The organism is Nocardia blacklockiae, from assembly GCF_015477355.1.
Lineage (GTDB): Bacteria > Actinomycetota > Actinomycetes > Mycobacteriales > Mycobacteriaceae > Nocardia > Nocardia blacklockiae.
On sequence record NZ_JADLRJ010000020.1, the window covers coordinates 1 to 94301 of the forward strand.

At 69.7% G+C, this 94301-nt stretch carries 100 protein-coding genes and 1 pseudogene; 40 read left to right on the plus strand and 61 right to left on the minus strand.

The window, feature by feature from the left end; genetic code table 11:
• Positions 1–358, minus strand: a pseudogene (locus tag IU476_RS33850) (lipase); the annotation flags it as partial.
• A gap of 333 nt (positions 359–691) precedes the next feature.
• On the opposite strand from IU476_RS33850, the gene IU476_RS33855 reads away from it, so the two are divergent.
• On the plus strand, positions 692–1381 hold the full coding sequence (locus IU476_RS33855) for a cutinase family protein (protein ID WP_195106417.1): 690 nt from the start codon (positions 692–694) through the stop codon (positions 1379–1381).
• Between the two features lie 37 nt (positions 1382–1418).
• Here IU476_RS33855 and IU476_RS37190 read toward each other — a convergent pair whose 3' ends face one another.
• Positions 1419–2591: a PucR family transcriptional regulator gene (locus IU476_RS37190; protein WP_195106418.1), complete on the minus strand. Its 1173-nt coding sequence runs from the start codon at positions 2589–2591 to the stop codon at positions 1419–1421.
• An 84-nt stretch (positions 2592–2675) separates the two neighbouring features.
• Positions 2676–4949, minus strand: coding sequence for an ATP-binding protein (locus IU476_RS33865; RefSeq protein ID WP_195106419.1), 2274 nt, complete (start codon positions 4947–4949; stop codon positions 2676–2678).
• Between the two features lie 293 nt (positions 4950–5242).
• Between IU476_RS33865 and IU476_RS33870 the strand changes: the two genes are divergently transcribed.
• Positions 5243–6913, plus strand: coding sequence for a hypothetical protein (locus tag IU476_RS33870; protein ID WP_228824759.1), 1671 nt, complete (start codon positions 5243–5245; stop codon positions 6911–6913).
• A gap of 189 nt (positions 6914–7102) precedes the next feature.
• Positions 7103–7462 (plus strand): hypothetical protein, encoded by a 360-nt coding sequence (locus tag IU476_RS33875; RefSeq protein ID WP_195106420.1) that lies wholly within the window; start codon positions 7103–7105, stop codon positions 7460–7462.
• Between the two features lie 30 nt (positions 7463–7492).
• On the opposite strand, the gene IU476_RS33880 is transcribed toward IU476_RS33875, so the two are convergent.
• The 5 genes from IU476_RS33880 to IU476_RS33900 form a co-directional block, all read right to left on the minus strand.
• The gene (locus IU476_RS33880) at positions 7493–7849 is read right to left on the minus strand and encodes an SRPBCC family protein (protein ID WP_195106421.1); all 357 of its coding nucleotides are present in this window, start codon (positions 7847–7849) and stop codon (positions 7493–7495) included.
• Between the two features lie 24 nt (positions 7850–7873).
• Complete coding sequence (locus tag IU476_RS33885; protein ID WP_195106422.1) at positions 7874–8797, minus strand: zinc-binding dehydrogenase; 924 nt, start codon at positions 8795–8797, stop codon at positions 7874–7876.
• A 68-nt stretch (positions 8798–8865) separates the two neighbouring features.
• Positions 8866–9171, minus strand: coding sequence for a hypothetical protein (locus IU476_RS33890; RefSeq protein ID WP_195106423.1), 306 nt, complete (start codon positions 9169–9171; stop codon positions 8866–8868).
• A gap of 87 nt (positions 9172–9258) precedes the next feature.
• Positions 9259–9516 (minus strand): hypothetical protein, encoded by a 258-nt coding sequence (locus tag IU476_RS33895; protein WP_195106424.1) that lies wholly within the window; start codon positions 9514–9516, stop codon positions 9259–9261.
• Positions 9517–9613: 97 nt separating this feature from the next.
• Positions 9614–9913 (minus strand): ArsR/SmtB family transcription factor, encoded by a 300-nt coding sequence (locus tag IU476_RS33900; protein ID WP_195106425.1) that lies wholly within the window; start codon positions 9911–9913, stop codon positions 9614–9616.
• A gap of 88 nt (positions 9914–10001) precedes the next feature.
• Between IU476_RS33900 and IU476_RS33905 the strand changes: the two genes are divergently transcribed.
• Positions 10002–10772, plus strand: a complete 771-nt coding sequence (locus IU476_RS33905; RefSeq protein ID WP_195106426.1) for an SDR family oxidoreductase — start codon at positions 10002–10004, stop codon at positions 10770–10772.
• A gap of 19 nt (positions 10773–10791) precedes the next feature.
• Here IU476_RS33905 and IU476_RS33910 read toward each other — a convergent pair whose 3' ends face one another.
• Complete coding sequence (locus IU476_RS33910) at positions 10792–10944, minus strand: hypothetical protein (protein ID WP_195106427.1); 153 nt, start codon at positions 10942–10944, stop codon at positions 10792–10794.
• Between the two features lie 124 nt (positions 10945–11068).
• Here IU476_RS33910 and iolB point away from each other — a divergent pair, with 124 nt between their 5' ends.
• Positions 11069–11947 (plus strand): 5-deoxy-glucuronate isomerase, encoded by an 879-nt coding sequence (gene iolB, locus IU476_RS33915; RefSeq protein ID WP_195106428.1) that lies wholly within the window; start codon positions 11069–11071, stop codon positions 11945–11947.
• A 55-nt stretch (positions 11948–12002) separates the two neighbouring features.
• Here the strand turns inward: iolB and IU476_RS33920 are convergent, their stop codons facing one another.
• The 8 genes from IU476_RS33920 to IU476_RS33955 all read right to left on the minus strand — a co-directional run bounded on the left by IU476_RS33920 (position 12003) and on the right by IU476_RS33955 (position 20055).
• On the minus strand, positions 12003–12971 hold the full coding sequence (locus tag IU476_RS33920) for a lysophospholipid acyltransferase family protein (protein WP_228824760.1): 969 nt from the start codon (positions 12969–12971) through the stop codon (positions 12003–12005).
• Positions 12972–12976: 5 nt separating this feature from the next.
• A complete protein-coding gene (locus IU476_RS33925) occupies positions 12977–13801 on the minus strand; it encodes a GNAT family N-acetyltransferase (protein ID WP_195106429.1) in 825 nt (274 codons plus the stop codon).
• A 196-nt stretch (positions 13802–13997) separates the two neighbouring features.
• Positions 13998–14759 carry an ABC transporter permease gene (locus IU476_RS33930; protein ID WP_195106430.1) on the minus strand — a complete coding sequence of 254 codons (762 nt, stop codon included), beginning with the start codon at positions 14757–14759 and terminating at the stop codon, positions 13998–14000.
• Entirely contained in the window at positions 14756–15763 is a 1008-nt protein-coding gene (locus IU476_RS33935) for an ABC transporter ATP-binding protein (RefSeq protein WP_228824761.1), read from the minus strand. Before IU476_RS33935 ends, IU476_RS33930 begins: the two co-directional genes overlap by 4 nt.
• Positions 15764–15819: 56 nt before the next feature.
• Positions 15820–16458 carry a PadR family transcriptional regulator gene (locus IU476_RS33940; protein ID WP_195106431.1) on the minus strand — a complete coding sequence of 213 codons (639 nt, stop codon included), beginning with the start codon at positions 16456–16458 and terminating at the stop codon, positions 15820–15822.
• A 41-nt stretch (positions 16459–16499) separates the two neighbouring features.
• The gene (locus tag IU476_RS33945) at positions 16500–17762 is read right to left on the minus strand and encodes a glycosyltransferase family 4 protein (protein ID WP_195106432.1); all 1263 of its coding nucleotides are present in this window, start codon (positions 17760–17762) and stop codon (positions 16500–16502) included.
• On the minus strand, positions 17759–19282 hold the full coding sequence (locus IU476_RS33950; protein ID WP_195106433.1) for a 1,4-alpha-glucan branching protein domain-containing protein: 1524 nt from the start codon (positions 19280–19282) through the stop codon (positions 17759–17761). Before IU476_RS33950 ends, IU476_RS33945 begins: the two co-directional genes overlap by 4 nt.
• The gene (locus IU476_RS33955) at positions 19279–20055 is read right to left on the minus strand and encodes a class I SAM-dependent methyltransferase (RefSeq protein WP_195106434.1); all 777 of its coding nucleotides are present in this window, start codon (positions 20053–20055) and stop codon (positions 19279–19281) included. The genes IU476_RS33950 and IU476_RS33955 overlap by 4 nt, the downstream gene beginning before the upstream one ends.
• Positions 20056–20246: 191 nt before the next feature.
• Here IU476_RS33955 and IU476_RS33960 point away from each other — a divergent pair, with 191 nt between their 5' ends.
• Positions 20247–21032: an electron transfer flavoprotein subunit beta/FixA family protein gene (locus IU476_RS33960; RefSeq protein ID WP_195106435.1), complete on the plus strand. Its 786-nt coding sequence runs from the start codon at positions 20247–20249 to the stop codon at positions 21030–21032.
• Between the two features lie 65 nt (positions 21033–21097).
• Positions 21098–22057 (plus strand): electron transfer flavoprotein subunit alpha/FixB family protein, encoded by a 960-nt coding sequence (locus IU476_RS33965; protein ID WP_195106436.1) that lies wholly within the window; start codon positions 21098–21100, stop codon positions 22055–22057.
• Between the two features lie 66 nt (positions 22058–22123).
• On the opposite strand, the gene IU476_RS33970 is transcribed toward IU476_RS33965, so the two are convergent.
• Entirely contained in the window at positions 22124–22516 is a 393-nt protein-coding gene (locus tag IU476_RS33970; RefSeq protein WP_195106437.1) for a DUF1707 domain-containing protein, read from the minus strand.
• A 132-nt stretch (positions 22517–22648) separates the two neighbouring features.
• On the opposite strand from IU476_RS33970, the gene IU476_RS33975 reads away from it, so the two are divergent.
• The 6 genes from IU476_RS33975 (at position 22649) to IU476_RS34000 (ending at position 28291) form a co-directional block, all read left to right on the plus strand.
• Positions 22649–23596 carry an aminoglycoside phosphotransferase family protein gene (locus IU476_RS33975; protein ID WP_195106438.1) on the plus strand — a complete coding sequence of 316 codons (948 nt, stop codon included), beginning with the start codon at positions 22649–22651 and terminating at the stop codon, positions 23594–23596.
• A 422-nt stretch (positions 23597–24018) separates the two neighbouring features.
• Positions 24019–25599 (plus strand): ATP-binding protein, encoded by a 1581-nt coding sequence (locus IU476_RS33980; protein ID WP_438944101.1) that lies wholly within the window; start codon positions 24019–24021, stop codon positions 25597–25599.
• Entirely contained in the window at positions 25599–26006 is a 408-nt protein-coding gene (locus IU476_RS33985; RefSeq protein WP_195106440.1) for a roadblock/LC7 domain-containing protein, read from the plus strand. Before IU476_RS33980 ends, IU476_RS33985 begins: the two co-directional genes overlap by 1 nt.
• Positions 26007–26092: 86 nt before the next feature.
• Positions 26093–26443 carry a DUF742 domain-containing protein gene (locus tag IU476_RS33990; protein WP_195106441.1) on the plus strand — a complete coding sequence of 117 codons (351 nt, stop codon included), beginning with the start codon at positions 26093–26095 and terminating at the stop codon, positions 26441–26443.
• Positions 26444–26480: 37 nt separating this feature from the next.
• Positions 26481–27044, plus strand: a complete 564-nt coding sequence (locus IU476_RS33995) for a GTP-binding protein (protein ID WP_324194546.1) — start codon at positions 26481–26483, stop codon at positions 27042–27044.
• Positions 27041–28291 (plus strand): cytochrome P450 family protein, encoded by a 1251-nt coding sequence (locus IU476_RS34000; protein ID WP_324194547.1) that lies wholly within the window; start codon positions 27041–27043, stop codon positions 28289–28291. The genes IU476_RS33995 and IU476_RS34000 overlap by 4 nt, the downstream gene beginning before the upstream one ends.
• An 11-nt stretch (positions 28292–28302) precedes the next feature.
• On the opposite strand, the gene IU476_RS34005 is transcribed toward IU476_RS34000, so the two are convergent.
• Positions 28303–29160 carry a LysR family transcriptional regulator gene (locus tag IU476_RS34005; protein ID WP_195106508.1) on the minus strand — a complete coding sequence of 286 codons (858 nt, stop codon included), beginning with the start codon at positions 29158–29160 and terminating at the stop codon, positions 28303–28305.
• Between the two features lie 111 nt (positions 29161–29271).
• On the opposite strand from IU476_RS34005, the gene IU476_RS34010 reads away from it, so the two are divergent.
• Positions 29272–30567 (plus strand): NAD(P)/FAD-dependent oxidoreductase, encoded by a 1296-nt coding sequence (locus tag IU476_RS34010; RefSeq protein WP_195106443.1) that lies wholly within the window; start codon positions 29272–29274, stop codon positions 30565–30567.
• A 9-nt stretch (positions 30568–30576) separates the two neighbouring features.
• Here the strand turns inward: IU476_RS34010 and IU476_RS34015 are convergent, their stop codons facing one another.
• Both IU476_RS34015 and IU476_RS34020 read right to left on the minus strand, forming a co-directional pair.
• Positions 30577–31116 carry a DUF1697 domain-containing protein gene (locus IU476_RS34015; RefSeq protein ID WP_195106444.1) on the minus strand — a complete coding sequence of 180 codons (540 nt, stop codon included), beginning with the start codon at positions 31114–31116 and terminating at the stop codon, positions 30577–30579.
• 40 nt (positions 31117–31156) lie between these two features.
• Positions 31157–31912 (minus strand): acyltransferase, encoded by a 756-nt coding sequence (locus IU476_RS34020; protein ID WP_195106445.1) that lies wholly within the window; start codon positions 31910–31912, stop codon positions 31157–31159.
• A gap of 297 nt (positions 31913–32209) precedes the next feature.
• Between IU476_RS34020 and IU476_RS34025 the strand changes: the two genes are divergently transcribed.
• Positions 32210–33538, plus strand: coding sequence for an outer membrane protein assembly factor BamB family protein (locus IU476_RS34025; protein ID WP_324194548.1), 1329 nt, complete (start codon positions 32210–32212; stop codon positions 33536–33538).
• 50 nt (positions 33539–33588) lie between these two features.
• On the opposite strand, the gene IU476_RS34030 is transcribed toward IU476_RS34025, so the two are convergent.
• The 9 genes from IU476_RS34030 to ctaD all read right to left on the minus strand — a co-directional run bounded on the left by IU476_RS34030 (position 33589) and on the right by ctaD (position 43037).
• Complete coding sequence (locus IU476_RS34030) at positions 33589–34860, minus strand: THUMP-like domain-containing protein (protein ID WP_195106446.1); 1272 nt, start codon at positions 34858–34860, stop codon at positions 33589–33591.
• Positions 34861–34872: 12 nt separating this feature from the next.
• Positions 34873–35850 carry a class I SAM-dependent methyltransferase gene (locus IU476_RS34035; RefSeq protein ID WP_195106447.1) on the minus strand — a complete coding sequence of 326 codons (978 nt, stop codon included), beginning with the start codon at positions 35848–35850 and terminating at the stop codon, positions 34873–34875.
• Between the two features lie 37 nt (positions 35851–35887).
• Positions 35888–36652 (minus strand): enoyl-CoA hydratase-related protein, encoded by a 765-nt coding sequence (locus IU476_RS34040; RefSeq protein ID WP_195106448.1) that lies wholly within the window; start codon positions 36650–36652, stop codon positions 35888–35890.
• 25 nt (positions 36653–36677) lie between these two features.
• Positions 36678–37451 (minus strand): NUDIX hydrolase, encoded by a 774-nt coding sequence (locus IU476_RS34045; protein ID WP_228824771.1) that lies wholly within the window; start codon positions 37449–37451, stop codon positions 36678–36680.
• Between the two features lie 150 nt (positions 37452–37601).
• Positions 37602–38435: an ABC transporter ATP-binding protein gene (locus IU476_RS34050; RefSeq protein ID WP_195106510.1), complete on the minus strand. Its 834-nt coding sequence runs from the start codon at positions 38433–38435 to the stop codon at positions 37602–37604.
• Between the two features lie 53 nt (positions 38436–38488).
• Positions 38489–38656, minus strand: coding sequence for a hypothetical protein (locus IU476_RS34055; protein WP_195106450.1), 168 nt, complete (start codon positions 38654–38656; stop codon positions 38489–38491).
• Between the two features lie 77 nt (positions 38657–38733).
• Positions 38734–39501, minus strand: coding sequence for a peptidyl-tRNA hydrolase (locus IU476_RS34060; protein WP_195106451.1), 768 nt, complete (start codon positions 39499–39501; stop codon positions 38734–38736).
• Positions 39502–39828: 327 nt separating this feature from the next.
• Positions 39829–41085 carry a phosphoserine phosphatase SerB gene (gene serB, locus IU476_RS34065; RefSeq protein ID WP_195106511.1) on the minus strand — a complete coding sequence of 419 codons (1257 nt, stop codon included), beginning with the start codon at positions 41083–41085 and terminating at the stop codon, positions 39829–39831.
• 215 nt (positions 41086–41300) lie between these two features.
• On the minus strand, positions 41301–43037 hold the full coding sequence (gene ctaD / locus IU476_RS34070; RefSeq protein ID WP_195106452.1) for an aa3-type cytochrome oxidase subunit I: 1737 nt from the start codon (positions 43035–43037) through the stop codon (positions 41301–41303).
• 137 nt (positions 43038–43174) lie between these two features.
• On the opposite strand from ctaD, the gene IU476_RS34075 reads away from it, so the two are divergent.
• Positions 43175–44263, plus strand: coding sequence for an iron-siderophore ABC transporter substrate-binding protein (locus IU476_RS34075; RefSeq protein WP_195106453.1), 1089 nt, complete (start codon positions 43175–43177; stop codon positions 44261–44263).
• A 3-nt stretch (positions 44264–44266) separates the two neighbouring features.
• On the opposite strand, the gene IU476_RS34080 is transcribed toward IU476_RS34075, so the two are convergent.
• From IU476_RS34080 to IU476_RS34090, 3 genes are all read right to left on the minus strand, one after another.
• A complete protein-coding gene (locus IU476_RS34080) occupies positions 44267–44905 on the minus strand; it encodes a DUF1579 family protein (protein ID WP_195106454.1) in 639 nt (212 codons plus the stop codon).
• Between the two features lie 125 nt (positions 44906–45030).
• Entirely contained in the window at positions 45031–45429 is a 399-nt protein-coding gene (locus tag IU476_RS34085) for a hypothetical protein (RefSeq protein WP_195106455.1), read from the minus strand.
• A 75-nt stretch (positions 45430–45504) separates the two neighbouring features.
• A complete protein-coding gene (locus IU476_RS34090) occupies positions 45505–46659 on the minus strand; it encodes a damage-control phosphatase ARMT1 family protein (protein WP_195106456.1) in 1155 nt (384 codons plus the stop codon).
• Between the two features lie 254 nt (positions 46660–46913).
• Here IU476_RS34090 and IU476_RS34095 point away from each other — a divergent pair, with 254 nt between their 5' ends.
• On the plus strand, positions 46914–48473 hold the full coding sequence (locus IU476_RS34095) for an alkaline phosphatase D family protein (RefSeq protein WP_195106457.1): 1560 nt from the start codon (positions 46914–46916) through the stop codon (positions 48471–48473).
• Between the two features lie 8 nt (positions 48474–48481).
• Here IU476_RS34095 and nrdF read toward each other — a convergent pair whose 3' ends face one another.
• The 6 genes from nrdF to mgtE all read right to left on the minus strand — a co-directional run bounded on the left by nrdF (position 48482) and on the right by mgtE (position 54084).
• Positions 48482–49444 carry a class 1b ribonucleoside-diphosphate reductase subunit beta gene (gene nrdF, locus IU476_RS34100; RefSeq protein WP_195106458.1) on the minus strand — a complete coding sequence of 321 codons (963 nt, stop codon included), beginning with the start codon at positions 49442–49444 and terminating at the stop codon, positions 48482–48484.
• Positions 49445–49698: 254 nt separating this feature from the next.
• Positions 49699–50349: a DUF5753 domain-containing protein gene (locus tag IU476_RS34105; RefSeq protein WP_195106459.1), complete on the minus strand. Its 651-nt coding sequence runs from the start codon at positions 50347–50349 to the stop codon at positions 49699–49701.
• A gap of 25 nt (positions 50350–50374) precedes the next feature.
• Positions 50375–51211, minus strand: coding sequence for a helix-turn-helix domain-containing protein (locus IU476_RS34110; RefSeq protein WP_195106460.1), 837 nt, complete (start codon positions 51209–51211; stop codon positions 50375–50377).
• On the minus strand, positions 51208–51720 hold the full coding sequence (locus IU476_RS37195) for a DUF6879 family protein (RefSeq protein ID WP_195106461.1): 513 nt from the start codon (positions 51718–51720) through the stop codon (positions 51208–51210). The genes IU476_RS34110 and IU476_RS37195 overlap by 4 nt, the downstream gene beginning before the upstream one ends.
• Entirely contained in the window at positions 51701–52033 is a 333-nt protein-coding gene (locus IU476_RS34120) for a hypothetical protein (RefSeq protein ID WP_195106462.1), read from the minus strand. Before IU476_RS34120 ends, IU476_RS37195 begins: the two co-directional genes overlap by 20 nt.
• Positions 52034–52674: 641 nt before the next feature.
• Complete coding sequence (mgtE, locus tag IU476_RS34125) at positions 52675–54084, minus strand: magnesium transporter (protein WP_195106463.1); 1410 nt, start codon at positions 54082–54084, stop codon at positions 52675–52677.
• A gap of 491 nt (positions 54085–54575) precedes the next feature.
• Between mgtE and IU476_RS36925 the strand changes: the two genes are divergently transcribed.
• Positions 54576–55937: a response regulator transcription factor gene (locus IU476_RS36925; protein ID WP_195106464.1), complete on the plus strand. Its 1362-nt coding sequence runs from the start codon at positions 54576–54578 to the stop codon at positions 55935–55937.
• A gap of 42 nt (positions 55938–55979) precedes the next feature.
• Here IU476_RS36925 and IU476_RS34135 read toward each other — a convergent pair whose 3' ends face one another.
• Entirely contained in the window at positions 55980–56420 is a 441-nt protein-coding gene (locus IU476_RS34135; RefSeq protein WP_195106465.1) for a hypothetical protein, read from the minus strand.
• 32 nt (positions 56421–56452) lie between these two features.
• Complete coding sequence (locus IU476_RS34140) at positions 56453–57658, minus strand: FAD-dependent monooxygenase (protein ID WP_195106466.1); 1206 nt, start codon at positions 57656–57658, stop codon at positions 56453–56455.
• Between the two features lie 214 nt (positions 57659–57872).
• Between IU476_RS34140 and IU476_RS34145 the strand changes: the two genes are divergently transcribed.
• Complete coding sequence (locus IU476_RS34145; protein WP_195106467.1) at positions 57873–58346, plus strand: carboxymuconolactone decarboxylase family protein; 474 nt, start codon at positions 57873–57875, stop codon at positions 58344–58346.
• Between the two features lie 48 nt (positions 58347–58394).
• On the opposite strand, the gene IU476_RS34150 is transcribed toward IU476_RS34145, so the two are convergent.
• Positions 58395–58988 (minus strand): TetR/AcrR family transcriptional regulator, encoded by a 594-nt coding sequence (locus IU476_RS34150; RefSeq protein WP_195106468.1) that lies wholly within the window; start codon positions 58986–58988, stop codon positions 58395–58397.
• Positions 58989–59071: 83 nt separating this feature from the next.
• Here IU476_RS34150 and IU476_RS34155 point away from each other — a divergent pair, with 83 nt between their 5' ends.
• The gene (locus IU476_RS34155) at positions 59072–59584 is read left to right on the plus strand and encodes an anthrone oxygenase family protein (protein WP_195106469.1); all 513 of its coding nucleotides are present in this window, start codon (positions 59072–59074) and stop codon (positions 59582–59584) included.
• 70 nt (positions 59585–59654) lie between these two features.
• Here IU476_RS34155 and nrdE read toward each other — a convergent pair whose 3' ends face one another.
• From nrdE to IU476_RS34180, 5 genes are all read right to left on the minus strand, one after another.
• The gene (gene nrdE / locus IU476_RS34160; RefSeq protein ID WP_228824776.1) at positions 59655–61736 is read right to left on the minus strand and encodes a class 1b ribonucleoside-diphosphate reductase subunit alpha; all 2082 of its coding nucleotides are present in this window, start codon (positions 61734–61736) and stop codon (positions 59655–59657) included.
• Positions 61737–61795: 59 nt separating this feature from the next.
• Positions 61796–62245: a class Ib ribonucleoside-diphosphate reductase assembly flavoprotein NrdI gene (gene nrdI, locus IU476_RS34165; RefSeq protein ID WP_195106471.1), complete on the minus strand. Its 450-nt coding sequence runs from the start codon at positions 62243–62245 to the stop codon at positions 61796–61798.
• 46 nt (positions 62246–62291) lie between these two features.
• Positions 62292–62525, minus strand: a complete 234-nt coding sequence (locus tag IU476_RS34170; RefSeq protein WP_195106472.1) for a redoxin NrdH — start codon at positions 62523–62525, stop codon at positions 62292–62294.
• A 434-nt stretch (positions 62526–62959) separates the two neighbouring features.
• Complete coding sequence (ykgO, locus tag IU476_RS34175) at positions 62960–63082, minus strand: type B 50S ribosomal protein L36 (protein WP_036504093.1); 123 nt, start codon at positions 63080–63082, stop codon at positions 62960–62962.
• A gap of 118 nt (positions 63083–63200) precedes the next feature.
• Positions 63201–63767: an NAD(P)H-dependent oxidoreductase gene (locus tag IU476_RS34180; protein ID WP_195106473.1), complete on the minus strand. Its 567-nt coding sequence runs from the start codon at positions 63765–63767 to the stop codon at positions 63201–63203.
• A 147-nt stretch (positions 63768–63914) separates the two neighbouring features.
• Between IU476_RS34180 and IU476_RS34185 the strand changes: the two genes are divergently transcribed.
• On the plus strand, positions 63915–64538 hold the full coding sequence (locus tag IU476_RS34185) for a TetR/AcrR family transcriptional regulator (protein WP_438944102.1): 624 nt from the start codon (positions 63915–63917) through the stop codon (positions 64536–64538).
• Between the two features lie 5 nt (positions 64539–64543).
• Entirely contained in the window at positions 64544–65386 is an 843-nt protein-coding gene (gene nadE, locus IU476_RS34190) for an NAD(+) synthase (RefSeq protein WP_195106475.1), read from the plus strand.
• Here nadE and IU476_RS34195 read toward each other — a convergent pair whose 3' ends face one another.
• The 3 genes from IU476_RS34195 to moaA all read right to left on the minus strand — a co-directional run bounded on the left by IU476_RS34195 (position 65387) and on the right by moaA (position 67338).
• Positions 65387–65959: a Uma2 family endonuclease gene (locus IU476_RS34195; RefSeq protein WP_324194552.1), complete on the minus strand. Its 573-nt coding sequence runs from the start codon at positions 65957–65959 to the stop codon at positions 65387–65389.
• An 85-nt stretch (positions 65960–66044) separates the two neighbouring features.
• A complete protein-coding gene (locus tag IU476_RS34200) occupies positions 66045–66287 on the minus strand; it encodes a MoaD/ThiS family protein (protein WP_195106476.1) in 243 nt (80 codons plus the stop codon).
• Positions 66280–67338 carry a GTP 3',8-cyclase MoaA gene (moaA, locus tag IU476_RS34205; RefSeq protein WP_195106477.1) on the minus strand — a complete coding sequence of 353 codons (1059 nt, stop codon included), beginning with the start codon at positions 67336–67338 and terminating at the stop codon, positions 66280–66282. Before moaA ends, IU476_RS34200 begins: the two co-directional genes overlap by 8 nt.
• Before the next feature lie 254 nt (positions 67339–67592).
• Between moaA and IU476_RS34210 the strand changes: the two genes are divergently transcribed.
• Genes IU476_RS34210 through IU476_RS34225 form a run of 4 tightly spaced genes read left to right on the plus strand, consistent with a single transcriptional unit; the run spans position 67593 to position 70739 of the window.
• Positions 67593–68798 carry a molybdopterin molybdotransferase MoeA gene (locus tag IU476_RS34210; RefSeq protein WP_195106478.1) on the plus strand — a complete coding sequence of 402 codons (1206 nt, stop codon included), beginning with the start codon at positions 67593–67595 and terminating at the stop codon, positions 68796–68798.
• A complete protein-coding gene (moaCB, locus tag IU476_RS34215; protein WP_195106479.1) occupies positions 68795–69835 on the plus strand; it encodes a bifunctional molybdenum cofactor biosynthesis protein MoaC/MoaB in 1041 nt (346 codons plus the stop codon). Before IU476_RS34210 ends, moaCB begins: the two co-directional genes overlap by 4 nt.
• Positions 69828–70253, plus strand: a complete 426-nt coding sequence (locus IU476_RS34220; RefSeq protein WP_195106480.1) for a molybdenum cofactor biosynthesis protein MoaE — start codon at positions 69828–69830, stop codon at positions 70251–70253. The genes moaCB and IU476_RS34220 overlap by 8 nt, the downstream gene beginning before the upstream one ends.
• A gap of 48 nt (positions 70254–70301) precedes the next feature.
• Positions 70302–70739, plus strand: coding sequence for a Clp protease N-terminal domain-containing protein (locus tag IU476_RS34225; RefSeq protein ID WP_195106481.1), 438 nt, complete (start codon positions 70302–70304; stop codon positions 70737–70739).
• Positions 70740–70749: 10 nt separating this feature from the next.
• Here the strand turns inward: IU476_RS34225 and IU476_RS34230 are convergent, their stop codons facing one another.
• Positions 70750–71184: a MarR family winged helix-turn-helix transcriptional regulator gene (locus IU476_RS34230; protein WP_195106482.1), complete on the minus strand. Its 435-nt coding sequence runs from the start codon at positions 71182–71184 to the stop codon at positions 70750–70752.
• Between the two features lie 83 nt (positions 71185–71267).
• Between IU476_RS34230 and IU476_RS34235 the strand changes: the two genes are divergently transcribed.
• Positions 71268–72179 (plus strand): LLM class F420-dependent oxidoreductase, encoded by a 912-nt coding sequence (locus IU476_RS34235; RefSeq protein ID WP_195106483.1) that lies wholly within the window; start codon positions 71268–71270, stop codon positions 72177–72179.
• A gap of 81 nt (positions 72180–72260) precedes the next feature.
• Positions 72261–73181, plus strand: coding sequence for a factor-independent urate hydroxylase (gene pucL, locus IU476_RS34240; protein ID WP_195106484.1), 921 nt, complete (start codon positions 72261–72263; stop codon positions 73179–73181).
• 5 nt (positions 73182–73186) lie between these two features.
• Here the strand turns inward: pucL and IU476_RS34245 are convergent, their stop codons facing one another.
• The 3 genes from IU476_RS34245 to IU476_RS34255 all read right to left on the minus strand — a co-directional run bounded on the left by IU476_RS34245 (position 73187) and on the right by IU476_RS34255 (position 77127).
• Positions 73187–74350 carry a CobW family GTP-binding protein gene (locus IU476_RS34245; RefSeq protein WP_324194554.1) on the minus strand — a complete coding sequence of 388 codons (1164 nt, stop codon included), beginning with the start codon at positions 74348–74350 and terminating at the stop codon, positions 73187–73189.
• Between the two features lie 165 nt (positions 74351–74515).
• The gene (locus tag IU476_RS37400; RefSeq protein WP_195106485.1) at positions 74516–76432 is read right to left on the minus strand and encodes an N-acetylmuramoyl-L-alanine amidase; all 1917 of its coding nucleotides are present in this window, start codon (positions 76430–76432) and stop codon (positions 74516–74518) included.
• Positions 76433–76557: 125 nt separating this feature from the next.
• Positions 76558–77127, minus strand: a complete 570-nt coding sequence (locus tag IU476_RS34255; protein ID WP_195106486.1) for a sigma-70 family RNA polymerase sigma factor — start codon at positions 77125–77127, stop codon at positions 76558–76560.
• Between the two features lie 215 nt (positions 77128–77342).
• Between IU476_RS34255 and IU476_RS34260 the strand changes: the two genes are divergently transcribed.
• The 7 genes from IU476_RS34260 to IU476_RS34290 all read left to right on the plus strand — a co-directional run bounded on the left by IU476_RS34260 (position 77343) and on the right by IU476_RS34290 (position 82882).
• On the plus strand, positions 77343–77744 hold the full coding sequence (locus IU476_RS34260) for an Rv1352/Rv1906c domain-containing protein (RefSeq protein WP_195106487.1): 402 nt from the start codon (positions 77343–77345) through the stop codon (positions 77742–77744).
• 195 nt (positions 77745–77939) lie between these two features.
• On the plus strand, positions 77940–79010 hold the full coding sequence (galT, locus tag IU476_RS34265; RefSeq protein WP_195106514.1) for a galactose-1-phosphate uridylyltransferase: 1071 nt from the start codon (positions 77940–77942) through the stop codon (positions 79008–79010).
• Entirely contained in the window at positions 79007–80125 is a 1119-nt protein-coding gene (galK, locus tag IU476_RS34270; RefSeq protein ID WP_195106488.1) for a galactokinase, read from the plus strand. Before galT ends, galK begins: the two co-directional genes overlap by 4 nt.
• Before the next feature lie 507 nt (positions 80126–80632).
• Positions 80633–80863 (plus strand): DUF397 domain-containing protein, encoded by a 231-nt coding sequence (locus IU476_RS34275; protein WP_195106489.1) that lies wholly within the window; start codon positions 80633–80635, stop codon positions 80861–80863.
• A 40-nt stretch (positions 80864–80903) separates the two neighbouring features.
• The gene (locus tag IU476_RS34280; protein ID WP_195106490.1) at positions 80904–81653 is read left to right on the plus strand and encodes an SDR family oxidoreductase; all 750 of its coding nucleotides are present in this window, start codon (positions 80904–80906) and stop codon (positions 81651–81653) included.
• Positions 81654–81748: 95 nt separating this feature from the next.
• Positions 81749–82420 (plus strand): hypothetical protein, encoded by a 672-nt coding sequence (locus IU476_RS34285; RefSeq protein WP_195106491.1) that lies wholly within the window; start codon positions 81749–81751, stop codon positions 82418–82420.
• A 60-nt stretch (positions 82421–82480) separates the two neighbouring features.
• Complete coding sequence (locus IU476_RS34290; protein ID WP_195106492.1) at positions 82481–82882, plus strand: PaaI family thioesterase; 402 nt, start codon at positions 82481–82483, stop codon at positions 82880–82882.
• 5 nt (positions 82883–82887) lie between these two features.
• On the opposite strand, the gene IU476_RS37200 is transcribed toward IU476_RS34290, so the two are convergent.
• Positions 82888–83793 (minus strand): quinone oxidoreductase family protein, encoded by a 906-nt coding sequence (locus IU476_RS37200; protein WP_195106493.1) that lies wholly within the window; start codon positions 83791–83793, stop codon positions 82888–82890.
• Between the two features lie 188 nt (positions 83794–83981).
• Between IU476_RS37200 and IU476_RS34300 the strand changes: the two genes are divergently transcribed.
• Together IU476_RS34300 and IU476_RS34305 are read left to right on the plus strand one after the other, a co-directional pair.
• Entirely contained in the window at positions 83982–84599 is a 618-nt protein-coding gene (locus IU476_RS34300) for a TetR/AcrR family transcriptional regulator (RefSeq protein WP_195106494.1), read from the plus strand.
• 105 nt (positions 84600–84704) lie between these two features.
• Positions 84705–85766: an NAD-dependent epimerase/dehydratase family protein gene (locus tag IU476_RS34305; protein ID WP_195106495.1), complete on the plus strand. Its 1062-nt coding sequence runs from the start codon at positions 84705–84707 to the stop codon at positions 85764–85766.
• A 13-nt stretch (positions 85767–85779) separates the two neighbouring features.
• On the opposite strand, the gene IU476_RS34310 is transcribed toward IU476_RS34305, so the two are convergent.
• From IU476_RS34310 to IU476_RS34320, 3 genes are read right to left on the minus strand one after another with little or no spacing between them, the layout of a single operon-like run.
• Positions 85780–86811: a sensor histidine kinase gene (locus tag IU476_RS34310; protein ID WP_195106496.1), complete on the minus strand. Its 1032-nt coding sequence runs from the start codon at positions 86809–86811 to the stop codon at positions 85780–85782.
• Entirely contained in the window at positions 86801–87493 is a 693-nt protein-coding gene (locus IU476_RS34315) for a response regulator transcription factor (RefSeq protein ID WP_195106497.1), read from the minus strand. Before IU476_RS34315 ends, IU476_RS34310 begins: the two co-directional genes overlap by 11 nt.
• Positions 87494–87498: 5 nt before the next feature.
• Positions 87499–88869, minus strand: coding sequence for a hypothetical protein (locus IU476_RS34320; RefSeq protein WP_195106498.1), 1371 nt, complete (start codon positions 88867–88869; stop codon positions 87499–87501).
• Between the two features lie 126 nt (positions 88870–88995).
• Here IU476_RS34320 and IU476_RS34325 point away from each other — a divergent pair, with 126 nt between their 5' ends.
• Both IU476_RS34325 and IU476_RS34330 read left to right on the plus strand, forming a co-directional pair.
• On the plus strand, positions 88996–89661 hold the full coding sequence (locus IU476_RS34325; RefSeq protein WP_195106499.1) for a glycosyltransferase family 2 protein: 666 nt from the start codon (positions 88996–88998) through the stop codon (positions 89659–89661).
• Positions 89658–90371, plus strand: a complete 714-nt coding sequence (locus IU476_RS34330) for a TIGR04282 family arsenosugar biosynthesis glycosyltransferase (protein WP_195106500.1) — start codon at positions 89658–89660, stop codon at positions 90369–90371. The genes IU476_RS34325 and IU476_RS34330 overlap by 4 nt, the downstream gene beginning before the upstream one ends.
• Before the next feature lie 12 nt (positions 90372–90383).
• Here the strand turns inward: IU476_RS34330 and IU476_RS34335 are convergent, their stop codons facing one another.
• Genes IU476_RS34335 through IU476_RS34345 form a run of 3 tightly spaced genes read right to left on the minus strand, consistent with a single transcriptional unit; the run spans position 90384 to position 93715 of the window.
• Complete coding sequence (locus IU476_RS34335) at positions 90384–91553, minus strand: permease (protein WP_195106501.1); 1170 nt, start codon at positions 91551–91553, stop codon at positions 90384–90386.
• Between the two features lie 47 nt (positions 91554–91600).
• On the minus strand, positions 91601–92473 hold the full coding sequence (locus IU476_RS34340) for an LLM class F420-dependent oxidoreductase (protein ID WP_195106515.1): 873 nt from the start codon (positions 92471–92473) through the stop codon (positions 91601–91603).
• Positions 92474–92524: 51 nt separating this feature from the next.
• On the minus strand, positions 92525–93715 hold the full coding sequence (locus IU476_RS34345; protein ID WP_195106502.1) for an MFS transporter: 1191 nt from the start codon (positions 93713–93715) through the stop codon (positions 92525–92527).
• A 90-nt stretch (positions 93716–93805) separates the two neighbouring features.
• On the opposite strand from IU476_RS34345, the gene IU476_RS34350 reads away from it, so the two are divergent.
• Positions 93806–94180 (plus strand): ArsR/SmtB family transcription factor, encoded by a 375-nt coding sequence (locus IU476_RS34350; RefSeq protein ID WP_195106503.1) that lies wholly within the window; start codon positions 93806–93808, stop codon positions 94178–94180.
• The last annotated feature ends 121 nt before the right edge of the window (positions 94181–94301 follow it).

A 94301-nucleotide genomic window follows, 5' to 3' on the forward strand; every position in this document is an offset into this window, starting at 1 on the left:
CGAACGCCGCCAGGAACGCCGTCGACGGCGGACCGAAACCCACCGTGTCCGACGAATGCCCACCCGAGGACCCCGAACTCGACCCCGACCCCCCATAACAATCACCCGAACCGTTACCCGACCCCGCACCGCTCCCGGACGTACACGCGGACCCGGAACTGCCCGCGCTCCCGGAATCGGCGATCGGATGCGCCGCCGGATCCTTCAAACCCCGACCGATCACATCGGCCAACTGCTGTTCGGTCGGCGCGGCCGCGGGATCGGCGTTCACCCCCGCCCCCGGTAGGCCGAACGCGAGCAGCGCCGCGCTCGCCACGACGGCGGTGCGCAGTGTCCCGCGGATGGTAGTTCGCTTCATCAGATACCTTTCTGCACAAAGGTGCGGTTCGGTTCGCGCAGCGCCGAATTCATCACTGCGAGAACCGCGGACGACGCTAAAACCGGCGAGCCGGTCGCACCGCGGCAAAAAGAAACAGTCCGTGGAAATCACCATCGGCCGCACATCGCGATCAGGAATGTCCACAGCACGCGAAAATCGCGCTCGCTGTCGAGTCGGAGTATGTCGCGCGCGACGCCGCTGTGAACGATTCGAGAAATGGCTGCGGACCGTCGACCGCGCCGCCGCCCGCGACTACCGTCTGCCCGCGAGCGACGTTCCAGCGATCAGCCCGACCCGTGGAGGACCCCAGCAATGACCGGACCAGTGCGCGTACAGCGGACGACGATCGTGCGAGCATCGGCCGCACTGACGGCCGCGGCGGCGATCGCCGCCGGCACCCTGCTCACCGCGGCCGCACCGGCCCGAGCCGCCACCTGCACGGATGTCGAGGTGGTGGCGGCACGCGGCAGTATGGAGCCGTCGGGGTCCATCGCGGACCTGGGCATCGCGGTCGGTCAGCCCGTCTACGAGGCGCTGAGCCGGCGGCTGCGGGTGTCGCACAGCGCGCACGGCATCGACTATCCCGCCGATTTCAACCAGCCGTACTCGGTCCAGCAAGGGAACCGCAAACTGGTCCGGCACATTACCGAGGCGGCCGCGGCGTGCCCGAATCAGCGCTTCGTCCTCGTCGGATACTCGCAGGGCGCCAACGTGATCGACAATTCGATCGGCATCAGCAGCGCCGGCGCGAAGGTGGGCGGACCGATCGTCGCCACCCTGCCGCCGTCGGTCGAATCGAAGATCGCGGCGATCCTGTTGTTCGGCAACCCCATTCGCGGCGTCGGCCGCAGCGTCACCGGCCCCTACGCCGACCGCACCTACGACACCTGCAGCCGGAACGACCCGGTCTGCGAGCCCGGCGGCACCGACTGGAACGTGCACCGCACCAGCTACACCCGCAAGGCGGACGAGGCCGCCGAGTTCGCCGTCGATCGCCTGTGAGCCTCGTCCGGACGCGAACCCGCTGTCGCACAGCGCGTCACGGCTGCCGGGCGGATTCGCCGCGCGCGACCAGGGCGGAGCGCACGTACCAGAGGTCCACGGCGCGGGTGATGTCCAGCCCGGTGAGGCGCGCGATGCGTTTGAGTCGATAGTCGACGGTGTTGGTGTGCAGGCGCAGGGCGTGGGCGGTGCGCTGCCGGTTCAGGTTGTTGTCTATGTGGCGGTGCAGGGTGTCGAGCAGTTCGGGGTGCGCGTCGAGCGGGTCGAGCAGGGCGCTGAGCCGCTCCATGCCGGGACCGGGGCGCGTGAGCTGGTATTCCAAGGCCAGGTCGGCGAACCGATACAGCCTGGGCGGCAGGCCGAGTCGCTGCGTCAGATCGAGCAGTTCGTGCGCGCGGACGTCGGTGGCCGGGATCTCGGCGAGTTCGGCGTCGAGGACGACGCCGGTGACGGAAGTGCCTGCCGCGCTTGCCAGCCCGTCGGTCAGGGTGTCGAGTTCGGCGTCGTCGGAGTGGGTGGCCGGCAGCAGGATGGTGCCGCCGTCGGCCGACAGCACCGGCAGCGCGGCGTCGCGGTACCGGCACGCCAGCTCCTCGTACACCGAGCACAGGAATCGACCGTGCGGATCCGGTCCGTCCGGGTGTGAGAAGGCCACGGCCACAACCCGATACGCGTCGGCGATCTCGACGCCGTAGCGGCGCGCCATGGTGGCGGTGGCGTCCCCCGCGAGCAGCGCGGAGCCCAGTGTCCGCAGCATTGGCGGCGGGGTCGAGGCGTGCAGCTGCCGCACGTACGCGCGGGTGATCGCGGTGGTCGTGCTGTGCAGCAGCCGCACCGCGAGGCCGGTGGTGTCGGCGGCGCCCAGGTACCCGCGCACGGCGGCGACCGCGGCGGCGAGTTCGTCACCCGGTCCGGTTCCTTCGGTGAGCAGCACGACGCCGATCCGGACGCCGTAATGCAACGCGCCGAGGATCGCCTCGACCGATATGCCCTCGCGCGCATACTCTTCCGCCGCCCGCTCGACCCCGAGCACCAGCGCGGGACATTCCCGCCCCGCGGCCAGCGCGATCGCCAGTTCCACGCAGTCCCGGGCGAGCTCGGAGCTGCGCCACACCGAGCCGCCGGTGAACCGGGCGCGCTCGCAGACGGTGCGGGCGAACGTTTCGACGTGCTGGGACATCATCGGCGATATCCGATCCTGTTGCGGCACCGTTGCCCTCCTCCATGACGCGGGAGTTCCAGGCTGCACCGCGCCGACGGGGCCCGGCATCGGCAGATGTGCGTATCCGCGCGACTACGTATGTGCGCGGCCGGTGACCCACGCACCGATCTGGGCGCGCCCGGTGAAACCGAGTTTGGTGAGGATGTTGCGGACGTGGGTGTCGGCGGTGCGGTGCGCGATCACCAGCCGGGCCGCGATGTCGCGATTAGTCATGCCCTGCGCGACCAGCCCGGCCACCTCGAGTTCCCGCGCGGTCAACGGCACCGGATCGGCGTCGTCGCGGCCGGGCGTTTCCTCGCGCAAGGCGTAGCCGCGGGCGTCGGCCACCGACAGCGCGCGGCCCGCGGCGAACGCCTCGGCGAATCCACGCTCGCCCAGCGCCTGTTCCGTCTGCGACCGGAACCTGCTGTGCGGCAGGGCGAGTACGACGCCGGGTTCGGCTCCGAGCAGCTCCCAGGCGGTCGCGGCGACCCCGAACAAGGTCGCGGACCGCCGGTGCTCGCCCGCCACGGCGGCGACCCAGGCCAGCGCCTCGATGCAGTAGGCGTCGTTGAATCGGCTGTCGCGGGTCCGAGCCGACCGCAGCGCGGTCTCCGCCGCCCGCGCGGCCGCGGCGGTATTGCCCAGATAGACCTCGATGAGCGCCACCGCGAACAGCATCATCTCGCGGTAGTACGAGTCGCCGCAGTCCGCGCAGCGGGCGATCGCCTCGCGCAGCATCCGCAGAATGGCCGCCGGATCCCCGGCGGCGCTCGCGAGGCCGAGCACCAGCACGGGCAGCTGCGCCTCGCGGCGGCGGCCGTGCGCGCGCAGCACGTCGAGCGCCCGGGTCGCCAGTGTCGCGGCCCGTTCGTTGTCCAGCCGGATCTTCGCTTCGAACGCGCGAATACCGGTCACGTACGCGGCGACGACCGGGTCGGGGTGGTCGGCCGCGGCCGCCTCGGCGCGGTCGAGCTGACGGGCCGCGGTGTCGAGGTCGGTCAGCCACAGCGAATGCAGCGCGGCGACCGCCCACGCGCGGGCCCGCCGCGGCTGTTCCGGTGCGGCGGCGAGTGCTCGTTCCAGCCAGTCCCGCACTTCCCGATTCGCTCCCGACAACGTCCAGAACTCCTCGACCTGCGCGGCCATCGACACCGCCACCCCCGCCTCGCCGGGTTCGTCGAGCGACCACGTGATCGCGGCGCGCAGGTCGGCACGACTGCTGTGCAACCGCGACACCCATTCGTGCTGGCGGGGGCCGAGCCATTCGGCGTCGGCGGTGGTGAGTATCAGGTGGAACCAGTCCCGATACCGTCGCATCACCGCGGGGCGGTCGCCGCTCTCGTCGAGCCGCTGCCCGCCGTAGTCACGCAGCGTCTGCAGCAGCCGGTAGCGCACGACCTGCCCGCCCTGGCGTTCGAGGATCGACTTGTCCACCAGCGCGTCGATCACGTCGACGACCGCGTCGGCCGCGACATCGCCTCCCGCGCAGAGGAATTCGGCGGCGTCCAGGTCGAACCAGCCCGCGAGGACCGACAGCCGCGCCCACACCGTCCGTTCCGCCGCGGTGCACAGGTCGTAGCTCCAGTCGATCGTGGCGCGCAGGCTCTGGTGCCGCGCCGCCACCGTGCGCCCCCAGCTCGTCGAGAGCCCGAGTCCCCCGGACCAGCGCGCGACGACCTGCCGCGGCGACAGCGAACGCATGCGCGCGGCGGCCAGCTCGATCGCCAAGGGCACGCCGTCGACCATCCGGCACAGCCGCGCCACGGCCTCGGCCTCGGTCTCGTCGAGCACGAAGTCCGACCGCACGGCCGTCGCCCGGTCCACGAACAGCCGCACCGCTTCGTACTGCCGCAGCTCCGCCGGCGTGCCCACCGCGGACTCGGGCGACGGCAGCGGCGGCAGCCGATACACGTGCTCGCCGGGGACGCCGAGCGACTGCCTGCTGGTGGCCAGTATCGCGACCTCGCGGCAGCCGCCGAGGACCGCGGCGGTGAACTCGGCGCACCCGTCGAGCACGTGCTCGCAGTTGTCCAGGACTAGCAGTATTCCCTTGTGGCGCAGGTGTTCCAGGACGCGGCCGGTGACCGGTTCCCGCGAGCGCAGGCGCAGACCGAGCCGGTCGGCCACCGCCTGCGGGACCTCCGTGCCGTCGCGGGCCTCGGCCAGCTCGACGAACACGGTGCCGTCGCGGTAGGCGCCGGCGACCGTCGCGGTCATCCGCCGCGCCAGCCGGGTCTTCCCGATGCCGCCCGCGCCGGTCAAGGTCACCAGCGGCGCGACGCCCAGCAGGCGGCGCACCTCGGCCGCGTCGCTCGCCCGGCCGATATAGCTGGTCGGGTGCGCATCGAGATCGTCGCGTGCCATCCGCCCTTCGCTCCGTCCCGGGATCCGGGCGGGGACGGGCTCCTGGCACCGCCTGCCGCGCCGAATCCGCATTAGGTCGAGTACGGCGAATCGTAGGCGAAGACGACTGCGCGGTCCGAAGTTCGGGAGCCCGGGAGCCCGGAACGCGCGGCGAATTGCACACCGCGACATGGGCATAGGTGTGCCCGAACACCGAAATTCCGGCCGGACATTGTGAGACCTCAGCATGTTCGTCCCTTCGGTCTCGTGTTCGGCACCGGTTCGATTCGATGGCGACCGGCGAAGGAGTGCGGATGGTGCGGAGACGCCGAGCCGGTGTGTGGTGCGTGGTCGTGACGGTGTGCTGCCTGGGCGGATACGCGGTGGCGGCGGCCGATCCGGTCCGGGCGGAGGTCGCGTGGGACTCGTCGGGAGCGGTGATCGCCTCCGTGGTGACCCGGCCGGTGCCGCTGCCCGCGTCCGCACCCCCGCACCCGGCGGCGTGCGACAACCTCTCGTATCTGCGGTGGCGCTCGGCGGACGGGCCGGACGACCCGGCCGAGGCCGATCGCGTGCTCGTTGCCCAGCCGGGCATCTTCGAGGGCGCGGGCGCCTTCGACAGCGTCGCGCGCAATACCGTCGCGCGGGCCGCCGAACGTGGTCGGCACGTGGAGTTCTGGGCGCTGGACCGCCGCTCGAACTGTCTCGAGGACCACACCGGCACCCGCGCCGCGCTCCGCACCGGATCCTTCGACACCGCGACCGACTACTACTTCCACGGCGCGCCGGTGGACGGACGGCGCTTCGCCGGATACGCCGCCGGTGACGCGACGGGCTGGCTGCGCGAGCAAGGCCTGGCGCAGACCCTGCGCGACGAGTACGACCTGCTGCGGGCCGAACTGCCGGATCCGCGGGTGCGACAGCGAAAGGTGTTGTGCGGCGGGCATTCCCTGGGCGGCTTCGTCACGGGGTTCTTCGCGGGCTGGGATTTCGACGGCGACCCCGCCACCACGGACGACGCCGGATACCGGCAGTGCGGCGGCTATTTCGCGCTGGACACCACCATCCGCGCGGGAATCTCGCTGCGCGGCTTCGACTTTCCCTCGCTCCCGCCCGGCCTGGCGGCTGGCGTGGAAGGGTTGTCACTGGGTTTGGACACCGCGCTGCCGGTGCTGGCGTTGCCCGCGGTGATCAATCCGGAGACGACCAACCTGCTGGCGCTGGCCGGGCTCGCGGCGCGGCTGGCCCCCGAGGGCGTGAACGACCTGGTCCGCCGCCTGCCCGACAACCCGAACATCGCCGTGACACTGCGCACCCTGCTGTCTCGGGACCCGATCATGTTCGCCACCGGCCGCCCGGACGTGCGCACCCTCTCGGCGACCAACGAGGCGGTGCTCGGCGCGCTGCTCGACGACAACTCGCAGCCGCTGGGCTTCCTGCAGACCAGCGCCGGGTTCGTCGGCGGCGGACCGGTGGGCACCAAGAACTTTCCGCTGCCGGACGCGATCGCGCGCAGCCCGCTGGCGATGGGCACCTTCGGGGACGCACCCAAGGTCTCCCCCACGCGCTACGACGCGCAGACGGTCTATCGCTGGATCGATTACGACGCCGTCGGCACCGATTCCGGTGTCACCGCGCCGGACAGCGAGGTCACCTCGATCACCGAAATCGCGCGCAGCCTGTGCGAGCCGCCGCTGGACTTCACCGAATGGTATTTCCCGTCGCGGTTGGCGCTCGATCTGCAGCAGGCCACCGCGCCGTCGATCGCCGCGCATCATCTGCACTCCGACGGCACGCGCCGCCATCCCATCCTCACTTTCCACGGCAGCGGCGGCATTCCCGTCGCCGATACCGGAAATCCCGACGACACCGTCGTATTTCTGCCGGGCTACAACCACTTGGACGTACTCACCGCGGCCGAACGCCAGAACAACGGGCAGCCCGAAGTGGTATCCACCCGATTGGCCGACTTCGCCACCCGCTGAGCCGTTTTCCCGGGACCGTCGAACCGGTCGGAAAATGGTTGAAACTTGCACCGTACCGGGATGCGTGCCGCTCAGCGCATTCCCATCGCAGAGAAGGGGTGCGCTCGACGGCAGCGGCAGACTGGAGCAGGTAGACGGCCCGTCCGGTCACGGCACAGGCGGTGGCCGAGCCCGTCAACACGGAAGAAGGTGAATGATGCCATGTTTCACTGGCCCCTCTCCGTCGTCGCGGTTGTCGGAATGCTGCTGGCGGCATTCGTCGCAATCAACTTGAGTTTGTTCCGGACCGACGATCGCCGGAAGAAAGCGACCTCTCCGCGCACCCGTTCCGCCCTGCCGCCCGAGCGCGCGGACAATGCGCAGGACATGTGGTTACCCTCGTCGATGCATCGGCCGCCGAGCCGCACACTGACGGTCTCGCAGGCGCACCGGGAAATGCAGCGGCACCTACATTGCAGCACCGACAACTGTCTCAGTAAGGCGATCGCGTTTTCGGTACTGGTCCGCAACGGCCGCATCAAACCGGATTCCTCGCGCTCCGTCGGTTGAACCCGCGCGAAAAGCGGCCGAACCGGTCGGTTATTGACCGTAGGAATAGCGAAGGTCCGCGAACAGCAGGCGATTCATGCGCCGGCGCAGATGCCCGGTCTTGCTCGGGTCCGGCTGCTGTTCCGCGGCCAGCAGCGTGAAGCGCAGCAAGGTCCCACAGCCCGCGGCCGAGAGGTCGAACCGCACCCGCACATCCGGTGTGCCGGGCCAGAGCGAGGACCACACCACCACGTCCGGTGGCTCGGCCGCCAGCACGACCGGCTCGATCTCGTCGGGCAGCAGGTCGAGCCACGGGCGCGCGCCGGGTCGCCGCGGCCGGGTGAGGGACTCCCACACCGCGGACGGCGGCGCCGGCGCAGTGCGCGCCCGCGAACCGAATTCGATCACGCCGGACAGCGTAGGCGGTGCGGCCTACGCACCGTCGACGTCGAGGACGGCCTTTCCGGCGATGCGGCGGTCGAGCAGCAAGCCGACCGCCTCGTCGGCGCGCTCCCAGCTCCCGCGCCAGCCCACCTGCGGGTCGAGTCGGTGCGCGGCGAGCAGCGAGGCGAGGTAGGCGAGGTCCGGGCCGAGGCCGGGGGCGACCACGAAGGCCTCGATGCGAGCGCCCGGGTTGTCGAGGCGGGCGCGTTCGAAGTCGATCGTGGTGGGTTCCATCGACGCCTTGCCGACACTCACCGCGATCCCGTCCGGAGCGAGCAGCGCGTAGGCGTCGGCGAGCAGGCGGCCGCCCACATTGTCGATCGCGCCGTGCACCGGCTCCCGGATCTCGGCGAGGCCGCCCGAAACCACTTCGGCCGCACCGAGTTCGGTCAGACCCGCGCCGCGCTCCGGCCGGCCGACCGCCGCGACCACGTGCGCACCCGCCAGCGCGGCGAGCTGGACGGCGAACCGGCCGACGCCGCCGGAGGCACCCGTGATCAGCACCCGCCGTCCGAGCACCGGGCCCAGCCGGCGCACGGCCCGCAGTGCGGTCACTCCCGCGACGGGCAGTGTCGCCGCGGCGCCGTGCTCGACCTCGTCGGGGAGTACCGCCAGCTCGCCGGTGTCCACGGCGCGCAGTTCCGCCCACCCGCCGTGCCAGCCGAACGTGATCACCCGCTCCCCGACCGCGGGGCCGCTGCCGTCCGCGGCCGCGGCGACCACGACGCCGGCGGCGTCCCAGCCGGCCACCCCACCGGGCGCGTGGTTGTTGCGCAGGTAGGTGACCTCGCCGAAGTTGAGCGAGGTCGCCGCGACTCGCACGAGGGCCTGGCCGGGCGCGGGCACCGGGTCCGGCGCCGTGCCGAGACGTAGTCCGTGCCGCGCGTCGGGGTCGTACACCAAAGCTTTCATGACCCCAGCAACTGCCGATCGCCCCGCGGACATTCCGGATGCCCGGAAACGCGGATGGAGTCGCCCGATCAGTCCTGGCGAATGGTGAACTGCCGACCCGGTGTTCGCGCCTGGGGACCGGCGTCGTACTCGGCTACCAGACCGAGGGCGGCGGGACGGTCGGGTGGCAGCGCGGCGACGGCGTCGAAGTCGCGGAGGTCGCCGAGGACGACCCGGGAGACGACGTCGACGAGCGTGCCGGTTCCGTCACGGAGTTCGAAGCAGAAGGTCGGGGGCGCGATGTTGCGAACTCCGTTGTCCGACACCGTCACCGGGTCGGTGATCTCCCGCGCTGCGCCGCGGGTGTCCGCTCGATCGGTCAGATCGTCCGTCACCGTGTACGCCCTTCGTCCGGCATCGCCACTGTCGGACTCAACGTAATCGCGGATGCCGCAAGGGGATAGAGCCTTTCGGCCCGGGGCTCAGCCGAAGTCGCGGGCGAGCACCGCGCGCGCGTAGGCCCGGGCCCACGCGGTGCCCGCCAGGCACCGCAGTTGGGCGAGTTCACGGCGGCGCTCACCGGAGACGACCGCCGCGTCCAGTTCCCGATCCAGGAAACCGAGGACCTGCTGCAGCCCGCGCACCTGCTCGACACTCGCCGCGGCACCGAGGTTGTCCACCTCGTCGAGCACTCGAAGCAGCCGGCGTTCCAGACCGAACCGGCGTTCCAGACCGAGCATCTCGCCTCCCGCAGCCGAACTCGAACGCCATTTATTGTACCGATAAATAACGGCACATCAACCGTCGGTCTATAGCGGAAGTCGCGCGGCACCGCGATTACGAAGGGTTCGCCTCGGCGACCACGAGGAGGCTGCGCACCAGATCGGCGGCTTCTCGGGAGGCGAGCCGATAGCGGATGACACGCCCCTCCCGCAGGCCGGTCACGAGTCCGGCGGTCCGCAGGACGGCCAGGTGATTGGACATGTTGGGCTGCGTCACGCCCGTGCGGTCGGTCAGCTCGCTCACCGACGCGTCTCCCCCGGCGAGAATGCGCAGCACCGCGAGCCGGACATCGCAGCTCAACGCCCGCCCGATCGCCGCGAGCCGCGCATCGATTCCACCGCCGTTGTCATTCATCAGTAGGCAATGATACTTTATGCTTCAATATCAGCCTTCAATGATGTATTAACGGCGCGCGCGCATAAGGACGAAAGGCTCGATCACCTTGGCCGAGAACAAAATCGCCGTGGTCACCGGCGCGAGCAAGGGCATCGGCCTGGCGGTCACCGAAGCGCTTCTGGCCGAGGGCTATCGAGTCGTCGCTGGGGCCCGCACCATCAGTCCCGAACTCCGGCTGCTCACCCCGCACACGCTCGCCGTCGACCTCGCCACGCCCGGCGGGCCGGCGGATCTCGTCGCCGTCGCCTCGGCACTCGGCGGGATCGACCTGCTGGTCAACAATGTCGGCGGAACCAGCGGACCGCATCCGGGCGGCTTCCTGGCGGTCACCGACGAAGACTGGCTGCACACCCTGGAGGCGACGCTGTTCAGCGCGATCCGGGCCAGTCGCGCGGCACTGCCGAGTCTCGTCGAACGCGGCGGGCAGATCATTACTATCGGCTCGGTCAACGCACGGCGTCCGGCACCGCACCTCGTGGATCTCGCCGCGGCGAAGGCGGCTCTCCTGACTCTCGGCAAGGCTCTCGCCGAGGAATTCGGCCCGCGCGGAGTCCGGGTCAACACCGTCTCACCTGGTCCGGTCCGGACTGCTGTCTGGACCGAGCCGGGCAGCACCGGGGACACGCTCGCCCGCCAACGTGGTCTGTCTCAGGACGAACTGCTCGACACGCTGCCCGCCGCTTTCGGCATGTCCACGAGCCGAATTGCCGAACCGGCCGAGATCGCCGCCCTGGTCGCGTTCCTGGCCTCGGGAAAGGCGCCCAATATCCACGGTGCCGACCTCGTCGTAGACGGCGGCCTGCGCAAGGAGATCTGACGCGCGGCCGCCGACGCGATCACAACAGAGCTAGCGCCAAACCCAATGCGGCGATCAGAAACGCCCAGACCAGAATGACAGCCTGCCCCGACACCTCGGTGCCGAAGCAGTTCGCCACACGAATCCGCCGATGATCATGGGTGACGGGCGCGGAGCCGGTCATCGTCATCATCTCCTCGATTCTCGATGTGCTGCGGACATTCGTGGCGATACCCGAAGATCAAGGACGGCAACGACATCGAGCCGTGGAAAAATATGGCGAAGCTCACCCCATCCGCCGACCGGGAAGGCCCGCCGTGACCGACCGCCCGAGCAGGTTCCACATCCCCGCCGGCAGCGCTCGGCCGCCGTACACCGTGGCCGTCACCCGGGAGAGAGCGGGCTGGGAGTACTGCACGCTGCACGTCGCCGAATTGGCGGCCGGGCAGACGATCCGGTTGCGGAGCGGTGGCGACGAGATCGTCGTGGTGCCGCTGTCCGGGTCCTGCGTCGTGGCTTGCGGCGGGCAGAGCTATGAATTGTCCGGCCGCGACAGCGTTTTCGACGGGCCGACGGATTTCGCGTACGTCGGCCGCGCGAGCGACTATCTGCTCACCAGTGCGCGCGGCGGCCGTTTCGCCCTCGGCGGCGCACCGGCGGCGCGCGCCCTGCCGTTCCGGTACGTGCCCGCCGCCGAGGTCGCCGTGGAACTGCGCGGCGCGGGCGCCTGCAGCCGCCAGGTGCACAACTTCGCGATGGACGCCTTCGACGCCGACTCCGTCCTGGCGTGCGAGGTGCTCACCCCGGGCGGCAACTGGTCGTCGTACCCGGCGCACAAACACGACGAGCACTCCGCCCGCGAAACGCCGCTGGAGGAAATCTACTATTTCGAATTCGCCACCGGCGCAACGGGTTCGCCCGGCTTCGGCTACCACCGCGTGTACGGCACGGCGGACCGGCCCATCGATGTCCTCGCAGAGGTGCGCGGCGGTGACGTGGTACTCGTCCCGCACGGTTATCACGGCCCGTCCGTCGCCGCCCCCGGCCACCACATGTACTACCTCAACATCATGGCCGGTCCGGAACGCGCCTGGCGCAGCTGCGACGACCCCGCTCACGCCTGGCTGCGCGACACCTGGCCCGACACGCCCGTCGACCCCCGGCTCCCCCTGGGCACGAACGGCTTTCAGCGCTGACACCTCCACCACCGCACAGGCTCCGGCGCGAAGGAACGCTCGCCCGGCGTCGCGGCTACCGGACGGGAAGCACCGCAGCCGCCGGGTCGCCGGGGACGATGTCGCGGGTGGGTCCGGTGCCGACAGCCATTGCGTGAGCGTCGATGTCGAGGGTTTCCGGACCGCGCAGGGCCGCCTCGCAGCGCCGGGACAGATCGTGCCGATCGGTGCCCGGCTGCTCGAGCGGCAGCAGGACCACCTCGGCGACAACGCCTTTGGAGCGGATCACGCGGCGCGCGGAGTCCAGGAAGGTGTCGAAGCCAACGAAGCCGGGCACCGTCGACAGCTCACCGTCGCGGTCGAGATAGCGAACGCGGATCGGCTGCACGGGCCGGCCGGAATCCACGGCGGCCTGGAACAGGGCGGGCCGCAGGCGGCCGTGCGCCCGGCCGCACCAGGTGGTGCCCTCGGGGAAGACGCCGACCCGCTCCCCCGCCGCGAGCCGCCGGGTCACGGTGGCGATCACCTCGGGCAGCTGCCGCAGTCGCTCCCGCTCGATGGGAATAACGCGCATCAGCCGGGCGAGCCCGCCCAGCACCGGCCACTCGACCAGGTCCGCGCGCGCCACGAAACCCATCGGCAGCACCGCGGCGAGGGTGAGCACGTCGGTCCAGCCCACGTGGCCGGCGACCACGAGCAGCCCCTCATCGGCCGCTCGCGCACCGCCGGCCGGCCGCCGCCGCGCCGGCTCCCCGCCGCGCTGATCGACGATTCGCAAACCTATTCCGCAGCAACGCAATACCGTGCGCGCGTAGCGCCGGTGCAGCCCGGTGCGCCGGCTGCGCGGCGTGACCACATTGAGCACCGGGAACGAGAGCAGCAGCGCGACCACCCCGGCCACGCGCGCCGCCGAACGCACCGCACCGGCCGCGTCGGGCACGTCGACGCAGCTGGGCCCGCACGGGCTCGACGGCATCCAGGCGTGCACGGGCGCCGCCGGGGGGCAGGAGAGCGCGGCGGATCCGGGAGCAACCAGAGCGGGCATCGGTATCACCGTCCGTCGAAGGTGTTCGCGGCGCTCTGTAAGCGATCCAGGTAGCGCCGGTTGATGGTTTCGAGACCGAGCAGCGCCACGAAGTCCGCGACGCCGAAATCCGGATCGTGGGCGGGCTCGCCGCAGATCTCCGCGCCGAGCCGCAGGTAGCCGCGCAGCAGCGGCGGCAGTGTCGGTCGCGCGGGCGGAGTCAGCTCGTCCAGCGGGCGGCCGCCGACGACCACCGGCCGGTAGGGCCGCACCCGCCGGGCCGGATCACCACTGTGCTTGGCCAGCAACAGGTCTCGCACCCCGCGCACGTTGACCCCGGCCGGGTCGGCGGGGCTGTCCTGCATCGGCACCGACACGCAGCCCATCACCCAGTCGTAGCCGGTGAGCTGGATGTAGTGCAGGATGCCCGCCCACATCAGCGTCAGCGTGGAGCCGTTGCGGTGCTCGGGCACCACGCAGGCGCGGCCCATCTCGACGATCCGCCGACCCTCGGGATCCATTGCGGTCAGGTCGAATTCGGTGGCGGTGTAGTAGCCGCCCGCCGCCGCGACCTGATGCGGCGGCAGCATCCGGTAGCAGCCGACGAAGTCCTCGGTGCGGTCGTCGCGCACCAGCAGGTGGTCGCAGAACTCGTCGAAGCGGTCGGCGTCCAGGCCGTCGGCGCGCTCGGGGATGCGGAATCCGGGCTCGGCGGCGAAGACCTGGTAGCGCAGCCGCTGTGCGGCCCGGCGATGCTCCGCGTCGGAGGACACGACCAGCGAGTACCGCGGCCGGTCCGCTCCCGGGTCCGTCGTGCGGGCCGGCGCTGTCAGCACGGACATTGTTGTCATGGTCCGATGAAGCCAGTCCGAGTCGGCGACGCGGCTACCACCGAGTGTCCTGCCGATGCCAGTCGGGTGAACGAGACGACGATCACACCTGACGTTCACCGTGCCGACGCGTCGGGTTCGCCCAGTTTGCGTGCCGCACAACGGGAAAAGGCCGACGCCCCGCCCCGACCGGCGGGGCAGGGCGAAGGCGTGCGGCTCAGGCGTTCTCGCGCGCGAAACTGCGGGCGCCCAGCACCAGCAGCGCCAGCGCGACGGCGAGGGTGAGCCCGGTCCCCCAGTACACCTCGGAGTCCCCGAAATCGCCGCGGAACAGTGCCCGCGCCGCCTCCACGGTGTGCGAGAAGGGATTCACCGTGCCGATGTGCTGCAACCACTTCGGGCCGACGCTGAGCGGCAGCAGGATCCCGGACAGCAGCATCAACGGCACGGACACGGTATTGAGGACCGAGGCGAGCGTGTCCTCCGAGCGCGCCCACAGCCCCAGCGCGTAGGACGCCGCCGCCAGGCCCGCACCCATCACGGCGATCAGCAGCAGCGACAGCACCAGTCCGAGCGGGTCGGGCCGCAGCCCGAAGGCCAGCACGGCCACCGCCACCAGCAGCAGCGCCTGCACGATCAGCACGACCATGTCCTTGAGCACCCGGCCGAGCAGCAGGGCGCCCCGGCTCGCGGGCGTCACCCGCTGCCGCTCCACGACCCCCGCGCGCAACTCCATGACGAGGCCGAAACCGACATAGATCGCGCCGAACAACCCGATCTGGATGACCAGCGCCGGAGTCAGTACCTTCCACGGATCCGCGTCCGGCCCCAGCGCCGGGGCGATGCCCTTCACCAGCGGGCCGAACAGCACCAGATACAGCACCGGCTGCGACAACCCGATCAGCACCCAGACCGGGTTGCGCAGGTTGGACCGCAGCTGGGACCAGAAGATCAGTCCGGTGTCGCGCAGGAAAGTCATGATCGGTCCGCCTCTCGCAGCGAGCGTCCGGTGAGGGTCAGGAAGACGTCGTCGAGGCTCGGGCGTTTGACGGTGAGCGCGCCGGCCGCGATGCCGCGCTCGTCGAGGGCGCGCAGCAGCGGCACCACGGCGGCGTCGCCCCGTTCGACGGTCAGGTGCAGCACCGTCTCGCCCGCGCCCTCGGCCCGCACCCGCGACCGCACGTCGAGCGCCGACTCGGCCACCTCGAGCGCGAGATCGGCTTGTGCGCTGTCGATTTCGATGCTGACGACGTCACCGGAGATGCGCCGCTTGAGTTCGTCCGGCGTGCCCTCGGCGACGATGCGGCCGTGGTCCATGACGAGGATCCGGTCGCACAGCGCGTCGGCCTCCTCGAGGTAGTGGGTGGTGAGCACGATGGTGGTGCCGCGCGCCCGCAGCCCGCGGATGTGCTCCCAGAGGTTGGCGCGGCTCTGCGGATCCAGCCCCGTGGTGGGCTCGTCCAGGTAGATCAGTCGCGGACCGTGTACCAGGCCGAGGGCGATGTCCACCCGGCGACGCTGCCCGCCGGAGAGCTGACCGCATTTGCGGCCGCCGAGCCCGTCCAGGTCCAGGGCGCTCAGCAGTGCCTCCGCATTGCGCCGCGCGGCCGCCTTGTCGAGGCCGAAAAGCCTTGCCTGCAGGATCAATTCGTCGATCACGAGTTGGGCCTCGTTGGTCGAGCCGCCCTGCGCGACGTAGCCGATGCGTGAGCGCACCGTGCGCGGTTCGGCGCGCAGCGGGGCGTCGGCGACCACCGCCTCGCCCGCGGTGGGCGTGATCAGGGTGCTGAGCATGCGCAGCGTCGTGGTCTTGCCGGCCCCGTTGGGGCCGAGCAGGCCGACGATCTCGCCGTCGTGCACGTCGAAATCGACGCCCGCGACGGCCTCGACCGGACCCGTCTTCGTCTGAAACGTTCTGGCCAGCCCCCGAACTCGGATCACCGAGGTGCGAGTGTGGCCACGAACCGTAGCCATCGTTTCCATGCCGGTAACGGTAGGAACGACGGCTCAAATAGTCAAGCTTTACTATTCAGACTTGATCAACTGGCGGAACCACCCGCCTCCTGGTCCCGCTGCGGCGTGAGCGCCTCGTAGGGCTCGCGAGACCACACATCCAGTTCGCGAGTCTCGATGCGCTGCAAGGTCTTCCGGGTCCATTCCAGGTCCGCGCGGGTGTGGTCGGCGGCCAGCCGCATGCTGTCCGCGACGTGGTACGGCTCGGTCTCGCGCGGGTCGCCGCTGCCGGACAGGATGCGGTCCACCTCGCGGTCCAGGTAGACCAGGTCGGCCTCGAACTTCAGGATGCGGCTGCGCAGCGCGGCGATCACCTCGTCGCGCGGCGCGTACGGGATCAGCGCCACCGCCGCGTAGTACGGGTGCTTCGGCTGCTCGGCCGACCACAGCGCCTCGCGCAGCAGGTCGCCGAACACCTTCTCCCCCTCGGCGGTGAGGCGATAGCTGGTGCGCTCCGGCCGCGCCCCGTCCTGCCCCACGCCTTCGACTGCGATCAGTCCGTCGCGCTGCATCGTCTTCAGCGCGCCGTACACCGAACCGGGCTTGACGGTCGCCCACTCGTCGGCGTGCCAGGACAGCAACTCCCGCCGCACGTCGTAGCCGTGCACGGGTTGCAGCATGCGCACGACAGCCAGCACCAGCATGCGCGTCGTCGGAACAGCCATACCGGAAATTCTGCCCCACCCCGCGGGGCGCCCGGCCGACCTCAGTACGGGTTGTTCGGATCCCGTTCCGGCAGTGGGCGTTCCACGACCACGGGGCGCCCCAGCGGGTTGCGGACCCGGCGCTTGGCGGCCTGATAGACCTGGATGGTCTCGGCGGCCACGACGTCCCAGGCGAAGTCGGCGGTGAGCCGCGCGCGGGCCGCGTGCGCGCGGGCCTGGGCGGCGGCGGGATCGTCGAGCACCGCGCACACCGCGTCGACCAGGCCGTTGACGTCGGCGGGCGCGAAGGACGCGCCGGTGACGCCGTCGAGGACGAGTTCGCCGAGCCCGCCCGCGGTCGAGGTGACCAGTGGCGTTCCCGCGGCGGCGGCCTCGAGCGCCACGATGCCGAACGGCTCGTAGCGGCTGGGCAGCACGATCGCGTCGGCGCCGTGCAGCCAGCCCAGCAGTTCGGTGTGGTCCAGGCGTCCGGTGAAGTTGACCGCCCGCACCACCCGGTGCGCGCGGGCGCGCTCGCGCAGCCACTCGAACTGGGTGCCGACGCCGGCGACGGTCAGCGTGGCGCCGGGGTGCGCGCGGCGGATGCGCGGCAGCGCGGCGATCGCGTCCTGCACGCCCTTCTCGTATTCGAGGCGACCGACATAGAGCAGCTTGGGCGGGCCGGAGCGCGGCGAGCGCTCGCGAAAACTCCACGCGCCCACGTCGATTCCGTTGCGGATCACCGTCACCGGCGCCAGTTCGGGGCCGTAGAGCCGCTCCACCTCGTCCTGCATCGACGCCGAACAGGTGATCAGCGCGTCGGAGTCGCGGGCCAGCCACCACTCCACCGAATGCACCTGCCGATTGACCCGGCCGGAGACCCAGCCGCTGTGCCGCCCGGCCTCGGTGGCGTGCAGGGTCGTCACCAGCGGCACGTCGTAGTGCTCGGCCAGCGCGATCGCCGGGTGCGCGACCAGCCAGTCGTGGGCGTGCACCACATCCGGGGTCCAGCCCTCCGCGATGCCCGGCTTGCTCAGCGCGATGCCCGCGCGCACCATCGCGTGGCCCATGGCCAGGGTCCACGCCAGCATGTCCTCGCCGAAGTCGAAGCACGGCGGATCCTCGGCGGCCGCGACCACGAGCACCCGGTCCTCGATGAAGGTGTAGGTCGGGTGCGTGGAGGCGTCGGTGCCCATCGGCCGGCGCGCGAGCACCACCACCTCGTGCCCGGCGGCGGCCAGTTCGGTGGCGAGGTGGTGCACGTGCCGTCCGAGCCCGCCGACCACCACCGGTGGGTACTCCCACGAGACCATCAGAATCTTCATGCGGGTCCTTCTGTATCGGACGCGGCGAGCCGGCGCGCGTCCAGCGCCGGAAACACTCCGTCGGCCGCGTACCATCCTGCCGCCAACTGCCGGGCTTTGGCGAGTTGGCCGGCGGCGAGGGCCTCGGCGAGTTCGCGCACGGCGTGCGCGTGCTGGTGCGCGCGGTCGCGCGCGTAGCCGGCGGCGGAATCCTTGCTGACCATGAAGGCCCAGTCGCTGGACACCGTCAGCACGGCCTCGCGCAACAGCTGGTCGGCCACCGGGTCGCGCAGCACGCCGCCGTGCACCCGCATCTTGTCGACGGTGTCGAGGGCCAGTCGCACGACGTCGGCATTGAGGTCCACCAGGTCGCGCACCTGGTCACCGGCCCACACCCGCCAATCCTTGCCGGAGCCCCAGGAGGAGTCGGCGAGGTCCACCGGTGCGCCGACGTACCCGTCGGCCCGGGCATCGGCCAGCGTGCCGACGGTGACCCCCGCTTCCGGCAGCGCCCGCAGCACCTGCTCGAGCCACTGCGGGCCCTCGTGCCACCAGTGCCCGAACAGTTCGGTGTCGAAGGCCGCCACCACCAGCGCGGGCCGCCCGATCCGCGCGGACTCCGCGACGAGCCGGTCGCGCACGGTCGCCACGAAATCCTCGACGTCGGTGCGGATCGCCGCGGCGGCCAGCTCCGGGTCGTAGGGGGCCTTGTCCGGACCGGCGACCTGCTTGCCGGTGACCCGGGACGGCTTCAGACCGGTGTCGTGGTCGTAGTGGTGGAAGTCGCGGTACGCGCCGTGGCCGGGATAACCGGACTTCGGCGACCAGACCCGGTAGCTGACCTGCAGATCCCGCCCGAACGCGACGACGTCGGAATCCCGCACAGGCCGCCCGAGGGTGGTGTCGCCGCGCAGCGCCGGACCGTCGACCATGAAATGCGTCACACCCGCGTCCGCGTAGCCGGTCTCCATGCCCGGAGTGAAGCCACATTCGGGTGCCCAGATACCGGCCGGGGTGTGGCCCCAGCGGTGCCGCGCGTCGGCCAGGCCCTCGCGGAGCTGGAACCCGCGCAGCCGCGGCGCGAGCAAGGGCTGGAACGGATGCGCCAGCGGACCGCCGAGCAGTTCGATGGTCTCCGCGTCGATCAGTTCCCGCCAGACCGGCGAGCCGCCGTGCCGCCAGCGCTCTTCGAAGTCGGCGAGCGCCGCGGCGGCGAGCCGGTGCTCGTGCGCGCCCAGCGCGAGGTTGCCGGCCATCGCCGCCTCGTCGGCGCGCAGCTGCCAGTTGCCCAGCCAGTGGTGCATCCCGGCCAGGCAGTGCGGATCGTCGAGCTGCGCGGCCAGCACCGGCGTGATGCCCAGGCTCAGCAGGTGCGAACGGCCCTCGGCGGCAAGGGTTCTCAATACCTTCGCGACGGGAAGATAGGAGGCGGCCCAGGATTGGTAGAGCCATTCCTCGCCGACCGGCCAGCGCCCGTGGTGCGCCAGCCACGGCAGATGGGAGTGCAGGACCAGGCTGAACCGGCCGGGTACTGCGCTCAAGGCCGCACCGCGACGGCGACCAGGTCCAGGCTCGCGTCGATGTCCGCGGTGATCAGCGTGAAGTCGTCGGTGCGCACGGCGGCGACGTCGGCGGCCAGCTCGGCCGGCCACGGCTCACCGGCCAGCGCGCGCTCGATCTGCGCATCGATCAGCGAGCCGCCCCACTTGGCGTCGAGTTCCCGCAGGCGCGGGCCGTGGTGCACGCCGGTCATCAGCTCGACCCGGAATCCGGCGTCCACCAGCAACTCCGACAGTTCGGCGGCGTTCAGCTCGCGGGTGTGGAAGGGGTTCAGGGGGGTATCGCGCCCCGGCGAGAACGTGATCCGGTTCGGAGTGCTGATCAGCAGCTCCCCGCCCGGCCGCAGCACCCGCAGGCATTCGCGCAGGAACTGCGCCTGGTCCCACAGGTGTTCGATGACCTGGAAGTTGACCACGACGTCGACCGTGCCGTCCTCGAGCGGCAGTGCGGCGAGATTGCCCTGGATCATCTCCACCCGCGGGTAGGCCGCGCGCACGTGCTCGACGGCGCTCGCGTCGTAGTCCACCCCGATCACCCGGGCGGCCACGCCCGCAATCATGTTGGCCCCGTAGCCTTCTCCGGAGCCGGCCTCCAGCACGGTGCGGCCGGCGCAGCGGTCGAGCAGGCGCGCGTAGACGATCTCGTGGCGGCGGAACCAGTAGTTCTCCTCCGCGATGCCCGGCACCGTCCGCTCACCGGTCAGGGGCAGCGGATCCACCGCGTCGGACTCCGCGCTCACAACGGCCTCACTCATTCGACCGACGTTAGCGGTTGCCCCTATCACACCGGCGCTCGGAGTGGTGATGCAGAACATCACACCCTAAGTTACCCACGAGTAACTTAACGTAGGGTAATGTCCCGCACGAAGCTTTCGTGGACGTACGGCCACCCCGATCGTGCGACCCCACCTCACGTGCCATCAGAACAGGAGGTCGACGAAGACCAATGCCGAACATCGTCGTACTGATCAAGCAGGTTCCCGACACCTGGTCCGAGCGCAAGCTGACCGACGGTGACTACACCCTCGACCGCGAGGCCGCCGACGCCATCCTGGACGAGATCAACGAGCGCGCCGTCGAGGAGGCGCTGTTGATCAAGGAGGCGCAGGGCGGCGAGGTGACCGTCCTGGCCATGGGCCCCGAGCGCGCCACCGAGGCCATTCGCAAGGCGCTGTCCATGGGCGCCGACAAGGCCATCCACGTCAAGGACGACGCCATCCACGGCTCCGACGCCGTGCAGACCGCGTGGGTCCTGGCAGGTGCGCTGGGCCAGATCGAGGGCGTCGAGCTGGTCATCGCCGGCAACGAGGCGACCGACGGCCGCTCCGGCGCGGTCCCGGCCATCATCGCCGAGTACCTGGGCATCCCGCAGCTGACCCACCTGCGCAAGCTGAGCGTCGACGGCGAGAAGATCACCGGCGAGCGCGAGACCGACGAGGGCGTGTTCAAGCTCGAGGCCTCGCTCCCGGCCATCGTCTCGGTCACCGAGAAGATCAACGAGCCGCGCTTCCCGTCCTTCAAGGGCATCATGGCCGCGAAGAAGAAGGAAGTGCAGACCTTCACTCTGGCCGACCTGGGCATCGACCCGTCGACCGTCGGTGTGGGCAACGCGGGCTCCGCGGTCACCGCCGTCACCCCGAAGCCGCCGCGCACGGCGGGCGAGAAGATCGTCGACGAGGGCGAGGGCGGCAACCAGATCTCCCAGTACCTGGTCGGCCAGAAGATCATCTGATCCGCGCCCGTACGCTGCGCCGGCTTTCGACAGCCGGACGAGAATCTCAATAGGAGCGAGAACAAATGGCAGAAGTACTCGTGCTCGTCGAGCACGCCGAGGGTGCGCCCAAGAAGGTCACCACCGAAATCCTCACCGCCGCCCGCACACTGGGCACCCCGGCCGCCGTCGTGCTCGGCCCGGCCGGCACCGGCGACAAGCTGGCCGACGCCCTGGCCGCGGCCGGCGCCGAGAAGATCTACGTCGCCGAGTCCGACGACGTCGACGGCTTCCTGGTGACCCCGAAGGTGGACGTGCTGGCCGGACTGGTCGAGTCCGCCGCCCCCGCCGCCGTGCTGGTGGCCGCCTCCGCCGAGGGCAAGGAGGTGTCCGGTCGCCTGGCCGCGCGCATCGGCTCCGGCCTGCTGGTCGACGTCATCGACGTGAAGTCCGACGGCTCGGTCACCGGTTCCATCTTCGGTGGCGCGTTCACCGTCGACTACAAGGCCACCGGCGACGTGCCGGTGATCTCGGTGCGCCCGGGCGCCATCGAGGCCGCGCCGCAGGCCGGTGCGGGCGAGAAGGTGACCGTCGAGGTCCCGGCGCAGGAAGAGGGCGTCACCAAGGTGACCTCCCGCGAGCCCGTCGCCGGCGGCGACCGGCCCGAGCTCACCGAGGCCACCATCGTGGTCTCCGGCGGCCGCGGCGTCGGCAGCGAGGACAACTTCCACAAGGTCGTCGAGCCGCTGGCCGACGCGCTGGGCGCCGCGGTCGGCGCCTCGCGTGCCGCCGTCGACTCGGGCTACTACCCCGGCCAGTTCCAGGTCGGCCAGACCGGTAAGACGGTCTCGCCGCAGCTGTACATCGCGCTGGGCATCTCCGGCGCCATCCAGCACCGGGCCGGCATGCAGACCTCGAAGACCATCGTCGCCGTCAACAAGGACGAAGAGGCGCCGATCTTCGAGATCAGCGACTACGGCATCGTGGGCGACCTGTTCAACGTCGCCCCGCAGCTGACCGAGGCGGTCAAGACCCACAAGGGCTGATCCACTCGCATCGAGCGGCCCCGGGACTCGCGTCCCGGGGCCGCTCGGCGTATGGGGGCGGCCCGCTCAGCGGCGGTTGGTGATGAGACCGATCGCGGTGGGGATGCACAGCGCCAGGCCCCAGGGCACCTCGACCCAGAACGGCCAGAAGTAGCCCATGCCGGTGGCCAGCCAGATCACGATGCACAGCAGGTTCACGAAGACCCACGGGGTCCACATGATCAGCACCCAGGTCGGCACCCGGCCCGCGGGCAGCCGCTCGGGGTGCGGCGAAACCCGTTGGGCGGGCAGGTCGGACAGCAGCGGTTCCAGTTCGCCGTAGGTGCGGGCGCGGTAGACCTGCTGCACCCGCTCGTCGAATTCGGGCAGGTTCAACCGGCCCTCGTCCATGGCGTGCCGTAGTCGCGCGACGTACTTCTCGCGATCGGCGTCGGACGCCCGCAAGTTCTCGTTCCCCACGCCCGTCAGCCTAAGTCGCGTGCGATGTTCGCGCTGCCCGATCGATCCCGCCGCGCGCAGATCACGGTTAGATCATGCGCCGCCGAAAGAATTCGATTGCCCGCCACCGGCTCCGGCGGGAATGCTGACCGGATGCCGATCGCACTGCCGCCCGGAGTCGAGACGACAATTCGCACCGTCTTCGGAGAGCGGGGTGAACTCTGGCTGACCCGGTTACCCGCGGTGGTGGACGAACTTCTCGCGCGCTGGGACGCGGAGCTGATCGGAGATTCCTTCGGCGGCGGCACCCATTCCTTCGTCGCGCCGGTGCGCCGCGGCGACGGCTCGGTCGCGGTGCTGAAGGTGCCGGTGGTCGACGAGGAGAACGTGGGGGAACCCGCCGGACTGTTCTGCTACGACGGCGACGGCGCGGTGCGGCTCTACGACTTCGATCCCGGCACCGGCGCGCTGCTGCTGGAATGGGCCCGGCCCGGGACGGCCTTGCTGGAACAACCGGGTTTCCCGAGCCTCGAGGGCCGGCCGGAGCACGCCGAAAAGATCGAACTGGCCGGTCACCTGTATCGCCGCCTGCGGCGGCCTCCGGCGGGCATTCCGGCCGACTTCCCCGCGCTGCCCCGCGTCGCCGACATCGTGGCCGACTGGACGGCACGCTTCACCGCGCCGGAACCCGAACTGGCACAGGTCATTCCGCCCGAGCTACTGGCACAGGCGACCGCCTGGTGCGCCGCGCTGGCCACCCCGGACGGCCCGCTGCTGATCGTCAACCGCGACACCCACCTGGGCAACATCCTGGCCGCCGAGCGCGAGCCGTGGCTGCTCATCGACCCGAAGCCCTACCTCGGCGAGGCCGCCTTCGACGCCGGGTTCCTGATCATGATCGGCACACAGCACGAGCCGACCCGGCAGCACGCCGATCGCCTCGTGCGGCACACCGCCCGCGCCCTGGGCGTCGACGCCGACCGGGCCCGCGGCTGGGCGTTCCTGCGCAGTCTCGAGGAAATCGCCTGGGGCGTCGAGGACGACGAACCGGACATGGTGCGCCTGCATCTGGCCGTCGCCGCGGCCCTCGCGAATAGATGACACGTCCCCGGGTGTGCACGAGCGAACCGGCGATCGCCTCGGATTCCACCGCGACTCGCCTGGCGGTGCGGCGTATTTGCCGTGATCGGCTACCCGACAAGGCATTTGCAACCTTCGCACCGACTCCATGCAGACCGGGAAGTCCATAACGAATCGGTCGCTGCCGTCCGGAATAGCTGATAATGTTTGCCGTCGTCGGGCACTGGGACCGATTACGGTCCGGCCGGGCAGGATTTCGAAAATCGAAACCTACTGTCCGGTAAGCAACTTCGAGCTCGTCGGGCGGTCGTCGACGGCCCGACGATGTTCCGGTGCCGACACGAGCGTCATCCGGCCCTGGTGTCTGGTGGTCGGCGAGTTGAGGAAGGACGAGGCGGCCGGGCAGCCGGCAACAAGGGAACCTGATGAATCAATCTACCGCCGTGACGATTTCGTGGATCCTCGCTGCAGTTCTCATATTGGCCGTCGCGGCGGCGCTGTATGCGGCGTACTACGCCATGCACCAGCGCTCCCGCGCCGAGGCGGCCGAACAGGCACTGCGGGGACACGAGGACGAACTCGAACAGTTCACCACCAACACGATGCCCTACGTGGCGGACGCGGTGCGCCGGTCCGACGTGTCGGTGGAGATTCCGGTCGCCGGCGGGCAGTCCCGCCTCACGCAGCTACTGCGCGCACTCGGTGACCGCTACATCGGCGATCTGCGCCTGATGCAGGCCGAGGCCCGCGAGCGCGCCCGCCGCGAGGCCGAATACGAGGCGCAGCAGGCGGTCGCCCGGGCCGAGGCGAAGGCCCGCACCGACGTCGAGAACGCCGCGCGGGAGGCCACCAGCGCCGCGGTCCGCGCCTTCGGCACCTCGGTGGTCAGCCTGGGCGCCGACGTCAGCCAGGTCGTGAGCACCGCGCTGCGCGAGCACCGCGGCGACGACGTCTACGAGACCCTGACCCGGATCGACCACAGCGTCCAGCAGATGATCCGCCAGGCGCAGTCCTACGTGATCGTCTGTGGTGGTCTGCCCGGTCGGCGCTGGCCGCAGCAGGCGCTCACCGACGTGGTCGGCGGCGCGGTCGGCCGTGTTCGCGACTTCACCCGCGTGCGCCCGCACCAGCTCGACCGCGTGGTCATCAGCCGCGCCGTGGAGCCGCTGGTCCACACGCTGGCCACGCTGCTGGACAACGCGCTGCGCTACTCCCCGCCCACCTCGTTCGTCGACGTGACCTTCCAGGAAGGCCACCACGGAGTCACCGTGATCGTCGACGACGCCGGCGTGCGGATGAACGCGGAACAGATGGAAGAGGCCCGCCAGGTGCTGGCGGGCGAGCGCGTGGTCGACATCCACCAGCTCGGCCCCGCGCCCCGCGTGGGCTTCCCCGGTATCGCCGCGCTGGCCCGCCGCTACGGCTTCACCGTCTACATCGATGGCCCCAACACCTACGGCGGCATGCGCGCCATGGTGTACGTGCCCGAGGCGCTGCTCACCCCGCGCGAAACCGGCACGCCGGAGGCGAACACCAACGCCCCCACCGTCATCGCCGCGGCCCCCGAACCGGAATCGACCACCCCGTCGACCCGCCACGGGTTCGACCGGGAGCCGGTCGGTTCCGCGCCGGCGCCCGTCCGCATGACCGGGGGCGCACACACCGTGACGACGGAGGGATTGCGTACGGGCGGGACGGACGACACCCGGGCCGGCACCGCCTCGGGCCCGCGGCCTCTGACCACCACGAGCGGCGCACACGCCGCAGCGACGGATGATCAGTTTGTGACAGCAGCGAACGAGACCGAGGACGACTCCGAATCCGTATCGACCGTCCACGAAATCACCCCGGGGGGGCTGCCGCGTCGCCGGCGCCGGACCGTATCGGTGTCCGCGCTGTCGCGCAGCGGCCCCGATACCGACACCGAACTTCCCCGACCCGATATCGCCGCCGCATGGCAGAGCGGCACCCAGAGCGGCCGCACCTCAGCCGCGCACGAAAACACCGAAGGGATGACATCCTGATGGGCACACCCGGTACAGCCGTCAGCGACGGCAACAAACTGGCCTGGATGCTCGAGGACCTCAACGTTCCCGGCGTCCGGTTCGCCGTCCTGCTCTCCGACGACGGCCTGCGGATCGCGCAGGTCGGCGAGATCTCCGTCGACGACTCCGAGCGATTCGCGGCCGCCGCGTCGGGCCTGCGGTCCCTGGGCAAGGCACTCGGCGAATTCTGCGGCACGGCGAACTCGGTGCGGCAGAACATGACCGAGTACGACGACGGGATGATCTTCATCACCGCCGCCGGAGAAGGCGCGCTGATCGGCGTCTCCACCACCGCTCAGGTGGACGTCAGCCTCGTCGCGCATCGGATGAACGAGCTCGCGGCGCGGGTGGGCCGCGAACTCGGCAGCCTGCCGCGCACGCGGTAGCGGGCCATGGGAGCGCGCAGCGAGCGAACAGACGGCACAGCCCGGCGCCTGCTCGTGACGACGCCGAGCGCGAGCGAGGCGGTGAAATGAGCAGGCATCGGCGCGACCCAGACTTGGTCCGGGCATATGTGCGCACGGGTGGACGCTCGCGCGCGACCCGGGTGCTCGATCTCGTCACCCTGGTGGTCGTGGCGCAGGACCCGGCACCGGGCCTGAGCCCGGACGGCCGCCGGGTGATGAGCGTGTGCAGCCGACGCGGCGCACTGTCCATCGCCGAGATCGCCGCCTATCTCGATCTGCCACCCTCGGTGGTCAAGATCCTCGCATCCGACCTGTTGGACAGCGGTCATCTGGTCAATCCGGCACCGCCCGACCAGGTTCCGGAACTCGCCTTGCTGGAGGAGGTACTCAATGGGCTCCGCGCTCTCGCCGTCTGAGCGCCCGTCTGCCCTCACCGAACGAACCGTCGACTATGTGCCCGAAACCGTCACCCGGTCGGTCAAGCTGTTGGTGGCGGGGAATTTCGGCGTCGGCAAGACCACGTTCGTCAACAGCGTGTCGGAGATCCGGCCGCTGCGTACCGAGGAGACCATCACCGAGGCCAGCATCGGTGTGGACGACATGGCAGATCTCCCCGGCAAGGTGACCACCACCGTCGCCATGGATTTCGGCCGCATCACGCTGAACCCGCAACTGGCGCTGTACCTTTTCGGCACGCCGGGGCAGAAGCGCTTCCTACCGTTGTGGGAGGAGCTCGCCCGCGGCGCGCTGGGCGCGCTGGTGCTCGTCGACACCCGCCGCATCGATAAGGCCGACGAGGTGCTGAGCGTGCTCGAGGAGCGCGGGGTGCCGTACTCGGTCGCGGTCAACGAGTTCGAGGGCGCGAAGCGCTTCCCGCTGCACGAGATCCGCGAGGCGCTGGACCTGGAGCCCGACACCCCGCTGACCGCCCTGGACGCCCGGGATCGCGGGCCCTGTCTGCGCTCGCTGATCACGCTCGTCGAATTCCTGTTCCAACGTCTGGAATCGCGCGAGTGACAGGGCCGTCCACCCCCGCGCGGTCGTGTCCGGTCCGGCACGGATCGCCGATCGACACCGAGGGCGGCCCCCGGGTCCCGCTGCACGACCCCGCGTTCGCCGCGGACCCGCACGCCGCCTACCGGGACATGCGCCGCCGCTACGGGTCGCTGGTGCCGGTGGATCTCGCGCCGGGGGTGCCGGCCACGCTGGTGATCGGCTACCGCACCGCGGTGCGCATCCTCAACGATCCCGAGCACTTCCCCGCCGACCCGCGCCTGTGGCAGCAGTCGGCGCCGGCCGACTCCCCCATCATGCCGATGCTGGAGTGGCGGCCGAACGCGCTGCGCAGCGCGGGGGCCGAGCACGAGCGGTACCGCCAGGCCAACCTCGCGGCGATCGACGGGGTCGACCTGCACGCGCTGCACGCCGAGGTCGAGCGCATCGCGGTGCCCCTGATCAACTCGTTCTGCGAGACCGGTGAGGCGGAACTGATTCGGCAGTACGCCTTCCCGCTGGCCTTCGAGGTGCTCAACGTGATGCTGGGCTGCCCCGCCGAGATCGGGCAGCGCGTCGCGCAGGGCATGGCGATGATCTTCGAACTGGTCGAGGCCGAGCGCGGCAACGAGATCCTCACCCAGTCGCTGATCGAGCTGGTGGCCTACAAGCGGGCCCACCCGGGCGACGACGTCATCTCGCGGCTGCTGGCCCATCCGGTCGGCCTGGACGACACCGAGATGATCCACCAGCTGGTCACTCTCTACGGCGCGGGCATCGAGGCGCAGCAGAACCTCATCGTCAACACGCTGCTGCTGATGATGACCGACGACCGCTTCGCCGGGAGCCTGCTCGGCGGCAGCCTGTCCACCCGCGACGCGCTCGACGAGGTGCTGTTCACCGACCCGCCGATGGCCAACTACTGCATCACCTATCCGCGCCAGCCGATCCTCATCGACGACGTGTGGCTGCCCGCGCACCATCCGGTGATCATCAGCATGGCGGGGGCCAACAACGATCCCGCCGTCGGCGCCCGCGAATTCACCGACAACCGTTCGCATCTGGCGTGGAGCGTCGGGCCGCACGCCTGCCCCGCGCGCTCGGTCGCCTATCTGACCGTGCAGGACGCCATCGACCAGCTGCTCGACGCGCTGCCCGAACTGCGGCTGGCGGTGCCGCAGGACGAATTGACCTGGCGCCCCGGGCCTTTCCACCGCGCGCTCACGGGCCTGCCGGTCACCTTCCCGAAATCGCCGCCGCTGCGGGTGTAGTCGACGGCGCGCTACGCGCTGTGCAGTGCCGCCAGCAGGGTGGTCAGGATCGGCGAGGGCCGGATGTCGCTGCGCAGTACCGCCGACACCGGCACCCGCAGCGGACGGCCCGCCAGGCGCAGTCCCGCGATGCCCTCGGCCGGGGTGTCGGCGTAGAGGATGGTCCACGCGTCCGGCCGGTTGATCAGTTCCATGGTGGCGGTGTGGTCGGGCGGGATGGGCGGCCCGAAGGTGGGCCGCGTGGGTAGGTCCGCGAAGGCGTTGCGGATCACGTTGTGCAGCAGAACCTGTTCCTGTTCCGGGGGCAGGAGCAGCGGGTAGTTACCCAATTCCGTCAGCGTGACATCGTCCCGGCCGGCCAGCGGGTGGGCCGTCGAGACCGCGATCACGAGGTCCTCCACCCACAGTTTCTCGACCGTCAGACCGGGCTGATCGACCCGCCCGCGGATGAGAGCAAGATCACAATCGCCGTCCGCCACCGCGGCGATGCGCTGCCGGAATGGCTTGATCACGAACTCGATCTCGGCACCCGGATGCGCCTCGCGCGCACCGGCGATGGCCGACAGCGATCTTGTTGCGAAGGACATGTTCGCCGCCAGGCGAATTCGCGGCCCCGAGGACCGCACAGCTGCGCGAATGGCCGATTCGAGGCTCAGCATCTGCTTCGCAAGGGGAAGTAGCCGCGTCGTTGCGTCCGTAGGAACGACCGAGCGCGTGGAGCGTTCGAAGAGCTGCACACCGAGATCGTGTTCAAGCCGGGCGATCTGGTGACTGATAGCCGATTGCGATATGAAGCACCGCTGAGCCGCCCGGCTGAAGCTCAGTTCCTCGCAGACAGCGACGAAGTAGGACAGCTGCCGCAGTTCCATCGCGATCTCCATTCATGAACGATCAAGATAAGACTCATCTAAATTATGCGCCCTGACCCCTGGAACATCTGGATTCCGAATCACGGTTACTAATGACAGAAGGAGGCTGTCATGCAACACGTGGACGCGGGGATCGAAACCGCAGAGGTCGTCATCGTCGGCTCGGGCTTCGGCGGACTCGCCGCCGCGAAGCAGCTGAGCAAGTCGGGGGTCAACTACGTTCTCATCTCGAGCACGCCCGAGCACCTGTTCCAGCCGCTGCTGTACCAAGTAGCGACCGGTGTGCTGCCCAGCACGGACATCGCCCCGCCGATCGCGGGAATTCTGCACCGGCACAAGGGCGCCGACGTCCGGCTCGGCAAGGTCGTCGACATCGACGCGGCGGACGCCGTGCTCACCTACGAGACCGCGGCGGGGCCGCGCAAGATCCGCTACGGCTCGCTGATCGCGGCGACGGGCGCCAACCAGTCCTACTTCGGCCGCGACGATTTCGCGGCGAAGACGTACTCGCTCAAGACCATCGACGACGCCAAGCGGCTGCGCGCGCAGATCGAGCGCGTGTTCGCCGAGGCGGCTACGGCCGACCCGGATTCGCGGGAGCGGCTGCTGAGCTTCGTGGTGGTGGGCGCGGGCCCGACCGGCGTCGAGGTCGCGGGCCAGCTCAAGGAGCTCGCGAAACGGCACTACCACCAGGAGATCTCGGTCTCGCTGGTCGAGGGCGCGCCGGCCGTGCTGCCGCCCTTCGGCGGGAGCCTGTCGGAGTACGCGCGAGAGTCGCTGGCGCGCAACGGTGTCGAGGTGCTGCTGGACACGTTCGTCACCGATATCGAGGCGGGCAAGGTGACGGTCAAGACCAAGGACGGTGTCGAGCGCGGCATCGGCGCGGAGACCGTGGTGTGGTCGGCGGGCGTGCAGGCCGGCGGTTTCGCGCGGCTGCTGGCCGAGGCCACGGGCTGCGAGACCGATCGCGCCGGGCGGCTGCTGATCAATCCGGACTGCACCGTCGGCGGGCACGCCGACATCTACGCGATCGGCGACATGACCTCGCTCAACGGCTACCCCGGGCAGTCGCCGACGGCGATGCAGGAGGGCCGGCACGTCGCCGACATCATTCGCCGCAAGAAGCAACCCGGCACTCCGTTCGTCTACTGGGACAAGGGTTCCATGGCGGTCATCAGCCGGTTCAGCGCGGTCACCAAGCTCAACGACAAGGTGAAGTTCACCGGTTTCCTGGCCTGGATGACCTGGCTGGCGGTGCACCTGTTCTACCTGGTCGGGTTCCGCAACCGTTTCGTCGCGGTGGTGTCGTGGCTGGTGGCGTTCATCGGCACCGGCCGCCCCGGCTTCGCCGAGGACGAGAAGGCCACGCCCGCGGCGACTCCCGAGTCGAGGCCCCGGGCCGCCTGAGCGGCCCGCTCAGAGCTTGGCCAGTACCTTCTGCACCGTGAGCCAGGTGCGGGTGGTGATGTCCTTGCCGTACACGGTTTCCAGCCAGGCCATGTGGTTGGGCGTGGTGCTCGACATGTTGTCGATGACCGCGAGGACCGCCGCGGCCGCCTCGTCGTAGCCCACGATGCGCACCGCGGCGTCCAGTTCCGCCGGTGGCCGGGACGGGGCGCCCGCGGCGCGGTCCTTCAGGAAGGTCACCGTGAGGTAGGTGCCGCGGCCGTGCGTGAGGCCCGGGAACGGGTCGGAATCGACCAGGGCGCGCAACTCGTCGCGGCTGCGGATGAGGGTGCCGCCGCCGATGCCCAGTTCGGTGTTCAGCGCCTTCTGAATGCGCGATTCCAGTGCGGGAACGTCGGATTCGGCGCTCCCGAACACGACGTTGCCGCTCGTAAGCACCGAGCCGACACCCTCGAAGCCCAGCCCCTCGAACACGCCCCGCAACTTCTCGTTGCGCATGTTCGGGTTGCTGGGCATGATCCCGCGCAGCAGGGCGGCGTACCGGTTCATGGGCGAGACGCTACCCGCGGGCACCGACAGCCGCGGCGGGTCAGCCCGCCTGGTGCGCGCCCACGCCGTTCTTCTTGCGCTCGATGTCCTCCAGCGCCGCCAGGTATTTCGCGCGTTCCGCGGCCCCGGCCTCCCAGGCCTCCTTGCGGTTCTTGACCACCCGGGCGGGCGCGCCGACGGCGATGCCGTAGTCGGGGATGTCGCCCTTGACCACCGCGTGCGCCCCGAGCACGCAGCCGCGGCCGACCCGGGTCTCACGCAGCACGGTCACCTTGGCCGCGATCCAGGTGTCGGGGCCGATGCGCACCGGGCTCTTCACGATGCCCTGGTCCTTGATCGGCATCGTGATGTCGTCCATCCGGTGGTCGAAGTCGCAGATGTAGCACCAGTCGGCGACCAGCGTGGACTCGCCGATCTCGATGTCGAGGTAGGTGTTGACGACGTTGTCCTTGCCGAACACCACCTTGTCGCCGATGCGCAGCGAGCCCTCGTGGCAGCGGATGGCGTTGCCGTCGCCGATGTGCACCCACTTGCCGATCTCCATGCGGCTCAGCTCGGGCGTCGCGTGGATCTCCACCCGGCGGCCCAGGAACACCATGCCGCGCAGCACGATGTGCGGGTTGGTCAGCCGGAATTTGAACAGGCGGTAGTACCGCACCAGATACCACGGCGTGTAGGCGCGATTGGCGAGCACCCAGCGCAGCGATGCCATGGTCAGAAAGCGCGCCTGCTCCGGGTCCCGCCGGCGCGACCCCCGCCATCGCGAGCGCAGCGGTGCGCCCCACATGCTCGTCACGAACTTGCTCCCTAGGTCCCTCGGGCGACTGCGTCGTCCAGCCGTGTCGTCGTCGAGGTACCAGGGTACTTTCGCCCCGCCTCCGGGTGGCCGCTGCCCTCGCGGAATTCGCACCGGCGGACGCGCCGTCCGCCGGGTCACCCAGCCCGGTGGTAGCGGGGCCGATGTTCTAGTCTCGTGCAGGCCCGTACGAAGCAGATGGGAGTCCAGCAGGTGCGAAGCGGCAGCCGGCGATCCCCGCGCAGCGAGCACGACCGAGGGACAGTCACCGAACACGGCGCGCCAGCGCGCCGACCCGTGCGCGCCCGCGCGGCCCGGCGGATGGGCGCGGTGCTCGGCGCCTGCGGCCTGCTCGCGCTGACCGCGTGCGGCAGCACCACGCTGGACGACATCAAGGTGGGCCCGGGCAAGGGCTGGCCGGTGGCCTACCACGACGCCCGCAACAGCGGCGCCAGTCCCGTCACCGGGTCCCGGCATCTGGTCGCGAGCTGGACCAGGCCGCTGGGCGGCCCCGCGGCGACGCCCACCGTCATCGGGCCGGGCGGGCAGCTGTTCGTCACCACCCGGATCGCCACCGACTGCGTCGGCACCCCGGGCGCGACGGGCGCGATCTTCTCCTTCCAGATGCCGACCGGCCGCAAGCGGTTCTGCAATGCGATGGGGCCGGACGTGGCGGCCGCGGGCGCGGCGGTGGACGGGCTGGACAACGTCTACGTCGGCGACAACGGCGGCCTGTTCGCGTTCAACGCGCTCGGGCAGCCGCGCTGGCGGACCCCGGTCGCGGGCGTGCCGATCTCGGTGCAGTTCACCAGCGACGGCAACGTGCTCTCGGTGACCCAGTCCGGCCAGATCGATGTGATGGACCGGCAGACCGGGAACCTGGCCTCGGCCACGTTCCAGGTGCTCGGCGAGCCCGATCTCCTGCGTCAGCCCGAGCTGCCGCGGCCGCCGGACGGCCAGGGCGTCGGCGACTGCGCCGCGGGCGGGCCGCAGTGCCCGGTCGCGAATGTCTCGGCGCTGGAACAGAACTCCGGTCGCTTCTACGTCACCGTCCGCAAGCCGGGCGCGGCGAACGCGGCGCTGGTCGCGCTGCGCTACGCCGACCATCGGATCCAGCAGGAGTGGAGCGTCGACGTCCTCACCGACGGCAGCGCCACCAGCCCGACCCTCGCCGCCGACGGCGACACGGTCTACGCCGGCGACAACAGCGGCCGATTGCTGGCGATCGACGCGGCCGACGGGCACACCAAATGGACGCAGCCGCTGGGCTTCTCGCCGCAGGGCGCGGTCTCGGTGCGGGACGGCCTGCTGATCCCGGGCGGCGACGAAGGTCACCTGCTGGCGCTGCGCGACAAGGGCGACAATGCCGAGATCGCCTGGGAGCGCAAGGATCTGCACCTGCGCGGGCGGCCGGTGCAGACGGCCGGCGACACGGGCTACGCGGTCGCCCCGATCGGCGACGCGCTGAACCTGGTCACCTTCGACACCACCGACGGCAACACCCTGGCCTCCGCCCCGCTCCCGGGCGCACAGGGCACCACGGTCGGCACCGCCGTGAGCGCCAAGGGCGACGTGGTCGTGACGTCCCGCATCGGCGAACTGTTCGCGTTCAAGCCGGACGTGTAGGGCGCGGGCGTCGCGGCGGGGAAGTCAGCGGTGCCAGTGTGTCGGCCGAGTCAGCGCGCCGGTGGGGTCTCGCAGAGGAAGACCGTCGCGGTGCGGCCGATTCTGGTGATCACCAGGGTGAAGGGTTGGGCGCCACGGGGTTTGAGCCGGGCGCGCAGGGCGTCCGGGTCGAGATCCACGCCGCGGGTGAGGATTTCCAGCGGGCCGCAGTCGCGGCGGTGTAGTTCGGCGCGCAGTGGCTTCTCGCGGAAGTCGAAGCGGTCCAGGACGCGGAAACCGCGCACGCCCGCGGGGACGCTGTCGCCGGTCAGGTAGGCGATCCGGGGATCGAGTTGCCAGAGACCGTGTTTCGCGGCGTAGTGGCGCACCAGACCGGCGCGCACCACCGCGCCGTCCGGGTCGATGATCCACTCCCCGGGTGCGCGCTCGGGAATGTCGTCGGCTTCGGCGTCGGTGAGACTCCACCCGGACCCGTCGGACCTCAGCACCGTGGCCCGCCGCGTGATCCCGGGTTCGGTGAGCCCCGCCGACCACAGACACGCCTCCCGCACCGCCCCATCCAACGAGACGACCTCGACCTCTCCCTCCCAGACCATCCCGGAAGCAGCCGAACGCCCCGTCCCCGCCGCACCCGCGTCTCCCGTACCGGGTAGGCGGGGCACGGGATGTGCGGATGCGGAACCGCGGGGAGCGAAGCTGTCGAAATCCAAACCGGGAGCGCACTTTACGACCAGGTCGCGGCCGCGGTAGGCGTCGAGGAGGTCCGGCAACGGGGGTTGTAGCTTGGCGGGGTCGTGGGTGCGGCGGCCGTCGGCGCGGCGGGCCGGATCGGCGATCACGACGGTGCCGGTCGTGCACGGAATCAAGGCGTCGGCGCGGGCCAGCAGCACGTTGCCCGCCTCGGACAGGTTGTGGGCGGCCATGGCCAGCCGGACCTCGTCGAGGTCGCTGCCGATCACGGCCGGGCAGACCTCGTGCAGCGCAACCAGTTCCGCGCCGATCGAGCAGGTCACGTCGTGCACGGCCCGGCCCGCCAGCCGCCGGGCGCGATGGCGCGCCACCGCACTCGGCGTCGCCTGTTGCAGCGCGTCGTCGGTGTACAGCCACTCCCCCGGCCGATCGAGTTTGGCGGCCGCGCGCCGGCGCAGGCGCACGGTTTCCACCAGCGCCGCCGTCCGCTCGCCGTATTCGCGGTGCACCCGTTGCAGGTCACCGACCAGCGAGGCCGACGTCAGCGCGTGCCGGTCGACCGCGGCCAGCGCGAGAACCCCTGCGGCACTGCGCAAGTACTCGACATCGGCACGGGAGAAGCGATAGCCCACCGACTGCGAGCACTACTTCCCGGCGGCGGCGGGCTTCACGCCCGTGATCATGGCGTTGTAGAAGAAGCGGCGCGGGACCACGTGCTTGAGGACGCGCTCGTCGAGCCAGCTCAGCCCGAGCCAGGCCCGGTACTGCGCGATCCGGTAGCGCCAGGTGAGCTTCTCGGCGGGCACGGCGGCCTCGAAGGTGCGCACCGGCCAGCCCCACAGGGCGGCGGCGAACTCCTCGGTCTCCGCGTGCACCTGGGTCGCGCCGGCCGAGCGGGCGATCATCTCCAGTTGCGCGGGATCGAAGGTGTGCAGGTCGACCACGGCCTCCAGCGCGGCCGCCCGCGAGGACTCGTCGAGTTCCTCCTGCGGCCGCCGCCACTCGCTCAGGAACGGCAGCTTGGTGACCTCGGTGGTGACCTTCCAGGTGACCTGCCCGAGCTTGCGCGCGTACAGGTTGCCCACCGTCGTCGGCTCACCGGCGAAGACGAACCGTCCGCCCGGCTTGAGCACCCGCAGGCATTCCTTCAACGCCAGCTCCACGTCCGGAATGTGGTGCAGCACCGCGTGTCCGACGACGAGGTCGAAGGTGTCGTCCTCGTACGGGATGGTCTCGGCGTCGGCGACCCGCCCGTCCACCTCGAGGCCGAGGTGCTCGGCGTTGCGCAGCGCCACCTTCACCATGCCCGGGGACAGATCGGTGACCGAGCCGCGCTTCGCGACCCCGGCCTGCATCAGGTTCAGCAGGAAGAACCCGGTGCCGCAGCCGAGCTCGAGGGCCCGCTCGTAGGGCAGCGGCGCGTTCGGCGCGACGGCGTCGAAGCGGCCCCGGGCGTAGTCGATGCAACGCTCGTCGTAGGAGATCGACCACTTGTCGTCGTAGGTCTCCGCTTCCCAGTCGTGATACAGCACCTGGGCCAGCTTGTTGTCGGCAAGCGCCGCCTGGACCTCCGCCTCGGTGGCGTGCGGGTTCGGCGCGGGGTCGTCAGGACGTGCGGTCATGGTCCGCTAGCGTACTCGAGCGATCACGACGCGGAAATCAGCGGCCCACGAATTCGGCGGATCCCGGACCGGCCGCCGAATAAGAACGTGTTCCTATGCTGCGGTCTTCGGTCTCGAACAGCTCCGACCACTCGGTGCGGGCGCGATCGTGGCCGTGCGTACCGGCCTCGAAGACCCGCTTGGCCGCGGCCAGCGCCCGCGCGGGACCGGCGGTGAACTGCCGGGCCCAGGCCAGCGCGGCGGTGTAGACGTCGTCGGGGGCGACCACCTCGTCGACCAGGCCGAGCGCCGTCGCCTCCTCGGGTCCCACGAACCGGCCGGTGTACACCAGGTCCTTGGCGCGGGCGGGACCGATCAGCAGGCTCAACCGGCGGATGCCGGCGAGCGGGATCAGGCCCGCCCGGATCTGCGGGAGCCCGAGCTTCACGTTGTCGCCGATGATCCGCCGATCCGCGCCCAGGGCCAGTTCCAGCCCGGCGCCGAGGGCGTAGCCGCTGATCGCGGCGACCGTCGGCTGCGGCAGCCGGGCCAGGCAGCCGAGCGCGCGCTGCAGGTCGCCCGCCAGCGCCCCGGCCTGCTCGGCGGACAATCGCGCCAACTCGGCCAACTCGTCCCCGGCGCTGAACACGCGCTCGTCCCCGTAGACGACGACCGCCCGCACCCCGGGGTCCGCGGCGATCCGATCGGCGGCCGCGGCCAGTTCCAGCGCCGACTGCACGTCGATCAGGTTCAACGGCGGCCGCGCGAAGCGCAGCACGGCGACACCCGCCTCGGCGCGGTCCACGGTCACATATTCGGCCACGGGGCAGGAGCCTACTGGGCGGTCCTCAGTCCCGCCGCCGCGAGCCCTGCAGGCGGGCGGCGTCGGGCACGTCGGCGAAGTAGCGGTCGTTATCCGGGAACTCCAGCCGCGGCTTGCCGTCGCGGGTGCCCAGCACCGGCTGGATCGGCTCGATGACGGCCTCCACGGCGAGAATGTCGGCGGTGGAGGCGAATTCGCCGAGCGCCACGAGTTGCGACCAGGTCGGCGGCAGCAGCACGTCGCTGCCCGCCCGCCAGCGGTCCAGGGATTCGGCGGGGGTGCGCCAGGCCACCTCGTGCGCCTCGGAGGTCGCGCCGTCCGCGCGCTGGCCCGCCGGCAGCACCGCGACGAAGAAGCGGGTGTCGTAACGCCGTTCCTCCACCACCGGCGTCACCCAGTTGGCCCACGGCCGCAGCAGATCCGCGCGCAGCACCAGATTCGCGTCGGCGAGGAACGACCCCAGCGACAGCTCGCGGCGTTCGAGTTGCCCGCGCGCCGCGCGGTAGGCGGTGGTGTCGGAGACGACGGTGTCGGCGGTCGGTCCCGCCAGCAGCACCCCGCACTCCTCGAAGGTCTCGCGCACCGCGGCGCACACCAGCGCCTGGGCCCGCGCCGCGTCGGTCCCGAAGCGCCGGCCCCACCACGCCGGATCCGGTCCCGCCCAGGCGATTTCGGCCTGCGCGTCGGAGGGGTCCACACCGCCGCCGGGAAAGACCGTCATCCCGGCCGCGAACGCCATCGCCTGCACACGGCGCTGCATGAACACCTCGGGGCCGGTGGCCCCGTCACGCACCAGCATCACCGTGGACGCGTCCTTGACCGGCGGCGTCGAATCGGGCTCGGCAACAGTCTCGCTCACATCTCGCACCCTAACGCCCGCTTGGTGTCACCGCTCGCCGCGAGGTATACCCCGTACGATTGGTGCCCGCCGTCCTGCCGGTGGCACGGGTCAGGCGCGGCGGTGGCGGCCGAAACGATGTGAGCGACGGGCGAAGTAGCGGCCGTCGATGCGGTCCAGGGTGATGGACTGGCGGAACGCCTCGCTGAGGTTCTCGGCCGTGACCACGTCTTCCAGCAGCCCCTGGGCGACCACGGTGCCCTCGTTCAGCAGCAGGGCGTGGGTGAAACCGGGCGGGATCTCCTCGACGTGGTGGGTGACCAGCACCGTCGCCGGGGCATCGGGGTCGGCGGCCAGATCGCCCAGCTTCTCGACCAATTCCTCGCGGCCGCCGAGGTCCAGGCCCGCGGCCGGTTCGTCGAGCAGCAGCAGCTCCGGATCGGTCATCAGGGCCCGCGCGATGAGCACCCGCTTGCGCTCGCCCTCCGACAGGGTGCCGTAGGCACGGTCGGAAAGGTGTTCGGCGCCCAGGCTTTCCAGCATGTCGATGGCGCGGTCGGTGTCGACGTCGTCGTACTCCTCGCGCCAGCGGCCGATCACGGCGTAGCCCGCCGAGACCACCAGGTCACCGACCTTCTCGTCGAGCGGCACCCGGCTGGCCACCGCCGCCGACGACATCCCGATGCGCGGGCGCAACTCGGTGATGTCGGTGCGGCCGATCACCTCGCCGAGCAGGTTGGCCGTGCCCGAGGTCGGATGCACCTCGGCGGCGGCCATCCGCAGCAGCGACGTCTTGCCGGCGCCGTTGGGGCCGAGCACGACCCAGCGTTCGTCTAGTTCGACCTGCCAGCTGACGGGACCCACCAGGGTGTGGCCCGAGCGCCGGACAGTCACCTCGTTGAAATCGATGAGCAGATCGGGATCCGGTTGCGGCACGGGCTCCATCTTGGCCCACGCCCGCGAACCGTTGCCAACGTGGTCTGTTTGCACGATAAGTGTCATAGTCGGCCGCGCGGCCGTCCGCGCGCCAAATCGGTGTCGGAGCGCTGTGATTCGGGACTCCTGCCCGGACGCGGGCGCGGCGCGCGAAACAGGCGGCCCAGCAGCAACGCCACCGGAACCGAGCACACGACCCAGATGCCGAGCACTATCCACAGTGTCGTCATATCCGTCGCACCTCCGCGAGTCGTGTCCCGATACTGCCGCAATCCCGCCGCCACGTCGACCGGTCGGCGCAGGTGCGTCAGGCCGCCGGCGCCGGGACCGCGATCACCGTGATCGATCCCGGGGCCACCTCCGTGAACCCGGCGTCGCGCACCGCGGTCGCCGTGCCCTGCCGGACCCGGTCGCACAGCGTGGACCACTGTTGCGGCGTCGCGTCGCGCACCGAGCACCGGAAACCGCGTCGCGACCACGCGTACGCCTGTTCCACCGGCAGCGCGCCGGCCAGCAGCATGCTCGCGTGCCCGACCTGTGCGGCGGCCTTGCCCACAGTCATACCCAGTTCCGAATTCACCCATAGCACCGGAAGTTCCGGATCTGCCGGGCCCGGGTCGTCGGCCGCCAGGTCGGTGCCTCCGATCTGCAGTTTCCGGATGCGCGGGTCGATATCACCGACCGGTCCGGGCACCAGGGCCCGGGCTTGCGCGCCGCCGATCTCGACGGTCACGCCGTCGACATCACCCGCCGCCAGCCACTGCGCGCCGCGCGCCCGCCGCGCTACCTTGCGGATTCGCGAGCGTTTCCACGCGAGATAGCGCGCCTCCCACTCGCCGTCCGGACCCACCCGCGGGTCCAGGCACAGCTCGACCACGGCGGTGGCCGCGGCCGCCAGCAGCGCGCTGCGCGGCGGCGGATCGGCCTTGGGGAGGTGCAGCACCATCTGCATCGCCTGCACCAGCGCCGGGTCGTCGGGGTCGCCACCGCCGCCGTAGCCCTGCGCCAATTCCGCGTGGCGGGCACGGAAACCCGCGTCCAGCCCCCACGTCACGGCGTCGGTAGATTCCGTCATCCGCGGGCTCCCCGTGTGCCCGCGGCGGCGATACCCGGTGCAGCCAACCAACTCTCCGATCACGTGTGGGTAACTGGGCCAGCCTATCGCCGGTGGGCGAACGACCCGCTACTGCAGCGGCGGCAGCGGGGCGGAAATTCCCGGCGGGAACACGAGCAACCTCCGGGCAGACTTCGCTGCCAGGCGGCCCGGGCGGCCCGGCGAACGTCGTAGCGATCTTGCGGCTAACCTGTTCGGCCGCAACCGTTTCGAGTGATGCGGCTGCGTACACCCAGTGGCGGGCACGTCGGCAAAGTACGCGCGGTCCGGGTCGAGCGGCCCGCGGGATCAGTTGAGTGGGACGCGACGCAGCAGGCCGTCCCGGGCGTCGGCGGCCTCCACCTCGTCGCGGGTGACGCCGAGGATGAACAGGACCGCGTCCAGGTAGGGGTGCGAGAGGGCGGCGTCGGCGACCTCGCGCAGCGCGGGCTTGGCGTTGAACGCGATGCCCAGCCCGGCCGCGTTGAGCATGTCGATGTCGTTGGCGCCGTCGCCGACCGCCACGGTCTGCTCCATCGGCACCCCGGCCTCGGCGGCGAAACGGCGCAGCGCCACGGCCTTTCCGGGCCGGTCCACGATCTCGCCGATGACCTTGCCGGTCAGCTTGCCGCCCACCACCTCGAGGGTGTTGGCCTGCACGAAATCCAGTTCCAGGTCGTGCGCCAGCGGCTCGATCACCTGCCGGAACCCGCCGGACACCACGCCGCACCGGAAGCCGAGCCGCCGCAGCGTGCGAATGGTGGTGCGCGCGCCGGGCGTCAGTTCGATCACCTCGGCGACCTCGTCGATGACCGACTCGTCCAGTCCGGCCAGGGTCGCGACGCGCTGCCGCAGCGATTCGGCGAAGTCGATCTCGCCGCGCATCGCCGCCTCGGTGACCTTGCGGACCTCGTCCTCGACGCCGGCGTGCGCGGCCAGCATCTCGATCACCTCGCCCTGGATGAGAGTGGAGTCGACGTCGAACACGATGAGCCGCTTGGCCCGTCGCGCCAGGCCCGCCCGCTCGACGGCGACATCGACGTTCTCCTTTGCCGCCACCACCGACAGCACGGTCCGCATCGCGGTCTCCGCGGCGGGGTCGGTCGGCGCGGTCACCAGCAGTTCCAGGCCGGTGACCGGATAGTCGGCGATGCCGCGGATCGAGTCGATGTTGACGTTCTGCTCGGCCAGCTTGCGCGCGATGACGCTGAACGCCCGCGCCGTCACGGGACTGCCGAGCACCACCACCGCGTGCGTCGAGAGCCGCGCGCCGCTCACGGAATTCGCGCCGATTTCGACGTCGACCTGCATGCCGACGGTGGCCATCGCGTCCTCGAGCTGATCCTGCAGATCCTCGGGATCGCGAGGACAGCTCACCAGCACGCCGAGGGTCAACCGGCCGCGGATCACGACCTGTTCGACATCCAGCAGGCTCACGCCGTTGCGCGCCAGCGCGGTCAGCAGTACCGAGGTCACGCCCGGTTTGTCGGGGCCGGTGACGGTGATCAGCACGGTCGTCGCCGCGGTGCCCGCGTCAGGCCCGGAGGAGGCAGCCCGCGTGACCACGGAGGGCTCGCGGGAACCGCCGTCAGACTTGGACGTGCTCAAGCGACAACTCCGTTTCTCGTGACATGCTCGGCCGCCGATGACGGCTCGCACATTCTCTCAGGTCGACCCGGACACCACGGCGGCCACCCGCGACCGGGTGGCCGGTATCACTCGGCCCGGAAACCGAAACGCGGCGGCCGTCGGGTCGACGGCCGCCGCGGCTTCGAACCCGACTAGCTGGAAACCTTGTCCAGCTCCTTGACGTGGTGGGACTTCGAGCCCCAGCCGACGTGGGCCTCGGCCCGCATCCGCTCGATCATGTGCGGGTAGTGCAGCTCGAACGCCGGACGCTCGGACCGGATGCGCGGCAGCTCGTAGAAGTTGTGCCGCGGCGGCGGGCAGGTGGTGGCCCACTCCAGCGAGCTGCCGTAACCCCACGGATCGTCCACGGTGACGACCTCGCCGTACCGGTAGCTCTTGAAGACGTTCCAGATGAACGGCAGCGTCGAGGCGCCCAGGATGAACGCGCCGATGGTGGAGATGGTGTTCAGCATCGTGAACCCGTCGGTGGGCAGGTAGTCGGCGTAGCGCCGCGGCATGCCCTCCGCGCCCAGCCAGTGCTGCACCAGGAAGGTGGTGTGGAAGCCGACCATGGTCGCCCAGAAGTGCCACTTGCCCAGGCGCTCGTCCATCATGCGGCCGGTCATCTTCGGGAACCAGAAGTAGATACCCGCGAAGGTGGCGAACACGATGGTGCCGAACAGCACGTAGTGGAAGTGCGCGACCACGAAGTACGAGTCGGACACGTGGAAGTCCAGCGGCGGGCTGGCCAGGATGACACCCGACAGACCACCGAACAGGAAGGTGACCAGGAAGCCGACGGAGAACAGCATCGGCGACTCGAAGGTCAACTGCCCCTTCCACATCGTGCCGATCCAGTTGAAGAACTTCACACCGGTCGGGACCGCGATGAGGAACGTCATGAACGAGAAGAACGGCAGCAGCACGGCTCCGGTGGCGTACATGTGGTGCGCCCACACTGCGATCGACAGCGCCGCGATGCCCAGGGTGGCGTAGACCAGCGTGGTGTATCCGAAGATCGGCTTGCGGCTGAACACCGGGAAGATCTCGGACACGATGCCGAAGAACGGCAGCGCGATGATGTACACCTCGGGGTGGCCGAAGTACCAGAACAGGTGCTGGTAGAGCAGCGCGCCGCCGTTGGCCGGGTCGTAGATGTGGCCGCCGAGGTGGCGGTCGTAGGCCAGTGCCATCAGCGCGGCGGTCAGGATCGGGAAGGCCAGCAGCACCAGCACGCTCGTGACGGCGATGTTCCAGGTGAAGATCGGCATCCGGAACAGCGTCATGCCGGGGCAGCGCAGGCAGACCACGGTGGTGAGCATGTTGACGCCACCGAGGATGGTGCCCAGACCGGACACGGCCAGACCCATGATCCACAGGTCGGCGCCGACGCCGGGGGCGTGCACGATGTCCGACAGCGGGGTGTAGGCGGTCCAGCCGAAATCGGCCGCGCCGCCCGGGGTGATGAAGCCCGCGGTGGCCATCGTCGCGCCGAACAGATACAGCCAGTAGCTGAAGGCGTTCAGGCGCGGGAAGGCGACGTCGGGCGCGCCGATCTGCAACGGCAGCACGATGTTGGCGAAGCCGAACACGATCGCGCTCGCGTAGAACAGCAGCATGATCGTGCCGTGCATGGTGAACAGCTGGTTGAACTGCTCGGGAGACAGGAACTGCAGGCCCGGACGCGCCAGCTCGCCACGCATCAGCAGCGCCATCACGCCGCCGATCATGAAGAACGACATCGCCGTCACCAGGTACATCACACCGAGCACCTTGGGGTCGGTGGTGGTGACCGCCTTGTAGATGAACGACCCCTTCGGCCCCAGACGTGGTGGGTACGGCCGAGTCGCTTCCAACTTCGGGACTGGCTGGGGCTCTACAGCAGTCACTGATCCTCCATTAGGTATGGCCTGGTAGCTGGTTGTCTCTCGACAATGCGCTACGACGCATCGTAAACCGTGCTGTCACACCGCATCGCGCCCGGTCCTACTCTCTGTCGTAATCGATTGTGTGTACCCTTCCCCGCATGCCGGTGAGCGAGGTCGACTCCCCCCGAAACACCACCGCCCACAACCGCCGTCACGCTCGGCGTTTGCGTGCCGGTAGCTTGGCGGCGGCCGCCGCGGTGACGCTTCTGACGGGCTGCGCGCAGGGCACGCACGACGACGCCAGCATCGTCCGCACCACCACCAATATCGCCGGTGCCGCCGTGGTCGGCATCGAACGCGACACCCGCACCGCGTGCGCGCTGCCCTCGGCCCCGGATCAGCGCTCCGGCACCCGCGGCGTGACCCACCCGGGCGGCACCGCGCAGGTGCCCGCCGACCCGCAGCGCATCGTCGTCCTCGACACCGCGGCGCTGGACGCGGTGTGCGCCTTGGGGTTGTGGGAGCGCGTGGTCGGCGCGACACCGGCCGGCGGGCCGACCCCGCAGCCCACCTACCTGGGCACGGGCGTCCAGAAGGTTCCGAGCGTGGGCGGCCCCGGCGCGCCCGATGTCGCGGCGATCACCGCGCTGCACCCGGATCTGATCCTCGGCGCGGTCGGCGACGGCAATCTCGACGCGCTGGAGCCGATCGCCCCGACCGTGCTGATCGGATCCGGCAGCTGGCAGTCCGCCTTCAGCGCCTACGCCGACGCGATGGGCCGCAGCAACGCCGGAGCGAAGGCGCTCGAGGACTACCGCACCGCCGCCCGCGAGACCGGCGCCGCGATCGGAGCAAACCTCTCGCAGGCCTCGGTGGTCCGCTTCTCCGCCGACGACCTGCGGGTCGAGGGCAGCGACACCTTCGCCGGTCAGGTGCTGGCCGACGCCGGGGTGCAGCGGCCGGTCGCCCAGCGCGGCGCGTCGTTCGGCGTCGGCGACCTCCGCGAGGGTGACGAGCGCGCGAAGGTCGAGGGCGACCTCATCTATCTGATGTTCGACGGACCCGACGGCGAGAGCCACGGCAAGTCGGTGATGAAGGACAAGAAGGGCTGGGGGAAACTGGCCGCCGTCACCGATCGCCGCGAATTCGTCGTCGAGGACCCGATCTGGCACGGCACCGGCGTGACCGCCGCCCGGGCGATCCTCACCGACCTCCAGAAGACCCTCAACGGCTACGTCACCGACTGACCCCTATTTGCGCCGGGTGAGTTCCACTCGGTCGGCGAGCAGTTCGGGCTGGCCGGGCGGGCTGAAGTAGATCTCCATGACCACGCGCTCGGCCGTCTCCATCGCGATCCGCGTGCGCATCGGGATGGTCTGCCCGACGAACTGCGGCCCGAGCACGCCCGGATCGGTGAATTCGCCCTGCATGACGATGTCCGGTTCGCCGCCGCTGTCCTTGGCGCCCTTGTAGCTCATGGTCATCGGGGTCACGCTGTCCACCGTCGTCCACTCGTAGCGGTCGTCGGTCGGCGCGTAGCCCAGCAGTCCGAGCCGATAGTAGGGCCGGTCCCCGAAGCCGCCTTCGGCTTCCTCGCGCAGGAAGTTGCTGCCGGTCTTGGTGATCCAGTTCCACCGCGACACGATCCGGCTGCGGATCGGGTTGCTCGGGCTGCCGCCCGCGATGTAGGTGGACTTCTCGCCGTCCCACTCGCCGACCAGCCGGTCCAGTCTGCGGTGGCCGGGATCCTGTAGCTCGGCGGATACGGCCGCGGTCACGCTGGTGGTCGGCGCGGCCTGGGAGTTGGTCTCGCTGGAACATCCGCCCACCACCGCCGCGAGGGCGGCGACGGTGACCGGCAACAGCATCCGGGACCGATTCGATCTCATCTGTCAATCCTTGTCGCACAGGTACTTCCGGCGTCGTCGACATCGGAGGGCGGTGTAAGCAAAGCCCACCGGACGGTCGCCCGCAACACCTGTCCCCGACAGCGGGAGAAGCGGACCGGACGGTACTACCGGGCGGTGTCCGATTCCGGGCTCTCGCCGCGCCGCCGGGGCGAACTCCGGCGCGGCCGCAGCGCGTAGGCGGGGACGAGCTGATCGGTCAGATGCAGCGCCGGCCGCCCGTCGGCGTACGGGACGGAGAAGTTGACCCGGCCGAGCCAGTCACCGGCGACGGTCGGCACCCAGTGCGTGAGCGTGCCGGGGCGCTCGCCGGTCATGTCCAGTCCCGCGCCGTTGACGTGGCGCGGCATCCCCGGATCGCGGAGCATGATCGCGTCGAGACGGACCCACACCGGACGCGGCGGATAGGTCAGCGCCCGGTAGTAGTAGCCGGTCTCGTTCGGGTATTGCAGCTCGGGTTCCGTGCCTTCGGTCCGAGGTGACGCACCTTCCTCGTTCGAACGCATATTCGAATACTAACCCGCGGTGCATGACACGTCCTCCGATGGGGCGGATTAGACGTTCGAGCAGGTCAAGGGGGCTCAGCGGGCCTGGATGAGGGCCTGCTCGCCGGTGGTTCGCCAGGGGCGGCCGGTGGCGTCGAGGTCGGCGACCTGCGCGGCGGACAGGCCCGCGACGGCGTCGGATTTCAGGGTGCGCAACGCGAGGACCGGCGACGGGAAGTAGCCGGTGAGTTCGGCGAAGGGCGTCGTCGGCGGCCAGTAGCGGTCGTCGAGCAGTCGCCGGTAGTTCAGGTCGCCCTTGAGGACGGTGATCGCCGCGCACGCGAACTCGACCGCCAGATCCTCCGGCAGATGGTGGAACGACAGTGGGGCGCAGAAGAATTCGTGGGTGCGCGGCACCAGGCGGCCCTCGACCAGCGCCTGCCACAGTCGCTCGCCCACCGCCCGGGCCTCGGCCGTCTCGCTGTCGCGCAGCACGCGCAGGGCGGCCGACAGGTCGGCCATGGTCGCGTCGGAGACGTAGTACGGCTGCGGCTTGAGATAGATCGACACCCGGGCCGCCGCACCGCTGGTGAGCAGGTGGTCGACGAGGATCAGGTCGGGGAGCAGTTCGCGGCCGGCGTTGTCGGCGATCAGGCACACGTCCGGGTCGGTCGCGGCGGCCAGCGTGGACCAGAGCACGGCACTGTCGTCGACCAGCAGCCGCTCGTCGCGCGCGCCCGGACCGGCGGTGAGCTGGAAGCCGAGGTCGGCCTGATTGCCCCAGAGCGCCGAGACCAGCAGGGCGTCGCGCTTCTTCGCGTCCGGGACGGCCGCCAGGTCGGCGAGGGCGCGCAGTTCGTCGGCGACGGCCGGGCTCGCCAGCTCGGCGGCCTTGGTCGGGCCGAAGGGATCGATGCCGCGCCACACCCCTGACCCGAAGTACCCGACGGCCTCCAGCAGTCGGCGGTAGAAGTAGCTCTCCGCCCACAGGAACGACGCCTCACCCCACGGCCGTCCCCACTCGTCCCGCCCCCACTCCGCCCAGCGCGGACCGTCCGCAGCCTCGGTCCGCAGCGGCTCGATCACCCCCGCCACGCTCTCGGCCAGCAACTTCCGCAGCGCCGCCTGCTCGGCCTGCCCATACGGATGCGCGCCGATCACCTGCTCGATCAGCTTCGGATGACGCTCGTGGAACACGCTGTGCGGAAACGAGCCCGGAACCCCTGCGAGAATCGGCGGCGTATCGGTCATCCCCCGATCCTGTCCCATCCCCCTCGAGCCTGAACAACTGCCACCGTCATCCCGGCATCTCAGCCAACGCCATCCCGGCATGCTTTTGGCCGGGATCCACCTCGCACGAATGGATTCCGGCCAAAACACGCCCGAATGACGAACATATCCAGGACAGGAACAACGAAGCTCGGCCAGAGCGGGTGGGCAGTGTTGGCCCGCGCGTCGCCCTTTGTTCAGGCGGCGTTGCGACGGATTGGACAAGGTGCTGAGGTATGGCTGAGCGACGTTCCGGTTTCTCCCGGCGGACACTGCTGCGCACCACCGCGCTGGGGTTGGCGGCATCCCCGGGCCTGGTGGCGTGCTCCAACGATTCCGGGCCGGGACTGGTGCGGGAGCGACCGAACCTCACGCACGGCGTGGCGGTGGGCGATCCGCGCAGCGACGGCGCGCTGGTCTGGGCGCGTTCGGATCGCCCGGCCAAGCTGATCGTGGAGACCTCGGCGACCGAATCCTTCTCCGAGACAAGGCGTTTCGAAGGCCCCACGCTGACCCCCGGCACCGACGGCACCGGACGCGTCCGCCTGGCGGGCCTGCCCGCCGGACAGCAGGTGCACTATCGGGTCACCCTCGAAGGCGACACAGGCGTCTCGTCGGAGCCCGTCAAGGGTGTCTTCCGCACGGTGCCCACCACACCCTCGGATCTGCGGTTGCTGTGGTCCGGCGACGTGGTCGGGCAGGGCTGGGGCAGCAACCCCGACCTCGGCGGCATGAAGATCTTCTCCACCATGGCCGCCCGCGACCCGCACCTGTTCCTGCACTCGGGCGACTCCATCTACGCCGACGGCCCACTCCAGGAGACGGTGAAACTCCCCGACGGCCGGGTGTGGCGCAATGTCGTGACCGAGCCGAAAAGCGCTGTCGCACAGACCCTCGACCAATTCCGCGGCCAGTACGCCTACAACCTGCTCGACGACAACTACCGCCGCTTCAACGCCGCGGTCGCCCAGATCGTGCAGTGGGACGACCACGAGACGGTCAACAACTGGTACCCCGGCGGACAGGTCGCGGCGGCGAAGGGCTACACCGAACGCAACATGGACATCCTCGCCCAGCGCGCCTGGCAGGCCTTCCACGAGTGGATGCCACTGGATCCCGCCGAGGCCGTCGACGGCCGCCTCTACCGCAAGATCTCCTACGGCCCGCTGCTGGACGTGTTCGTGCTCGACATGCGCACCTACAAGGACACCAACGACGCCGGCCGCTCCCCGGAGGGAAAGATCCTCGGCCCCAAGCAGACCCAGTGGCTGATCGAGGGGCTGCGGGACTCGCGGGCCACCTGGAAGATCGTCGCCAACGACCTGCCGCTCGGCCTGGTGGTCAAGGACGGCGAGCAGCCGAACACCACCGCCTTCGAGGCCGTAGCCAACGCCGATCCGGGCGCGCCGACAGGCCGCGAGACGGAGATCGCCCGCGTGCTGTCCTCGATCAAGGCGAACAAGGTCGCCAATGTGGTGTGGCTGACCGCGGACGTGCATTACACCGCGGCCCACCACTATTCGCCGGAACGCGCCGCCTTCACCGACTTCGACCCGTTCTGGGAATTCGTCTCCGGCCCGCTCAACGCGGGCGCGTTCGGCCCCAACGACCTGGACGGAACCTTCGGCCCCACAGCCGTTTTCGTCCACGCCCCGCCGACCCAGAACTCCTCACCCCTGGACGAATACCAGCATTTCGGCGAGGTGCTCATCGACGCACGCAGCCGCGAATTGACGGTCAACCTCTGCGACGCCTCGGGAAAGGCGCTGTTCACCCAGCGCCTACCACCGGCCTGAGCAGCAGGTCAGAAGTCCCAGTCCTCGTCCTCCGTATTGACCGCCTTGCCGATCACATAACTCGACCCCGAGCCGGAGAAGAAGTCGTGGTTCTCGTCGGCATTGGGTGACAGCGCGGAGAGGATGGCCGGGTTGACCTCGGTCTCGTCCTTGGGGAACAGGCCCTCGTAGCCGAGGTTCATCAGCGCCTTGTTGGCGTTGTAGCGCAGGAACTTCTTGACGTCCTCGGTCAGGCCGACCTCGTCGTAGAGGTCCTGGGTGTACTCGACCTCGTTCTCGTACAGCTCGAACAGCAGCTCGAAGGTGTAGTTCTTCAGCTCGTCCTGCTCGGCCTGCGACAGCTGCTCGAGGCCCTTCTGATACTTGTAGCCGATGTAGTACCCGTGCACGGCCTCGTCGCGGATGATCAGCCGGATCAGGTCGGCGGTGTTGGTGAGCTTGGCCCGCGAGGACCAGTACATCGGCAGGTAGAAACCGGAGTAGAACAGGAAGCTCTCCAGCAGCGTGGACGCCACCTTGCGCTTGAGCGGTTCCTCGCCCCGGTAGTAGTCCAGCACGATCTCGGCCTTGCGCTGCAGATTGCGGTTCTCCTCCGACCAGCGGAAGGCGTCGTCGATCTCGCGCGTGGAGCACAGCGTGGAGAAGATCGAGCTGTAGCTCTTGGCGTGCACCGACTCCATGAACGCGATGTTGGTGAGCACCGCCTCCTCGTGCGGGGTCAGCGCGTCCGGGATCAGGCTCACCGCGCCGACCGTGCCCTGGATGGTGTCCAGCAGCGTCAGCCCCGTGAAAACCCGCATGGTCAACTGCTTCTCGTGCGGGGTCAGCGTGGCCCACGACGGAATGTCGTTGGACACCGGAACCTTCTCCGGCAACCAGAAGTTGCCGACCAGCCGGTCCCAGACCTCGGCATCCTTCTCGTCGGGCACCCGATTCCAGTTGATCGCAGACACTCGGTCGATCAGCTTCACGCGCCGCTCACCCTTCTCACCTCGCCGGACCGTGGGGTTTTCCCGCACCCTGAAACATACTACTAGTGGACGACAATCTCCTGCAGCACAACACCTTGTGTCCTACGCGATCCGACAGCGTGAGTGATTCCACACCGGAACCCTGCGCTCGGACCGGCATGCGGGCCGTCCCAGCACATCGTGCCACGCGCCCGCCGCACGACACGCGCCCCCCGCGCCGACGATGCCGCCCACCGTCCGGCCAGCCATGCGCCTCAGCCCGAACCTCCGGCCCTGGCCTGGATCGCTTTCCCGATCAGTTTTCGCGCCTCATCCCCGGTCACGGACTGCCGCACGAGCGTATCGAAAGTGCGGTGGTAAACCTCGATCTCGCGCGGCTGAGTGATGGTCAGCTCTGCCGTGATGTTCTCGACCATGACCATTTTCGTATCGAACATCAGAAAGCTGGTTGTAGCCATCTCGAACGGCGCTGTGAACGGAATGACCCCAATGGTTATCCGTGGCGTACATTGCACCGCAAGCAGTCGATCGAGCTGACCGATCATCACCTGGTCGTCCCCGACAGTGGTATACAACGCCTGTTCACCGATGACGAAGTGAAACAAGCGATCTCGCTGGTACAGGACTTGCTGACGCTCCATCCGTTTGGATACCCCGGCATCCAGATCATCGGGTACCTGATGAAACTCGATCACCTTGCGAAGGATTCCGGTAGCGTACTCGGCAGTCTGCAACAGGTCGGGAATCAATACCGGCTCGAACGATCGAAGTATCCGAGCCCCCGATTCCCATTCGATCGACTGTTGCTGCCGTCGCCTCGTTCCGGTACCGAGCACCTTCCGCCATTCGAGGTACTCGGTGCCGAGAAAACGCAGCTTCATCACGGTTACCTCCATCGGCGTCATACACGAAGTTGTACCTCCCCATCGATCATTCGGTTCTGGCTCCGATCGATTTCCGGATCAGTCTTCGCGCAGCATCACCGGTGACCGACTGTCCGGCGAGGGTGTCGAATGCTCGATGATACGTCTTGATTTCTTGCGGCCGGGTAGCTGTGATTTCTGCGGTTATCGCCTCGACCAGCACCATCTTTGTATCGAACATCGAGAAGTTGGTCGGCGCGAAAGGTATCTCAGCGGTGATCGGCACGATACCGATGGTGACTCGTGGTAATCCGATGACAGCAAGCAGCCTGTCCAGCTGTCCAGTCATGACTGCCGAATTGCCGACGGGCGTGTACAAGGCTTGTTCCCCGATCAAGAAATGGAACTTCCGGTTACCACGGTACAAAAGTTGTTGACGTTCCAGCCGCTTCGCTACCCCGGCCGCGACGTCGTCGGGCGTTTGATAGAAACTGGCGACGTTTCGAAGCACTCCGGCGGCATATTCAGCCGTCTGCAAGAAGCCCGGGATAAAAAAGGGATTGTAAATCCGGATTGTCTCCGCCGCCTCACTGAGGTTGGCCAGCGCTTGTTGCCGTCGTTTGGTGCCGGTGCCGAGAACGTTACGCCACTCGAGGTACGCGGTTTTGATGTTCTCGAGGCTCGCCACAAGGTCGGGCACCTGGTCCAGGGCGTTGCAGTGCTCACACCACGCCCGGATGTCGTTGCGTGACGGTTTGATCCGTCCATGCTCGATCTTCGAAACCTTGGTTTGGTGCCATTGGTTGCGGCGCGCCAACTCGGCACCGGAGATACCGGCGGTACGGCGAAGCTCTCGAAGCCGAACCCCGAGAGCTTCACGCTGTTGCTGAATCGGACCGCTCACGTCGCCGTGAACTCCTTGTACGGGGTCGCCAGCTGCCACAGCCGGTCCCGAACTCCCCGGCAGTAGTCCACGATGCCCCGATCGGTGGTTACTGCCGCACCGGCCGGGCTGCCTGTCGAATCGGCAAGGTTGAATACCACTCGTTCATCATCGAACAGCCACCAGTCATCCGGCGGCACTTCCCCAGCTTCGGCGCGAGGCAGATAGCGAATGTCTTCACCGGAAGCGATGTTGCGGCCAGTAATCGACAACAACCATCGGTGATAATCCGTCAACGGCTCCGTAACGACACGAACCCGAGTAACGGACACACCCCGCTCGGTAGTGGCCCGCATGAGCGCGTGCCACGGCACCGGCGATTCTTCCGGTGGCGGCTCACCAGCGAGGAACGCTCGAAGCCGATTGTCCTCGCTGGCTTCGGAATACGAGTCCCTCACTTCCAGGTGGAACGCTGACCGTCGTAACCCTAGAAACCACTCCGGCCACGGGTCACCGCCGACTAGCAGCATGGCCGTAGAATTTCCTTTCTCGCTTCGGTACCTCGATCACCGTTTCGTCATCGGCCAGGTCGAGCTGACTCAACGTCTCATGATCAGTGATCGGTCGACCGGACATGGTGAACGTTCCCCAACCCGTGTCGTTCATCGTGGCACCGATGAACGTGCGTTCCTCCGCGAATCCTGTCAGCAGGTGCGGTATTTCGATCGTCTCCGGCGTGTCGGTGGTCCAACCGACAGCCAGGTAGCTTCCGCGGTCGGTGGCGTACAACGCGGGGCATCCGTTGGCCTCGGACCCGCCCTTGCCCAGCAGCTTCAGTCTCATCTCCGGTCTCCCGTCCGGTCATGCACGTACATGGTCACGTACTCAACCATCATTTCTCAAAGAAAGGCGGAATGACATGGGTGAACATATTTCGTGCATAGATGTGCATACCAGTGGACTGCGCTGACAAGTGATTCATACCGTGCTGAGCAGGCCCAGATATCGGGTCGAAACCGACGCCCTATGCCGAGTGCTCTACCACTGGGCACAAACCGATGGAGGCGACATGGAGCCCAGGCGTACAAGGCTTTACGTGTTCCCGGGAGGCGTCCTCGAAACCACCGACTACGGCGATGGGGACTCCGGCGGGGTGTACATAGAGTTCACCAATTCGGCTCTGCCGCAGCGTTTTCCAGATACCTCCGAGGTACCTCCGCCGCTGCACCCGATCGAACTCGCCGACACCACGACGTGCGGTCGGGTGCTCCGGTTGCTGCGCGAGCAAGGGGCGTAGCAGCGTGCTTACGGTCGCTTGGGTCGTGGTTGTGGGATTGCCACTCGGTGTGGCTGTGTGGGCGCTCCGTCCGTACCGGGATTAGGGGCGAACGCGGCTGCGCGAAATCGCCCACGGTGCGCCCACTTCCCACCGGACATCGTCAACTCGGTTGCCCCCGAACGACGATGTCCGGCCTTCGAAGACCTCAGATCCCCAGCACGACCTTGGCGGTGGTGAAGTAGATGACGAGCCCCGTGGCGTCGACCAACGTCGTCACCATGGGCGCGGAGATCACTGCGGGATCGATGCGGAGTTTCTTGGCGAGCAGGGGCATGGTGCCGCCGATGGTCGCGGCCCAGCCGCAGATGATGATCAGCGTGATGCCCACGACCACGGCGATGTCGGCGCTGACGAAGATGCCGCCGATCACCATGCCGACCGCGGCCAGCATCGCGCCCAGCACCAGGCCGACGCGGCATTCGCGCCAGATCACGCGCAGCAGGTCGGAGACGCGGACCTCGCCGACGGCCAGCGCGCGGACGCAGGAGGTGGCCGCCTGCGCTCCGGCGTTGCCGCCAGCCCCGATGAGCAGCGGGATGAACAGCGCCAGATGCGCGGCCTGGGCCAGCGTGGCCTCGAAGGCGTCGGTGACCGAGACCGTCAGCGTCGCCGCCACCAGCAGCAACAGCAACCACATCGCCCGGTAGCGAGCGAGCTGGAACACCCCGGCCGCCATGTAGTGGCCGGCCCACGGCGCGGCGCCGGCCTGGCGGGCCACGTCCTCGCTGTCCGCGGCCTCGATGACCTCGACGGCGTCGTCGATGGTCAGCAGCCCGACCAGACGGTCCTCGCTGTCGACCACCGGCAGGTTGATCAGGTTGGTCTCGCGCATCAGCCGCGCGGCCTTCTCCGCCGCATCGGTGGCGCGCGCGAACACCGGCTCGGTGACCACCAGATCCGACACCATCGCCTCGGGCGCGCTGAGCACCAGCTCGCGCAGCTCGACGATGCCGATCAGCCGCCGCCCCAGGTCCACCACGGGCAGCGTGTACACCGTCTCCGCGCCGAGACCCTTGACGCGCACCATCTGCAAGGCCTGGGCGACGGTCAATTGCCTTGGGAGCGCGACGACTTCGGGCGTCATGTACCGGCCGACGGACCCCTCGGCGTAGCCGAGCAGCGCGGCGGTCATGCGGCGCTCGTTCGGGCTCAGCCCGGCCAGCACCTTCTTGGCGACCTTGGCCGGGGCCTCCCGCAGCATGCGGGCGCGGTCGTCGGGATCCATCTCCTCGACGAGTTCGCGGAACGCCTGACCGCGCAGTCCCGAGAGGATCTGCTGCTGGTCCACCGGCTCGAGTTCCTCGAACACGGCCAGCGCGCGGTCCTTGTCGAGCAGCCGGAAGGCGACGCCGGCCGGCACCGCGTCCATGCGAGCCAGCTGGTCGGCGATCAGGTGCGGCGGATGGTCGTCCAGCCAGGCGAGCGTGGCCTCGACGCGGCCGCAGTCGACGACGTCCTGCAGGGACTCGTGACGCGGGCAGTCGGGCTGTGCGTTTTCGATGGGGTCGGCTGCGGGCAGCGCGGGAGCAGCGACGGACAGATCGGTCGGCGACATGGCAGAACCTCGGCACAACGGCATGCAGCACTACGGCATGGAGCGGAAAGGGAGAGACACCGGATCACACCGCGGGGCGCCACCCCGATCGCCGTCGAATTACCGGCAGAACACGGGAGCGACGCCGCGCGGCCTTCGACTGGGAGGCTCGCTACGCATAGCAACCCACCTCCTCGATCGTTTCCGCTGTCGTCGTCATGTGCGCCGTCCGCCCTCAGACGAACGCAGCCACCGGCCGATTCGCCGATGACGCAGAGCATTCGAGAGCAGGATACCCGGCCGCCGGGGATGACGCGCCATCAGGTGGTGAACATCCCGGCGGGTCGCGATAATTCCCCAGCACCGGCCGGGCGAACCCGCGCCCTCGGCCTCGCCCCGCGCGGTGGCGGCGGCGGGTGCCCGCCGGTAGTCTCCGGAGGTCACGAAACCGGTTGTCGCGGTAGGCAACACGAACCGATCCGGGGGGACGCGTGCACGAAATCCTCGACTCCGTGGCCGCACTACTGTGGCCGGCGTTGTTCCTGGTGGCGCTGCTGATGTTCCGCGGCCCGGTCGGGCGGGTGATCCGCTCGGCGGAACGACGCGAGTTCACGCTCAACGTCGGCGGCCAGGAGATCAGCATGAAGCAGCTCAGCGAGCAGCAGGACGACATGATCGCCGACCTGCAAGCCCAGCTGAGCCGGCTGACCAAGGAGATGGAGGGCATGCGCGCGGGGCCCGCCGCGTCCTACACCTGGACACCCCCGCCCGGCGCGTGGTCGCCTCCGGCCGGGTCGTTCATTCCGTCGGCCGGCTCGGGCAGCTACGCGATACCGGGCGGCGGCTCCTCGGGTGGACAGTTCGATCTCGCGCCGAACCCGTACGGCTATCAGCAGCAGGGCTACCAGCAGCCGATCGATACCGCGCCGTGGCTGACGCCCAGTGGAGTCGCCGGTGTGCCGACCGACCAGGACGGCTCGTCGCCGGTGGAGCGGGAGGTCGGCGCCGGGGCCGTGGATGAACCGGTTCGCGAGCAGTCTGTCGGGTCGTCGGGGTCCATCGGGTGGTCGGGTCCTGGCTCGTCGGAGACCGCCGATTCCTCCGGGACCGCCGACTCGCCCAGGACCACCGAGTCGTCCGGGACCACCGACTCGCCCAGGACCACCGGCTCGCCCGGGACCGCCGAGCCATCCGGAGCCGCCGACTCTTCTGAGTCTGCGGGGTCATCGGAGGCCGCCGACACTTCCGAAACCACCGATACATCCCGGCCGACCGGCCCCACCTACTCGCGCAGGCGTCGTAAGGGCAAGCCCGCAGGGCCCCGGGGCCGTTCCGACACCGAGTCCGATCCGCAGCACGACACCGAATCCTGGTGGGTCGAACCACCGTCGCCCGCGGAACCGCCCTCCGGTCGCCCCGCGGGCCGCCCGGGCGGAACCCCCTCGTGGCAGCCGTCCCCCGCCGCCGGGACGACCCTGAACGAGCGCACCGCAGCCGCCGTGCTGTGGGTCGACGACCGACCGGAGAACAACGCCCTCATCGTCGATCGCTTGAAGCGCAACGGAATTCGCGTCGACATCGTCCGGACCACCGACGAAGCCCTCACCCTGCTAGACAAGCGCCGCGCCTACGGAGCGATCGTCTCGGACTGGGGCCGCACCGAACACAACACCCGAGTCTCCGACGCGGGCCTACGCCTCATCACAGCCGTACGAGAGCGCGGCATAACCACCCCCCTCATCATCTACAGCAGCGCCCTCGGCCCCGCGGACATCGGCCGCGACTTCCTCCTGCAGTCCGGCGCCACCGCGGCCACCGGATCCACCACCCGTCTCATGGGCGAATTGACCACCCTCGGCCTGCTCCCCGCCTGAGGCGCCCTCGACGCAGAACGGATTCGGCCTCGTCACTGCGATTCAGCGTGGGCGACGGAACCAGTCGCCGGACACGCGCATCGACAGCAGCACCACGATCGCGATGGCCGCGGGAATCTCGAGCCACCCTCCGACGAAGGGGCCGTCGGGATTCGACGCTTCCATCAGCCCGAGCAGAATCATCCACGCGCCGAACACCATGACGGTCACCCGCGCGCCCCGACCGGCTCGGCCGAAGAACAGGGACCCGATGGCCGCGCCGAAAATCGGGATCGACATCCCCATATACGTACCGGCGGTGTACGACTCACCGATCGCGATATTCACCACGACCACGGTGAGGGCCAGCGCGCCGAGCACGAGGGCCAGCACCCGGGCCACCTGTACCTGAGTCGGCATCGCCGTCGGCATGGGACGTACCTGCTCCAGGTGGCTTCCGTAATACGCTGTGCTGTAAGGGTTTTGCGGTTCGGTGTTGGTCATACGCCAAGGCTATGCGGCGCGCCCTGTGGAATTCATATGGCGCTCTTAACGCCGGAGTCCGGCACCTCGGCGTAGTCGGGCAACTCCACGCCGTTGATGGCGCGTCCGACCAGCTCCATGAACCATTCACCGGTGAAGTCCGGGAGCGGCTCGGAATCCGGGCCGGGGATTTCGCGGGTGCGGGCGTTCAGCCGGCCGATCTCCTGGTTGGCCTCGACGAACGAACGCATCAGCGCTTCGTAGCGAGCGAACGCGACTTCGGGATCCCAACCGGCAGCGGCCAATTCGCCGGCCAGCACGTAGGCGCCGACCAGTGCCAGCCCGGTGCCCTGACCGGACATAGGCGACGAGCTGAACGCCGCGTCACCGAGCAGCACCACTCGTCCGTTCGACCAGCGGTCCATCACCACCTGGGCGACCTGGTCGAGGTAGAAGTCCGGGGTGTCGTCCAGGTGCGCGAGGATGTCCGGGGTCTTCCAGCCCAGACCCGCCATCCGCTCGCGCAGCAGCGCCTTCTGGGCCGGGATGTCCCGGTAGTCGACGTCGAAATCGGCTGCGGCGAAATAGAACATGGCCATCGCGCGGGTGGCGTCCTGGATGGGGCGCAGGAGGGCCGAGCGGCCGGACTCCTGATCCTGGTACTCGAACAGCCAGCGGTCCAGCCCGAATTCGTTGGGCACACTGTAGAAAGCGAGCACCTGGCCCAGGTGGCGGAGGTACTGCTCGTGCGGCCCGAAGACCATCGCGCGCAGCGCCGAGTGCAGCCCGTCGGCCCCGACCACCAGGTCGAAGCGCCGGCGGTCGCCGCCCGCGAAGACCACGTCGACGCCGTCCGCGTCCTGGGTGAGTTCGGCGATCCGGTCGCCGAAGAGGTATTCGACGTCGTCGCGGGTGTCGTCGTAGAGCACCTGCGCCAGATCTCCGCGCAGGATCTCGATGTCCGCGATGAAGCCGTCACCACCGTCGTCCTCGGCGCTGAAGGTTTGCAGCACTTGGCCTTCCGCGTCCACGCTGTACGCGCCGGCGGTGTCGGTGCACGCCGCGCGCACCGTCGCGTCCAGCCCCATCCGCCGGATCACGTCCTTGGCGATCCCGCGCGCGTCCACCGCCTGCCCGCCGGGCCGCAGCTCCGGCGACCGCTCCACCACGGTCACCTCGGCCCCGCGCCGATGCAGCCAATGGGCCAGCGCGGGCCCCGCGATACTCGCTCCCGCCACCAACACCTTGATACCGCTCACTGCGTGCCTCCGTAGATCTCGTCCCGCGCCGGAACGGTACCGGCGCGGGTCCACCGATGTCGGTGTGTTCAGAGGTGTGGACGGCGGGGCCCGCCGAAAGTCATCGGTGCGGTTCGGATCGCGAAACGGTACTTGCGGCATCGACCTGCGCACCTCACATCCGGCAGGGCTGCGTCGTCGGAAAGGTATCCACTCGCATCAGTCAGGAGTCGTCATGGAAGCTCGCATGGATCTGTTCAGCAACCCCGTCGCGGCCAAGTCGCTGAAGTACCTGGTGTCAGCGGGAAAGGCGCTCGGGGAGACGACTTTGCCCCGCAAGACCCAGGAACTGGTCCGCTTGCGCGGCGGCCAGATCAACGGCTGCGGCGCCTGCGTCGACATCCACACCAAGGAGGCCGCCGCCGACGGCGAAACCGCGGTACGCCTGCACCTCGTCGCGGTATGGCGCGAGGCCACAGTCTTCACTCCCGCCGAACGCGCCGCCCTCGCCTTGGCCGAAGAAGGCACCCGCCTCGCGGACAACACCGGAGTCTCCGACGAGGTCTGGGCAAACGCCACCAAACACTACGACGAAGCCCAACTCGGAGCCCTGGTAGCACTCATCGCCAACATCAACGCCTTCAACCGCCTCAACGTCATCACCCGCCAGCCCGGCGGCGAGTACCGAGCAGGCCAGTACGTCGTCTAACCAGCACACGCACACAGCCGAGTGCCCTTGCCTGGCAGGTGCGGACATTCAGTTCTTGGTGAACAAGCGGGCGCGGGCGGACGTCAGCGCTACTGCTGCGGCCGCGTCGGCGGTGCTGTCGTCGACCGGCTCGCCGGTGATCAGGACACGGAAATAGATCGGCGCTACCAGGGTTTTCACCATCTCGGCAGGGTCCGTGCCGTCAGGAATCTCTCCGCGTGCGATTGCGCGAGTCACCACCGGCAGTGTTTGCCGGATCCGGTTGCGGAAGACGTGTCGAGCCGACAGTGGTGGTGCCGGTAGGCCCGCGGCGGTGGAAACCATCACTGCCAGCACCGCCCGGCCGGAGGCGCTGTTGGCCCATGCGACGAGGCTGCGGGCGAGTGCGCGCAAGTCTTCGTCGACCGAACCGGTGTCGGGAATGGGGATTTCGGTGGTGAGGCTCTCGGTCAGTGCCTCGGCGATCAGGGTCTCGCGATCGGGCCATCGACGGTAGACGGTGGTTTTGTGCACTCCGGCGCGCTGGGCGGCGTTGTCGATCGTGAATGCGGCGTAGCCCCGTTCGCTCAACTCATCGATGGTGGCCGCGAGCACGGCGGCGCGAACCTTGGGTCCACGACCCGGGGGCGCGGTGGGACTCATTGCAACTCCTAGTTGCGATATCTGCGGCGTGCGGGCATGCTGACAATATCGCAACTCGGAGTTGCGATAGGAGTGGAGTGCCGATGCTGTCGAAATCTGTTCGGGGAGGCGCGTTGTTGTTCCCGGGTTTGCTCGCCGGCGCGTTCGGATACGGCGCGGTGAACGTGCTGTACGCGTTTCGTGAAGTGCCCCTTGATGTCCGGTTCACCTTCCACACCGCGCTGATGCGGGTCAACGGACCCGTCATGCAGTCGCTGATGGGTCTGGCGGTACTGAGCACCCTGCTGCTCGCGGTGCGATCGACGCATCGGCACCGCTGGATCGCCGCGAGCGCCTCGGGTCTGGTCGTCGCCTCGTTCGTGGTGACCCGATGGGGGAATGTGCCGATAAATCAGCAGATCAAAAGCTGGCGGGTCGGCGCGTTACCCGCTGATTACACCGACATCCTGCACCGCTGGGAATTGTTCCACTTCACCCGAACAGGTTGTGCCCTGGTCGCTTTCGTTCTGGTGATCATTACCGTGATGAACTCCGTCACCGCCGACGACCGTCGCGCCGGTGCCCGCATCCACCCTTCCCCGGCACCGGAGCATTGACGATTCGCCGTGGAGCGAAGACGCGAGAAGCGGACGAGAATCCTCGCCCGCTTCCCACAACCTGACCGCCCTACAGCATGCAGCTCACGCAACCCTCTACTTCCGTGCCCTCCAAAGCCATTTGGCGGATGCGGATGTAGTAGAGGGTTTTGATGCCCTTGCGCCAGGCGTAGATCTGGGCTCGGTTGACGTCTCGGGTGGTGGCGGTGTCCTTGAAGAACAGGGTCAAGGAGAGGCCCTGGTCTACGTGTTGGGTGGCGGCTGCGTAGGTGTCGATGATTTTTTCGTAGCCGATTTCGTAGGCGTCCTCGAAGTAGTCGAGGTTGTCGTTGTCGAGGTAGGGGGCCGGGTAGTAGACGCGGCCGATCTTGCCTTCCTTGCGGATCTCGATCTTCGACGCCACGGGGTGGATCGAACTGGTGGAGTGGTTGATGTAGGAGATCGAACCGGTGGGGGGGACGGCCTGCAGGTTCTGGTTGTAGAGGCCGTGGGCCATGACCGAGGCCTTCAGTTCGCGCCAGTCGTCCTGGGTCGGGATGTGCACGCCGGCGTCGGCGAAGATCTGGCGCACCCGCTCGGTGGCCGGCTCCCAGGCCTGCTCGGTGTACTTGTCGAAGTATTCGCCGCTGGCGTACTTGGATTCGGCGAAGCCGCCGAAGGACTGGCCGCGCTCGATGGCCAGCTTGTTCGACGCCCGGATCGCGTGGAAGGCGACGGTGTAGAAGTAGATGTTGGTGAAATCCACACCCTCCTCGGACCCGTAGTGGACCCGCTCCCGGGCCAGGTATCCGTGCAGGTTCATCTGCCCGAGGCCGATGGCGTGCGATTGGTTGTTGCCCTGCTCGATCGAGGGCACCGAATAGATGTGGGTCTGATCCGAGACCGCGGTCAGCGCGCGGATCGCCGTTTCCACCGTCTTGCCGAAATCGGGCGAGTCCATCGTCTTGGCGATGTTCAGCGACCCCAGATTGCACGAGATGTCCTTGCCCACCACGGCATAGGACAGGTCGTCGTTGAACACCGACGGCGTGGAGACCTGCAGGATCTCCGAGCACAGGTTGGAGTGGGTGATCTTGCCGGCGATCGGGTTCGCCCGGTTCACCGTGTCCTCGTACATGATGTACGGGTAGCCGGACTCGAACTGCAGCTCGGCAATGGTCTGGAAGAACTCGCGCGCGTTGATCTTCGTCTTGCGGATGCGCTTGTCGTCGACCATCTCGTGGTACTTCTCGGTCACGTTGATGTCGGCGAACGGCACACCGTAGATGCGCTCGACGTCGTAGGGCGAGAACAGGTACATGTCCTCGTTCTTCTTCGCCAGCTCGAAGGTGATGTCGGGAATCACCACACCCAGCGACAGCGTCTTGATGCGAATCTTCTCGTCCGCGTTCTCGCGCTTGGTGTCGAGGAAACGGTAGATGTCCGGGTGGTGCGCATGCAGGTACACCGCGCCCGCGCCCTGCCGCGCGCCGAGCTGGTTGGCGTAGGAGAACGAATCCTCCAGCAGCTTCATGATCGGGATGACGCCCGAGGACTGGTTCTCGATCTTCTTGATCGGCGCGCCGTGCTCGCGAATATTGCTGAGCAGCAATGCCACTCCGCCGCCGCGCTTGGACAGCTGCAGCGCCGAATTGATGGAGCGCCCGATGGACTCCATGTTGTCCTCGATGCGAAGCAGGAAACACGAAACCGGCTCGCCGCGCTGCTTCTTGCCCGAGTTCAGGAAGGTCGGGGTGGCGGGCTGGAAACGGCCGTCGATGATCTCCTCGACCAGCTCGGACGCCAGGGTCTCGTCGCCGGCGGCCAGCGTGAGCGCGACCATGCAGACCCGGTCCTCGAAACGCTCCAGATAGCGCTTGCCGTCGAAGGTCTTGAGTGTGTACGAGGTGTAGTACTTGAACGCGCCGAGGAAGGTCGGGAACCGGAACTTCTTGGCGTAGGCCTGCTGGAACAGCTTCTTCACGAACGCCCGGCTGTACTGCTCGAGCACCTCGGGCTCGTAGTAGTTCTCCTCGACGAGGTAGTCGAGCTTCTCGTCCAGGTTGTGGAAGAAGACCGTGTTCTGGTTGACGTGCTGCAGGAAGTACTGATTCGCGGCCTCGCGGTCCTTGTCGAACTGGATCTCGCCGTTGGGGCCGTAGAGGTTCAGCATCGCGTTGAGGGCGTGGTAATCCAAGCCCTCGGTCGACGGGTCGCTCGTCACCGGGCGCTCTAGGCGGGCCGTCTTTCCGGCCGGTGCTGTAGTCGTTGCCAAAACAATCCCAATCCCTCTCGGACGCGCTCGACGTCCTCGGCAGTTCCCATGAGTTCGAAGCGATACAGGTACGGCACCCCGGCCTTGCGCGAGATCACTTCTCCCGCATAGCAATACGTATCGCCGAAGTTCGTGTTGCCGGCCGCGATGACGCCGCGCAACAACGCACGGTTGTGCGGATCGTTGAGGAACTTGGCCACCTGGCGGGGCACGAATTCCTTGTCGGATCGGTTGCCGCCCAAGACGTGCCGACCGCCCCCGTAGGTGGGGCAGATCAGCACGTAGGGCTCGTCGACGCGAAGCGATTCGGCAGTGTGGAGCGGAATGCGAACGGCCGGGAGACCCAGCCGCTCGACGAAACGGTGCGTGTTCTCCGACGCGCTCGAGAAGTAGACCAGATCGGACACGGCCACTCCCCCTTCCCCATGTGTCGGACGAACGGCGACCTCGGAGTCAGGCAGCCTGGGTCAGCAGCGACTTGATGCGGTCGGGGCGGAAGCCCGACCAGTGCTCGTCGCCGGCGACGACGACGGGGGCCTGCAGGTAACCCAGCGCCATCACGTAATCGCGAGCCTCGGGGTTCTCGGAGATGTCGACGACGGAGTAGTCGATACCCGCCTTGTCGAGCGCGCGGTAGGTGGCATTGCACTGGACACAAGCGGGCTTGGTGTACACGGTGATGGTCATGAGTGTCCCTCTCTCCTTGCCTTGAATCCGTCTGCAGTGCACGACTCGCAAGATCCACGTGGTTACTGCGCAAACCCCTGGAAGCGAGACCGGAAGCCCAGCTCGCGGGTACCTCCCCGCCGCTCGAGCGCGCATCCTCTCCCAGTGCCGTAGACACTACACCTAGTGGCCGACAGATTCCTACAACACGACATCTTGCGAGTCACAAAGATGGAATTCGGTCGGCGTAAGTACCAGGACAGTCGATTCGCAACCCGACACGGCAGTGGTACAGATCACGATTTCGCGACGCAGCTCTTTCCCAGCAAACCCATCTCCCCCACAAGTCACAGCGGTCCCACCGGTCCCCGCGGACACGCTAGACCAACCCCGGAACAACGAAAAAGCCGCCTCGTCCCCACCCGGGGAGAGGCGGCCTTTCCGGCGTGTCGCGGTCAGCCCTGCCGGGCCTTGAACCGCGGCTCCTTCTTGTTGATCACGTACGTCTTGCCGCGCCGGCGCACCACCTGGGCGCCCGGCTTGTCCTTGAGCGAACGCAGCGAGTTGCGGACCTTCATGCCGACCTCCTAACGAAAATGATTTTCACATTCTATACATCGGCGCGAACGGCCCGGACGCGCGTGGGGCCGCACCCGTTCAGGTGCGGCCCCACGCGCAGGGAGTAGCGGACCAGACTCAGGCGTCGACCCGCGCGCGCACGGCTCCGACCAGGTCGCCGACCGCGGCGGCGAGCTGGGTCAGCGCCTCGGCGTCCTCGCGCGGGTGCGCCTCGGCGAACCGCTGGCCGATGGTGGCGAAGTGCAGATGCGCACTCTCCACCACCGACGCACCCGCCACGGTGAGCGCCTTGACGGTGTCGCCGTGCGACCACTTGGCGGCGTTCTGGCTGATCGAGGCACTGATGACCGCGGCGGGCTTGCCCTTGATCGACCCGTCGCCGTACGGGCGCGAGGCCCAGTCGATGGCGTTCTTCAGCGCCGCCGGGATGGTCCCGTTGTACTCGGGGACGAACAGCAGCAGGCCGTCGGCCGCGGCGACCGCCTCGCGCAGTGCGTCCGCGGTGGCCGGGACCCGGCCAGGCACGTCGACGTCCTCGTTGTAGAAAGGAATATCTCCGAGACCCTCGAAGATCGCGACCTCCACACCTTCCGGAGCGGTCTGCGCGGCGGCCTCGGCGAGCTGCCGATTGAACGATGCGGCACGCAGGCTGCCGACCAGCGCGAGTAGACGGGTCTGGGACATGATCACTCCTTGGGCGAGATTGCGGCGGGTTACGCTGTCACTGCACGATAACCGGACCGCAGTCCGCTTTCATTCCCAGACCCCGAGGTCCCCGCTGTGAACTACGACACACGAGAGCCTGCCGGCACTCCGTCGTCGCCGCTGCCGATCGAGGCGGTGGCGGTGCCGATCCCGCCCGACACCCTGCCCGTCGCGGAGGATCCCCCCGAACGCAGCGACGCCGCCCGCAACCGGCAGCTCCTGCTCGACGCCGCCGAGCAACTGGTCCGTGAGCACGGTGCCGACGGCGTCACGATGGACGCCGTGGCGCGGCGCGCGGGCGTCGGGAAGGGCACGGTGTTCCGGCGTTTCGGCAACCGGGCCGGGTTGATGCTCGCGCTGCTGGACCAGTCGGATCGAAAGCTGCAGGGCGCGTACATGTTCGGGCCGCCACCGCTGGGCCCGGGGGCGCCGGCGGTGGAACGGCTGGTGGCGTTCGGGCGCGCCCGGCTGGCCGGGATCGAGGTCGAGGGCGAGATGCGCCGGGCCGCCGACGAACCGGGCCGGTACTCCAACGCGCCCTACAACGTCATGAGAACCCATGTGTCCCTGCTGCTTCGGCAGGCCGGCACTGCCGCGGAGATCCCGCTGCTGGCCGACGCGCTGCTGGCCGCGCTCGACGCGGGCCTGGTGCTGCACCAGACGCAGGTGCTCGGCTACTCCCTCGAGCGGATCGGAGACAACTGGGAGCAACTGGTCCGCGCGGTCGTTCCGGCGGCGCCAGTAGAGTGACCGCCATGGGGAACACGCGTGAACGCATCGTCGCCGAGCTGGGCGTGCGGCCGGAGATCGAGCCGAAGGTGGAGGTGCGCCGCCGCGTCGATTTTCTCAAGGACTATCTGAAGTCCACGCCCGCACGGGGTTTCGTACTCGGGATCAGCGGCGGGCAGGATTCGACGCTGACGGGGCGGCTGTGCCAGCTGGCCGTCGAGGAACTGCGGGCGGAGGGCCGCGAGGCCACCTTCGTGGCGGTGCGGCTGCCCTACGGCGTGCAGGCCGACGAGGAGGACGCGCAGATCGCGCTGCGGTTCATCCGGCCCGACCGGTCGATCGCGGTGAACGTGAAGCCGAGCGCGGACACGGTGGCCGCGGAGTCCGCCGCCGGCCTGCGCGAGCTGCTGGGCGACGAGCCGCACCTGCGGGATTTCGTGCGCGGCAACATCAAGGCGCGCGAACGCATGGTTATCCAGTACTCGATCGCGGGCCAGCTGAACCTGCTCGTGGTCGGCACCGACCATGCCGCCGAGGCGGTCACCGGCTTCTTCACCAAATACGGCGACGGCGGCGTGGACGTCACCCCGCTGACCGGCCTCACCAAACGTCAAGGCGCGGCACTGCTCCAGGAACTGGGCGCCCCGCCGAGCGCCTGGCAGAAGGTCCCCACCGCCGACCTCGAGGACGACCGCCCCGCCCTCCCCGACGAGATCGCCCTGGGCCTGAAGTACGCCCAGATCGACGACTACCTCGAGGGCAAGGACGTCACTCCGGAGACCGCCGCCCGCATCGAGTCGATCTTCCTGTCCACCCGCCACAAGCGCACCGCCCCCGCCACCCCGCTCGACACCTGGTGGCGGGAGTAGTCAGTCGCCGTACGACGGCAGGCAACCGGAGTCGAGCGAGAGACCGAACGGCTCGGCGAGTTCGATGACGTCGCCGTAGTCCCCGTCCACTTGTCCGTGGTACACACCGTTCTTGGGGCGCGTGTACAAACTCCAGCGGGCGAAGCGCGGATCGACGACGAGCAGCATCGGCACACCGGCGACGCTGTACCAGCCGTTCTTGTCGCTGATCTGCCGTGCCTTCTCGGACTTGGAGATCACTTCGACGGCGAGCGCCACGTCACGAGGATCCGCCAGCCAGTTGTCGTCCTCCTCCCACGCTTCGGGGAGGACGACCAGATCGGGCGTGCAGTAATCGTCGTCATCGTGCGGCATCGAGATGGAGGAAACCTCGTATGCCGCGAAGCCATCGGGCATCCCCGCCTCGAGCTGCTGCCGCAGCCGCCGGATGGTTCCGGCGTGCTTTCCGCGTGGCGTGGGTGACATCACCAGAGCCCCTCCGAGAATTTCGACACGCAGACCTGTGGAGCGCTCGATCTCCTCAGCGACAGCACGCAGGTTACCGGGGCGCGGATGCATCGCGGGGACAGTCACGGATGATCACTCCAAATCCCTTGGCGAACGACTCACTCAGCATAGTTCGCGGCGCGGCGGGCCTCCGGATATCGACGGGCTGTGCTCAGCCGCCCGCGAAAGGGGGTAGGACGTCGACGGTGGGGGTGAGGGGGGTGGATTCGTCGCGGGTCAGTTCGTCGCCGACGAGGTAGGCGCAGACTTTGAGCATGGGGTCGAGGGTGGGGCCGTAGGTGGTGGTGAGGGCCTGGCGGAGGTCGGCGACGGTGGCTTCGGCGGGGAGGTCGAGGCGTTCGCTGTGCTTGCCTACCGCGTCGGCGATCGCGGCGAAATAGCGGACCTCAACCACCGATGGCTCCCATCGTCCGTTCGGGGGGCACGAAATCCTCGGCGTCGATGCCGTGTCCGGCCCACTTGTGCCACATCGCGCCGCGCCACAGGGCGGCGATCTCGTCGTCGGCGGCGCCGGCGCGCAGTGCCGCGCGTACATCGTATTCCTGGTCGCTGAACAGGCAGGAGCGGATGCGGCCGTCGGCGGTGAGGCGGGTGCGGTCGCAGTCGCCGCAGAAGGTGCGGGTCACCGAGGCGATGATGCCGACCCGCGCCGGGCCGCCGTCGACCAGCCAGTTCTCCGCCGGTGCGGCCGGATCGGGACGGCCCGCCTCGGTGAGGGTGAAGCGGGCGCCGAGTACCTCGAGGAGTTCGGCCGCGGTGATCATGTTGGCGCGCGCCCATTCGTGGTCGGCGTCCAGCGGCATCTCCTCGATGAACCGCAACTCGCAGCCCTCGTCCAGGCACCATTGCAAGAGATCGGCTGCGCCGGAGAGGGTTTCGCGCATCAGCACCGCGTTCACCTTGACCGGGGCCAGGCCCTCGCGCTGCGCCGCGCGGATGCCCGACAGCACCGCGCCGAGCCGGTCGCGGCGGGTCAGGCGGGCGAAGCCGGTGCGGTCGACGGTGTCGAGCGAGACGTTGACGCGGCTCAGACCCGCCCGCGCGAGCGCGCCCGCGCGGTGTTCCAGGCCGACGCCGTTGGTGGTCATGGCCAAGGGCACGTCCGGGACGGCCGCGTGACAACCCGCGACGATCTGTTCCAGATCCCGTCGCATCAGCGGCTCGCCACCGGTGAAACGGACCTCGCGCAGCCCGAGTTCGCGCACCGACAGCACGACCAGCCGCACGATCTCCTCGGCCGACAGCAACTCCTCGGCCGGGATGGCGGGCAGGCCCTCCTCCGGCATGCAGTACGTGCAGCGCAGCGAGCATTTCTCGGTGATCGACACCCGCAGATCACGGGCGACGCGGCCGAACTTGTCGACCAGCAACGGCGTGTCGGGTCGTCCGTCCAGCGGGGGCCGCCCACCCCGCACGGCGGGAATCCCCATGGAAACGACAGTCACTCGACCATTATGGCTGCCGTATCCGTCTCACGCCCGCACGGTCGCGGGCGGTGAGGTCGCGCGGCACCGTCCGGCCTGCACGGCGCTGGACGATCGCCGGGCACGAGGCGGCCGGACTCGGCACGGCTTCGGAGGAATGTACGAACCGGCGGCCGCAGCCGCCCCGACTAGGCTGGCGCTGTGAGCGAGGGAACCACCAGCAGCGCGCCGCCGCGGGCCGTCCGGTCGAGGCCGCACCCGGATCGGGTGGCCGCATGAGCGCCGGGCCCGCCACCACGTCGGCGCGGTCGGTCGAGGAGCACCGCGGTCGCGTCGAGCAGTTGCTGCGGCCGCTCGCGGCACGCCCGGTCGAGGACGTCGACATGTCCGAGGCGCTGGGACGGCGGCTCGCCGAGGACGTGCGCGCGCCGGTGGATCTGCCGGTGTTCCGCAACTCCGGGATGGACGGCTACGCGGTCCGGGCCGAGTCGGTCGCGGTGACGCCGGTGACGCTGCCGCTGGCCGGGGTCGTCGCGGCCGGTCAGCCGGGACAGGCGCCCTTGCCGCCCGGCGCGGCGATGAAAGTGATGACCGGCGCGCCGATCCCGCCCGGGGCCGACTGCGTGGTGCCGGTCGAGGACACTCAAGTCGGCGACGGCACCGTCACGGTCGAACGCGGCCGCAGCGCAGGCGATTTCGTGCGCGAGGCGGGCACCGACGTGCGCACCGGGGACCTGCTGATGGCCGCCGGAACGCTGTTGGCGCCCAGGCATATCGCGGCGCTGGCGGCGGTAGGGCTGGCTACCCTGCCGGTTTTCCGGCGGGTGCGCGCCGCCGTGCTGACCACCGGCGACGAACTGGTGCCGGCGGGCACGCGGCTGCGGCCGGGGCAGATCTACAACTCCAACGGCATCGCCCTGGGCGCGGCGCTGGCCGCCAACGGCAGCGAGGTGGTCGCGGTCGAGCACAGCAGTGACGATCCCGCCGAGTTCCGCCGCGCGCTGGCTCACGCCACCGATGCCGCGGATGTGGTCTTCACCTCCGGCGGGGTGTCCAAGGGCGATTTCGAGGTGGTCAAGGACGTGTTGGCCGAGCTGGGCGGCGAATTCGGGTCGGTGGCGGTGCAACCCGGTGGGCCGCAAGGCCTCTCGGTGGTGGACGGGTCCCCGGTGCTCAGTTTTCCCGGCAATCCGGTGAGCACCATGGTGTCGTTCGAGATCTTCGCCCGACCCATTCTCCGCGAGCTCGCGGGCCTGCCGCCGGTCCCGAAAAGCGATGTGCCGCTACGGGACTCGATCAAGTCGCCGCCGGGGCGACGGCAATTCCTGCGCGGCCGGCTGGAAGGGGACGGCGTAGCGCTGGCCTCCGGTCCCGGCTCGCATCTGATCGCGGCGATGGCGCAGGCCGATGTGCTGATCGAGATCCCCGCGGAGGTCACCGAGCTGGCCGCCGGCGCGATTGTGAAAGTCTGGGAGCTATGAGCGAGCAGTCCCCGGCCGACCCGGCGCTGTCCCACGTCGATGCCGAGGGTCGCGCCCGGATGGTCGACGTGAGCGCCAAACACGACACCGCGCGGACCGCGGTCGCCGCGGGCGCGCTGCGCACCACGGCCGAGGTGGTGCGGCTGGTGCGCGCCGACGACATGCCGAAGGCCGACGTCCTGACCACCGCGCGCCTGGCCGGCATCGCGGGGGCGAAGAAGACCTCGGAACTGATCCCGCTGTGCCACCAGCTGGCCCTGTCCTCGGTGCAGGTGCGGTTCGACTTCACCGACGACGCGATCACCATCGAGGCGACCGCGAAGACCAAGGGCCCCACCGGCGTCGAGATGGAGGCGCTGACCGCGGTCGCCGTCGCCGGCCTGACCCTGCACGACATGGTGAAGGCGGTGGACCCGGCCGCGGTACTCACCGACGTCCGCCTGCTCACGAAAGACGGTGGGAAGCGCGGGCATTGGGAACGGGCAGCGGGCCATCACCCGAAAGCCGCCACACCACAAGGGAACACGAGCGGAACTCCGGCGGAGCACCAGCCACACGAGGGCGCGCGAACGGCGGTGGTGGTAGTGGCCTCCACCGGCGCGGCCGCCGGGACACGCGTGGACAAGACAGGCCCCGTGCTGACGGATTGGCTTGCGGGCAAAGGATTTTCGGTGCGCGGACCACTGGTGTACGCCGATGCCGACATCGCCGCGGGACTGGCGGACGCGCTCACGGGCGAACCGGGACTAGTGATCACGACCGGCGGCACCGGCGCCTCCCCCACCGACGCGACGCCCGAGGCGACCCTCGCGGTGCTGGACCGGCAGCTACCCGGTGTGGCCGAGGCCATCCGGCTGGCGGGCACCGCGACCTTCCCGCTGGCCGCGCTGAGCCGCGGCGTCGCCGGGCTCGCGGGCCGCTCGGTGATCGTCAATCTGCCCGGCTCGCCGGGCGGCGTGCGCGACGGCATCGGCGTGCTGGAGCCGCTGCTGGATCATCTGCTGGCCCAGGTGGCCGGAGGAGGCAGCCATGACTGACCACGTGCGACTCACCGGAATCAGCGAGCGGCCGCTGGACCCGGACGAGGTCGAGCGCGCGGTGAGCGGACCCGAGCACGGCGCGGTCGTGGTGTTCACCGGCAAGGTGCGCAATCACGATGGCGGGCAAGCGGTGTCGGCGCTGGAGTACTCCGCGCACCCGCAGGCCGAGACCTTCCTGCGCCGGGTGTGCGCGGAGGTCGCCGCGAGCGCGGGCCTGCCGGTCGCCGCGGTGCACCGGGTCGGCTCGCTCACCGTCGGCGACCTCGCCATCGCGGTCGCCGTCGCGGCCCCGCACCGCGCCGAGGCCTTCACCACCTGCGCCGAGCTGGTCGACCGGATCAAGCACGAGGTGCCGATCTGGAAACGCCAGCTGTTCGCCGACGGGCTGTCGGAATGGGTCAACGCCTGCGGCTGAATGTGAAAGTGCTTGTCCGTAAAGCGTGCCCACCGCAATGATCATCGGATGGTGCACCAGGACGCAGCCCTGACCCTGACCCCGCGGACGAACTGGGTGTTCGGTTACGCGCAGGCCGTCGCGCGTGAACGCGGCGACGACCACATCGGCCCGGAGCATCTCCAACTGGCGATCCTCGACAACCCCGACGCGGTCCCGACCCAGGTGTTCTGCCGCCTCGGCGGCGAGCCGCTCGACATTGCCCAGGCGTTGCGGGCCGCCATGCGCTCCGGCGAGTACGAGCCGTCGGCCACCCGCAACCGGATCGTCGGCGCGGCAGGCGATCTCGCCCGCCGCTTCGGTCACGACTACATCGGCGTCGAGCACCTGCAGCTGGCCCTGCTGCGCAACCGCGACTGCCTGGCCATCCGCGAATTGGCCAGCGCGGGCGTATCTCTCGACGAGTTCGAGGAGGCCCTGACGGAGACGGTGCGCTCGAACGACTAGGCCCCGCCGCTCACTCCTCGCGCGCCAGGTTGCGCTGAATGGTCTGCAACGCCCGGATCAGGGCCGTGCGCTCGGCACGGTCCAGACCGGCCAGCGCCCGCTCGGTCAGCCGCTCGCTCTCGGCCTCGATCGTTCGCTCCAGCCGCCGCCCGCGCTCGGTGAGGTGCAGCCGGACGAGGCGGCGGTCGGTGGCGTGCGGTTCGCGCCGGAGCAGCCCGGCCGCCTCCATGCGGGTCGTCGCCCGGGTGACGGTCGGCGTGGACAGCTCGAGCCGCTTGGCCACCTCCCCCGGCGTCAGCCCGTCCTCGGCCCACAGGCAGCGCAGGATGAACTGCTGTCCCTCGTAGACGCCGTGGGCGGCGTACGCGGCGCCGGCCGCCACCATCAGGGCGTGCTTGGCCGACCAGAACGCGGACTGGAAGTCGCTGGCGATGTCGTCGGTCATGATTCGTTCACTGTAAAGGCATTGAATTCGTTAGCCAGGCAACGATAGAGTCGTTGCCTGGCTAACAACTTTTGGGAAGTGCCATGAAACTGGGTATCTGCTTTACCGACTACTCCTGGGACGTGCCGGTCGGCGACCTCTCGGCTCTCGTCTCCGATCTCGCGCAGCAGGCCGACGACACCGGGTTCGACAGCCTGTGGGTGATGGACCACTTCTTCCAGATCCACCTCACCGGCCTGCCGACCGAATCGCCGCTGCCCGAGGCGTATACGACGCTGTCGTTCCTCGCCGGTCGCACCCGTCGCATCCGGCTCGGCACCCTGGTCACCTCGGTCGCCTACCGCTATCCCGGGGTGCTGCTCAAACAGGCCACCTCGCTCGACGTATTCAGCGGTGGGCGAATGTATTTCGGTATCGGCGCGGGAGCACGGTTCGATCCCGAGCCGATGGGGCCCGGCACCCGATGGGAGGCCGAGGGACTCGGCATCCCGTTCCCGCCGCTGGCCGAGCGGTTCGAACGCCTCGAGGAGACGCTACGGATCGCGCACCGGATGTGGAGCGATGACGAAACACCGTTCCACGGCACGCATTACACGATGATGCGCCCGCTCAACTCACCGCAGTCGGTGCAGCGGCCGCATCCGCCGATCCTGGTCGCCGGCGGCGGCGAGAAGAAGACGCTGCGCCTGGTCGCGCAGTACGCCGACGCCTGCAATCTGTCGGACATGCCGGGAATCGGCTTGGGCGACAACATCTCCCGGAAACTCGACGTGCTCCGCAAGCACTGCGCGGACCTCGGCCGCGACTACGCGGCGATCGAGAAGACCGTCGGCACGCAGTTCGATGCCACCGCCGATCCCCGGCCGTTCCTGGACCGCCTCCGGGAGCTGGCCGAACTCGGCGTCGATCACGTCATGGTGGCGCCGCGGCAGGCCTGGACCGAGGCGCGGCTGGGTGCGCTGGCCGCACTCCTGCCGGAGATCAGCGGCCTGTAACGCCTGCGTGACCGCCATGATCACCGCGGCCGGCGGCAGTAGTCTGGCCACCGGCGCAGGGCCCACGACGGAGGAGTGATCATGAGCGACTCGACCGGCAAGATCGTCCTCGGACCCCATCAGTACGGCAAGGCCGAGAACCGGGTGGTGCGGATCTACCGCGACACCGCCCGCCACGAGATCCGGGACCTGAACGTATCCACCTGCCTGCGCGGGTCCTTCGAGCCCGCGCACACCGAGGGAGACCAGGGCACGGTGCTGCCCACCGACTCCCAGAAGCAGACCGTCTACGCGTACGCCAAGACGCACGGCGACGGCAGCATCGAGGAGTACGGCGCGGCGCTGGCGCGGCATTTCGTCGACGATGTCGCGCCGGTGCACTCGGCACGCATCGAGATCGAGGAATACGCCTGGGAGCGCGCGCAGGCGGGCGGCGGGCCGCACGACCACACCTGGACGCGGCGCGGACCGGAGGTGCGCACCGCGTCGATCACGGTGCGGGGCAAGGGTTCCGAGCGGCAGGAGTGGGTGATCGGCGGCATCAAGGATCTGGTGCTGCTCAAGTCGACGGGTTCGGAGTTCGCGGGCTTCCTCACCGACGAGTTCACGGTGCTGGAGCCCACGCACGACCGCGTCATGGCGACCAGCCTGGTGGCTCGGTGGCGGTTCGCCTCGACACCCTCTGACTGGGACGCGACATACGCGGGAATCAAGGGCGTGCTCGTCGAGCGGTTCGCGCTGCTGCGGTCGAAGGCGTTGCAGCAGACGCTGTTCGATATGGGCGGCACGGCGCTGCGCGAGTACCCGTGCCTCGCCGAGATCCGGTTGTCGGCGCCCAACCGGCACCACTTCGCCTACGACCTCGAACGATTCGGCATCGGCAATGCCGGCGAGGTGTTCCACGCCGACGACCGGCCCTACGGGCTCATCCAGGCCACGGTGCGGCGCGAGGACGCTCCCGACGCGGGAATCGCGTGGGAGCCGTTCACCGGCGCGATGTGACGGGGCTACGCGTCGGGGTGATCGAATTCGTCGGGGGTCAGCTCGTCGGCGAGTCCGAAATCGGTGGGCTCGGCGTCCTCGAAAAGGTTTGGCTCGGTGCCGGTTTCGAGATCGCGCGGCACGTAGCGCCAGACGGGTAGCATGGCCTGCTCGTCGAGTGGGTCCGGTGCGGCGTGCACGGTCTCGCGCAGGCGGGCGGTGGCGGCGTCGGTGTCCATCCCGGAGCCGATGAGGACCAGGCGGGTCGCGCGGTCCTCGCCCCGCTCCCAGGCGGCGGGTTCGAAGACCACGTGCCGGCCGACCACGTGCAGCACGAACTTGCGTCGTTCGTCGCGGACGCCGAACGCGGTGCAGCCCTTGGCCCGGAACAGGCCCGGCGGCGGGTCCTCCAGGAAGCCGACCAGGCGGCGCGGGTCGAGGTCGGTGGTGCTGGTGAAGGAGACGCTGTCGTAGTCGTCGTGCAGGTGGCGGTGGTCGTCGTGGTCGTGATCGTGGTCCTCGGCGAGCAGTTCGTCGAAGCTGAGCTGTTCGGCTACCGGGGCGGCGCCCGAGTGCGGCGGGTCGAACAGCAGGCGGGGATCGATGCGGCCGCGCGTGGTGGCGTGGACCGGCACCGCGCCCACCAGTTCGCCGATGTCCGCGCGCAGCCGAGCCAGCCGGTCGGCGGGTACGCGGTCGGCCTTGTTGAGTACCACCAGATCGGCGAGCCGCAGGTGGGTGGCCAGCTCCGGGTGCCGGGCGCGGCTGTCGTCGAAGTGTTCGGCGTCGACGACCTCGACCAGGCCGCCGTAGCGGATGCGGGGGTTGTCGCTGCCCACCACCATGCGGATCAGATTGCGCGGCTCGGCCAGACCGCTGGCCTCCACCACGATCACATCGATGCGGTTGCGCGGCTCGGCGAGCCGAGAGAACAGACCGTCGAGTTCGGTGACGTCGACGGCGCAGCACACACAGCCGTTCCCCAGCGACACCATCGCATCCACTTGCCCCGCCACCAGCAAGGCATCGATATTGACGGCCCCGAAGTCGTTGACCACCACCCCGATCCGAGCCTCCCGCCGCCGCAACAGATGATTGAGCAGCGTCGTCTTCCCGGCCCCCAGATACCCCGCCACGATCAGCACCGGAATGCGCCGATCCACCCGCCCGACCTCATCCTCCGCACGCACCCGAAAAATGTTAGCGGTGCTCCCCCGTCGCCGCGGAGACAGGATGCCGCCCCCACAACGACGATCAGCGCCCGCACCTGTCTGGAGTACGGGACGGGCAGCCGCTCGAAGGACGAGACGGGCGCCCGTCCCAGGTGGGACGGGCGCCCGGTCGTGCTGTCGGTACTACCCCGTGGCGGGGATGTTGCGCACGCCGTGGGCGTTCGGTGCGGCGGGCTTGGATTGTGCGCCCGGTGTGGCTTGCGTGTTCGGGGCGTTCTGGGTGCCGGGGCTTGTTTGCGTGCCGGGGCTGGTTTGGGTGCCGGGGCTGGTTTGGGTGTCCGGCGTGTTTCCGGCGTTGCCCGCGCTGCCCGGGCCGAGGAGAGTGGCGGCGAGCGTGTAGGCCAGGTTGATCAGCTCCGAGTTCACGGCCGCGTCGTCCATGCCCAGGGATTGGGCCAGCGGGACCAGCAGTTGCATCGCGGTGGTGACGAGGGAGCTGGCCGCCGAGTCGGCGTCCGGCTGGGTGCCGGAAGGATTGGCGCCCTGCGGAGTAGCGGCACCCGGCGACGACTGCGGCGCGGTCCCGGAGTTACCCGTGCCCGGCCCCGGCGCGTAAACGTCGGGCGAGGTATGCGCGTTCGGCGTGCTGTACGCATTGGGCGCCCCCGGAGCCGGAGCCCCCTGCCCCTCCGCCACCCCGGGCGTATAACTCCCCGGCGCGCTCTGCGCCGAAGCACCGGGCACACCACTCGCCTGCCCCGCCACACCGGGAGCGGCATTCGGCGGCGCCGGGGAACGCGGAGCCTCCGCATTCGGCAATCCCGCCGCGCCCGAAGCCCCGGCATTGGGCAGCGAGGACGCGCCCGGGTCCGCCGCGTTAGCCTGCCCCGACGCCCCGGTCCCGGCCGCGTTCGGCAGACCCGCGGCGCCGGGAGTCCCAGCCGATTGCCCTTGTGCGCCAGGCACATTGCCATTCGGCTGCCCGGCCGCACCGGAAGCTTCCGCCTTCGGCACGCCCGCCGCACCAGGCACCACCGCATTCGGCTGTGCCTGCGCACCAGGCGCTTCGGCGTTCGGTTTGGCCTGTGCGCCAGGCGCATCGGCGTTCGTCTGCCCCGAGGGACCGGAAGTGGCCGCGTTCGGCAGGGCCGACGCGTTCTGGCCATTGCTCGGCTCGGATGAAGTGTTCGGTGGTGGGGCTTGGCCCGGCGCTCGGCCGTGTAGTGCGTCGGCCGGCGGGAGCGGTTGTGCCGCATCGACTTCGGCGGAGGTGCGGCCTTCGGCGGAGCCCGAGGGCAGGGGTGTGCCGCCGAGGCCGAGTAGGTAGCCGGTGAGGCCGGTGGCGATGGCTACCGCGTGCTTGAGCTGGCCCTCGCGGGACTCGAGGGCGGAGGCGTCCTCCGGGTTGGCTCCGTTGCCCATTTCCAGGAAGACGTCCGGGACGTGGGTCAATGCGGGGCCGGCGATGTCGGCGCGGGTTTGCAGGCCCTCGACCGCGCCGCCGTAGGTGGCCGCCGGGAACCCGGCCTGCAGGTAGGCGTCGCGCACGACCCTGGTCGCGGCCAGTCCCGCACCCGATTGGACCAGATGGGCCGCGGGATCGGGGATCGGCAGCTGCGGCACGATCAAATGGAAACCGCGTTCGGAGGCGGGCGCGCCGTCGGCGTGGATGCTGATCGCGACGTCGGCCTTGGAGTCGTTGGCCGCGGCGGCGCGCTCATCGATACAGCTGCCCCAGCCGGTGTCGTCCTGGCGGCTGAGCACGACCTTGGCGCCCATCGCCTCCAGCGACTGCTTGACCAGCTGCGACACATTCCAGGTGATGGTGTGCTCGGGCACGCCGTTGAGCGTGGTCATGCCGGTGGTCTGGCATTCCTTGGTGCCGCCGCGGCCGTCGTTCACCGGGCGGCTGATGTCCTGGGCGTGCTCGGACCCCTGATGCCCCGGATCCAGGAAGACGGTCTTGCCGGCGAGCTTCGTCGACATGTCCGGATCCGTCGGGGCGGCGACTGCGACCGCCGGGACGATCCCGGCGGATGGAGCGAGGGCCGCGGCCGTGACGGCGAGGCAGAGACCGGCCTTGACGATGCTTGGCTTCATGTGCGGACGGCGCACCCGTAGCGGGGCGCCCCTCCCTTCCCACTAGTAACACCAAACCCAGTGGTTCACTCTGGCAACGCAGGTCTCATGAAGCAAGTACAGTTATCGAACCGTTACTGCCGCTCTCACGCGGTTCGGGGCAATTGACGCAGTGATCGTAGTGCGTAATGCACGCGTGTCTTGACGGTCCCGACCGGGACGCCGAGATCTTCAGCAACATCCTGGTAAGCGCGATCGCGCAGAATCACCTGAACCACGGCGTGTCGCTGCGGATCGGGCAGCCGCGCCAGCAATTCGGAGACGAGCAGCCCGTCGGCCAGCGCATCGGTGAAGTCCGGCCGCGCCCCGCGCCGGTCGGCGACCTCCTCGAAGTCGTCCCAGCTCGTCTCGGCCGGCCGCACCGCGCGCATCCGGGCGAGGTCGGTGAGCACGTTGCGCTCGATGGACAGCAGCCAGGTGCGCACGCTGCTCTTGTCCGGGTCGTAGGTGCGGCAGCCGCGCCACGCTCGCAGCAGCGTGTCCTGCACCGCGTGTTCGGCCAGGCCGGCATCGCCCAGCCGCCGCATCGCTCGCCAATGCAGTAGGCCCTGGTCGGCGGCGAGCACGGCGGCCAGCCCGGCCCGGGTACACAATCGCGCGCACCGCGGGCCACAGGCGGTGTCGCTGTCGGGAGATACGGACCGGAGACCACTCATGCCTGGAATATCGCGGGAAACGCGCGGAAGGCATCGCTGCGCGCACATCAATTTCCACGAATCCGCGCGGCGGCTGTGTCACGTCACCAATTTTCATCATTCCGGCCAATCGGTCTGTAGAACTCTGATAGACCGGACCCCCGGAAGTCACGGGGAACTTCCGGGGGCTGTCCGGACCGATCGGCGGCCCGCACGTGAGCTCGAGGAGGAACGCCGTGCGTGGACGCACGCTTGTTATCGCGGGAGCCGTGGCCGCCGCGGTGACCGCGCTCGGATCCGGAACCGCCGCCGCCGAACCGGCGACCAGTGTTCCCGGAGACGGGCTGTACCGGGTGGGTGTGGACATCCAGCCCGGCATCTACCAGGCGCCCGGGTCCTCCGACCCGGACCACGCCTGCTACTGGCAGCGCCTGCGCAAGGTGCCCGATGCGGGCGATGCCGATCCCAACCAGTTCATCATCGCCAGCGATCTCACCCGCGTGACCCCGGTCCGGGTGCTGATCAAGCCGGGCGACGTCGCCTTCCAGGCCGTCAATTGCGGGGCTTGGGTGATGGTGCCCGCACCGCCGCCCACCGGCTCCTACGGTCCGGGCGGGTTGTTCGGCAGCGAGTTCTGACCGACCGCGGCACCCCGCGACGCGCGGTGCCGCGGTCTTCGCGACACCCGATGTGAGCGCTCACAATTGCCCGGTGTACTGTCCGGCTGAGTCTGTCGCGCACCCATCGGAGGTTGTCATGGCACCGCTGCCACCCGACCGCACGCCCACCCCGGCCCCGCGGCGGGCGGACCGGTGATCACGACCCGGCGGACACTGGCCGACGGCAGGGAGATCCTCTACTTCGACGCCGATCCGGGCGTGCCGCGCACCGCGACCGACACCCGCGATCTGCCGCGGACCCACACCCACTCGCAGCGTCGCTTCGACCCGCTGCTGGGCGAGTGGGTGGTCATCGCCTCGCACCGCCAGACCCGCACCTTCCTGCCGCCGGCCGACCTGTGCCCGCTGTGCCCGTCGACGCCCGAGCGAGCCACCGAGATCCCCGAATCCGATTACCAGGTCGCGGTTTTCGAGAATCGCTTCCCCTCGCTGTCGACCGACCACACCGAGCTGCCCGACGTCGTGACGGGGTCGCCGCTCACCCCGCTGCGCGACGGGTACGGCCGCTGCGAGGTGGTGTGCTTCACCAGCGCGCACGATTCGTCGTTCGCCCAGCTCCCGCCGGAGCGGGCCCGCCTGGTGCTGGACGTGTGGGCGCAGCGCAGCGCCGAACTCGCCGAACTCGACGGCGTCGGGCAGGTGTTCTGCTTCGAGAATCACGGCGAGGAGATCGGGGTGACACTGTCGCACCCGCACGGCCAGATCTACGCCTACCCGTTCGTCACGCCGCGCGTCGCCAAGATCACCGAGAATGTGGCGCGCTACCGGAAGTCCCACGGCGGCAACCTGTTCGGTGATCTGCTGGCCGCCGAGCGGGCCGCGACGCTGCGGGTGGTGGCCGCCAACGAGGAGTGGACGGCCTTCGTCCCGCCGTTCGCGCGCTGGCCCTACGAGGTGCAGCTGTACCCGCACCGGCGAGTCGCCGACATTCCCGATCTCGACGAGGCACAGCGCGACGGTTTCGCGACGCTGTATCTCGATGTGCTGCACCGCTTCGCCGCCCGATTCGACACCCCCATGCCCTACATCGCGGCCTGGAACCAGGCGCCGACGCCGAAATCCGGTGCGCCCCGCGAGGATTGGTGGCTGCACCTGCAGCTCTTCTCGATCCGCCGGGCCGCCGGGAAGCTGAAGTATCTGGCCGGCTCGGAGTCCGGGATGAACGTGTTCATCAGCGACACCACCCCGGAGACGGTGGCGGCCGAACTGCGGGAGGTGCGATGACCGGCGGCGAATCGCCTGTGCGACAAGGGGTGTGGGCCGCACCCGGGCGGGTCAACATCATCGGCGAGCACACCGACTACAACGACGGCTACGCCCTGCCGATCGCCCTGCCGCAGACGGTCACCTGCGCGGCACGCGGCACGACCGACGGCCGGGTGCGGGTGAGTTCCCGCCAGCATCCCGGCGAGACGGCGACCGAACCGCTGGACGCGCTGGCGGATTCCCAGGTCACCGGCTGGGCCCGCTACCCGCTCGGCGTGGTGCACGAATACGTGCGGCGCGGGCACGAAATCCCGGGCGTGGCAGTGGAATTGGACGGCACCGTGCCGGTCGGGGCGGGGCTGTCGTCCTCGGCGGCGGTGGAGTGCGCGGTCGCGATCGCGCTGCGCGATCTGTTCGAACTGCCGGTCACCGACGCCGAACTCATCGATATCGGCCGGGCGGCGGAGAACTCCTACGTCGGTGCGGCCACCGGCACCCTGGACCAGTCCGCGTCGGTGCTGTGCACCGCCGGGCACGCGCTGTTCCTCGACTTCGGCAAGGGCGAGCACGCGCAGGTTCCGTTCGACCTGGCCGCGGCCGGGTTGGCATTGCTGGTGGTCGACACCAACACCCCGCACCAATTGTCCGACGGCGGGTACGGCCGCCGACGCACCGAATGCGAGCAGGCCGCGGCCGGGCTCGGCGTGCGCAGCCTGCGCGAGATCACCGACGTGACCGACGTGGACCGGCTCACCGACCCGGTACTGCGCCGGCGCGCGCGCCACATCGTCTCCGACAACGCCCGGGTGCTGGCGGTGGTCGAGGCGCTGCGCAGGGGCGGGGACCCGCGCGCGATCGGGCCGATTCTCACCGCCGGGCACGCCTCGCTGCGCGACGATTTCGAGATCTCCACGCCGCAACTGGACGCCGCGGTCGAGGCCGCGCTGTCGGCGGGCGCGTACGGAGCGCGCATGGTGGGCGGCGGATTCGGCGGCAGCATCATCGCGCTCACCGCGGCCGACCGCACGGAGCAAACCGCCCGGGCGGTCGAGCAGCGTTTCCGCGACGCGGGTTTCGCCGCGCCGCGCACCTTTGTCGCGGTGCCTTCCGCCGGGGCACATCGGGTGTCCTGACGAAGCGAATTCGCATCGTTTCCCGAAATCTCGCGACCACATTTTGTATCGCGACAAGCGGGTTTTCTTGCGAATCCAGCGAATTCCGGAGAAAAACGTGCACGCGCAGGTGCAACCACACATGCACATGCATCCGCGCTCGCAAACCGTTCGCGCACAGCGGGCGTCGATGGCCGTGAACAGCATCTATGCAGCTCCGACGTCATGATCGAAGCGCCGCGCGCGGCCGGGCCGAACCGCGCCGACCGAAACAACGGGGTTGAACTCCGGCAAATACCCCTAAACACACCCCTACCTGCCTCGTCATGAACCTGCGAATTCGGCGAATGCACTACAGCTATCGGTAGGCGGTAAGTACCGTAGTGACGGGATTAGCGCGGCTGCCAATGGTTACTCATTCCAGGGCGCACCGCGCCCGGGGGATCGAGGCCGCCACAACACTGATTACCGGCCTCCGCCGCATGGCAATGTCGCCGACCCATCGAAACCCATGTCCTGGAGGAAGTCATGACCAGATCGGACGCCGCCCAGCTCGCCGCGCTGCCCGCAGACAGCTGGCGCAAGTCGAGTTTCAGCGGACCCGACGGCAACTGCGTCGAATGCGCCCCGCTGCCCGACACCACGGTGGCCGTGCGCAACAGCAATCGCCCCGAGGACGGAGCCCTCATCTTCACCCGTGCCGAGCTGTCCGCGTGGATCCGCGGTTGCAGCGCCGGCGAATTCGACGATCTCATCTGACCGCGGGCCCGGCATGCGCCCACCCCACTAGGGTGGGCGCATGACCAGGCGCAAGATTCTCATCACGGGCGCGAGCTCGGGACTCGGCGCGGGCATGGCTCGCGAATTCGCACGACGCGGGCGAGACGTCGCGCTGTGCGCGCGCCGGGTCGACAATCTCGAACAGTTACGCACCGAATTGCTGGCCGCCCATCCCGGCATCACGGTCGCGGTGCGCGGGCTGAATGTCGACGAACACGACGCGATACCCGAGGTTTTCGCCGCGCTGCGCGATGAACTCGGCGGCCTGGACCGAGTAATCGTCAACGCGGGACTGGGTAAGGGCGCGCCGATCGGATCGGGCCGTGCCGACGCCAATATCGCTACCGCGACAACGAATCTCGTCAGCGCGCTGGCCCAAGCCGAAGCGGCGCTGCAGATCTTCCGGGAGCAGAACTCCGGACACCTCGTCCTCATTTCCTCGATGAGCGCCGTGCGCGGACTGCCGGGCAAGAAGGCCGCCTACGCCGCGAGCAAGGCCGGCCTGACCGCACTCGGCGAGGGCCTGGCGACCGAATTCCGCAACAGCCCGATCGCCGTCACCACGGTGCAGCCGGGCTTCATCGCCACCGACATGGCCGCCCGCGCCGGTGACGCCACCCTGGTGGTGCCGCTCGAGCGGGGCGTCGCATCGATGGTCGCCGCCATCGAACACGAGACCGTGCGCGCCTGCGTTCCGCAATGGCCTTGGCGCGCCGTGAATCTCGTGATGCCACTGCTCCCCCGGACCCTCGTCGCGCGGCTGAGCTGAGCGGGCCGCCGAGCCGGCGGATTCAGGGTGGTCCCGTGTGAGTTTCAGGGTTGTACCCGGATGTGCGGGAACGGTTTCGGCGCGACGATGGCGGCATGGTGTTGTCGAGTCGACGGGCCCGGCAGTCGCTGGTATGGCTGCACGTGGTGACCTCGGTCGGATGGGCGAGTATGGCGGTGGCGCTGGGTGTACTCCTGGCGACCGGCACGGTGAGCCCACCGGGCCTCGGGAAGTCCGGACCCGCGCACGCCGCCGATCTGCTCGATCGCGCGGTGCTGGTGCCCGCGGCCAATGCCGCCGCGGTGACCGGCTTCCTGCTGGCGGCGTGCACGAGCTTCGGGTACTTCCAGCGGCGGTGGGTGACCGCGAAATTCGTGCTCACGCTGGGGCAACTGGCCGTGGGCATCGCGGTGCTCAGCCCGCGCATGCCCGAGATCGTCACGGCCGCCGACGCCGGACGGCGCGGGCCGGTCGCGATCGCCCTCGCCGGTGCGGTGGTGATGGGCGCGGGGCTCGCGTTCCAGGCCTGGGTGTCGTTCGTGAAGCCCTGGGGCCGAACGTCTTTCGGTGAGCGCGGGCCGCGGTTGCACAATGCGCCGGCGTGGCTGATGAATCTGGCCGTCGCCGGACCGCTCACCGACCTCGTGCTGGGCGTGGTGGTCGGCGCGCCGCCGCTGTTCGGGCCGATCGTGCTGGTCGTGGCGCTGGTACGGCGGGCGTGGGCGCGGCGGCTGCCCCGGCTGCGGCCCGCAGCGGCCGTCGCATAGCCGCGGCCATTACCCGGCAGGTAATCGACCTGCCCGCCGCGGCCCGGCATGCTCGTCCCCATGACGGATACCGAGGGCACGCAGCTGTTTCACAAGACCATGCCGTTCACCGAGCGGCTCGGGGTGGAGGTGCTCGAGCACGGGCGCGAGGTGGTGCGCAGCCGGCTGGCCTGGGACGAGAGCCTGTGCACGCTGGGCGGCGTGCTGCACGGCGGCGTGCTGATGTCACTGGCCGACGCGACCGGCGCGGTGTGCGCGTTCCTGAATCTGCCCGAGGGCAAGCAAGGCACGACGACCGTGGAGTCGAAAACGAACTTCCTGCGGTCCGTGCGCTCGGGTCATGCCGTCGCGACCGCGCGGGCCCTGCACGCGGGGCGCAGTTTCATCGTGGTGGAGACCGAGATCCACGACGACGCGGGCAAACTCGTCGCCAAGGTCACCCAGACGCAGGCGGTGCTGTAGGGGCGTCAGGGCGTGACGCGAAGTGCGACACGGCCTTTGTTGCGCCGGGTCGCCACCAGGTCGAGCGCTTCCGTGATCCGGTCGAACGCGAACAGCTCGTGGTGCGGCCGAAGGGCGTTGTCCGCCAGTAGCTTCCACAGTTCGGACCGATACGACTCGATCACCTCGGGTTCGGCGCGGGACAGCAGGCCGACCGAGAACCCGGTCACGGTCTTGAGGTCGGCGAGCAGGCCGCCGACCTCCACCGTCCCGCCGCCCGCGCTGTAGGCCACGAACCGGCCGTGCGGCGCGAGCGCGGCCACGCCGCGGCCCACCAGGTCGCCTCCTACGCCGTCGACGACCACGTCGAAGCGGTCGTCCCACGGCTCGGTATAGCCCACCACCGCGTCCGCGCCGCACTCCCGGACGAATTCGGCCTTGTCCGGCGAGCCGACCGCACCGACCACGCGGGTCGCGCCCAGCGCCCGCGCGATCTGAACCGCGAGGTGGCCGCTGCCGCTGGCCGCCGCCGTGACCAGCACGGTGTCACCCTTCGCGCAGCGTCCGGCACGGACCGCGCCCATCGCCACCAAGCCGCCGCGCACCAACGCCAATCCGTCGGCGGCGTCGACACCGGCGGGCAGTTCGGTCACCAGAGCCGGTGCGGCGACCACGTATTCGGCGTACACACCCTCGAACACGACCCCGCCGACCCGCTTGCCCAGCCAGCTTTTGGAGACCCCGGTACCGACCGCGACGACGGTGCCGACCATCTCGCCGCCCGGATCGGCGGCGTCGCCGGACCGCAGCATTCGCAGCACGCCGACGTGGACGCCGACCACCTCCGCGCGGACCAGCAGTTGCCCGGGACCGGCCGCCGGGCGGGGCTGCTCCACCGACTCGGGATGGCCGGAGAATCGAATCTTGCGCACTGCGAATGCCTTTCGGGATCGGGAGGTGAACCGGAGGGTGGGCGGAACGGCTCCGCCCACCGCGCTGTCAGCAGCTGTTACGAGGCAACATGTCGCCCTCCTCTCGAAACTTACAACTGACGTAAGATTACGTTCGTACGCTGAAATGCGTCAAGGGGAAATTTACTACGGTGGTAACATTCCCGGTCATGAGCGCCGAGACAGTGGGACTGCGGGAGAGCAAGAAGCGCGAGACCCGGCAGTCGATCTCCGACCACGCCACCCGCCTGTTCATCGCACGCGGCTTCGAGGCCACCACCCTCGCCGAGGTGGCCGCCGCCGCCCGGGTCGCGAAGAAGACGGTGACCAACTACTTTCCGCGCAAGGAGGACCTGGCGCTCGACATCCACGCCGAGTTCGTGTCCTCGCTCGCCGACATCGTCTCCGCGCGAGCCGCGGGCGAGTCCGCGCTGGCCGCGTTGCGTCGGGAATTCCTTGCCGCGACAGAGCGTTTCGATGCGCTCGCCGGATTCTCGGGGCCGGATTTCTGCCGCATGGTCACCGACAGCCCCACCCTCGTGGCGCGGCTGCGCGAGTTGCACGAGCTGCGTGAGCTGGCGCTCGCCGAGGTGCTGCCGGGTGACGACATCCATCGCCGGGCCGCGGCCGCGCAGTTCGGCGCGGCGCACCGGCTGCTGTTCCAGCGGGTCCAGGAACTCACGCTGCGCGGCACGGCGCGCAAGCGCATCGCCGCCACCGTGCGCGCGGAGGCCGTGCGGGTGTTCGACATGCTCGAACCCGCGCTCGGGGAGTATGCGGTCGCCTGAATTTCTTACCGATCCGTGACGCACCCGCGCGGTGCGCCGCGATCCCGGCGGTCGACGGCGAAGATCGTGGGCATGCTGCCCCTGACCGCGATTGCCGCCTGAGCCATGCGAGTCCTGCTGACCGGCGCTGCCGGATTCATCGGTGCCCACGTGCATCGCGCCCTGGTCGACGCGGGAGCCGAGGTGGTGTCGGCCGACGTGATGCTCGCCGCCGCGCACGGTCCCACCGCCGCCCCGCCCGAGGGTGTGCACCGCGTCGACGTCCGCGATGCCGACGCGCTCCCCGCGCTGCTGCGTGGTGTGGAGGTGGTGTGCCATCAGGCCGCGGTCGTCGGGGCCGGGGTCAGCGCCGCCGACGCGCCCGCCTACGCCAGCCACAACGATCTGGGCACCGCCGTGCTGCTGGCGGCGATGGCGCGGGCCGGGGTGCGGCGGCTGGTGCTGGCGTCGTCCATGGTCGTGTACGGCGAAGGGCGCTATCGCACCGCGCGCGCCGAGACGGCCGACCCGCCCCCGCGCCGCCGCGAGGACCTCGACAGCGGCCGGTTCGACCATCTCGATCCGGCGACGGGCGCGCCCCTGGAGTGGGTGGCGATCGACGAGGACAGTCCGCTGCGCCCGCGCAGCCTGTACGCGGCCAGCAAAGTGGCGCAGGAGAATTACGCCTGCGCCTGGGCGGCGGCCACGGGCGGGACCGTCACCGCGCTGCGGTACCACAATGTGTACGGCGACGGAATGCCCAGGGACACACCGTATTCGGGCGTGGCCGCGATCTTCCGGTCGGCGCTGGAGGCGGGCGAGGCGCCTCGGGTGTTCGAAGACGGCGGCCAGATGCGCGATTTCGTCCACGTCCGGGACATCGCGGCCGCCAACGTCGCCGCGATCGACCGCCCGCGCCCGGGCTTCGTCCCGCTCAACATCTCCTCGGGCACCCCGATCGCCATCCGCACGGTCGCGGAAGTACTCGCCCGCGCCGCCGGCGGCAAGGCACCCGTGGTCACCGGCGAGTACCGCCCGGGCGATGTCCGCCACATCGTGGCCAGCCCCGACCGCGCAGCCGAAATCCTGAACTTCCGCGCCGCGATCCCCCCGGACCGAGGCCTCACCGAATTCGCCACGGCCCCACTCCGATCCGCCTCCGGCACCGGCGCCCCAACCTGGCGTTGACTACCCGCGAGGGCTAGGCCGGGTTGGGGGTGGGGAGGAGTGGGAGGTGGATTTCGAAGCGGCAGCCTACTTCTCGGTTTCGGGCGGTGATGTCGCCGCCGTGGGCCTGGATGAGGCCGGCGGCGATGGCGAGGCCCATGCCGCTGTTGCCGCCGGTGTCGGCGGCGGGTGAGCGGGCGGCGGTGCCGCGGTAGGCGACCTCGAAGACGCGGGGCAGGTCGGCCGGGTCGATGCCGGGGCCGCTGTCGTCCACGCGGGCCCAGGCGTGGTCGGCGGACCGACCGGCGGAGACGTCGATGCGGCCGCCGGGCGGGGTGTGCTCGACGGCGTTGACGACCAGGTTGGTCAGCACGCGGGTCAGGGCGCGGTCGCTGCCGGACACCATGATGCGCGAATCCGGTTGCCGGGCGGCCAGTTCCACGCGGGCGCGGGCGGCGGTGGGTTGGTTGGCCGCGACCACCTCGTCGATCAGCTCGCGCAGGTCCACCGGTTCCAGCTCGAGCCGCAGCGCGCCGGAGTTGATCTTCGACATCTCGAACAGGTCGTCGACCATGGCCGAGAGCCGGTGGGTCTCGCGCACGATGCGCTCCGCGTAGCGCCCGACGGTGCCCGGATCGTCCACCACGCCGTCGACCAGCGCCTCCCCCATCGCGCGGATACCCGCCAGCGGGGTGCGCAGGTCGTGGCTCACCCATGCCACCAGCTCCCGCCGGGACTGCTCGGCGGCGCGTTCCTGCTCGAGCATCTCCTTCTCCCACACCGTCTTCCGGGCCTGTACCCGACCGAGCACGATGGCCGTGGACACCGCCACGACGGTGACCACCCCGAGGACCACCCCAATGCGGCGGAGTTCGTCGGTGAACATGAGGCCGCTCACCGCCACCACGCCGACCAGGGTGGCCAGGGTCGGGATCAGCACCAGCACCACCATGCTGGTGGTCAGGCTGCGGTTGTGGGTCAGCCGGATCGCGACGGCGCCCAGGGCCACCACCGGCACCGACCCCGCCAACGCGTAACCGATGAGGGCAGGCATGTCAGTCGGCATCGTCGTCCTCCCCCGGTCGATCCCAGGCGTAGCCGCGGCCCCAGATGGTCTCGATCCGGTGTGCGGCACCGAGTTTCGCACGCAGCCTCTTGATGTGCACGGTCACGGTGGACTGGTCGCCGAAGGTCCAGCCCCAGACGCGTTCGAGCAGTTCGGTGCGGCCGAACACCCGCTGCGGGTGGGCGAGCAGGAAGGCCAGCAGATCGAATTCGCGGGCGGTCAGATCCACCCGGCGGCCGTCGACTAGCACCGACTGCGCGCCCGGGCGCAGCTCGAGCGCGCCGCTGCGCAGCACCCGGTCGTCGCGGGGCGGCGGCCGATGCGCCCGTCGCAGCACCGACGCCACCCGCAGGGCGAGTTCGCGTGGACTGAACGGCTTCACGAGGTAGTCGTCGGCGCCCGAGCGCAGGCCCAGCACCCGGTCCTCCTCCTCGCCGAGCGCCGTGAGCAGGATGATCGGCATGTCGGGGTGCGCGCCGGCGCGCACCGAGCGGCACAGTTCGATGCCGTCGGGCGGCGGCATCATCACGTCCAGGATCGCCAGGTCGATGTCGTCGCGGGCGAGGACCGCGGCGGTCGCGGGCCCGTCGGCGGTCTCCACGACGGTGAGCCCGTCGCGTTCGAGGTAGCGCCGCACCACCTCGCGCACCACCGCGTCGTCGTCGGCCACCAGAATGCGCATGCGACTTACCAATTCGTGAGGAGCAGATGGGCGAGCAGCAGCGTCGCCACGGCTTGGACGATCAGCCACGGGCGCGCCGAGCGGGCGGGCAGCAGGGCCGTGGCGGCGAGCAGCCACACGTCGAAGGGCAGCCAGATGCGTTCGGTCTCCGCCTTGCTCAGCCCGCTGAGGTCGGCGGCCACGATCGCGGCGAGCCCGGCGGCGGCCAGCAGGGCGGCGGGGTCGACGGTCTCGCGCCAATGACGAAGACCGACAGGCGATTCCGGGATCAACGCGCGGACGGCGCGGGGCGCGGCCGCCGCGGTCGCCAACCCCACCGCGCACACCGTCGCCGCCAGATTGCCCCACACCCAGTAGGAATACGGCCGCTCGCTCGCGATGCCCTGGTAATACCGTTGCACGACAAGGTGATACCCCTCGAACCACCAGAACCCGTTCGCGGTGAAGGCCACGACCACCACGGCGACACCCGCCAGCGCCGGGAGCACCGGGCGGAGGCCGCGCGCCGCGACGACCGCCGCCGCCGGGATCGCCATCAGCACCAGGCCGTAGTTCAGATACAGGCCGAAGCCGAACAGCAGACCCGACAGCCCCGCGACGAGCGGCCACCCTGGACGCGACCGGGTCGCGATCGCCAGCAGCGCCACCGCCCACGCCGTGACCCCGGCGAAGAACGCGTCCGCGGACACGGCGATCCAGATCGCCGCCGGCGCGAGGGCCAGGAACGGCGCGGCGGCCCGGGCCCGATCGGGCGCGCCCAGCGCGTTCACCGCGACCGGAACCGCCACGGCCGCACTGCAACCGACCAGCACGCACACCGCCGCCGCCCACGCGCCGCCGCCGAGCCCGATCCGATCCAGCCACACGAACACGAGCAGCGCGCCGGGCGGATGCCCCGAGACGTGCGTGGTCCACGAATCCGGCTGGAAGTCCAGGATGCGGCCCGCGAATCCGCGCAGCATCGCCCCGATGTCACCGACCCCGCCCACTTCGTGTAGGTATTCGTGGCCGCTCGTCAGCCGGCCGGCGAAGCCGCGCTGCCAGCCGTCGACCATCGCCAGCGCGAACGCCCACACCACGGCGGTCGCCCAGGTCGCCGCCAGCAGCCGCCGCCACGACAGCCGGTGGGCGGCGGCCGGACCCGCCACGATCACCAGCGCCGCGACCGCGATCGCGGGACCGGTCCCCCAGCCGACATGCGGCAGCCAGCCACCGAAGATCGGCGCCGCGGCCGCGTACACGTTCCGCCGCCACTGTTCGCTGTGCATTCGCGGAACCACGAAGGCCGCCGCGACGAGAACGGCGGCCGCCGCGGCGCACAGCAGATTGGACCGGGGGGTGACGCGCCGCCGGACGCGAAGCTGGGTCGCCTGCACAGCGTTCACCCTAGGCCGCGGGACCGGGCGAATCCGCCCGAAACGGCGGGTGCGGCCGCGGCCGTCACAGTTTTGTCACCGGTTCGCTGGGCCCCGAACGCGCCCGACCGGCATACGGTTCCAGCTGTGACCGATACACGCAGCGCACGCGATATCACCGTGGTGATTCCGTGCCACAACGAAGCCGGGGCGTTGCCCGCCGTGCTGGCCGCGATGCCGCCCGGTTATCGAGTGATCGTGGTCGACAACGCCTCCACCGACGGCACCGCCGCGGTGGCGCGCGCCGCCGGCGCGACGGTGGTCGGCGAGCCGAATCCGGGGTACGGCGCGGCCGTGCACGCGGGCGTGTGCGCCGCGCGCACACCCGTGGTCGCGGTGCTCGACGGCGACGGTTCCATGGACGCCCGAGAGTTGCCGGAACTGCTGGCCGAGCTGGATACGGACGTCGACATGGTGGTCGGCCGACGGCGGCCGGTCGAATCGGGTGCCTGGCCCTGGCACGCCCGGCTCGGCAACATGCTGATCGCCGCGCTGCTGCGGCGGCGGCACGGGCTGGCGGTGCACGACATCGCGGCGATGCGGGTCGCCCGCCGGGACCGGCTGCTCGCGCTGGGACCGCTGCATCCGCGGTCGGGGTATCCGCTCGCGCTGCTGATCGGCGCGGCCCGCGCGCGGTGGCGAATCGTGGAGCGCGACATCAGTTATCGGCCGCGCACCCACGGCGTGTCCAAGGTGTCGGGCTCGGTGCGCGGCACCGCGCGGGCCGTCCGCGACTTCTGGAGTGTGCGATGAGCGGCATCGACGCCACGGCCCTGGTGATCGCGAAGGCGCCGATCGCGGGCTTCGCCAAAACCCGTCTCACACCGCCGTTCTCGCCGCGCGAGGCGGCACAGCTCGCCGCCGCGGCCCTGCTGGACACGCTGACCGCGGTCCGCCACAGCGGTATTCGGCATCGGGTCGTCGCCTGGACCGGTGAGCTGGAGCGGGCGGAGCGGGCCGAGGAACTGGCCGCCGAACTCGCCGGGTTCACCCTCGTTCCGCAGCGCGGGGACAGCTTCGGCCACCGGCTGGCCAACGCCCATCACGACGCGGCCGCACCGGGCCGGCCCGTCCTCCAGATCGGTATGGACACTCCGCAGGCGGGTCCGGCGGTGCTGGCCGCCGCCGCCAACGGGCTGCTGGACTGCGGCGACACGGTCCTCGGCGCCGCCACCGACGGCGGCTGGTGGGCGCTGGGCCTGACCGACCCGGGTCCCGCGCGCGTGCTGACCGAAGTCCCGATGTCGACCGGCAGCACCGGCGAACGAACCCGAAAGGCGTTGCGCGAGTGCGGTTGCCGGATCCGCCGCCTGCCGACCCTGTCCGACGTCGACACGGTCGCCGACGCCATCGCGGTGGCCGGGGAATGCCGCGGCTACTTCTCGCACGCCTTCGCCCGGATCTACGCGGGCGATGCCCCGGAGCGGGACGGGATGCCCGCGCTGGGCGCGCGGCGCGGCTAGCGTCGCGCTCGGTCACGCCTCGTCGGGGGACGCGTGGTGTTCGTGCTCGGCCTGCGGCGATCCGCCCATCATGCGCAGCATGGGCAGCCCCCCGGTGCGCGCGAACCGGATCACGAGCACGGCGGCGACCAGCAGGAAGACCAGGTTCAGCCACGTGGTGTAGTTCCACCGGATGCCCTCCGCCATCACCATGGCGTTGCGCTGCGTCGGGATGAGACCCGCTGTGCCGAAAAGGATTTCGACCAGGTAGCCCGCGCCGACCATGGCGGCGTAGAAGGTGCCGAGGAGGGTCAGCATCATGCGGGTGCCATAGTACTTGCGGTAGATGTTGAGAATCGGGAGGATCAGCAGGTCGGCGAAGAGGAAGGCGGTGACGCCGCCGAAGCTGATGCCGCCGTTCCACAGCACCGCCGCCAGCGGCACGTTGCCGATCGAGCACACGAACGCCAGGATGGCCACCAGTGGACCCACCAGCGGACCCCAGATCGCCGAGAGCACCGGGTGATCGGTCAGAAAGAAGTGCTGCCAGAACGCATCCGGCACCCAGGCGCCGATGGCCCCCGCGACGAGCAGGCCGAGGACGAGGTCGCGCAGAATCGCGGCCCACTCCATCACGAACACGTGCGACACCGCGGTGAACCCGCGCGGTGACAGCAGCCGCCGCACGAACGAGCCCGACCCGGTGACCGACATGTCCATCGCCGCATGGCCTTCCATCGACCCGGCCAGGCCGCGGTCGGCCTGGCGGCGGGCCGCGTCGATCAGCCGGGACCGCACGAACAACCGGAACAGCACCGCGACCAGCACGATCATGATCGGCCCGCCGACGAACTCGGCCGCGGTGAACTGCCAGCCCAGCAACAGCGCCAGGATGATGCCCAGTTCGACGACCAGATTGGTGGACCCGATCTCGAACGCCATCGCGGCGGTGAAGTTCGCGCCCTTGCGGAACAGCGAGCGGGCCAGCGCGACCGCCGCGTACGAACACGACGAGGAGGCCGCGCCCAGCACCGACGCGACGGCCAGCGTGCGCGGGCGGTCGTCGCCGAGCACCCGCACGATCGTGGACCGCCGCACCACCGCCTGCACGACGGCCGACAGCGCGAAGCCGAGGATCAACGCCCAGAGGATCTCCCAGGTCATCGACCCGGCCAGCGCCAAGGCGTGGACGATCGCGTGCACTGCGTCCTCCGTTCACCCCCTGGGTCGGGAACGGTGCGGCCGCGCGGCTATCCCGCGGACACCTCGGCCAGTCTCGGCACCAGCGCCGCCACCCGTTCGGTGTAGGCCACCGGGTCACCGTCCGGCATCACGTCGAACTGTGTGATGCCCAGGGCCGCATAGCTTTCCGCCGCGGCGAGGAAGCCGTCGGGATCGTCGGCGACGGGGCCCAGGTAGACGGCGGTCTTGCGGATCGCGTCGTAGTCGCGGCCCTCGCTGTCGCAGTGACGGCGCAGCACGTCCAGCTTGTGGGCGACGTCCTCGGGGGTGGAGGCGAACAGGTTGCAGGCGTCGGCGTAGCGCGCCACCAGCCGCAGCGTCTTCTGCTCGCCACCGCCGCCGACGAGGATCGGCGGGCGCGGCCGGCTCAGCGGGGCGGGCACGCACAGCGTCTCCTCGAGCTGGTAGTGCTCGCCCTTGTAGGGGCCGTTGTCCGCGCTCCACATCTGCAGGCAGATCCGCAGCGTCTCCTCGAGGCGTTCGAAGCGTTCGGCCATCGGCACCAGCGGGACGCCGAGGCCGCGCTGTTCCCGCTCGTACCAGGACGCGCCGATACCCAGCTGCGCCCGGCCCCCGGACAGCACGTCGAGGGTGGTGACGATCTTCGCGAGCAGGCCCGGGTGCCGGTACATCACGCCGGTGACCAGCATCGACAGCCGCATCCGCGTGGTCAGGGCGGCGATGTAGCCGAGCGTGGTGTACCCCTCCAGCATGGGCTCGTCGGCGGTGCCGCGGTGCTCCATCTGGAAGTAGTGGTCCATCACCGTGAACTCGGTGAACCCGGCCTCCTCGGCGATGCGCGCGCTGCGCCCGAGCGCTCCGGCGAGCTGCGCCGGGTCCGACGGAGTAGAGAAGTTCCAGTAGTGCAGGCTCAGATCCATGACATCCTCCGGCGCGGTGGGACGGCTGGTCACGGGGCGCGCGCCCCGCGCTCAGGCCAGCCTAGTCCCCCGGCGCGCGAGGGCGGCTCCCGCCAGGGCCAGCACACCCAGCAACAGTGCGAAAAGACCGGCGCTCCAGCGCATTCCGATGCCGTCGGCGAGGTAGCCGGCCACCGTGGGCAGCACCGCCGCCGGGAGATAGGCGCCGATGTTCAGCGCCGAGTTGGCCTCGGCGCGCCGCGCGTCGGGCACCGCGTGGAACAGCAGGGTCAGCCCGCCCAGCTGCCCCAGGCCCTGGCCCGCACCCGCCAGCACGGCGGCCGCGAGCAGTGCCGCCGCGGAGTCGGCGGCCAGGGCGATACCCAGCGCGAGCATGGCGGCGACCGTCGACGCCGCGCCGGTCGCCAGCGCCGAGCGGGCGGTCAGCGGCCGCGCCGCGAACTGGGCCGCGGTCGCGGTGGCGAACATCGCGAACGCCATCGCGCCCGGGACGATCCGGTTGCCGGTCCCCAGCAGTTCGACCAGCAGCGCGGGGCCGAGCGAGAGCACGAACGAGGTGGCGGTGAGGCCCGGCGCGAAGACCGCGATCCCCGCCGCCAGCTGACGGCGGTTGTCCCGCGGCACCGTCGGAATCCGAACCCGCCCCGGCGTGCTCGCGCCCGCGGACGGCAGTCCCGCCACGACCGCACCGGCCGACAGCAGCAGCACCACCTCGACGACGAAGACGAGCACGGTCGGCGCGGGCAGCACCTGCGCGAACACGCCCGCGAGCAACGGACCGGTCCCCGCGCCGAACACCATCGCGGTGGACGAGGCCAGCGCGGCCGGCGTCCTGTGCCGCGGCCCGGCCACATCGGCCACGGCGGCCATCCCGGCCGACACGGTCGCACCGACGGCGATGCCGGTCAGCACGCGCGCCGCCACCAGCGTCGGCACCGACCCGGCGGTCATGAACAGCGCGCACGCGGCCACGGCGAGCGCCAGGCCGGGCAGCAGCACCGGGCGGCGGCCGATCCGGTCCGACAGCACACCCGCGACCAGCAGCGCGCCGATCAGGCCGAGGATGTAGCCCGCGAAGATCACCGTCATGGTGCCGGCGGAGAAGCCGAGCCGATCCCGCCACAGCGGGTAGAGCGGGGTCGCCGCGTTCGACAGCACGAAAACGGCGAACACCGGCCAGGCGGCCAGCCAGATGCGCCCGGTGCGAGCGGGCGCCGGACGGGACAGCGTTGCGGTAGCCATGCCACCTCCCAATCAGTACGAGAAAACTCGTATTAGTACGAGTGGAGTCGTACTGTAGCACCACTACGAGAAAAGTCGTACAGTGTGACCATGGCCGACACCGCGACGCGCACCCGATGGGCACGACACCCCGAACCCGCGGGGACGCCGGAACCCTTGCCCGAACCGGCCGCCGCCGAGATCCGGTTGGAGACGGTGATGGGCGCGCTCAGCGATCCCCTGCGGATGGGTATCGTGCGCACGCTGCTGCTCGAGGCCGAGGCCTTCGATCACCCGTGTGGCTGGTTCGGCATCCCCCGGCCCAAATCCTCACTGACACACCACTTCCGGGCGCTGCGCGAGGCGGGCGTCCTGCGTCAGCGGCAGTACGGGCTGGAGCGCCGCAGCCAGGTTCGCATCGACGACCTCGAGGACCGCTTCCCCGGACTGCTGGATCTGGTCGCCGCCTGGACCCCGGCGGACTAGGGCCTGTCTCCCAATAGATTTTGCATGACCAGCCCGAACAGCGGGCCGGTCATGCATTATGGTCGCCGTGGCGACACTGACCGGTGATCGGTACCAGGTGCTGACGGACAAGCAGTGGGAG

Bases quoted from the DNA above. Each gene is read 5' to 3' on its own strand.
- IU476_RS33870 (WP_228824759.1), top strand. From the start codon at position 5,243: ATGGTGCGGAGACGCCGAGCCGGTGTGTGGTGCGTGGTCGTGACGGTG.
- IU476_RS33965 (WP_195106436.1), top strand. From the start codon at position 21,098: ATGGCAGAAGTACTCGTGCTCGTCGAGCACGCCGAGGGTGCGCCCAAG.
- IU476_RS34035 (WP_195106447.1), bottom strand. From the start codon at position 35,850: ATGACCGCACGTCCTGACGACCCCGCGCCGAACCCGCACGCCACCGAG.
- IU476_RS34090 (WP_195106456.1), bottom strand. From the start codon at position 46,659: ATGACCGATACGCCGCCGATTCTCGCAGGGGTTCCGGGCTCGTTTCCG.
- moaCB (WP_195106479.1), top strand. From the start codon at position 68,795: ATGAGCGAGCAGTCCCCGGCCGACCCGGCGCTGTCCCACGTCGATGCC.
- IU476_RS33955 (WP_195106434.1), bottom strand. From the start codon at position 20,055: ATGAGTGAGGCCGTTGTGAGCGCGGAGTCCGACGCGGTGGATCCGCTG.
- IU476_RS34350 (WP_195106503.1), top strand. From the start codon at position 93,806: ATGGCCGACACCGCGACGCGCACCCGATGGGCACGACACCCCGAACCC.
- nadE (WP_195106475.1), top strand. From the start codon at position 64,544: ATGGGGAACACGCGTGAACGCATCGTCGCCGAGCTGGGCGTGCGGCCG.
- IU476_RS34280 (WP_195106490.1), top strand. From the start codon at position 80,904: ATGACCAGGCGCAAGATTCTCATCACGGGCGCGAGCTCGGGACTCGGC.
- IU476_RS34085 (WP_195106455.1), bottom strand. From the start codon at position 45,429: ATGCGTTCGAACGAGGAAGGTGCGTCACCTCGGACCGAAGGCACGGAA.
- IU476_RS33990 (WP_195106441.1), top strand. From the start codon at position 26,093: ATGAGCAGGCATCGGCGCGACCCAGACTTGGTCCGGGCATATGTGCGC.
- IU476_RS34145 (WP_195106467.1), top strand. From the start codon at position 57,873: ATGGAAGCTCGCATGGATCTGTTCAGCAACCCCGTCGCGGCCAAGTCG.
- IU476_RS33900 (WP_195106425.1), bottom strand. From the start codon at position 9,913: ATGAATGACAACGGCGGTGGAATCGATGCGCGGCTCGCGGCGATCGGG.
- IU476_RS37195 (WP_195106461.1), bottom strand. From the start codon at position 51,720: ATGCTGCTAGTCGGCGGTGACCCGTGGCCGGAGTGGTTTCTAGGGTTA.
- IU476_RS34080 (WP_195106454.1), bottom strand. From the start codon at position 44,905: ATGAGATCGAATCGGTCCCGGATGCTGTTGCCGGTCACCGTCGCCGCC.
- IU476_RS34105 (WP_195106459.1), bottom strand. From the start codon at position 50,349: ATGACGCCGATGGAGGTAACCGTGATGAAGCTGCGTTTTCTCGGCACC.
- IU476_RS34210 (WP_195106478.1), top strand. From the start codon at position 67,593: ATGAGCGCCGGGCCCGCCACCACGTCGGCGCGGTCGGTCGAGGAGCAC.
- IU476_RS34055 (WP_195106450.1), bottom strand. From the start codon at position 38,656: ATGACGACACTGTGGATAGTGCTCGGCATCTGGGTCGTGTGCTCGGTT.
- pucL (WP_195106484.1), top strand. From the start codon at position 72,261: ATGAGCGACTCGACCGGCAAGATCGTCCTCGGACCCCATCAGTACGGC.
- IU476_RS33930 (WP_195106430.1), bottom strand. From the start codon at position 14,759: ATGACTTTCCTGCGCGACACCGGACTGATCTTCTGGTCCCAGCTGCGG.
- IU476_RS33920 (WP_228824760.1), bottom strand. From the start codon at position 12,971: ATGCCCGCTCTGGTTGCTCCCGGATCCGCCGCGCTCTCCTGCCCCCCG.
- IU476_RS34155 (WP_195106469.1), top strand. From the start codon at position 59,072: ATGCTGTCGAAATCTGTTCGGGGAGGCGCGTTGTTGTTCCCGGGTTTG.
- IU476_RS34050 (WP_195106510.1), bottom strand. From the start codon at position 38,435: ATGGAGCCCGTGCCGCAACCGGATCCCGATCTGCTCATCGATTTCAAC.
- IU476_RS34075 (WP_195106453.1), top strand. From the start codon at position 43,175: ATGCCGGTGAGCGAGGTCGACTCCCCCCGAAACACCACCGCCCACAAC.
- IU476_RS34180 (WP_195106473.1), bottom strand. From the start codon at position 63,767: ATGTCCCAGACCCGTCTACTCGCGCTGGTCGGCAGCCTGCGTGCCGCA.
- mgtE (WP_195106463.1), bottom strand. From the start codon at position 54,084: ATGTCGCCGACCGATCTGTCCGTCGCTGCTCCCGCGCTGCCCGCAGCC.
- IU476_RS34310 (WP_195106496.1), bottom strand. From the start codon at position 86,811: ATGCCGACTGACATGCCTGCCCTCATCGGTTACGCGTTGGCGGGGTCG.
- IU476_RS33940 (WP_195106431.1), bottom strand. From the start codon at position 16,458: ATGGCTGTTCCGACGACGCGCATGCTGGTGCTGGCTGTCGTGCGCATG.
- IU476_RS33960 (WP_195106435.1), top strand. From the start codon at position 20,247: ATGCCGAACATCGTCGTACTGATCAAGCAGGTTCCCGACACCTGGTCC.
- IU476_RS34120 (WP_195106462.1), bottom strand. From the start codon at position 52,033: ATGAGACTGAAGCTGCTGGGCAAGGGCGGGTCCGAGGCCAACGGATGC.
- IU476_RS34340 (WP_195106515.1), bottom strand. From the start codon at position 92,473: ATGGATCTGAGCCTGCACTACTGGAACTTCTCTACTCCGTCGGACCCG.
- IU476_RS34255 (WP_195106486.1), bottom strand. From the start codon at position 77,127: ATGAGTGGTCTCCGGTCCGTATCTCCCGACAGCGACACCGCCTGTGGC.
- IU476_RS34330 (WP_195106500.1), top strand. From the start codon at position 89,658: ATGAGCGGCATCGACGCCACGGCCCTGGTGATCGCGAAGGCGCCGATC.
- IU476_RS34045 (WP_228824771.1), bottom strand. From the start codon at position 37,451: ATGCTGGTGCGTGACGGGGCCACCGGCCCCGAGGTGTTCATGCAGCGC.
- IU476_RS33895 (WP_195106424.1), bottom strand. From the start codon at position 9,516: ATGCTCGGTCTGGAACGCCGGTTCGGTCTGGAACGCCGGCTGCTTCGA.
- IU476_RS34285 (WP_195106491.1), top strand. From the start codon at position 81,749: ATGGTGTTGTCGAGTCGACGGGCCCGGCAGTCGCTGGTATGGCTGCAC.
- IU476_RS33975 (WP_195106438.1), top strand. From the start codon at position 22,649: ATGCCGATCGCACTGCCGCCCGGAGTCGAGACGACAATTCGCACCGTC.
- IU476_RS33935 (WP_228824761.1), bottom strand. From the start codon at position 15,763: ATGGAAACGATGGCTACGGTTCGTGGCCACACTCGCACCTCGGTGATC.
- IU476_RS34015 (WP_195106444.1), bottom strand. From the start codon at position 31,116: ATGAACCGGTACGCCGCCCTGCTGCGCGGGATCATGCCCAGCAACCCG.
- IU476_RS33910 (WP_195106427.1), bottom strand. From the start codon at position 10,944: ATGATGACGATGACCGGCTCCGCGCCCGTCACCCATGATCATCGGCGG.
- IU476_RS34060 (WP_195106451.1), bottom strand. From the start codon at position 39,501: ATGACGGAATCTACCGACGCCGTGACGTGGGGGCTGGACGCGGGTTTC.
- IU476_RS34010 (WP_195106443.1), top strand. From the start codon at position 29,272: ATGCAACACGTGGACGCGGGGATCGAAACCGCAGAGGTCGTCATCGTC.
- ykgO (WP_036504093.1), bottom strand. From the start codon at position 63,082: ATGAAGGTCCGCAACTCGCTGCGTTCGCTCAAGGACAAGCCGGGCGCC.
- IU476_RS33985 (WP_195106440.1), top strand. From the start codon at position 25,599: ATGGGCACACCCGGTACAGCCGTCAGCGACGGCAACAAACTGGCCTGG.
- IU476_RS34220 (WP_195106480.1), top strand. From the start codon at position 69,828: ATGACTGACCACGTGCGACTCACCGGAATCAGCGAGCGGCCGCTGGAC.
- IU476_RS34150 (WP_195106468.1), bottom strand. From the start codon at position 58,988: ATGAGTCCCACCGCGCCCCCGGGTCGTGGACCCAAGGTTCGCGCCGCC.
- IU476_RS34315 (WP_195106497.1), bottom strand. From the start codon at position 87,493: ATGCGCATTCTGGTGGCCGACGACGACGCGGTGGTGCGCGAGGTGGTG.
- IU476_RS34275 (WP_195106489.1), top strand. From the start codon at position 80,633: ATGACCAGATCGGACGCCGCCCAGCTCGCCGCGCTGCCCGCAGACAGC.
- IU476_RS34135 (WP_195106465.1), bottom strand. From the start codon at position 56,420: ATGACCAACACCGAACCGCAAAACCCTTACAGCACAGCGTATTACGGA.
- IU476_RS34005 (WP_195106508.1), bottom strand. From the start codon at position 29,160: ATGGAACTGCGGCAGCTGTCCTACTTCGTCGCTGTCTGCGAGGAACTG.
- IU476_RS33945 (WP_195106432.1), bottom strand. From the start codon at position 17,762: ATGAAGATTCTGATGGTCTCGTGGGAGTACCCACCGGTGGTGGTCGGC.
- IU476_RS33925 (WP_195106429.1), bottom strand. From the start codon at position 13,801: ATGACAACAATGTCCGTGCTGACAGCGCCGGCCCGCACGACGGACCCG.
- IU476_RS33855 (WP_195106417.1), top strand. From the start codon at position 692: ATGACCGGACCAGTGCGCGTACAGCGGACGACGATCGTGCGAGCATCG.
- IU476_RS34230 (WP_195106482.1), bottom strand. From the start codon at position 71,184: ATGACCGACGACATCGCCAGCGACTTCCAGTCCGCGTTCTGGTCGGCC.
- IU476_RS33885 (WP_195106422.1), bottom strand. From the start codon at position 8,797: ATGAAAGCTTTGGTGTACGACCCCGACGCGCGGCACGGACTACGTCTC.
- IU476_RS34225 (WP_195106481.1), top strand. From the start codon at position 70,302: ATGGTGCACCAGGACGCAGCCCTGACCCTGACCCCGCGGACGAACTGG.
- IU476_RS34235 (WP_195106483.1), top strand. From the start codon at position 71,268: ATGAAACTGGGTATCTGCTTTACCGACTACTCCTGGGACGTGCCGGTC.
- IU476_RS33865 (WP_195106419.1), bottom strand. From the start codon at position 4,949: ATGGCACGCGACGATCTCGATGCGCACCCGACCAGCTATATCGGCCGG.
- IU476_RS34300 (WP_195106494.1), top strand. From the start codon at position 83,982: ATGAGCGCCGAGACAGTGGGACTGCGGGAGAGCAAGAAGCGCGAGACC.
- IU476_RS34305 (WP_195106495.1), top strand. From the start codon at position 84,705: ATGCGAGTCCTGCTGACCGGCGCTGCCGGATTCATCGGTGCCCACGTG.
- IU476_RS34095 (WP_195106457.1), top strand. From the start codon at position 46,914: ATGGCTGAGCGACGTTCCGGTTTCTCCCGGCGGACACTGCTGCGCACC.
- IU476_RS37400 (WP_195106485.1), bottom strand. From the start codon at position 76,432: ATGAAGCCAAGCATCGTCAAGGCCGGTCTCTGCCTCGCCGTCACGGCC.
- nrdE (WP_228824776.1), bottom strand. From the start codon at position 61,736: ATGCTGAACCTCTACGGCCCCAACGGCGAGATCCAGTTCGACAAGGAC.
- IU476_RS34345 (WP_195106502.1), bottom strand. From the start codon at position 93,715: ATGGCTACCGCAACGCTGTCCCGTCCGGCGCCCGCTCGCACCGGGCGC.
- IU476_RS34170 (WP_195106472.1), bottom strand. From the start codon at position 62,525: ATGACCATCACCGTGTACACCAAGCCCGCTTGTGTCCAGTGCAATGCC.
- IU476_RS34290 (WP_195106492.1), top strand. From the start codon at position 82,481: ATGACGGATACCGAGGGCACGCAGCTGTTTCACAAGACCATGCCGTTC.
- galK (WP_195106488.1), top strand. From the start codon at position 79,007: ATGACCGGCGGCGAATCGCCTGTGCGACAAGGGGTGTGGGCCGCACCC.